Genomic DNA, 91,600 nt, shown 5'->3' with positions numbered 1-91,600 from the left:
ATTTTTATCCGGTTCTTACCGAGGTTAATCCCTTAACTTAATGACATTGGGATACCTGTACGTTTAACAATGTATGGGTATTTCTTTTTAGGTATAGTTCCAAAATATGCTAAGCAATCTCCACAAAGTTTAAAAAATACTGAATGAATTGAGGCTTTTATATCAGAAGCTGGAAGTGAAAAAATTAAAGTTCTAAAAAATTTATTGAAATGAAAATAGTAAGAATTCTTATCCTCTTAGTGCTTTTTTCTCCGTTTTATTCATCGGCACAAAAAGTCATCAAGCCTGTATTGGGCAATAATTTCAATAATGTTACGGCCCGACCAAAATTGGTGGTTGGTATAGTTGTAGACCAAATGCGCTGGGGTTATTTATATCGCTATGCGAATAGGTACGGTTTAGGCGGGTTCAATAGATTATTGAACGAAGGGTTTACTTGCGAAAACACGCATATACCTTACGTACCAACGGTAACAGCAGCAGGTCATACGGGAATTTACACTGGTTCGGTTCCTGCAATCCACGGAATTGCATCTAATAATTTCATCATTCAGGCAACTGGTAAATCAATGTATTGTACTGGAGACAGCACCGTGAAAACAGTAGGGGGTAGTTCCAAAGCTGGCGAAATGTCACCTGCAAATTTACTATCGACCACCATTACTGATGAACTCAAACTGGCTACAAACTTTCAGTCGAAAGTTATTGGAACTGCCTTAAAAGATCGTGGTGGCATTTTACCAGCAGGTCATACCGCAAATGCAGCTTATTGGTTTGATGATGCGAGTGGGAACTGGATTAGCAGTACTTACTATATGAATGCTTTACCAACTTGGGTAAATGATTTTAACAGTCAAAAGCTTCCCGAAAAATATATTAAGCAAGATTGGAATACCTTATACCCAATTGAAACTTACAGCCAAAGCACTGCTGATGATAATTTATATGAAGGGAAACTCAGCGGAGAGAAAGCTCCTGTTTTTCCACATTATCTGTCCAAAATGTTTAAAGGAAATTTTGGTATAATAAGAACAAGCCCTTACGGAAATCAGTTAACGCTTGATTTTGCCAAAGAAGTGTTAAAAAATGAGCAGATGGGCAAAGGTTCAAGTACAGATTTTTTAACCCTTAGTTTTTCCTCTACAGACTATGTTGGCCATAAATATGGCGTTAATGCTATAGAAACCGAAGATGTTTATTTAAGGTTAGATAAAAACTTAGCGGACTTATTCGACACCTTAGATGTCACTGTTGGTAAAGGACAATACACCGTTTTTCTTTCTGCAGATCATGGCGCTGCGCACAACCCAACATTTTTAAAAGATCGTAAAATCCCATCTGGATTATGGCCAACTTCATCTATATTGAAAGATCTAAATTTAGCATTAGAAAATGAGTTTAAACAAGCAAGAATTGTGTTAAGCTTTGGCAGTTATCAGGTAAGTTTTAACAATAAATTAATTGAAAACCAATAGTGTCCTAAACGTTTAGGAATAGGATAAAAAACACGTGTTGTTAATGAATATGTGGGTATACTTATGGTATTTCAGAAAAGAACCCCTTGAACAACTTGTTTATCTTTCAGCTCATCGGGTTCTTCAAAAGGCCTATCGAGCCAGTTCTGTAGATTTATCTTTACAAATATGTTAAGCCTGATAAAGGCAATAAGGTTTGAAAGTTGCCAGCCATACTTTGCCATAGCCTTAAGCGCTTTAAGGATGAGGATGGTGATCAGGGCTGTCCATATCTGTATCATGACGGCATTTTCTGTAGTTCCTATAAAGGATTTGATATGCAGGTTCTGTTTTATTTCTCTAAAAAAGATTTCAATCTGCCATCTACTTTTATAAAGTTCACTAATGGTGTTTGCTGTCCAAGACATCTGATTGGTAATGATTTCTATGGTCTGTTCATTTTTATCATCCCAAACAGCTACCCGTCTCAATCTTTTGGGATAGTTTTTCTTTGATGCCATTGGTAATATTTACATACGCAGGCAGGTTGCCATCATAATCGAGCGAAGTGTGCAGTTTGACCGCTCCTTTGGCTGTTTTGTACTTTGCCCAATCAAACAAGGACAGGCACAGGCTGATTGTGGTAGCATCTAAAAGAAAGATCTTGGACTTGATCCTAAACTTTACCTGCTTAAACCCTGCCTGCTGTCCCAGACTTTTCAACAATATGAAATAATACGATTTGAAGATGTTGAAATCCCTGTGCTTGTTCTGATAGCTCACGCTGGATCTAGAGGGTGCTTTCCGGATGCCCAGATGATTGAGATTGCCTGTAGCCGAACGCAGACCGTTACTGATGTCGCGTACAGACTGGCTTTTGGCGAACTGGCAGAACAACATGGATACCAGATGAGTCCAACTAGTATACCCCTTGCTGTGCTTATCTGAACCGCTGGCTATTACTAGCTTGTTGAACTTTGAGCGGTCAAGTTTTGAGATGATCTGGGAGAATAGTGTTACATTTACCATTGAGAAAGGGTTTGTTTTTGTGCACCTCAAAGGTAACGATGAGTTAAAACTTTCCTTTCTCTTTTTTTAATCGTTTAGGACGCAATTGGTGTTAAAACTAATTTTATTAAATAAATTATCTAGGTTAATTTATCGAAATATATTAACAGAGTTCTGAACATATTCATAAAATACAATTCTTTGAATAAATGACCTTATAGCCCCCGTTTTTTGATTAGCTAAACCTCAAAAATATAATTAATAACCTTAATCTTTGAATTCACTAAAAATGTCTGTCAAATACAATTTACAATAAATACATTCCAGAAATAAATTAAAGTTTGTCATAATTCTATTCTCATTATTTGTGATACAATTTATACGATTTTGCTTATTTAGGTTGTGTAAATTGATTATAATTAGGTACTTCTTATTTCCAAATGATTATTAACTCAAAAAAAAGCATCGTCTGTCTTAAAATTTTTATATGCATTGTTAATTCTAACATTATTTATCAATATAACTTACGCTCAAAGAATTAGAGCTTCAATTGAACTAGAAAATGATTGGTTTTTTAAAAACGAAGACACAAAAGATGGTGTATCAATTAAAATAGATGAAAAAAGTTGAAAAAAAATCACTGATCCGCATGAATGGGCAAATAGTCAGCCATTCAACAAGAAAATTGATGTTCAATTGGCAAAGTTACTGAAGGATGGAGAAAACATTGAAGCTGAAAGAACAGGTAGAATTGGTGGTTTGCCATATCAAGGGTTAGCCTGGTACAGAAAACACTTGAAATTTGAATCCAACGAAAAGTTCAAAAGTACTAGTTTAGAGTTTGATGGGCTATGAGCCATGCTGAAATTTATCTTAATAATCAATTTGTTGGAGAATGGACTTATGGGTACTCCTCTTTCAGTTTTGATATTACTAAATTCATCAATTGGGGTGGCAACAATGTATTAGCGGTTCGTCTAGAAAATTTCTCAGAATCTGCCTGTTGGTGTCCAGGAGCAGTATTATATAGAAAAGTTTGTCTTGTTTCAACAAATCCTATTCACATTAAACATTGCGGTACATTTATCAGCACTACTATTGTGAATTCTAAAAAAAAATGTTAATAAATCGAATAAAGCCATATTTTGGCAGCAAAATATTCGGAAAAAATTAAGGAGTTGGATGCGCTATTAGAAAACATCCAAAATGTTCCAAATACCCGTGTAAATTAATTTAAGGTCTTAATTATGAAATCCTATAATATCAAATCATTGCCGTTTATCTTATTAATGGCAATGTGTACTCAGTTTTCTGTTGCGCAAAAAAAAGCAGTGGCTTCTAAAAAGCAACCAAATATCATTTTTATTTTAACCGATGACTTAGGTTACGGGGATGTTGGTGTGTTTTTTCAAAATTTAAGAAAAGAAAAAGACGAGAGAGAAGAGCCTTACCATTTAACTCCGATGTTGGATAAAATGGCAAAAGAGGGTGCTATGTTTACCAATCAATATGCAGCAGCACCAGTTTGTGCGCCTTCCAGAGCTTCACTTCTATCGGGTTTAAGCCAAGGACATGCAAATGTGCGGGATAACCAATTTGATAGAGCTTTAGCTGATAATTATACTTTAGGCAACGTAATGCAGTTATCTGGATATAAAACTGCAACAATTGGCAAATGGGGTTTACAAGGAAATAAGAAGTATGATGTTCTAGATGAAAAATGGCCAGCACATCCTTTGAAAAGAGGATTCGATTATTATATGGGCTACATCAGCCACGGAGATGGACATGAGCATTATCCTAAGGAAGGACCAAGCAAACAACACAACGGAGGGCCAAAGAAAGTTTACGAAGGCTATAAGGAAATTAGTGAGCAGTTGGATAAATGCTATACTGGCGATTTGTTTACTGCAGTTGCGAAAAAGTGGATTGTAGAAAATAGCGGAAAAACGGACAAACCGTTCTTTATGTATTTAGCCTATGATACACCACACGCAGTATTGGAGCTCCCAACTCAAGCTTATCCTGCAGGTGGAGGGTTAACGGGGGGCTTGCAATGGCTAGATAAACCAGGGCACATGATAAATACTGCTAGTGGGAAAATTGATTCGTGGATTCACCCAGACTATATTAATAAGACTTATGACAATGATAACAATCCGAAAACTCCTGAGGTTGAATGGCCAAATGTTTATAAGCGTTATGCAACGGCAGTTAGGCGAATTGACGATCAAGTGGGAGATTTATTAAAAGTGCTTGCAGATTTAAAAATTGATGACAATACATTAGTTGTATTTACTTCTGATAATGGACCTTCTATAGAATCGTATCTAAAAGAACCTTACCGGGCCGATTTTTTCAACAGTTTTGGTCCATTTGATGGTGTTAAAAGAGATGTGTTAGAAGGAGGTATGCGTATGCCTACAATTGCAAGATGGCCAAGTAAAATTCCGGCAGAACAAGTAATTGCTAAGCCAAGTATGATGTACGATTGGTTGCCAACATTTACTGCAATGGCAGGCTTACCTGCTCCGGCAAATTCAGATGGCGTTTCTTTATTACCTATCTTAACAAAGCAGGGCAAGCAAGATACAAGTTTGGTTTATAGTGAGTATTTTGAAGGAGGTAGAAGCCCTAATTATGAAGAATTTGCTAAAAACAACCGAGTAAAATCTCGTAAGCAAATGCAGATGCTAAGGGTTGGCGATTTGGTAGGCTTGCGTTATGATATAAAAAGTGCATCAGATGATTTTGAAATTTATGATGTGACAAAAGATCCGCATCAAACTAAAAACTTAGCGACGTCTCCAGAAATGCAATCTTTACAGAATTATATGAAGGAGCGTGTTTTACAGATACGTAGGTCAGATAGTACTGCGCAAAGACCATATGATACAGCAGCAATACCTTCAGTAAATATTGTTAAACCGCAAAAAGGTGTCAATTGGGAAAGTTTTGAAAATCACTACAAATGGTTACCTAATGTAAGTCACTTAAATGCTGTTGATAAAGGAAGTTTAAAAGCGATTGATGTAGAAAGCGTTAAGAGTAAGAAAGATTTGATTTATGTATTTGAAGGCTATATTTATGTGCCATCAGATGGAAAGTATAATTTTCATGTTAGCACATCAACGAAAGCATTTGTACGTATTCATAATGCTTCAGTTATTGATGCGGATTATGGGTATCAGGCTAATACAACAAAAGCAAACAGCTTAATTTTAAAGAGTGGGTATCACCCGATAAAGATTTACTATAGTTATAAAGTAAACAGTGAAAATAAATTAGACATTAAGTGGGGAAATGCGTCTTCTAATAAACATCAAACATTATCAAACGACTTATTTATCGATAAAAATTAAATAAAAACTTTCCGGAGAAATTTTTAAATGTTTTTATTTATTAGCCCTCTGACAATGAAAGTAAGTGTAAACAATAGATATTTTAATTTAAATTCAATTATTTAAAAAAACTACCGATGAAGAAACTTATTGTAGTATTGATGCTTTGTTCTGCACTGACGGCAGTGTATGCACAAAATAAGAGGCCCAATATTGTGGTGATATTTGCCGATGATTTAGGCTACAAAGACTGCGGTTATACCGGAAGTTCTTTTATAGAAACCCCAAACATAGATGCTTTGGCTAAAGCAGGGATGGTTTTTGACAATGCGTATGCTGGAGCTGGGAACTGCGCCCCAAGCAGAGCCTGCTTAATTAGCGGACTATATACTCCCCGCCACGGTGTTTATGCGGTAGGTAGCTCCACCCGTGGGCCAATTGAGAAGATGGAGGTTGTAACGGTGCAAAATACCAGTAACCTTGCTTCCTCCTTCGTAACTGTTGCGGAGGCACTAAAAGCCGAGGGCTATAACACCGCTATATTCGGAAAGTGGCATTTGGGCACTAAACCCGAAACTAGCCCATTGGTGCAGGGCTTTGATGTTTATATAGATGCTAGAAAATCTAATCCGAATAAAAAATGGGGCATTCCAGAAGATCCAAAAGGGATGTTTACCTTAACAAATGAGGCTATCAAATACATGACAGCGCATAAAGATGACAACAAGCCATTTTTTGCCTATTTGGCGCATCACGCTATCCATGGCAACCACGAAGCTAAGCCTGCAACACTTAAAAAGTATGAAGCAAAAGGACTGGACAAAAAAACAGCGTTATACGCAGGCTGTACCACAGATTTTGATGAAACCGTAGGTATGGTGGTCGAGTTTTTAAAGGAATCGGGTTTAGATAAAAATACTTTAGTACTCTTTACCAGTGATAACGGCGCAACAGACGAATCTCCGCAAGAGCCTTTAAGAGGAAACAAAGGTTCATATTATGAAGGTGGCATCCGCGAGCCTTTTGTGGCTTATTGGCCAAACAAAATTAAAGCAGGTACAATCAACCACACACCTATCATCAATTTAGACTATTATCCAACTTTTGTGGCTTTAGCGGGCGGCACACCCAGGCAATTAGACGGAGAAAACTTGATGCCATTATTTACCGATAAAAGCAAAACCACTAGCCGTAAAGCTATATTCTGGCATTTCCCTGGATATTTGAATAAACCAGTAATCCGTGGGCGAGATAAAATTTTCCGTTCGACACCAGTATCAGTAATCCGTAAAGGCGATTGGAAATTGATGCTGTATTACGAAGAATGGATCAATAATGGGGGAATCAAAAATATAGCTAATAATAATGCGATAGAGTTGTACAATTTAAAAGGTGATATTGGAGAAAGAAACAATTTGGCCAGTAAAAACCCTAAAATGAGGGATGAGCTTTTAAAAGATTTGCTGACTTGGTTAAAGGATACTAAGGCGCCTCTTCCTACAAAGATTACTGCAACAAATAAACCTATGCAGGGTAGCGTAAGCGACGATGATGAATAAGGTAAAATTTATGACCTCCTCTTCATTGCCAGTAGAATGTGGTTTTCCTCCAATATTTGGACACATTAATTAAAATCTCTTTTGAGTTTCAATATGCCAGTTTAAGGTGCCACATTCTAATATATTTAGACGATTATAATTACAAAAATGAACAAATATGAGCATTGCTTTTCCTAAAAACAGGTTCAGACGTAACGTGATGATTGATTCACCACCTAAGATTGACGATAAGCAAAAGAAAGAACTGGGTATAGACTAAGACACAAAACATCTAGTGCGCCATTTATTCAAAATTCAATTTTCTTAGCTTACTTTCAAACTTAATTTTTAACATAAATATGATGTTTCGTTAAATATTTGAAGCAAATGCATCTTAAATCCACATAAATACAATTCCGTCAAAGTCTAAACTAGAAGAATTTAGGCTTTTTAAAATTTCCAGAATGAAGGAGGTGGTTAAGTCTACCAAACCTCATAATCATGCAGTTTATTTTGAACTTATTTTTTTGAGCAAAGGCTCTGGAATTCATAGTATTGATGATGTTTTTTATCTGATAAAAGCTCCAGACATATTTTTTTGCGTCCAAATTAAACCCATTGTTGGGATTTTTCTAGCATTCCTAAGGGTTACGTTTTATTGTTTAAAGAAGAAATATTTGAGAGCAAACCTATCAGAGATCTCCCTTATAAAATGCCTGCCCATTTACCTCTCAAACAAGATGACTTTATTGAAACTATATTAAATAGACTTACCACCATAAAAGGGGATATAAGTATAGTTGCATGCTACATAAACGTCTTAATTCACCATATTTTAGAAGATGTAAGCATTTTTGATGTTAAAATTGAAAGTGTTTTGTTTGAATACCGGAAAAGGTTGATGAAATTTTAAAACGAACAAATTGGTGAATGATTATGCCGAAAAATTAAAATGTTACCACTCAAAAGCTTAACCAAATAAGCAAAAAGACAGTGGGATTAACAGCACAGGATCTTATCAGACAAAGGGTTTTTATAGAAGCTAAAGTTTTGCTTACCCATAGTACAAAAACTATAAATGAGATTGCTGCCGAGCTGAATTTTTCTGATACCTCTCACTTCAATAAGTTTTTTACAACTTCCGCTAAAATTGCCCCGGGCAATACAGGAAATTATTGAGCACATAAAACAGACAATAGAAACAATTAATTGTATAATATTTATAAAACCCAAAAATAATACATTTGAAACTTACGAAGCTATAACCCTAAATGTTTAAAATGGAAACGATTTTTTTATTTTTGCTGAGCTTTTTCTCTTTGCAAATCTTTGCCCAAAACGTCTCTATCGAAGGTGTTGCTTTTGATAAATTAGCTGGTGGGTCCTTAGAATTTTCTAGCGTATCATTATACAGTGCAACTAACGCAACACTTTTAAGCGGACAAATTGCAGATCAACGAAAAATTTAGTTTTTAAAAATTAAGTGTATTAAAGTTAATAATTCGAATTAAGGGTTGAAAGACGAAACTTAAGAATGCGACAGGATATTGGCCGGAATTTGCTTCCGCAAGTTTCTACTTCGTCATCATGGTAAAAGTAATAGTTGCAAAGGAATTAGGTTTCCCTTTCTCAGACTTGGCAATATTCCCTACAATTTTATCAGCCTTTCTATTCACACTGATCGTTCTAAAACTATAAGCGCCTTTTTCATAATTAAAGGTTTCTCCATCATCATCATACAATTGGTAAGTTCCCGGTTTGGTACCGTAATATCTGATTTCCAAATTCACTTTTTCTTCTGCTTTTGGTGCATGCAATAATGGTGGCATCATGGGCACAATTCCCCCGTCTTTCACAAAAACCGGAATGATATCCAAGCCTGGTGTTACATTAATTACTTCGCCGTCTCCAGCAAGTTTTCCGGTATAAAAATCAAACCATTTGCCTTTAGGTAACACTACCTTACGAGAAGTTTGACCGGTAAACATTGGCGCTACCAACAAATTTTCTCCGGCCATATATTGGTCTTTGATTTCTTTAGAAGCGGCTTCTGCGTAAGGGTTTTCTTGCAGGTTTACATTTTTTTGTTCCTGACTAACTACTTCCTGATTAAAGCCTGGCTCTAAATTCATAGCCCTAAACGGTGGAATTCCTTCAAAATGATATTTAGCAAATTCTGAATACCAATAAGGCATCATTTTCATCCGCAACAATGCAAATTCTTTAACTTGTTTTTCCACTTCGGGGTAAGTCCAAGGTTTGGTACCGGTTGACCATGCATTAATCATAGCCATTGGAGAAAAAACGTTGGATTGGAAGCGCCGTAACCATTCTTCGGCAGTTTTAGAAGCCCTCACCTCTGGTGTCCATAATACGCCAGCAAAACCGCTATTAATTAAGGCCGTAATAAAATCTTCATGGTTATAATAATCGTTATAAAGCACATAAGGTAAGGCAGAAGCTCCTCCGTTTGATGCCCGAACCAAACCGTAGGTTCTTTGGTTGCGTTCTTTAAATAAATCGGCAGTATAACGCATGGCTAACAAACCGTAGGTCTGTCTCATTTGCTCGGCACTATGCCCTGATGGAAACTTGGTTACATCTGGCCACAAATAATAATCGTAACCATCCACTTCGTCTATTTTATAACCGCTTACGCCCATGTCTACTTGGTCTGTTTTTAGCTGATTGAAAAATGGCTTACGGGCTTCGGACATAGTAAAATCTGGAATTACACCCAACCAAACCGTATGCGAAGCAGTATAAGGCAAAATCTCTTTATAAAAAGGTGCATCTGGCGAAACATAAGGGTTAATCCATAAATTAAGTCTAACTCCTTTTTGTTTCATATTTTCAACAAAAGCTGGAGGATTTGGGAAACGGTTTTTATCCCAAGAAAAAGTACCCGGATAAGCTTTACTTTGCCAACCCGGTTCTAAACCAATAAAATCTAAGGGATAGCCTTTTTGCTTAAAATTCTCCACTTCGGTTTCTACATCTTGTTCTGTAGAGCGGGTCATGACGCGTTGGGTAAAACCCAAACCCCATCGTGGAGGCAATACACCACCGCCGTTCATTAAGTTATATCTTTTAACCGCATCTAAAGCAGTTGGACCTCCGAACACGTAAATTTCTGCACCTTCTGCAGGAACTAACATTTCTACCGCATCAGAATATGGACGAGACGACCATTTTTTATCGGTATTTCTGTCTTTCGGCGTGGGGAAGTTCGGACTGTCTTTTCTAACGCCCGTACCAGCCCAAACCTTAATATACTCTGCCGAATTGATAAATACACCATAACCATTTGAGGAAACGTAAAACGGCACTGGAGCGTGTGTACGTCCGTTATCTTTACCGCCGTAATGGTCAACATGCAGTTCTAAAATTTTCCCTCTTTGGTAAACCGTCTGAAAATTAAGCCCAAATCCGAACAGTTGCTCTTGCCGTTGCAATGGAAACCTTAAGTAAGTTTTCCCGTTTTCTACCCTAAATTCAATCTCTGATTTTTGTAATGGAAATGCTGCCGAGCCTAATTTTTCAAGTGCTTGTTGATTAGGTTTAGCCCCCGCCGCAGTTAATAAATTATAATCGCCAGGTTTTCCAACTACGGTTTTCCATACTCCAGGTTCTACTTCCTTCCACTCGGTGGTTTGTGCAATTGCGCAGAGCTGAAGCCCTAATAAAGGAGCGATAAAGAATAGCAAGCGTAATTTTTTCATAATTTTAAAGTGTTATTAAGTTAAAAGCTAAAAGTTTTATTGTTCTGCGCTGTAATTTGAAAGGTGTCTTTTTTTGAAGATGGCAGAAGCGCTAATTCAAATTATTGAAAATGATTTGGTAAAACTCTTTTTATTAAACTTTTAGCTGGTGTTAAATCTGACTGGTTTTGTGCATAACAACTCCCCACGAGCAAAATTAATATTGTTAGTCCTGTTTTAATTGGTTTCGTCATTATGATTGGGGTAAGAATGGGGCTTTTGCTTATATTTTATTTTTTAATTTCTTTAAGCTCAGTTACTAGGCTGAGCTTTATATTGGGATATTTAAATTTCAGAGTCATAAGTCGGAGTAGCTTTTATTTGTTTGTTTGCAGAGGGAGTTTGATGATTCTAATATCATCATGATAAGCAATGCGGGTAATATTTTTGGGCGTTATATATAAACCCCATTTAATATATCCATGCTGCCCTGAATTGCCACTGGCATAATAGCTGTGATAATTTGTTTTATCATCTACCAGAACGTAGTCGAGTTGCTCCGGTAGTTTCATATAGGTTTTCATATATCCTGTATTGTCATCTTTCCATAACACATCTATTCGGAAGTGGATCCATTTATTTACGTAAGATCGTACATCCTCTATAACAGTAACATTGGGTTTTTTATTGGCAACAGAAAACCGTAATAACATCGAATTTCTTTTCGTTCTTATTTGAAGTGGCACTTCCCCATTGGTAAGCTTTAGTTGGAAAATATTGGTTTCAGGGGCAGGGTCTACGTTGTTCCATGGGCTCCAGTCCTTTAATAGGACGCTAAATTCATAACGGCGTTCATTTCCCGGGAGAAAGCGGGCGCCAGGAGCTTCGCTGGCATCACTCTCACTTCTAAAACTATTACTGGACCAGTAGCCTTGGTCGCCATCTACAACTTTATGTGCCACTGCATATTCCCCACTGGCGGCCTCTGTCACCATGTAAGCGGCATCCGGTGCTGTTGCATGTGTAGAGTTTACGCCAGTAATACCCGAATTAGTAGTGCCATTCTCGTAGGTTACATTAAGTAATGTGTCATTCTCAATAACTGTTATTGGTGGATTTATTCCCTTATCCGGATCTAACTTAGTTTTCTTTTGTTTACTGCAGGCAGCTATTAAAAATAAAACTCCAATAATTAAATACTTTTGTGTTTTCATTTTCTTATAAATTTAATCCTCTTAATTTAAATTAATATTCATTGTTGTCCGGTAAACCCGGTATTTAGTTTTATTTGTTAGTCCAATTGATTTAGGGGGCCGTTTGTATAATTTTATTCCATTTAATTTTTTCAAAATATCCCATATTCACGCTTGTAATTATAAAAAATATAGAAGTTAGAAAGATTAATTCGAGTATCACTTTGACACAAAATTTAAAACCGGAAAGACAAATTTAGAAGTCTTAAATGAGCCCTCTAAATTTGTCTAAAATGCTTTCATTTTTGGTTAGTCACAATTAAATAGAGCTGTTGCTGATGGAATTCCTACAAAATATAGGACTAATTTTATCAAGCCGCTTTTTTATTTAACTGGTCATTCAATTAGCTGGTTCGGTACCACTGATCCAAATCTAGTTAGTCTTATTTTAATTTTTCAACTAAGTCAACCTGAATAGTTTTTCCGTCGAAACAATTAAACTCAATAACAGTGGTTGCTCCTTTTGAAATAACTTTTGCATCAGATGGCGTTGAACCGGACGCTAAACTCCAGCTTCCTTTTAACGTAAGTCGTACGGGTTGAACCGTACTTTTTGCATGCCATAATTCTTTTGTAATAACGTCGTTATATTGTTTGAATTCTGTTGTTCTCCCCAACTCAGGGTTAGCAACAGACAGTTTTATTTGATCTCCTTTTTCTCGGCCAACCATGGCAAAGCAAGGTTTTGTGGCACTAAGAATCAGTCCATCCGCTAAAGAAGTGTTTTCTTTCCTAATAGCGTATCCTGTAATATTTTTTGGTTGGTAGCTTACAATATGAGCGACACTATCCTGTTGCTCAATTTTAAAGAGCTTACTAAAATCACTTTTAAGCGTTTTTGCTCCTTGTGTTCGACCGTTTACTTTGATTACATATTGGTACGAACTATTTTTTGGGTTGGCACCATGAATAATCCGAGCGGTCTCAAAATCACCCGATGCAGTTTTTTTACCAGATTGTTGTGGCTCTGTCTGTGTTGTTCTTTCAATTAAGATTTCGTCTGATGTTTTAACGTAATAGGCGTGTCCCATAACATCAACATAGCTTGCGACTTTGCCACCATCATTTTTGATTTTGGTATTTAAGCTGCTTATCTTTTTATCGTTAAAATAAGAAACACTGTTTTCTTTATTGATGGACAGTTGAGCTAAAGTAGTTTGAACCAATTGCTTGTCATTTACCGCGGTAATATTGCTACCTATGGCAACCAAATAATCATCAAAAAAGAAAACACTCTTGTCTGCTTTTAAACTACTATAAGGATCCATGTAGTTCATTCCGCTTACACCAAAACTGCCGTTTAGGTTAGTTCCTCCTAAAAAGCTTTCGGGGATAAAACTACGGGTTTTACGAGTCTTTACTTTTTCACTAGGTAAGTCAAAAGTGGTGGCTCCTGGCAATCTTGTCCAGTTCCAACCATCAATACCATAACCACTTGCCACGGTTGATATTGGATTTCCGCTTGCTAAAATACTCAACACTCCAGCACTAGCGTAACGGCCGTAGATATTTTCCCCTGAACCAGATTCATAATCCCAAATGTACTTGCTAATACCTTTCCAGGATACGAGCCATTCGTGTTGACGGTAGATGGTTAATCCTCCGTTAGGAAAATACCAATAGCCATTTGGTGCCTTTTCGCTAGCAATATTTTGATGAGCGGTATTAATGGCTAATTCAAGAGCACCTAAGGAACCATGATATGTAATACCACCATCAACATCGTCTAAAAAAGATTTAAACTTATGTTCTTTCGGATCCCAAAGTCTCATAAATGCCGACTTTAATTCCTGTTGTAAAGGATTATCTTTATTAGCTACATATAAGAAATAAGGCATATTATTAAGTAAGCCTCCCAAACTTGTTGGGAACCTTCCGTTTGAAGCTCTGGGTGCATCATATTTATTAGAATAAATACGTGTGGTTAAAATTGCTTTTGAAAGATTTTCTATCGCCTTTTCTCCAACCTCATAGCTCGAGCCTTTTAAAAGATAAGTCATTAGCGATGCCGTGTGCAAAGCCCCGGGAGCATAAGCAGACAGATAAGCACCTTTATGGTGATAACCTAAATAGTCGGACTTGATAAAATCGGCCCAACCATTTGAAATTTGTAAAGCCTTATTGAAAAGTTTTTGTAAAAAAAGCATTTCCGTTTTCCTAGATGGACTGTCTTTTGGTAAGCTTAGCACATAACAAAGTCTGGTATTGAACATCGCTCTAACGCCGTCGCTGTTGTAACCTGTTTCTTCCCAAAGTAAAGGGAAATCTGAGGCTGTGCCAGCAGAATTGGATATCCAGTCTAACATCTCAATTTCAGTAGCAAACATACCTTTTGCTGATAGTTCGGTTTTCATTAAATAAACCGAAAGACCATAAGGCAAAACATTGTTCCCCATAGATCCACCAAAACCTATAACGCCGGTTTTTTTGTAGGAATCTAACTTGCCGTAACCCAAATCTAACCCTTTTTTCCATCCTTTTTTATGGAGGTATTGAAATACTGAGGTAATTTTCTTCAGCGTATTGGGATTCTTATAGTCTGGGTTCGGATTTGAAAGATCGCCTGGCAACTGATATCCTAAGGAGAGCGGGAACAAGATATTTCGCAATACACCCCTCACTTCTCCTTGACCGTTTTTACCGGTTAGTACGTAGGCATCAGTCGAGTAGAAGTTGAAACTATCATAGGTTTTATGAGCTTTATCTACATAGCCCAATATTGCCTTATACCTTTCTTTAATTAAAGGATTCGAATAGTCAACTTGAGCAGAGCCCAAAATCCACGACATGTACTTATTAGAGATGTCATCAATATCATCAGCTTTGGCTAATGAGAAGTTTAGCGTTGCAATTAGGAGCAGAATTATCGTTTTTTTCATTTATTGGTCAGTGTTGTTTGTAAATCCTCATAAATCTATTAGCACTCAAATAGCTTTAAACTTTAGGTGTAAAACGCTAAAAATTTTCAGACTAAGCTTTTGAATAGGCTTAAGAATATAATTGTACAATATTGGTTAATAATTAGTTTATCGAAAATAGGCTTTCGAGAGTTTACAGGGTTTTGATATTCGGTAAAATGCTTTCAGTTTTGAGTAATTTGAATTAAAAATCAGTTCAAAAACAGTAAAATCTTTTTAATACAATTTGAAGAGGGTTCCGCTCATAAAGTTAGCTAAGGGTTTCGAAAATAGGTATAAGAAAAAGCTCAAGTTTATAATTAATAAGCTTAAGTTGTTAAGACATAAAAACTATTTTATCTTTTGCGAGTAGTTAGATAAGTTGTACTCAACTGGCACCGTACTACCCACCAACTCGGTAAATCCCGAATTTAAATAAAACTTATAGCTAGGTTTTCCTTTAAACAAATTGGTATAATCAAGTTGAATAGCTTCTGGCTTTTTAATCCCCACGCTCACCCATTCGCCACCAATAACCTGGTTAAGTTCAGCAGAATCACCCCGTACATCTACCCTAACCTGTAATGGAATTAACTTTTTGCTTTAAGCGTTATTAAGCGACGCTAGCGAAACATAAAAGGCAGAAAGCAGTGAGATCTTTATTATTTCCATGGGATATTTAATGAATTAAACTCAATATATATTTAAAAGCAATCGGCTTAATATTAAACCGATTGCTTCTATTTTTTATTATTTAACGATAAACTTTTTAACATCGTTTAATCCAGCACCTTGTATATTTAAGATGTAAACCCCTTTAGTAAGCACTGCAGGTATTGTAATTGTATTTGCTCCTTTAACAATCTGTACGTTGCTACTAGCTGCTTTTTGGCCATTAGCATTAACCACTGTTATACTTACGTTGTTTAAATTTAACGCACTGTTTATGTTAACATTTACAGATGATGAATTTGCATAAACGCTAAGGTCGTTACTGCTAAATGAGATAGAAACTGCTTTTGGACCATATATTTTAAAATCACCATTATTGTCTACTTGTTTCAATTGGTAATAATTGGTTCCTGCAACAGCGCCTTTATCTGTAAAGCTGTATGTGTTTTTTGCGCTTGAATTGTTGTTACCTTTTACTTCGCCAATGGTTGTAAAAGTTTGCCCGTCTGTTGAGTGTTGAACTTCAAAACCTTTATTATTTTGTTCTGATGCTGTTGACCAGTTTAGTTCTACTGCACCGTTTACAGATTTGGCTGTGAAATCAGTAAGTGTTACGGGTAAAACTGCATCATCACTAAAAATGATATAGTCAACCTCTACATCACCTGTGTAGGCTAATCTAGAAAGTATATTAAACCTAATTTCAATTTGCTTTTGGCCTCGCCACTCTGTTGCGTCAGGAGTAGTCCCTTTTGTCAGATCAAGAGTTATGGTAGTAAAGGTAGTAGTAGGATAAGGAGGTGTAACGCCTTCAACAGCATTAGCGGAATTATTATGATTCACGAATTCGTCAGCAGTACCGGGGGGTGTGAATTTTTTGAAGACAGCCCTAATTTCATTTGCTTGCCCATCGGGAAGATTTCTAAATCGTAGATGTAGATACCTGTTTTTATGTGCAACACCATCACCCGCCTGAATATAAAATTTTGTAGCGTCCAATTTAATATTTGGTTGTTTCTGTTGTCCATCGTTCTTAGCTATCAAAAACCCTGGGTTTGTAGCGAAATCAGGTGTTACTCCTGAACCTGCTACCCATCCATCAGTGGCATTGTCTAGATTAAATACACTTTTTGCCGTTTGCGCATTTACGGCAACTGAAACGCCTAGTAATAGGATTACAAGGTTGATTTTTTTCACAACATTACGTCTGAAATCGATGAGTAAAAGTCTTTTTTTCATAATTTTTGATTTTAAATAATTGGATAAATTTATATAGCTAATATAGCAGTGATCAACTAAAGCGGGTTTTGATTTTAGTTAATTCTGTTTCGTTTTTGTTGAATCCTAATCTTTGTACCGGAAATTCTCGTTTATGGAATTGTCTAAGGTTGCTGTGTTACGGGTAAAACTTTATCATCACTAAAAATGATATAGTCAACCTCAACATCACCTGTGTAGGCTGCTCTAGTAAGTATATTAAACCTAATGTCAATTTTCTTTTGGCCTTTCCATTCTGTTGCGGCAGGAGTAGCCCCTTCTGCCATATCAAGAGTTATGGTAGTAAAGGTAGTAGTAGGATAAGGAGGCGTAACGCCACCAACAGCATTAGCGGAATTATTATGATTCACGAATTTGTCAGCATTGGCGTCTGAGGATTTTTTGAAGACAACCCTAATTTCATTTGCTTGTCCACCGGGAAGGTTTCTAAATCGTAGATGTAGATACCTGTTTTTATGTGTAACACCATCACCAGCCTGAATATAAAATTTTGCAGCGTCCAATTTAACACTTGGTTGTTTGTGTTTTCCATCGTTCTTAGCTATCAAAAAACCTGGGTTTGTAGCGAAATCAACTTTCATTCCTGCTCCCCTTAACCATCCATCAGTGGCATTGTCTAGATTAAATACACTTTTTGCCGTTTGCGCATTTACGGCAACTGAAACGCCTAGTAATAGGATTACAAGGTTGATTTTTTTCATAACATTACGTCTGAAATCGATGAGTAAAAGTCTTTTTTTCATAATTTTTGATTTTAAATAATTGGATAAATTTTTATAGGTTTAATGTAGCAATGATAAACTAAAGCGGGTTTTGATTTTAGTTAATTCTGTTTCGCTTTTGTTGAATCCTAATCTTTGTACCGAAACCCTCGTTTATGGAATTGTCTAAGGTTGCTGCCTAGTGTGGGTGAGGTACAGCACCTGAAAATTCCCTACCGGAATTGGGCTTGAAATTTTATACTTTACTTTTCCTGCTTAATAGGTAATGGTGTGTATACCGCTATTCATTAAAAGTTCTCTTTTTGCTAGCCACCAAACTTTTAACTTTTCCTAAACCTGGCGACTCCAAATTAATGGCATCAAAGCTTTCTTTAGTAAGATCACTTTTTGCAACTGCGCTGGATAAAAATGGCAGCAGTAAAAAAATCAAACTATAAATTATTTAGGTTTCATGGTTTTATTAATTAGTGTTATTTAAACGTGTGTGGCTAGACTGAGAAGAATCGAAGTCTGTGCGAACCCTTCGACTCCACTCAGGGTGACATTTCGGCTCTTCTCGGGTTTAACCGTTTTACGCGTTAATTGATTGTTTTTAAATCAATATTTTTTAAGTTAGCGTATCTTAGTAAAGCTTCTAAGTAATAATAGTCTGCGTAGTTTAAAGGTGTGTTAACTTCAGAGTTATACAACAAAGCTCCTACGCTGTGCTTTAATAAAAAATAATTATTTGTGTTTGGTGCCGCCAAATATTCTGGTGACGATAAGGATTTCAACATAAACTCGGCATAATCGAAATACTTTTGACCATCCTTTACTTCCTTGCTTAAGTCTAACAAAGCAGAAGCTATTACTGCCCCAGCAGAAGCATCTTTCGCAGCCCTTTCCCCGTTGTTATGTACATTGTAATCCCAGTACGGTATTTTGTCAACATCTGTGTTTGGATGGTTCATAATAAAAGACGCAATCTGTACGGCAAAATCTAAAAATATTTTATTTTTAGTCTCTTTGTACGACATTACGTAGCCATATAAACCCCATGCTTGTCCTCTAGCCCACGCTGATTCATCGGTTAAACCTTGATAAGTTCCTTTAGAAATTGCTCTTCCAGAAAGCGTATCATAATCTATTACGTGATATGAGCTGATATCTTCTCTGAAATGATTCTTCATTGTGGTAATGGCATGCTGTTCGGCCACCTTAGCAAACTCCGGCTTCTTAAATTTATCAGCCGACCAAAATAAAAACTCCAAGTTCATCATATTGTCAATAATCACTGGATATTGCCATTTTCCAAAATCCCAAGATCTTATTGCACCAACTGTTGGATTAAATCTGTTAGCCAAGTTTTGCGCACCGTTTTTTAAAGGTGGTAGATAAATTTTATCATTCGTTAATCTGTAGCCGTTGCCATAAGAACAATAAAGCATAAAACCAAGGTCATGATTATCTGTAACATATTGTACAGAATCTAAAGCTAAAGTGAACTTTCTGGCATCGGCTTTAAGTTTGTTATCTCCGGACATTTCATAGCCGTACCATAAGCTTCCAGGAAAAAAACCGGTTGTCCAATCGTTGTTATTCGTTAATCTCACCTTTCCTGTCGGGTAAACAGATCTTGGGTTTAACCCAGGCGTATAAGTATCTCCAGCTTTTTTTAACTGTTGGACAATAGTCACTTTAGCGTTTTTCAACCAATTTAAGTTTTGTTGAGCTTTTAGATGGGTACTTATACCAAGTATAATAAGTACACAACCAATAAGTAGACTCGTGATTTTCTTCATATCAATTTTTGTTTATAATTTTTTGGTGTAAGGTAGTATAGTATAGATTATAGCCATTTAAGTATTATCTAAATTCGTTTAGGTTTTGTTGAAAATGAATTTTACCTTTTAAATCGGATAAATAATCAATTGATTAACAAGGCCTTTAAAGGGTCGTATAAAATAGAACATGGAGGTGGTTTTAAAGAGTGATCAACTGGAAATGCGCTAAAAAATCTCAAGGAGGTTCCATCTTCATTGTTAGACTACCTCATAGAGCTAGGACTGCATGTGAAAATCTACAAAAGCAAAATCCCCGATTCTTGCGAACCGTGGATTGAGATAATCATTTTAAAAATTTAAAAATGGATTTTACCACGCAAAGTTTTGGTTAAACTGCGGCATTAAATCCATATTTCGCTGTGGGATTCGTAACAAATCATGTTTACGCTTAGTAGTATAACCTGGCGTTGCTACAATATAATTCTGAGAACCCGGACTTACCCACCACAATCTAAGTTTTGAGCAGTAGTTTTTACAGTTTCACAGTAAATTCCCCAAGGTAGCAAACGGAAATAAGCTAGAAGTTAAAGTAACCGTTGATAGAAAATCTCATAAATTAAAATACCGTTTACATTAAAAAACACCAGTATTCTCAGTTTACAACAAAACGGTATAAGCCCAAATAGCATAATATTTAATTACCGATGATAAAAAACAAGTTAAAAATTCATTAAACATAGCGAAGCCTGTTTTAATGGATAAAAGTATTTTAATACTATTGGCGAATTAAGCGTAGGAAATATGCTTGGAGAAAAAGCTCACAACAACGTTTTAAAACGTAATCAGTACCGTAGGAGAACGGGGTTACCACTTTAGGTTAAATAATACAATTGCGCAAACATGCTATTCTATAACAGTGCTAAAGCTGTTATAGGATAGCATTCAACCAAATCGAAAGGAATTTAAACAATTCCAAAAGCTGAAACCAGCTACCTTAGCTAATTTCACGTTCCAATTATAAAGGGATTTAAACCAACGTTAAATAAACGTAGTGAAAAAATGAAGATCAATCACGGCTTAAAATTTCATCGCTTATCCGCTTTCACACTGTTACTCATGCTTAGCGGTTGCACAGAAAAGAGCCAGCCAATAGAAAAGGAACCTAATACTATTTTCATCACGACTGATGATCACACTACTCAAGCTTTGAGTGCTTGTGATAAACGGCACATTGAAACACCAAATTTAGACATGAATGAGAGATGTGCGATTTAGCAAAAGATCCGCATGAAATGCATAATCTTTACCAAGACCCTGCTTATAAGCAAACGCTTGTCGATTTAAAGGTCAATTGGCTAAACTCCAAAAACAATATAAAGACACTAATCCAACAATAAATAATTAATAGATTTTTATGAAACCGTTTGCTAGAAACATCTTTTTAGCTGCTATACTTTTTATGGTAGCCTGTAAGTCTGAGGATAAGCCCGAAAGACCAAACATTTTATTACTAATGTCTGATAACCAGTCATGGAACCACGTTGGTGTGTATGGGGATGACGTTGTAAAAACACCCAATATTGATAAAATAGCAACCGAAGGCGTCCGCTTTACCAATGCTTATTGTAATTCTCCGTCATGTACGCCAGCCAGAGCGGCTATGCTTACTGGGCAGGATATTTGGAGAATTGAAGAAGGAGCAAATTTATGGGGAGTTTTACCTACGCAGTTTCCAATTTTCACTGATATTTTAGAAAAAGCAGGTTATAGAGTTGGTTTCGACGGTAAAGGATGGGGCCCTGGAAGTTATGAGGCAAACGGAAGAACACGCAACCCAGGAGGTGATAAATACGCAAACTTTGCAGACTTTATCAAAAACCGTAAAAAAGGAGAACCTTGGAGTTATTGGTTCAACAGCTTACACCCTCACCGCCCCTATGTAGTAGGTTCTGGAGAAAAAGCAGGAATTGATTTAGATAAAATCACTGTTCCAAAATACCTACCCGATACTAAAGATGTACGTATAGATATTGCAGATTACTACGCGGCTATCCAAAATTTTGACGATGAGGTTGGCACAATTATGCAACAGCTAAAAGAAACTGGCGAATTAGACAATACCATTGTAATTGTTGTTGCAGATAATGGCTGGCAGATGCCACGTGGTTTAGCAAATCTTTACGATTTCGGTACCCGTGTTCCATTGATTATATCATGGCCTAAAAACTTTAAAACAAATGCAGTTACTAATGAGCTAATGACTTTAGCAGATTTTGCACCTACATTTTTAAGCATCGCGAATGCTGAAATACCAAAGCAGATGACAGGTGTTAACATTTTACCAATTGTACAAAAAGATGCGCCAAAGCATGAAGAAAGAGACTTTGTAGTATTGGCCAGAGAACGCCATGCATTTGTGCGCCAACAAGGTTTAGGTTACCCAGGCAGAGCAATTAGAACTAAAGATTTCCTTTACATCAAAAATTACGAAGCATCAAGATGGCCAGCTGGAGACCCGCCGTTATATGGAGATGTTGACCCATACATGCTAAACTACCCTGGTCCGGCTAAGTTTTATATCTTAAAACATAAAAATGAGCCAGCAGTAAAACCAATGTATGATTTAGCTTTTGCAAAACGCCCTGCCGAAGAACTTTTTGATGTTGCAAACGATCCAGATCAATTGCACAACATCGCTAACGACCCTAAGTTTGCTAAGGTAAAAAAAGACCTTTCTGATAAAATGGTTGCTTATTTAAAAAAGACAAACGACCCTAGAGAAACAGGCGGTAAAATTATTTGGGATAGCACAGACTATTTCAGCGAGATAGACAAAACACCAAAACCAAGCAAAGAAGCTATTAAGGAGTTTGGTTTAGATACCATGTATAATTATCTTAAATAAAATTTAATAAAAAAAACTGCTATTAACTGCGGTATTATCAACGCTAGCTATTAGTATTTTCGCTCTTAAAAATGGATAATGACGCCCATATTATTAAGGATAATCTTAAAAAGATAACATACGCCTCAATATTTAATCCTAAAACCAACTTTGATCAGTTAAGAGTGAGGGAAACTAATATTGCACTGAGTTACATCTTAGAAGAAGAAGAAGAAGAAGAAGAAGAAGAAGAAGAAGAAAACAGTGCTACGCTTACTATTTGCGAACCCGATATGCGGAAAAATTCCAAACGAAATATGGATTCACTCACAGAGGTTGAGGTGCTACAAAAAGAACAAACACACAATACCCGTTTAACCTTAAATGGTTGTATTTGAAGTGAAATACGATAAAAACCAGTGATTCTTGCATATGCAGATGACAAAACCTGTATAAACATTTCGACCATAAGAGGCGAAAACTATAAATTTTATTTGAAGAAAACATGAAAAAGGCATTCCTAATCTTTTTATTAACTAATATTTCCGTCCAAGTTTTTTCTCAAACGGATTTAAAATTGTGGTACAATACTCCCGCGAAATTATGGGAAGAGGCGCTCCCCATAGGAAATGGAAGAATGGGCGCAATGATTTTTGGTGCGACAGACACGGAGCGTATTCAGTTTAATGAAAACACGCTGTATAGTGGAAAAGCAAATATGTTTAACAGCCACACTAAAATCTATCCAAAACTGAAGCAAGTTAGGCAGATGATGTTAAACGGCAATTTGCTCGAAGCCGAACAGATTATTCAAAAAGAGTGGAACGGACGACTTACAGAAGCGTATCAGCCTTTTGGCGATGTTTACATTGACTTTTTAACTAAAGGGAAGATTTCCGATTATAAACACAGTTTAGATTTAGCAACCTCAGTCGTTTCCACAACATATAAAATCGATGGGGTTCAGATTTCCAGAGAGGTCCTCGCTTCTTACCCAGACCAATCTATCGTAATCCGGATTGAAGCATCAAAACCAATCATCGATTTAGATTTAAGATTAGAATCATTGCATCCAATTACTAAAATCACCGGAAAAAACTCTTTAAGCATTAATGGTAAGGCTCCAGCTCATGTTCAAAGACGCACAGTAGAACGTCTGCAAGAAATGGGGACTCAGGCGTGGCATCCAGAATATTTTAGCAAAGACGGAAAAGTGATTCGTACTGCGCAAATTATCTATGGAGACGATTTAGATAATATTGGAACCCCGTTTGAAGCAAGCATATTTCCGCTGTCTCATGATGGAGAGCTTGAAATAAAAAACGGTAAAATTTCGTTGCGATCCGCCTCACAGGTGACTTTTATTCTTGTTGCTAAAACGGGTTACAATGGGTATAAAAATAATGTCCACGTAAAAGATAACAACCTAAGCATTGAGATTAACAACCAAATAGCGAAAATTGAACCTAAAAAATATGAAGATATTCGGAATAATCACATTTCTGACTATAAGGCGTTGTTTAACCGGGTAAAATTTACTTTGCCCTCGTCAGTGCAAAAAAAAGAGCTTGCCACAAATGAACGAATAAGGGATTTTAACAATTCAGAGGACCAATCACTAGCGGCACTGCTCTTCAACTACGGAAGATACTTGATGATTTCGGGATCAAGAGAGGGCGGACAACCCTTAAATTTACAAGGCTTATGGAATGATAAAATTATTCCACCTTGGAATTCTGCGTATACCATGAACATCAATCTGGAAATGAATTATTGGCCAGCAGAAGTTACAAACCTCCCCGAGTGCCATAAACCACTTTTCAATTTTTTAGAGGAACTTGCCGATGCGGGTCGTGAAACAGCAAAATCTGTTTACGGCCTTGATGGCTGGGTTACCCACCATAACACTTCTTTGTGGCGAGAAACAAACTTGTCGGATGGATATGTGTATTGGCGATTTTGGAACCTAGCAGGCGCATGGCTTTGTGACCATATTATGGAACATTACGCGTTCAACAACGATTTGGCTTTCTTAGATAAATATTATCCAATCATGAAAGAAGCATCAGTATTTTATTCTTCTTGGATGGTTAAAAACAAAGACGGAAAACTAGTTACACCCATAGGAACTTCCCCAGAAAACTCCTATTTATTTAAAGACTCTATTAATATCGCTATTTCAGAAGCTCCCACAATGGACGTTGCGTTAATACGTTCCTTATTTAACAATGTTATAATCGCTGCCAGATTATTAGACAAAGATGCTCAGTTTACCAATCATTTAAAACAACAATTAACGCTTTTGCCAGTTTATCAAATAGGAAAAACTGGGAAATTACTTGAATGGGATAAAGAGTATGTAGAAGCAGAACCAACCCATCGTCACGTCTCTCATTTATTTGGTTTATATCCTGGGAAAGATATCAGTTTAAAAGAAAATCCGGATATTTTTAGAGCAGCCCGCGAAAGTTTAATTGCCAGAGGAAATAAAACTACAGGCTGGAGTATGGCTTGGAAGATATCACTTTGGGCTAGATTACTCGACGGTGACAATGCTCTTGCCACGCTTAAAAATTTAATCACATTAGTAGAATCAGAGGTACATAAAGAGAACTCTGGCGGGCTATATAGAAGTATGCTAAATGCCCTGCCTTTTCAGATTGACGCTAATTTTGGGGTAACAGCCGGAATTGCAGAAATGTTATTGCAGAGCCATGAAGATAGCATACATCTGCTACCAGCATTACCAACTGATTGGAAAGAAGGTGAAATGAGAGGTCTAAAAGCAAGAGGAGGGTATATAATAGATTTGCAATGGAAAGATGGTTATTTGATTAATGCCCAAGCAACAAGTCCTACCGATAAGATGCAAAAATTCAGATATAGAGGAAAACTTATAGAGGTTGCCTTGAAACAAAACCAAGCAGTTAGCTTGAAGTTTTGATAATTAAAGGTACAGCCGTAATTGCACAGCGTTATAAGTATATTGTTTACGATAAAGGCGACATACGGGAACAACTTTTCGATTTGCAACAAGATTCTGGAGAAACCAATAACTTAGCAGTTAAACCAACTTTAAAAAGCAACTAGTGGACATGCGGAAACACCTTAAAAAATGGGGAGTAGAACACGGAGATTCTTTTAATGCTTGGAATTAGTTAAATTCGATATATGCTTACAAAAGCAAGCTTCAATCAGCTAAATTTATAGATGACATATCGGATTCTATAAAATCACAGTGTTTCAACCGTATCAGTACGGGATAATCTCCGTATTATGTATCAGATATTACTTGTTTAAGCGAAGTTAAACAACTTGTAAAAATAAAAATCGAATGCTAATTCTAAAAAAGAGACTAAAAAAAGTGATTGTTTTACAACTAGTTATGTTGTTAGCAATCACTGCTTTTGCAGACAACGGCATAGAAAAAAAACTAGCCGAAAAATATTTCCGTACCATATCTGTAGACCGAGGCTTATCACAAAGTACGGTATATTCCATTATTCAAGATTCTTTGGGGTTTATGTGGGTTGCCACTCAAGATGGACTTAACAGATACGATGGCGAAGCATTTAAAGTTTATCGACCAAATAGAAACGACCCACAAAGCTTGCAATCTAGCTTTATCAGAAGCCTTTTAATTGATAATGTTGGAGTACTTTGGGTTGGTGGTGATAAAGGAATTAGCAGCTATGACTCTAAAACAGAAAAGTTTAAAAATTACCACCTACCTATACTTACCGGAGAATGGTACGTAACAACCATTATTAAGGATAAAACCGGCAAAATGTGGTTAGGTACAAGTACTGGAGAAATTTACTCTTACAATTCCCAAACAGACACATTTCAAGTACATAATTACAATAATAGCCAAGCTAAAATCAGCAACATCTGGCAATTATTTCCCCATAACAACTTTATCTATATCGCCACTGATATTGGGGTTTACAGGATGCCCTTAGGTTCTAAAACTATCCAGTTTGTGAATTTTAAAGATAGAAAAACCAAAATAAACCAGATTTTATTCAATGGTGATGATATGTGGGCGGCATCAGAAGGTGAAGGACTCTACGTTTTTAACCTCAAAAATGGAAATCTGCAAAAACACAAGCGTTCCGTTGGTAATAAATCAAGCATTGCAGATAATGATGTTAGAAGTTTGGCCAAAGACCAAAACGGGAATATCTGGGTAGGTACATTTAGAGGGCTCTCTGTGTTCAACTTAACTACCAAAACTTTTGAAAACCACTACCATCAATCTACCATACCTTACACCATTAGCCAAAACTCTGTGCGCTACATCTATCGAGATAGGCAAAACGGAATGTGGCTGGGTACTTATTACGGTGGTTTAAACTACTATCATCAAAACGATATTAAGTTTCGTTTATTAAACCAAAACACGGGGCCTTTATCGCTCAACGATGAAGTAATAAACGTTATTAAAGAAGATCCTCAATTAAATATTTGGATTGGCACCAACGATAAGGGTATTAACTTTTGGGACAGAAAACAAAACGTAATCAGTTACATTACAGCCAAAGACGGAGACCCAAACTCTTTAAGCTCTAATAACGTCAAAGCAATAGCGTTTGATGCCACAGGAAATGTATTGATTGGTACCCATAACATGGGGCTTAATTATCTAAACAGAAAAACCAATCAAATTACCCGTTATAAAAGCAGTCCAGAGAACTCCTCTTCCATATCGGGCGACATGGTTTATGCACTATTAACAGATTCAAAAAGCAGAATTTGGGTAGGTACGCGATCCGGTTTAAACCGCTTCAATCCCTCAGAAAAATCTTTTATCCGTTTTTATTTAGACAAAACGGGCCAAAGATTAACTTCTGATGAGATAACTTACTTAAAAGAAGATAGCAAAGGAAGAATCTGGATAGGAACTACCAAAGGCGTTAATATTTTTTATCCGGATAGGTTAGAACTAGAAATCTATAAGGGGGAAATGTTGAGCCATGATGTGGTTTCGTGTATTGCCGAAGATAAAAAAGGAAGAATTTGGGTGGGTACCCGAGATGGCTTAAACCTATTTAACGAAACCAAACGAAATTTTGCTAAGCTAAACGGTCCAAACAAATTTGTACAAAGGGTAATCTACGGCATTCAGCCGGATAACGAAGGAGATTTATGGATTTCCACCAACGCTGGATTAATCAAATTTGATCCCGATTCAAAAAAAGTTCAACTTTTTGATAATAAAGATGGTCTACAAAACAGTCAGTTTAATCTTAATGCCTTCTGTAAAACATCAGACGGCATGATCCTTTTTGGTGGGATCAACGGGATTACTTATTTTTATCCAAAATCTATTGAGCAACAACCTTTTAGTTTAAAGGTTACTTTCACGGGGCTAGAGGTTTTGAATAAACCTGTTGTAGTTGGCGATAGCTATGATATTCTACAACAACAGATAGACCACCAAGAAACGATAAAACTTAGCGTAGACTATAAACAGTTCACCGTTTTTTTTAACACATTCAACTATATCTCTCCCAATAAAATCAAGTATCACTACAAGCTAGCTGGTTTTGATAACGATTGGCAACCTAGTAAAAACAAAAATAGTGCAACATTTTCCAACCTCAGGTTTGGTAGTTATACCCTACACGTAAAAGCTGTGGGTCCGCTAGGAGAAACAAGCCCCGAGAGGATACTGAACATAGAAATACTGCCACCCTGGTGGCGTAGCAACTGGTTCTACTTTATTTTAGCTTGCTTCGTCATAGGTGGAATTTATGTGGCCTTCAAAATTATTGCCGAAAGAATACGTACCAAGCAAGAGTTAAAAATAGCCCACCTTGAAAGAGAAAAGGTAGACTATATCAACAAAGTGAAAATGGAGTTTTTCACCAATATATCTCATGAATTTCGTACGCCACTTACGCTAATTATTGCACCGTTAGAAGAACTGATACAAAAAGCACCTTTAGAAAAATCGTTAAAACGATATCACGAGCTTATTTTGGTAAATGCAAAACGGCTTTATCATTTGGTTGATCAGTTGTTCGAATTTAGAAAAGCCGAATTAGGCACAAAAAAACTGCAGGTTAAAAACGGTGATATCGTTAGCTTTTTACGCGATATTCATTCGTCATTTTCTGCACTTGCAGAAAGAAATTTAATCAATTTTAAATTTGAGACTACCATAAACGAGCTGTGGTTTAGCTTTGATGCTGATGCCCTAGAGAAAATAGCCTTCAACCTTTTATCAAATGCCTTTAAATACACTAAAAAAGAAGGCAATATAAGTATGCAGTTATCCCTTAACGGTGATAAAATCATTATTAAAGTTAGTGACGATGGTGTGGGTATTTCGCCAAATGATCAAATGCAGATTTTCGAAAGATTTTACCAAGTTAACAACAACGAGATGAACCTTGGATCGGGTGTTGGCTTAGCTTTTACCAAAAGATTGGTAGAACTACACCACGGCGAAATTAAAGTAGATAGCCAATTAGGGAACGGCTCTAACTTTACAGTAAGCTTACCAATAAGCGATTCTTATTACGCTTCGGATGAACATTTACAACAGGAATTTATTGAACATACAATCGCTATCGATGATGATTCGCAAACGGATGATTCACAGATAGTCGAAACAGAAACAGTTGACGATGAAACTAACTTTACTGGTACAAATACTGAAAAGCTACTGATTGTAGACGACAACCACGAGATTGTAGCCTATTTAAAAAACTATTTCAGTAAAATATACAATACCAGCGTAGCGCACAACGGTTTAGAAGCATTAGAGCTGGTAGAAAAAGAAAATTTCGACCTCATCATTAGTGATGTGATGATGCCTGAAATGGACGGCATCCAGTTCTGTAAAAAAATAAAACAAAATATCAGTACCTGCCACATTCCGGTTATTCTGTTAACTGCCAAAAACGAAACAACCCATCATATTAAAGGATTAGAAGTTGGTGCAGATGATTACGTGACCAAGCCTTTTTCTATTTCAATATTAGAAGCTAAGCTTCAAAACATTGTGCGCTCTCGCAGAAGGCTAAAAGAATTTTACTCAAGCTCAACGGAAATTGTCCCAGAAAACATCGCTTTCAATAGTTTGGATGAAGATTTTTTACGTAATGCCATTGCTATTATGGAGAAAAATGTAACTGATGCAGAATTCTCTGTAGATAAATTCAGTAAAGAAATTGGGATGAGCCGCTCTAACCTTTACTTAAAACTTAAAGCCATCACTGGCGAATCTGTAACAGACTTTATCAAAAGAATAAGATTTAAAAAAGCCATTGAATTGCTACAAACAAAAAAATACAAAGTTGCACAGGTTGCTTACATGTCTGGCTTTAACTCTCCCTCCTACTTCTCGACTTCTTTTAAGCAATATTACAATTGCATGCCAACAGAATATATTGCTAGAAAAGAGCTAGAATAGGTCTTTTCTAGCAATATTGAAACAACAAAAAATATAATTAAATTCCTTTAAAATACTTCTCCGCTACTTTCGGTTGATAATTATTGATTGCGATGTTTAATCGCTTGTCCATAAGCCTTAACCAAATATATCATTGATAAAGCCATACACTATAGGAATATACGTTGGCGGCGCCGCTTTAAAGTGTGGATTAGTAGATATTGACGAGGAAATTATTTGCTCTTTTTTAATACCATCAAATGAGTTAATTCAGATGCGGCATCTTCATCTAATACAAATTCAACATTTTCGGATAATTGTAAAAATGTTGCTGGAACTTCTGAAGATAATTCTCCCTCTACTGCTTTTTTAATGATACTGGCTTTTTTCTTGTTCCAAGCCATCAAGATAATTTGTTTAGCCTTAAAAATAGTACCAACTCCCATCGTTATTGCCTTCGTAGGAACATCCTTTTTATCTCCAAAATCACGTAATGCATCTCGGCGGGTAATGTCTGAAAGCATGACTAAACGTGTGCTGGAGTTAGGTGCAGATCCTGGTTCATTAAATCCAATATGACCAGTTCTTCCTATTCCCAATATTTGGAGGTCTAAACCTCCGTAAGAAGTTATTTTGCGTTCGTATGCTAAGCAAAATTCGGCTACTTCATTTTCATTTAGCGTACCATTAGGGATGTGAATATTTTCGCGATCGATGTCAATATGATCAAACAGATTCGTGTTCATAAAAGAAACATAACTCTGTTTCGCATCCGGCTGCATCGGGTAATATTCATCAAGATTAAATGTCACCACGTCTTTAAAACTTAATCCCTCCTCTTTGTGTAGTCGTATAAGTTCGAGGTACACGTAAATTGGAGTTGCTCCGGTAGCTAGTCCTAAGACTGTTTTTTTACCTATGCTTTGTTTTTTTTGGATAAGAGTAGCTATGCGCTTAGCGACACTTTTACTTGCGGTTTCTTGGTTGGAATATACGTTTACTACTGATTTTTCAGAACGTGTTTCCTCTAAAAGGTTTAATCTTAGCATTTTTATTTGTTTGAATTATAGATTTCCTTTAAAGCTATTGTCTTGTTTGCTACCAAAGGTTTTGCATATCCGGCTAAATACCAAATGTAGCCAAGAGTGATATAAAGAAACATTAAGGCATAGCGAAGCCCTATAAAATCACCGAAAAATCCAATGATAAAGGGTACTAAAGCACCACCGAATATTCCAGAACACAATATTCCAGAAAATGAACCATGGTGTTCTTCGTATGAGTTTAATGCTAATGAGAAAACGATAGAAAACATGACTGATATACAAAAACCACTTATTGGGAATGCATATAGTGAAGTTTCTTTTCCTCCGAAAAGCGCAAATGATATTGTTATCACAGTGAGTAACACTGCAGTTTTAAGGATGATTTTAGAATCCCATATTTTCAGTAAACCTAGCCCTAAAAAGCAACCCAAAGACATTAGTCCCCAAAACCACGCAACAGTTTTAGCACCTTCTACTGCCGGATTTACAGCGTGATAAGTCTTTAAAAATTCTGACATCCAATTAGCCAAAGCTTGTTCTGTACCAACGTATGCTACAATTCCGAAAAAGAATAGGATAATTTGTTTGTCTTTCAATAAATTGAGATAAACTTCTTTAGTTCCAGTTTTTTCGTCGTCTTTAAGATGAACAGTTGGAATTTTTATCAGTAATAGAATGCCGATGATCAATAAAAAAATAAAGCTAAAAATCCAGTACAAAATGGTCCAATTTAGTCCATTTACAACCATATTGGAGAAGAAAGTAAAAAGGATATTATTTTCATTGCCTCCAGAAAAGGCGCCAATTAAATAGGAGAAAGCAAAAGGACTTAAAAAAGACGCTAAGCCGAAAACTAATTGTGCCAATACAGAAAAGAAAGCGAAGTTTTCTTCACCACCAGCTGTACGCATTAAAGGATTAATAATTACTTGTAGCATAGCCATCCCAATTCCAATTGTAAATAGTGAAGCTAAGGCTACTAGATACTCAGGATATATTGCAAATGCTATAGAACCTAACAGATTTAAGCTGAATGCGATAAGCATAGCCTTTTTTTCGCCCAGTTTCTCTATAATTATACCAGCGGGAATAGACATTACTCCGTACGCCAAAAAAAACGAAAAAGGTAGAAATGCAGCTAAAGTTAAGCTGAGGCTGTAGGTTTCAATAATGATAGGCATCAATGGACCTAATATATTTGTAACGAAAGAGATTACAAACCAGATAAGTAGAATTATCCCCACTAATAAATTATTACGTTTCATGTTTTTGGAGTTGGGTTAAATGGGTTAATTTTTGAAATACAAGTCCAGCACAGCCTAAAAGTCCGGCATTGTTTTCTAAAGCGGCAGCTACAATTTCTGTATTGCTAACCGTATCTTTCATTACTCTTTTATAGACTCTTTTTTTGATTTCTTCGATATAAAAACTTCCAGAGGCTGAAATTCCGCCACCAATAATTACTTTTTGAGGGCTAAAGATGTTAATTAGGCTAGTTACGCCACTCGCTAAATAATCGAAGTGGTCTTGCATTGCTTGTACTGCTTCTTGTTGATTAGCGAGGTATTTTTTGATGATTATTTCACCGTTTAAATCGTGAGGATTTTGATGGGTAAGTTGGGCGTAGTTTTCAACCAAACTCGTTACGGAGGCATAAGCCTCTAAACATCCAATACTACCACAGTTACATTTTATACCATCGTGGTTGATGATGATGTGGCCTATTTCTGTACCTCTGTTTTTAAACCCTCCGTATAGTTGATTGTTGATAACCAAACTACCACCTATCCCTGTTCCCACAGTTAAAAATACCACATCACTACAACCAAGGCCTGCCCCATATTTAGTTTCACCCCATGCCATCATATTTGCATCATTATCTACTACCACATTTAATCCTGTAGAAGAATTGATACTTTTTCGGAGATTGAAATTTATAAAGCCCGGTAGGTTATCAGCGGCACCTAATATGATTCCGTTTTCTACAATTCCCGGAAAACCAACGCCTACCCCAATAATTTCTCCTTTGGCATGATTAACACATTTTCTAATGGCAGCATTGATCAGTGCAATTACTTCCCCCTCTGTAAATACATCATTAGTAGGCATTAAAAAAGAGTAAGTTATTTTACCGTTTGCATCTACTAAGCCACATTTTAATGCAGTACCTCCAACGTCTATTCCTATAGCGTATGATTGTGTCAATTTTGTATGTTTACGGTTGATAAAAAGCAGCCAAACTAACTGCAGTAAATAATTATTAACCGAAAGTATAGGAAAAGCAGATTAAAGGATTTTAATTATGTCTTTTATTGTTTCGATTTTGATTTAAAAGACTTATTCTAACTCTTTTCTATAAATATATTCTGTTGGCATGCAATTGTAATATTGCTTAAAAGAAGTTGAAAAGTAGGAGGGAGAGTTAAATCCAGGCATGTAAGCGACTTGTGTTACCGTATAACGCATGCTTCGTAGTATTTATAAAGCCTTTTAAAACGTAACGACCTAATACTGATATTTTTTCTCCAATAGCGTTTGAAATTAAAGTGTATTTATTTATGATTACCATAACAGATTCAGAATAGGTGAACTGACCATCTTTATCAACCTGTTTTAGCCTTACATACATAGGTTCGCTCTTTTTAGTGTACAGTTCATCTTTTTTGCATGATATGCCTACACAGGCTAAAATTAGAATAGTTGATAAGTAAATAGCCAATTGCATTTTTCCAGAACGATTTACATAGGTAAAGCCCAATAAAAATGGAATAGTAAATAGGCTAATCAAATCTGTAAGGGGTATAGTGGTTTCATAGCTTTGTAAAGCTCTACTATCTCCGTTTTTTGATTTGACGGTTTTTACTGATGTAAATGTCTTGCCGTCTTTAGACACCTCAATATCGAAATAATTGTTGTTAGTTTCATCGGCAGTTTGCCAGTGAACATGCAACATATTACCAGTAAGTTTTGCTGTTAAGCTGTTGTATAAAATGGGTAATGCACCTGGAAGCACTTGGCCGTTAAAGACAAAATCGTGTATACCTACATTTTGCGAACCACCTGCCGTAGCACCAAAGGCATATAATCTAAAGGTGATAGGCACTGTGATGTTAGAAAGGACAGATGCATCGAATGATATTTGTGTTGGGGTTGTGCCAGAAGCAGTAATCAGTTGCATAGCGCCAATGTCACTTGTAAATTCATCTACGCTCGACCTTAAAGCAAAAGTATTTGGATGGGTGGTGCCATCTCTGTTAACGTTGAACAACATATTGGTAAAATTGATTTTATTACCAGAGGTAGGCTCCAGCTTAAATTCAAAATACTCGTTTGAATTTAAAGATGATGGGTTTGCTGCCGTACCTGCTGTCCATCCTGTAAGCAAATACCTGCCATCTGGACCCTGTGTACTCTCGCTGGAGCCAGCTCCACGTAATTTACCTCTAGAAAAATCACTGTAAGGCGTTCCTAGAACACTGTTGGTCGTATTTGACGAACCAGTTAAATCATAACCTATATTTTGGGATGGCGTAAAATTCAAGTAAGGATGTAGGTAAACATCTTTTTGACCATTTGTTGTGCTGAAAAAATCACGGTTATAGATATTCGACGCTTTTGTATATGGACCGTTCAAATAAGCCGGGTTGGCATCACTAATGCCATTTCCCCAAATTAAACCCGTAGTGATGTAGGGGTTGCGAAGATTGATTATACGAATATCATCGTGATAAGCAATGCGGGTTATTCCAGGCGGTGCAGTGTATACTCCCCATTTCATATATCCAACACTTGAATTTGGTTTGCCCGTAAAAGTTCTGTAATTTTCAACAGCATCTACTAGCTGATAATCGTTCATCCCTGGAAGTTTTGCGTAAGTTTTAAAAGAACCAGTGTTTGTGGTAGACCAAACCACATCAACTCTAAAGTGCATCCATTGATTTACATATGGTATAATATTAACGTAGTCAAAAATCGAGTTTTCTACTCCATCAACTCCACCATACCGAATCCTTATTCTATCTCTAACAATTCTAAACATATAAGGCACTGTAATACCACCAGACATTTTTAGCTGGAAAAGATTTGTTTCATTGGCATTCGCAGTGTATGATACCCAGTCTTTTAGCAAAATACTAAACTCGTAACGATGGACATCTCCTGGGTAAAATCTAGCTTGAAAATTCTGCAATGCGGAAGATTCGCTACGGTAGCTATCGTTTGAAAAATAGTCGTTATCACCTCCAATAATTTTATGGGCAATAGCATAGTTGCCAGTTGCACCAGGTTGTACCATGTAAACAGCATCGGCTGGTGGATTATCTATTCCAGTACCTTCTACACCATGCACACCAGAAGTCACAGTTCCATTTTCATAATCAACATTCATTAATACTTGTCCAGAAAGTTGGGCAAAAGTGGCATTGCTGTACGCGTATAAAATGGTGTAAACAAGAACCGTAAAAACATATATAGTAAATGTTTTCATAAGAAATAGATGAGCCTTTAGTTAAAATTGAACTTAGTTTAAACGAATTATTCTAATATTGTCATGGTAAGCAATCCTTGTTAAAACATTATCGCTGGTAATCACATTTCCATTGTTATCGTGTCCCACTTCTCGATAAACCCCCCACTTAATATATCCGTGTTGGCCAGGGAGTGCGGCGGGTGTGCCTGTATAAGTGGCGTAATTGGTCTTGTTTAACACCAGATTAAATGTAGAGGCCCCTTCTGGCTTAATATAAATCTTTAGATATCCATTATTCTTAGTTGCCCATTCTACATCTATCCTGAAATGTATCCATTTGTTAATATAAGGTGTAAAATCATCTAGCAAAATGTCTTGGTAGCTTGTGTTTCGGGTAATAATTGCATTCCTTTTAGTTAAAATACGTACAGGAGGTACAGCACCACCAGTAACTTTTAGTTGAAAGATATTGTCGCCATAGGGTTGTTTGGTAGAGTTAAATTCTTGCCAGTCTTTGAGCAATACGCTGAATTCGTAACGCCTTTCATCACCAGGCATAAAACGAGCGTTAGCAACCATATCTGCGTCACTTTCACTCCTGTATGCTTCGTTTGAATAATAACTAGGTATGCCTAGAGTTACTTTGTGGGCAATGGCGTAATCACCACCAGGCGAGCCAACTATGTAAGCGGCATCTAAGGCAGTTGCGCTGGTAGGATTTAAATTGGTAATACCAGAAGTAACATGGTTATTTTCGTAGGTTACATTTAGAAGTGTATCGCTATCGCTAGGGGAAACGAGTGAAGGGCGATTAGTAATTCGCTTATCACAACTATTAAGTAGAGATAAACTTGTAATCAATATGAAAGCAAGTAAAAATGTTTTAATTATTTTTTCCATACATTTAATGGTTTATATTTTAATAATTTAAATATAGCTCATGCTGTTGCAATGTGCTCCTTATAACAATTGCTCCACAATTGTTTTTTTAATTCCATCAATGAAAGGACTAGCTTCCCGATTGTTTCGTGGTTTCTAAAAGGTTCAGGCTGATATATTATTTAAAAGGAATTTAATAGCTACTACTTTGCCAAATTTGCTATCACATTCTTGACTTTACCATCAATGGTTAGCGTAAGATTAATAGTGCCTTTCGCGTAATCATTCCCTTTATTTTCTTTAACACTAATCTGAGGAGCTTTCTCACCGTTGTAAGGATACAAAATGCTCACAAAACTTTGCGTTTTATCATCGCTTTTCTGTTTCTCAAAAGCCAAAGCAGGGCGTGGCTGTTCTTTACGGTAGAAGTAAGATACTTTGCTTTGCTCCTCCAACAGATTAACTTTATCTGTATTCAGAGACTGTATCAATAAATTATTTCCATCAACGTAAGTAGTATAAATCAGGTTTTTAGCCACCTCATAAACTGGTTTGGCATCCTCTTTTAGATGGAAACGTACATCCAGTTTCCCGGTAGCCTTGCCCATCGCATTATCAATAATTAAAAAGTATTTTTGGTCTATAAACAACACGCTGCGTTGGTGGTCCAAATCTGCATAACTTGGGTTGGTATAGGTTAAAATGTCCATGTTTTTGTCGGTAATCCATTTATCTTGTTTCGCCTTGGTGATTACCATATTCTGGTCGTTCAAAGTTAATGTACTATGGAATTTAGTTTGGCGAAACTCCTCACGCATTTTGTTTACTTCCTCATCGCCACTATACACAAACACTCCAGCATCAGGTGTGAAATTGCGACCGTTTACCCAAAGCTCAAACGTACCGTTGTCTGGTTGTGCGTGAAACTTTCCCGGAGGACTCGCTTTCATCACCATCATCGTAGATTTTATATCCCATCCATTTCTTAAGGTATAAAAACCTGCTGTAGTTAAGCCTTTTGATAAGTAATTCGGTGCTTTCCCCTGTGTGCCATCGGTAGCGAAATATTGTAACACTTCGTTATGAGGAAAAGCTGTAGCCCACTTTTTGTACTGTTTCAACATAGAAGTTTTGTCTGCAGGCCAGGCATCGCCAAACATCGGATAATTATAATCGGGGAACGAAAAGTTTACCGTGGCCATCGCCATTTTTTCTACGGTTTCCTTATAGCTTGGTGGAAATTCGCTCTCTAATCCCGCATTTTTAGCAGACCTCAATCCTTCCAAAAAGATGTTAATCATTGTATTGTGGTAATTTGGAGATAGTTCAAACTGCATCCCGTCAGGATAAACCTGTTTTTTTATTTCTACAACTAAAATCTCTGCACCGCTTTTTCGCCAGCTTTCAGAACTTTTTATTTCAGGAAAGAAACATCCAGCAGCTAAGGCCCGTTGAGCCTCAAACAATCTATGATTGCCAATTTTAGCATAATTTTTAATCAAATAATCTGTCTGTTCGCCGTAACTGTGCAAAAACTCTAATAAAAAGGATGGTGTAAACGCTTCAGATGGACCCATCAAATTGAATACGCCACTTAGCATACTAATACGCTCCGATACCTCAAGTGGACGCCAAACATATTTGTCATTATCTGCTGATAGGCCTTTTGGATTTTTTTTCACCCAATCGCGGTACTGGTTCACCCATTCTTTTGCATATTTTTCCTCGCCCGATGCTCTGTAGGCATTACCCATAGATGTAAACCAACCTAGGCGATGTAGCTGCCACCGCACTTCATTGTCTTTCACCGGCCAGTTTTGCCAGTTAATATCCTCTCCGTAATCGAAAAAGCCGTAACCCTTATGTGGTTTAAACTTGTGCAGTAGCGCATTATCTGCTTTTTCCTGCTCATCATTGCTCAATTTCTTGCCATTAAAGGGTTTCACATCGCCCATTTTAAATTTGCCGATCTTTACGTTGGTTCGGGTGCGGTAATAGTTAAGTAAAGCCTTGCCTGCCTGTTCATATTTTTTCGCGTTAACGAGTTTTTTAACACTTTCTAAGCCGTTATAATCTAGGTTGATGATGTCGAAACTCTCGGCCGTAATCGGCTTTTCCTGAGCAGATATCGTAATCGTTATCAGGAGAAAGTAACAAAGCGCAATTATTTTGTTCATATGTGATTAGTTTAAATTTATTTTTTGTGTTTTTAATTGACATTATTAGCCAATTTTTTTGCATTGTGAACAGATACCTTATTAGTTCCTTATTACGATAAGACTTTCACTATCAATTGAAGATCCATCTTCAATATTTTTATTTCCCCATTAATTTCCAACGATACATCCCTCAGCTGTAGATCAATGACAGCTGTTGCGTTTGCTATCCAGCTATCTGCATTTTCTTTTGGACAAGCGTTGTGTTTTTGTTAAAGAGTAGCAGCAATAGCGTAGCAGCGTTCAGGTCGATTTTCTTATTCAGGTTCATCAAGAGTATTTAGTAATTTCTTTATTTGCACTGTGAAATTATAGCTAAATGTTTAATCAGACTTTAGGTATTGTCTTTAATAATTTAGGAATTGATTAACACATTGAAAATTTAGGAGAGCCGAGCTTGAAAAAAAATTTTGAGAAAAACGAGTGATTTTAAATTAAAATTTACTTACAAGATATTTTATTCATCATAGAGTAAGTTTAATGTTTTTTGATTTTTCATCAAATTTGAAAGGAATTTAAACAGAATTGAAAGGGACGGAAGAGATATACCGTTAAATTCGTCTTCACAATCTGTTAAAAAGAATATGTGATAACCAGTTGTAATAGGAAGTATTCCTTCTGTTCACTTCCTTATAATTATGAAACCAATTAAATAATTATGAAACCAATTAAATTTTATGATATGAGACCAAGTAAACCAAACCTCAGTTTAGAGAAAGAAAGAACTATCAGTAAGATTCATAGACGAAACTTTTTAAAGATAGGCGCAGTTGGCACCTTATCTGTGGTGGCTTTAGGCTGCAAAAAGAATGGATTAATTCAAAATACAGTTCATGAAACTAACCCTGGTAACGTAATTAATTTTGCGGCAAACTATGACATAGGTTTACTGAATTACATATATGCGTTAGAGCAACTGGAGGCCGCCTTCTATATAAAGCTAACCGAAATTTTATCTAATGATTTTACCGATTTGCAAAAGGTGTATTTTAATGAATTGAAATTACATGAGCAAACACATGCCGAATATTATTTAAATGTAATTGGAATTCAGTCAGCAATAGGGAAGCTAGAATTTGATTTTTCAAGCATTGATTTTTCATCTAAGAATGCTGTTTTATTAGCTGCCCAAACATTTGAAGATTTAGGTGTAGCTGCTTATAATGGTGCTTTAGAAAGAGTAAAAGAGTTGTCCAATGTGTTAATATTGTCTCAAATAGCTACTGTTGAGGCGAGGCATGCTTGTTGGCTTCGTAATCAGGTTTCTGACCGAAGTGGAATTGACTTAGACCAACTCGTTGAGTTGGGAGCTGATGCAACCCATGCTACAGATGTATCGTTGGCACCTAAGGTTGTATTGCAACAAGTTTCTAAATACATTAAAACAAAATTAGAAATATTAAATAGTTAAGAAGCTCAATTATGAAGATTTTAAATATTATAGAGGAATTAGTAAAGTTGGAAGTTTCTGATCAGTCTATAAAAGATAGAAGAGAGACTTTGAAAGGTCTGATGGGTTTTGGTAAAAAGGTTTCCTTGGCAAGTATTCCAGCTGTTATAGGCAATCTTTTTGGATCTGCTCAAGCGCAAACATCCACAACTAATACGGTTGCTGATTCATTAAATATGTTAATTGTATTGGAATATCTTCAGTACAATTTCTACAATAATGCTCTGGTAAATTATCCTAACCTTATTCCTGCTGCAGATAAACCGTTGTTTACTAAGTTAAGAGACCAAGAGAAAGCACATGTTGATTTTTTAAACTTAACTATTACTGCTGCGGGGGGAATACCTAGAGCAATTTTAGATAATTCAGCGTTTGATTATGGACGTACTGTTACAAGTGTAACTTTTACAACAGTGAATACGAACTATCAGAATTTTTTGACGGCAGCAGTGGTGCTAGAAGATTTAACCGTAAGGATTTACAAAGGGCAGCTTAGTGTTTTATTTGAGAATAAGCAGGCATTATCTGCAGCATTGAAACTACATACTGCACAGGCAAGGCACTCGGCACAGGTTAGAGAATTGCTACGCAATACACAAGCAACAGACCTTAAAAACTTAAGGCCATGGGTAGGGGTAAGAAGATCAGATTCTGGCGTGTTGGCGTTACTTTCATCAGGTAATGATATAGTGACAAATGATACGTATTTGAGTGGTGTAACTGTATATGATGTGGATAGTACGGTAAAGAATAGAGAGGATAAATCAGTGCAATCAGGTATGGAAACAGCGGGCTTTGCTCATTTTACAGATGGAAAAACACTTCCATTGACAGGTAATGATCTATTTGAAGCCAGAGCTATGGCTTCAGCATCGTTTGACGAGTATTTCTTGGATGTTAGTGCCAAATTGCAAATCAATTATTATTTAAAGACAGGGTTTAAAATTTAAGGGATGAAGAATATTAAAAAAACATACATGAAAAAATTGATACTGTTACTTTTTACCTTGCCTTACTTCGCGGCTAATGCCCAAAATTTAGTTACGGTAAAAGGTGTGGTTACAGACCATACGGAACAGACGTTACCTGGCGCAATTGTAGGAGAAAAGGGTTCGAAAAACATTGTGTTAACTGACGCTACAGGAGCTTACCAAATTAAGGTTAAGCCTAATGCTACTTTGGTTTTTACATCTCTAGGGTCAAAAACTACTGAATTAAGTGTTAATAACAGAACCACTATAAATGTTAAGCTTTTGGAAGATTTAAGAAAGTTAAATGAAGTAGTTGTAACTGGTTATGGAGCAGAAACCAAACGTGGTGACTTAACTGGTGCTATATCTTCCATAAGTGGTCAGGAATTGGAAAAGGTGCCAGTGCCTAACGTTGCCCAAGCTTTACAAGGCCGCATTGCAGGCATGCAAGTTAGTATGCCTAGTGGTGATCCTGAAGCTGAGCCTACTATTACAATAAGAGGAGGGACGTCAATTACACAAAGTAATGAACCATTGTATGTGGTTGATGGGGTGCCACAAACAGATGGGCTAGATTTTTTGGACCCTTCAGATATAGAAACAATAGATGTTTTGAAAGACGCTTCTGCTACAGCAGTTTACGGTGCTCGTGGAGCTAATGGAGTGATTTTGGTAACCACAAAGAGTATTAAAGCAGGGAAAACAAGTGTGAATTATAATGGATATGTTGGAGCAAGGATTATCTCGCGATATTTACCTGTTTTAAGCCCCTATGAATATACGCTTTATGCTTATGAAAACAGCTCTGGAAGTGCTACTGATTTAGCAAGGTTTACAAACGCATTTGGCCAATTTAGTGAATTGAAATCTTTGTATGAAAATAAACCAGGCGTAAATTGGCAAGAAGAAGTACTAGGTGGAGGAGTAATTAGCCAGTATCATAAGATTGGGGTGAGTGGAGGTACTAATGAAATGCGTTATAATCTTTTTTACTCCAGAAACGATAATGGCGGATTATTAACAAATAGTGGAGCAACTAAAGATATCGCTAAATTGACGGTGACTAATAATGTAAGTAAGAAAGCAATTATTACCGGAATTGTTAATTACTCGAAGCAAAATATTTTAGGAACGGGAGGTACCAATGCGGGATATGATGAAGGTGCACCTCGCTTAAGTTACCTGCAAACATTGTTGCAGTACAGACCAATTAATAAAAAGGGCAGTGAAGATTTAGATCTTTTCGATGATGAAATAGATGAATTCGACAACCAGAGCAACCCTGCCTTTCAGAGTCCTGTATTAGGGTTACAATCTCGCAATAGTACAAAAACCCGCAATGATCTTAACGTAAACGTATCGGTAAGATATAATATTGTCAAAAATTTGACTTATAATGGTTTGGTAGGTTATAGGGTCAACACAAATAAAAGCCAATTCTTTTCCAGTTCAAAGAATTTGCAATCAATTAGGCGTGGAGGTCCTTTTGGTAGTACCAGCGAATCAAATGGAAACCGCTTTTCTTATAATAATGTACTCACTTATGCCAAAGTCATTAAGAAGCACAAATTTGACATGTCTTTAGGTCAAGAGTATATTTATAATTACAACGAAAGTTTTTCTGCAAGTGCATCAAATTTTCCGACTATTAACAATGGCTATTTTGATTTAAGCGCAGGTACTATAGCTGGGTTCCCGTCATCTGACGCGTACGACGACAAGCTATTTTCTCTTTTTACGAGAGCAAACTATAGCTACAAAGGGCGTTATCTTTTTAGTGGTTCATTAAGACGGGATGGATCTTCTAAATTCGGTCCGGAAAACGTTTTTGGATATTTCCCAGCAGGTGCATTTGCTTGGAAAATCAACCAAGAGTCTTTTATGAAAAATTTAAGATCCATTTCTGATCTTCGCTTGCGTGTTAGCTATGGTAGTTCTGGAAATGATAGGATAGCAAATTACGCAGCGCTAGGAACGTTCGTGAGCGGTTCTTACCCACTTAACGATCAACTGGTCAGCGCTGTTTATCAAGCTAACTTAGCTAACCCTTTCTTAAAGTGGGAGACTGTAGTGCAAAGTAATATTGGTGTCGATTTAGGACTGTTTAATCAAAGATTTACGCTGACCGCTGAAATTTATGATAATCGTTCTAAGGATTTGTTGTATAACACAAGAATACCAGCCAGCTCTGGTTTTGCGAATCAAATTCAAAACATTGGAGAAACCTCCAGTAAAGGTCTAGAGTTTACAATGAATTCGGTAAATGTTCAGAAACAGGATTTTACTTGGAATACCAACTTTAACATTGCGTTTAATAGAACTAAAGTGTTAAAATTGAACGGCGATCAGACCTCTTTAAATATTAGCAGTTGGAGTTCCGCTATCACTGATTATATTTTACAAGTTGGGAAACCAGTTGGCATGATGTACGGTTACTTAACTGATGGTTTGTATCAGGTTAGTGATTTTGATTATAATCCAACTACTAGTCTCTACACACTTAAGCCTGGTGTGGTTAGCAACGGAAGTGCTGTAAGACCAGGATTTGGAAAATATATAGATATTAGTGGCCCAAATGGAGTGCCTGACGGATTAATTAATGAATTGGACCGCACCATTATCGGTAATGCCAACCCTAAATTTACAGGTGGTATCAACAATACTCTTACTTATAAAGGCATTGATCTTTCGGTATTTTTAGATTTTGTCTACGGAAACGATATTTACAATGCCAATATCGCAAACAACTGGAGTCGTGCTAACCCTTATACAAGTAGTTTAAGATTTCAAAAGGATCGTTGGACCGAGATTGATGCACAAGGGAATTTAGTATCGAGTCCGGTTGCATTGGCAGCGTTAAATCAAGGTAAAAACAAAATTCCGGTTAATTTAGGAACTATCAACAAAGTAAATGATTTAGTTATTGAAGATGGATCTTTCTTACGTTTGAACAATGTAAGTTTAGGTTATAGTTTGCCAAAACAGTGGCTTAGTAGAGTGAAAATTTCAAAAGCTAGGATATACTTTACGGCTTACAATTTATTCGTATTTACTAAATACTCTGGTTACGACCCAGAGGTGAGTAGTTCAAAAGGTTTAACCAAAGGTGTAGACTTTAGTTCCTATCCAAGAGGTAAATCATTTGTAGCAGGGTTAAACTTATCACTTTAAAAAATTATAGAAATGAGATTAAAAAATAATTATTTGAAAATAGCCATCTCACTGCTGTTATTGGCAATGATTTCGGTTTCTTGTAAAAAGTTGGTAGAGGTAAAACCTTATTCCAGATTTACCACAGCTAATTTTTTTAAGACTGTACCTGAAGCCTTCTCTGCTACCATGGGCATTTATGAAACCATGAACACTACAGCAACTTATGGGCATTATATTCCATTGGTATATGATTTAAACAATGATGTGGCATTCATGGCTCCTGGCAACTCAATTGACGATTGGAGGGATATTGCAGAATATCGACACAACTCTGCACATCCTTATTTGTACAGTACCTGGACATTCCTATACGAAGGTATTGATAGGGCAAATCTTGTGATTGCTGCTATTCCACAAATGGAACAATTTATATCAGGAACTGAAACTGAAAAAGCAGAGTTAAACAGATTGTTAGGGGAAGCAAAATTTTTACGTGGGTTCTATTATTCAGAGTTGGTAAAATTATGGGGAGACGTTCCATTTAAGACCAAAAATTCGCTTTCAGGAGATGATTTATCTTCGCCGCTTGTTGATCGCTACGTTATTTATGAGCAAATTATTAAGGATATGGAGGAAGCTATCGCTGTTTTACCCGCTTCCTTACCTACAAACGAAAGAATTAACAAATTTGGTGCAAAAGCAATGTTAGCTCGTGTTGCATTAGCCGCAGGTGGGTATTCATTAAGAGCTGATGGAACCGTTCAAAAACCAGATGATTACCTTAAGTACTATAGATTGGCTCAAACTCATATAAACGATGTTATTGGCTCTAATCTTTACCAATTGAACAACAGTTACAGTAAGGTATTCAAAAATCAGGCGGGGCAAATATTAGAACCAAAAGAGAATTTGTTCGAGGCATCATTCTACTCACCTACTGCTGCTGGAGGTCGACATGTCTCATATTTTGGAAGTTTCAATACCCCAAATACTACACTTGGTGTGTTCGCTAATTCACTTTCTCGACATTTTGTAACCTTCACGTTTTATAATTCTTTTGCAGATGGTGATTTAAGGAAGGATTTTTCTGTAGCAACCTATAAACTTGGGGCTAACGGATTGAGAATTCCACTTTTAGTAGGCTCGTCGGACGAGCATGGTTGGACACCTCAAAAATGGAGTAGAGAGTATCAAAATGGCAGCATTTTAGAGAAAGATAAAACCTTTATCAATTATGTGATTATGCGCTATTCAGATGTGTTGCTAATGAGGGCAGAGATTGAGAATGAATTAAATAACGGCCCAAACCAATTAGCTTATGATGCGATTAATCAGGTTAGAAGAAGGGCATTTGGTACAGATATTTCCGGCAGCGGGATTAGTATTGCCATTACATCTGGAGGAAGTGGATATGGCGATAATAAAACAGGAAATTCCGGAAAAACTAACACAGGTATGACAGTAAGCGGAACAGGTTTTGATGCTCAGGCAGTACCAATTGTCACAGGTGGTGTGGTAACTGGCGTAAGGTTATTAAATGCTGGCATTGGCTATACCTCTGTACCTGAAGTAACCATCATTGGTGATGGCACAGGCGCTACCGCAAAAGCTACGCTATTACCAAAAAAGACAATTACAGACGCTGATTTGCCAAATGACTTAATTTATAGCAACTTTAAAACCCGCGTACAAAATGAAAGAGCTTGGGAACTTTGTTTTGAAGGTTTGCGCAAGGCGGATCTCATCAGATGGAATTTATTTTCAGATAAAATACAAGAAACCCAAGATGCATTAAAAGCGAGAAGAGCAAGTTATCCTTACAACGCAGGTACAGCATTTAGTCAGGCAACTATACCGACAAAATATTGGCTAATGCCTTATCCAGTAAATGAAAGAGATGCGAATACTAGAATAACGCGTCAAAATCCTGGATGGTAGACTAGTAGACTTGGATGATAGGTGTGATGTGCACTCTTAATTCAGCCAATTAAGATTAATTATTTAAGAGATAAGTTCGATATTTTATCGAACTTATCTCTTTTAGATCGAGTTTAATTCTCCCTGCTTTTATCTTATTGAGAAGACTCATTTATGCGATTTTCAGATCATTGATATTGCTGTATTTGTTGTAATAGAATTGTTCTAATTTTCATCATATCTAGAAGTTTTATTTAGCAAATTATCCAAACGGTTAACTTTTATGAACTGCGCTTGTTTGTTCAAAACTGTTTAATTGTAGTGAAGAGGTTAAAAAGAGCGGGTGGGAATAAACAAACGTTCTTCATAAGAACTTATCGATATGACCAAGGACCCTGATAAACTGCATAATTTGACTAAGCTTCCTACCTATTCTAAAATCAAAAAGGAATTACGGGATAAAATAAATTACTTATCTAAAAAAACAATAATCCGCGAGAAACTGGGGAAGATACCAAAGTTTGGATAGTGAACATTATTTTAGCGAGGTTGATAAAACACCAAAGCCAAATAATGCAATGCGCTTTAATTTGGATAGTGCTCACGATTACCTCAAATAATAATGACGAATATTTTAAGACGATAAGACTGGCTTAATTGGGTATCTCACAAGAATGAGGTGCCCAATTTTGCTTTTCATTATTTTCTGGATATGTAAAACGTAATCTTCTTTATATCAAAATGATCAGCGATTGAGATACCTGTTAGGAAAATGCAAAGAGCCAAGTGCCGATCTGAGTCCTCTTTCAAGGCTATGCATTACGCTATCTCATTAAATTAAGTTGGATTTCAACAAAATTAAAATCCTTTTAACCATAATTGAAAGAAGTTTTAAGGATATTGAAAGACATTCGTAATGTCAATTGAAAATCTTTTGGCAATTTGAACACCAAAATAAAAAACATCATGTTGAAAAAGTTAAAATTAACCCTTGTTGTGCTTGCGTTAACCGCTACAGCTTCATTTGCGCAAACAAAAAACGTAAACGAGCGCATAGACTCGGTAATTAACAATGTAATGAAGCTTGACGCAGAAACAAAAGTTAAGTTTTTAGCCTTTCTGAAAGAAAATGCAAACGGTAACAAAGCGATCAAAAAAGACGAGACTTTAAATGATGAGCAGAAAGCTGAGCAAATAAAGGCCTATAAAAGAGAAATGGATGCTAAGCTGATAACAATTATTACACGGGAGCAGAAAAACAGGTGGCGAGAGTTTACCGGGTCAGAAAGCAGGAAAAGAAATAAAAAATAATTGCTTTCATTTTCTTAAAGGAACAGCTGGTTGCGCAGAAAAGCTGTAATCTTTTTCACTACTAACCGACTTATCTTTTTTAAAGTAAAGGGCTATTTTTAACAGTAAGCCCTTTTTTCATATTTATGGTTATTAGATCAACAAAATATGAGTTCTAGAGATACTGCAGAAAAGTTTGTCGATTATTAGCTTGGCAATCCCTGCTTTTCCAAGAAAAATTATTTGGCTTCGTAAAAATCGAATACCTGAAAATCTTGATTTTTCTTTAACTGCTGACCTTTTTTTACACCATAAAATTGATGCTCATACATTGGGTTGTTAGACGGAACAATAGCTGTTTCGGTATATTTGTCGCGTTTAAAGAAAATGGTTTCGCCAGCGCCTAAGGTGATAGCGGTTTCGGTTGGCGAAGTGGTTTTGCTGGTGTATTTTCCAGTGGCTTCAATTACTTTACAATTGGCCAACTGGCTGTTTTTCAGTATAAATGGATTACCACTGGTGCTTTTTACCGCAATCCATTGTACTTGTCCATTTTGGATAACTGAACTCACTTCGTAGGCACCTTCGGCCAATAAATTATGGAACGAAGCATTTTTCCAACTGGTAGGAAGCGCTGGAAAAACACGGATTTTACCCCCCCAGCTTTGCAAAAGTATTTCGTTTACTGATGCGGCTCCGCTTAAGGGCGTTTCAATAACTTCGTTTTTTCCACCACTCTCGGTGTAAAATGTATTAGCGTAAAATTGGCCTATAGCTGGTGCACCGTTTAATAAATTTAAAAGCTGTTTAAGAGCATCATCGCCACGACCCAAGGCAGCATTTAATGACGATGCGCCAGTAAACGAATAACCAGCCAAAGCTTTCCCGTTTTCAATGCTGAGCCAATGGTTTACCGATTTATCGATAAGCAAACTGTCTTTCGGATTATCGGGTTGCATTACAAAAAGTGGATAAAGCCCCACCAAGTGCGAATAATGGCGGTGCGATGCGGCTACACTTTGGTTGGTACTTATCATCAATCCATTTTGGTCGGTTGGGTAATCCATCAACTGGCTCAATATTTTTTTCCATTCGACAACTCCCGATGACTTGATGTTTGCAGGTTCACAAACATTAATAAGCGTGTTTAACAACCATCTCAAATTTGCAAAGTTGTAGTTGTTGTTAGGGAAATTGGTTGAGCCATTATACTCTGGCGAGCGCATTGGCTTAAGGCCAATTTTGTTGTTTTCGGCCGTCATCATCGTTTTATACTCTTCGTAAACGGCAATGGCTTTGGGTAACCAGCGTTGTTGCAAGCCTTTTTGGTCGTTGGCATAGGCCAATTGTCGCCAATAATTGTGCATTGTCCAACACAAATCGCCTAAACGTACTCCGCCGTATTTTTTGATTAGGGTTTTGAAATTTTCGTCGACAATGTCCATCATATTTTCGCCCAACTCTAAATGATTGCTGGTGTAAACGGGGTAGTAGGTGAGCTGGATATTGAGGTTCCACCACATACCCGGCCATTGCGAGGTTTTATAGTATGGACCAAATAAATCAACTGCTGGTCCGCCAGGTCTAGAGGCGGTAGCCATTTTATATAATTGTATCCAATAGAAATCTTCTATTTGTGCGTTTGGCAACGCAATGTAAGATTTTGGGTAAAAGGTGTGCCACCAATTTTGATGCGCTTTAAGCACAACTGGTAAGGTGCGCTTTTCTGTTTGCGCAATGATTTTAATGGCCAACGGTACCGATGCACCTGCTTGAGGTACTTCGTTAGCGGTAGAAATGTACATTAATCCGCTAGTTGGCGTAGTTTTTACCTCTTTATATACCGTGGCATAATCGCCACCAGCGGTTAGGGTTTGCTTGCAGACGTTATAGCCATTTTTGCGGCTACGTTCAGGCGCATCGTTACCCACGTAGGTTTTACTTTGTTTATCGTCTAAACGGGTTAAAGCCCTTGGCGACCACGCCCTGCCTGGAGCAAACTTCCATTGGTATTTTCCAGTGAATTTGGAATCTTGCGTTACCTCAATTAACTGCACATCGGCATCTCGTGGCGTGAGCGCTCTGAAGCTAATGACACCGGCTTCTGTAAGTAGCTGGCCACGTATTTCGGCATTCCAAATATCTTGCGTAATCGTTCCGGAAATTATTTTGGCACCAAGTTTTAGCAAGAGTTTGCCAACGGGCAGTCGGCAATAATCGTATATTACGTTAGCGTCAGGCGTATTTAATGAAGTTTTACTGTTGGGGTCTTTACGGTGATCGGTTACGTCGCTGCGGCCAATACTAAAAACCACGGCGCTATCTTTTTGGGAGATGTACACCATCATTCCCAATTGTCCGTTGCCAGTAAATGCGCCCTCGTTCCATTGCAAGGGCAAATCTTCCCAAACGAGATTGTGCTTGCTGATCTCTTTTCCCCAATTTAGTGTGTTTTTAATAACTGGTTTTTGGGCGTATGCTCCGATGCTGACAAATAGGGTAGCTAGTAAAAATGATGTATGTTTTTTCATGCCTTTTTAGGAATAATTTTTTATACTAAGTTAAGGGATGGCTAAAAAAAAATAGTTAAGAAATGTGTTTTTCTATTGCAGTTTTGTTGAAAAAGGTTCGTAATGTTTATCTCTTTACCAGAATCAAGTTGAATGATTCGTTGTCTGGAGCAACTCCATGTAATTTTTGTCTGGGGTCAAATTTTCCTTTCCTTCAATCAACTCTAAATCTAATTTTTTTTGTATAAATGCTAGTTATTTCAAATATCCTGTAGAGGTGTTCCAGAATCAATTTTGCCTTTTTTAGTAAAAATATTCCTACTGGAATGAAGCCATCAACATCGTAGCCATTTTGGCGGTTTTACGTCTTTTGAAATTGAATGCGTTGTTGTTTGCCCCGTAGAGCTTACGCATTCATCATTCATTCTTGCCTATTACCCATCGGCGAAATCATTGAAAATATAGCGTTCATCATAATTCACATCAAAAGCCTCCAACGTTTTTACATATTCTTTCCTGAATTTTCTTTTTGATGATGTTCTTGCTGTTTAGCAAAATACTTTACTACGTTGTCAATTTGTGATTTTGCGTTGCTAAATGCGCCATAATCTTCTTTTATTAGGAAAAAACGGGAGTAAAATTAATAAACAAGAAATTGTTGACGAGTTGCCAGATGTAGTAATCCTTTTTTTCTAGGTTCATATTACGAAGCGTTTATTTTTCTGTTAGAAAACCCACATTACGAGTGCCAAAAAATGAACGAAATGATACCCATCATCAACCGAGTAAATAACGTAATGCAACAGTTTATTTAAAGTGATTTGGGCATTTAACACGCTCATATGCCACAAGGCATTAGCCACGGGCCGGTATCCGCTTCAATCGTTAATGCACCTTGCAAAATAGAAAACAAAGCTATCTCTAACCGACCGAAAAATACGATAGCAAATTGTCCCCCTCTGGAGCTATCGTGTGGACACAATTAATATTTTTAGATTTGGTTGTAGATGCAAAAGAGAGAATTTACTAATCTGGAAGATATTCGATTATTATCTAGAGGGAATAAGATATTAAGTGATTTATTCAGCACAAGCGTACACTCTATCCGCCAATTGACCGACAGCGATTCTTCAGCGAAAGGTTTCTATCGGTTTCTCCAGAATGATCGGGTAAGTGAAGAAGCTATTATTGAGAACATATTGATTAATTGCCAGTCTGCGTGTAGGGGTAAATACGTTGTATGCCTTCATGACACTACAGAAATCGATCTTTCTAGCCATCAAAAGAGAATAAAAAGGATAGTCATATCGGCACCACCAATGCCTCGAGCGAGAAAGGGCTTGGATTTTCCCTTCATCCGAGTCTTGTCGTTGATGCCCTTAGCTGTGTTCCTTACGGTTATTCAGATGTAAAAGTCTGGAATCGTCCGTTGAAACTGAGTTCAAAGTTTGAGAAGAAATATAACTCCTTACCTATTTCTGAAAAAGAATCCTACAAATGGATTGAAGTTTCCAGAAACACAAAATCAGCGCTTGAGTCAGTAGCAGAAGGAATCATTATCGTACAGGACAGAAGAACAGAAAGAAAAAGTAAAAGCTCAAATGCAAGCATCAGAAGAAACGTTCCAGTCCTTGTTGCAACAGGTATTTGCCTAACGTCATCGATCCGCTGGCGGACGAGGAGGAATCTGCAAGCGACAGAGGTTGAACCCTTGTTTAACTACTGACCTAAAAGTTTTTTTACATTGCAATCTTTAAGTTTTATTATAGTTAAGTATTATTAAGGGTTGTTAAGTATTGTTAATTGTTATTATGTGGATTTGTTAATTGTTCGTATTATATTTCAGATGTTATATATCTAATTATCAATTGATAACAATTAAAAATTGTTAATTGTTGAATTTGCATTTGTTAATTGTTTGTCGCATTTTTGGAGAAATCTGTAAATAAAACTTTACACTTATGTCAGCTCCTATCTTTAAACATCAAGACTTAAAACTTGTACAGCCATCGTTTGATTCTAAACTCACAGACTTAATTATCGAACTGGATTATCTTCGTAAAAAAACCTTACAGGGTTCTACACATCCGCAGGTGTTTTTTCAACTAAAACACATTTTCCATTTATTAGAAAGTATAGAATCTGCCCGTATAGAAGGCAATAATACCACCATTGCAGAGTATATCGAAACCAAAGTAGATACCCAAACTAAAACCAATTCGGGCATTCAAGAAATCCAAAATATAGAAAACGCTATGCTTTTTATAGAAGAGCATATTCAGGATACGGTAATCAATAGCAAATTCATCAGCGAACTGCACCAAATGGTAGTAGATGGTTTATCGGAAAAAGAAGAAGGCGATAAAACTCCGGGTAATTACCGTAAAAACAATTTAATCATTGCTAAGTCGTCCCATCTTCCACCAGATTGGATAATGGTAGATAACTATATGCGAGAACTCTTTGATTTCATTAATTACGATCATGGCTCAAAATACGATTTACTAAAAGCAGCGCTGGCGCATCATCGTTTTGTTTGGATACACCCATTTGGTAATGGCAACGGCAGAACGGTGCGCGTTTTTACTTATGCCATGCTGGTAAAAGCAGGCTTTAACGTAAATGTTGGTCGCATTATAAACCCAACCGCAGTTTTTTGTAGCAGCAGAAAAGATTATTACGATAATTTAGCCCACGCAGATACCGGAACAGAAGAAGGAATGCTGATTTGGGTAGAGTATGTTTTAAAAGGTTTAAAAGAAGAAATTGAAAAAATCGATAAGCTTTTAGATTATCAGTATCTCCGTAAAGAAATATTAAATCCCGCAATTACTTATGCTTTAGCACAAAAATACATCAACAGCACCGAATCACAGATTTTAAAAAAGGTAGTAGAAAAACAGGTAATACAAGCTGCCGATGTAAAAGAGTTTTTTGTGGATAAAGCCAATACAGAAATCTCCCGACAGATTAAGAAACTGATAGAGAAAAAGATGTTAAGTCCAGAGAACAAGGGCTCCCGTAAATACGTACTCCGTTTTGATAACAATTACCTGTTGCGGGCAATCATCAAGCAACTCGGCGATAAAGGCTTTTTACCTATAAAAGATGAAGTAATTTAGCAGAAAGCTAAGCGAGTTTTTAAAACCTAAATCTAAGTCCGACTATTTTCTTGAATATACACACTCCAGTTTTAAGTAGGAGCTTTCATTACCGATAAATTCGCCCTTGGCCTTTGCGGTACAGATGAAAGATTAAAAGCACTTCCGTTGTAGCAAAGGGCGCAGTCCAAGTTTTTTGGCTTTTTAACAAAAAAAATAAGCTGTAGTACCAATTCCGAATGTTGTCCAAGAGATGTTTTCCATAAGTTTCAAACTTTAAATGTTTTAGCGATTTGTTGAAACAAAGGTGGCCAGGATTCGAGAGCCGTCGGGATACAGGTTTTTTCTTGCATCCCAGTACCCTATGAAAATCAGATAGTTAAAGATTGTTTAGGCAGTACGAACCAAAGTATTTCGAGAATTATTCATCAATTACGCTACAAATTTAGCTCGCATAGCCGACACAGGTTCGCTTCGCAAGGGTCGTATTTAAAAAATGGGTATCCACCTAAGGGCGGAGCCTCCGCGTTTTTGAAATCTCCACCCTCCTTTTGTCTGCTATGCGAGCTGTCGATGCACCATAATTCATTCAATAACATTTAGAATTTAATTATTATGGAAGCTAGCATCAATCAATCAGCATTTCAAGTAGCAGAGATCAGTATCAGTTACAGTTCAAAAATCAAAAATTCTGAAAGACCTAAATTAAATTCCTCCAGAGAGGTGTTTAAAGTTTTTTCAGAAACCTGGAATACAGATACGATTGAATTGTATGAACAATTTAAAGTCTTACTATTGAATAGAGCAAACAGAGTGATAGGATTGTTTGAAGTTTCTTCTGGAGGAGTTTCAGGAACCATCGCAGACCCTAAATTGATTTTCGGAACGGCATTAAAAGCTTGTGCAAGTGCAATTATATTAGCGCATAATCATCCATCCGGAAACTTGAAACCTAGTCAAGCAGATATAAGTTTAACCAAGAAAATTAAAGAAGGAGGGAAGTTGTTGGATATTGATGTTTTGGATCATCTGATTATTACGCCAGAAGGTTACTATTCCTTTGGAGACGAAGGAATGCTGTTTTAGAAAAGCATTTAAAAAACAAACCCCGACTGATTTGTGAGCCAGTCGGGGTTCCCTAATCCTTGCTTTTTAAATTATCCGTTTTTCTTAGCAGTAACTTCGTTGCGGATGTCCTGCGCCAATACTTTTGCTTGTTGCATCGCATTTCTTAAACGTGTACCTGCTGCTTTGTTTCCTTTGTCAAAAAAAGCAGTTGCCTCTGCTTCTGCACCTTCAATTAAGGTTTTCAATTCTTTAAATTTATCCATGTTGTTTTTTAATTGTTTGAACTAAGGTATTAATTTTTGATGTTTTTTAAACAAATAAAAAATTCATCATTTGTTATATTATATTGCTCTCCCCGAGGCCATGTTTTTCATAGGTAGATGTAGGGTTGAACTCAGGTTCAACGCTTGTTTTTGTCGTTGTAATTTAAATTTCTAATGACTATTCAAAACAACATACTATATTTATAAACAATGTTCTGTTTGATTTAAAGCATGTTGATGTGCTCTCTTATTCTCGCCAATAAATCCTCAAAATTTGGCTGACCTTTATAGTATAAACCTGATGTTTCTTGGTAGCGTTTTTTAAAATCATTTGTTAATACTTCTGAATGAAGTAAGAAAGCTTCATTTTCTGAAATAGGGATTTCAAGATCAATTTTCGGAAATCTTTCTGTTTTATGGGCATGGTATTCACCTGTACCTATGAAATTTAAAACTTTCTGATTACCTAAAAGACAATAAACATCATAATATTGCCTCATAAAATTGGGACGATTTTTTTCACCGCTTTGTTCCTGACGAAATTTAGTAGCAATGGTCTGAAGTTTTTCTACAAATGTATAACCCGGATGATAGCAAGTAATATCAATAGCTCTATTGTCAATTATCGCTATTGAGTTCGTCTCTTTTGCCTTGTCGTAAGCCCACGAGCTAATGGTCAATTTTGTATTAGGAGTGACTGTGTCAAATCCTGCTTCTAATAAAATCCCTTGTTTTACTCCTTCAATATGATCGGTTAAACTCTTAAAATGAAGCCTTATTCCTCCACTTCGATAGTATTTTGTGTCATCAAAAGCATGGTCTCTTTCAATAGAAATTATACCGTCAAAAGAAATCGTTTCTGCAAGCCAATCGTAAAACTTACGTCTCGCTTCAATGTTATTTGGCTTATTGTTTTTTGGATTTTCATTGATACCAAAATTTACTGGAGGTTTGATATGAATATCAATGTCTTCTGAAAATCGGTCAATAATACCGTATCCTTTAGAAAGCGAAGTTCCACCCTTTAATTCAAAATCAAAACCTTGAGATTTTAATCCATATAAAACATGCATTATCCAATAGTCTTTCTCTACCAAATTAGCATTAATTCCAGTTTCATCTTCAATGATGCTGAGTAGTGCAGAAAAATCTTTATGATGATGAAGGTAATTAGTGGACATGGTGCTGCGTTTCTGATTGGTTCACTAAAGGCAACAATAACTTTTTTGTTCTTACAGTGCCGTATTCTTTAACAGATGCTTTTAATTTTTTCACGTCCATTGATCTGATTTTGGTTGGAAGTTTTTTCCATACTTCTTCTTGGTCTTCAGCAAGTTTATTTAAATTATTCACTAAATCAACTAACAGAAATTCTTGAGTCATCTTCTTAGGAAAATGAGGCTTTATGCAGAAAAGGAATTTTCTATTACCTAATTTGAATTCACCATGGCGTTTATGATTATACACCGTTCTGGTATTGTAGAGCTGCGTGGTTCCTAAACCTAAACTATTATAGGCATTCGGAGAGGTCAATAAAAAGCGGTCGTCTTTAAGAAAGCTCCGTACCAATGCATCTTCTTCGGGTGGGGTTGTACCGAATACTGATTCTTTGGGATAATAGTACAATCCCTGAGATAATTTCTGAAATGTTCCATCCTCAACAAGGGCATCAAGATGCCTATCCACTGATTTAGACCATTGGGTTAAATCAGTACGGCGATATACTTCACCTCGTTTAAGATGTCTTTTAAGTTCGTTCAGCTTTGTCATTACTCTGGTGCTTTATCCGTAAAGGTAGCGCAATTCAATATTAAATGCAAGTAATTTTATTTAAAATTCATGCAAAAATAGGATTTAACTGTTAATTTACAGGCGTTTGTTTAAATAGAAAATATATTTATTTGTAAAGGTCTCTTGTTTTTTTTCTTCAAATCAAAGTACTCATGCGGGTAATCAAACTGCTTGTGTTTTTTAAATCCGCATATAAATCAAGTTTTTAAAAAACGAACTTCAGCACATCTTAAATTGTGTTGAGTGAGAGGCTTATTAACACGACTATAATGCGTTTTCACAACTGTGTTGTGGTGTGTGAATTATCCATTATTAAATTATATCACAACAGCTCGAATGTTGTATTTTAAATTACTTCAAATTATTTATTGTTTAATTTTAAAACTCACCTATTTTGACAAGATTTTTTAAAACCATGAATCAATACGAAGAGCTACTTAAACATGTTAAAGAAAACGGCATAGAAAAAGCGGATCGTACGGGAACCGGAACGATAAGTATATTTGGCTAACAAATGCGTTTTAATCTTAAAGAGGGATTTCCTTTAGTTACCACTAAAAAGATGCATTTGAAATCAATCATTCATGAGCTTTCGTGGTTTTTGAAGGGTTCCTTTAATATTTCTTATTTGAAGGGAAATGGAGTTTCGATTTGGGATGAGTGGGGCAGATGGAAATAGCGAATTAGGTCCCGTTTATGGCACCCAATGGCGGAATTGGCCAGCGCCAGATGAGAAAGATATCGATCAAATAGAAAACATTATTAGGACTATAAAGAACAGTCCTGATGCAAGGCGAATTATTATTAGTGTTTGGAACGTGGCAGAAGTTGATCAAATGGCATTACTGTTTCTGTTTACGGATAGGCTTATCTCCCTAAAAAGACAAGACCTCACGAAGCTTGTCCATAATGGGACCGAATGGCTCAGCTGTAATTTGTACTAAATCTATATCTTCAGAATATCTTGCTGCGGGGGAAAGATATAACTTATGTAAGGCGGTTCCGCCTCTAAATGCCAATCGTTCTTTTAAATAGTCATTGCTATAAATGGCCATCAAAGCTCGTTCAATAACTAAATCCTGTTCTACCTGAAAATCTTCCTGCCAAGGAGCTTTTTTGCGCCATGCTGTTATATATGCCTGTGGAATCATAAATCTGTTTCTATATCTATATTTTGCACAACCTTCCAGTCGTTGCCGGTAATCATCTCTCGTCTTTCTTTTTGTGGTCTCAATAATACCGGAAAATAGTTCACTGTTTTTAAGTGTTCTTTTATGGGGTCGCTTAAATCTCGCCTGTTTAAAATTATTTCCAGAAGAAATCCTAACCGTTGAACCGCAGTGATAGGAACGTACCGTTTAGCGGCATCAAGCATTTTTTCAGGGTTTATACTTTCACAAAGTTCTTCGAGAACTGTCGCTACTCTATTTAAACCACCAGCCTGATCAAAATAATTTACCAGATCTAGTGCAGTTAATTCCGCTGATGAAGCGTTTATGTAGCCTGTGTCAACTTTTTTTTGAACTATGTCGCCTTTAGCCTAGTCCTTTTTTATGTAAAAGTTGATTTTTAGGTTATCGCTACTGATATTTCTTAAACTTGGTTTCATGGTAATGACGCAGAAAGATTGGGGTTGCTGGTGAGCAGCGCCATAATAGCTTGCTGCATTGAGCAAGCCTACGTAATAATCTTTCTCTAAAAATTTCATCAATTCCGAAATAAATAAAGAGGGGGGAAGGATACCTTTACTTCGGTATTCTGGAGTGACGATCACATAAAACTCGTTTCTTACTAAGGCAATCGCTTTCTTCTTTTTTAATCTTTGTAACGCTTTCTTAATGGCCTCGTCCGATTGCTCAAACTGGTTTCTTACCTCTGCTAAGGTAAAGGAATACTTTCCCTCCGAACGTAGTTCGTTGATGAATTGATCCAAATAGCCATAAGTAATACCTATTTAAGTTTTTGCTTGCGAGAAGGGATGTAATTCATCCCCCTTTTGCTGATGTAAACTTAGTAATAATTCTATTTAGAATTTATCTTTTAACGATAATATTAACGCAAGCTCATATTAATCAGTGACAAGAATAGTGATGTGGGCGTTTTAACAGGCTTTTACACTGTATCTTTTTTTGTCATCCTGAGCGGAGTCGAAGGACAAAAAAAAGATTCTGTGATAAGTTGCAAGCTTCTTGTAATTATTTCATTGCTTATATCAAGTTCTCTTTTGCCTAAAAGTCAACCGAGAAATGTCAGTAATAAGGTAATTGTCAGAAGTGATTCAGCTGAGCTTAAAGCAAAGGATTTTACTTTAATTTGGTCTGATGAGTTTGATAAAGATGGGTCTCCTGATACTACAAGCTGGAGTTTTGAGAAAGGATTTGTTCGGAATACAGAAGCACAGTGGTATCAGCAAGAAAACGCTACATGTTTAGATGGAAATTTGGTAATTAGTGCAAAAAAGGAACGAAAAGCAAATCCGGAGTATGTGTTGGACAGTAAAAACTGGCGGTACAACAGAAAATACATTGAATATACTTCCGCAAGTTTAAAGCAAAAAAAGACTTTCGCCTTTAAATACGGACGAGTATTGGTAAGGGCGAAAATTATTGCTTCCCAAGGTTTATGGCCTGCTATCTGGACTTTGGGTGTATCAGGAATATGGCCTTATAATGGGGAGTGCGATATAATGGAATATTATAAAGGAGGCTTACATGCCAATTTTGCTCACGGAAGTTTAAATCCAGAAAAACCCATCTGGAATGGTGCATTCAAAAAAATGGAGTCTTTTGATAACACAAATTGGGATCAAGATTTTCATATCTGGCGTTTAGATTGGTGCCAAGAAAGCATGGAGATTTATGTGGATGATCTTTTATTGAATAGCGTTAAATTATCAGAAATGCATAACTTAACCAACGGCAGTAATCCGTTTCAGCAACCTCATTATTTGCTTTTAAATTTAGCTTTAGGTGGCGATAACGGTGGGGATTTATCCAAAACGCATTTCCCGTCAAAGTACCTTGTTGATTATGTGAGGGTTTACCAGGTTAAAACCGACCAATAAAAACCCTGACCAGATTTACCCCCCAATCTGACAAGAAATACACCATTAAAAGTACTTATAAGTTCTGATATTTATCATGCTGTTTCTAGCGTATAAACCATTGTGAATTACTTTTATTAAAGGAATAAAAATGAAGACATCAAAAATGAATATTTTAGTAACCCTAGCTTTTAGCTTTGTTTTTTTTGCTTGTAGCAAAAAAGACAACAACACTCAGCCAAACTTAGCTGTACCTCCGCCGGCAGTTACGCCACCAACGGGTTCGGCAGGTGAAACAGGGTTTACAATTTCTCAGGGCTTAAGCCAGGCCAGCCCGAAAGTAGATCTGGACACTACTTATATATACACAAATTCTACTCAAAGTGTAGCTTATTACAAGCCTTTACCAGCTGGTTACAATGATAACATTAAATCGTTTATTTTGCCAAAGGGCTACATGGTAACTTTTGCTGAAAACCAAAACGGTACGGGTGAATCCATATGTTATGTTGCGGCAGTAAGTGCTGTAAAAGAGAATTTACCGAGCAGGCTTTCAGGTAAAGTTTCATTTGTTAGATTTTCGCCAATTAAATATACTACCAAAAAAGGTTTAGGACAACAAGATGCAACCGTTATTGGTACTTTAAATGGTTCATGGTATTACAACTGGGGATTGAGCGCCACCTCCACAAATACAAAAACTTATGTGCCCATGACTTGGGGGAAAGGCGGAGCAAGTGCAACGAACGTTGCAACGTTTATTGATAGAAAAGATATTGATCATGTTTTAACATTTAACGAGCCCGATAATTCTACCCAATCCAACATTGCTAATATAGATACCGCTGTGGCAAGATATAAGTTGCTATTACAAACCGGCTTAAGAATGTGCTCACCTGCTGTAGAACAAAATAGTTCAAGCGGAAACGGCAAATGGCTTCCTGATTTTATGACTGCGGCTAAAGCACAAAATGTCCGGGTTGATATTATTGCACTGCATTGGTATGATTGGGGAAACCAAACAGAACAAAAGGCAACGCCTCAGCTTACCGCAGAAGCTGCTTTCGGAAGATTTAAAAATTATGTAGAGAAGCTTCATGGAGTTTATCCAGATCATAATTTATGGTTTACCGAGTTTAACTGTAACCCGGCAAGAAGTGAAGATGTGCATAAGATATTTATGAAGCTTGCTGCTAATTATCTTAACCAACTTCCCTATGTTGAGCGGTATGCTTATTTTTTTCCAGCAGGGCTTGCGCCAACTACAGGAGCACCAAATTATACGCTCACAGCATTAGGTCAAGCGTGGAATGATATAGCTGCGCCACCAGCATATACTTATAATATTATACCTAAGTAAGATATACGTTAAGAGTTTATTTTTTACCAGTTTTTTATTAGAGAGGCTGAGTTCGAGGATAGTAAACGAACTCAGTTTTTTCTTTTATAGTTAAAATTTGAAGCTGTGACTTTATCAGTTATTGTTGCAGTCTTCCTTAAATGGCTTATAAATTAAGACCCAGTTTTTAGTAAAAAAAATATAAATAAATGAAGCGTATAAAAGCAGTTTTACTTATTGTGTGTCTAATCTTTACATTAACGCTTCAGGCAAAGGAGTACCATGTAGCTAAAACAGGGTATGGCTTTAATAATGGAAGTAGAAGCTCCCATTAAAACTATTCCAAAAGCAGCTAATTGCTCAGCCCGGAGATGTTATAACTGTACATACAGGGGTGTATCGGTAGTGGGTAAATCATAGGGCAAAAAAACGATGCCGTTTCAATCCTTAACGCACTCTGCTATCTTTAAAACTGTTGAACTTTACTTTTAAACTGCCATACTAAGTTTAAACTGGAAAATCTAATTTTTTCGAAGCTTGGCTAAACGCTCGTCCAGCTCAAATAAGTTTGCTTTCTCCAAGCAAGTCTTCAACATTTCCTGTAGCTCGTTACTGCTTTCCGCACCAGCAATTGTCGCGAACTCCGAAGCCTGATTACCAGACTCGGATAATCCCTTTTGGATAATTTGGCTAAGCAACAAAATCGATTTCCTCGAGATGCGTACATCAACTTTCACTGTCTCTTTCATTCCCGGGCTGCACAATAAAGTTTCGTACAGCTGATTCATTTCTACACTTTTCATAAACATGTTTTTTGATAGATACAAAGCTCCGAAAGAACGTTCATTTTGTCCTATCTAAAATATGGACAGGATGATCTAGCTTAAGGAACAATAACCCTAAAAGCGGAAAACTTTCAAAAGTATCCTGTCTAAAAAATGGACTGGTTCGTTTCAAAAGCATTACGCACCTAATTTTGTATCACAGAAGAATTTACCGAAAACAAGAAAAACATGAATTGTGAAAAAGCAAACGAAATGGATTTGGTCAACTATTTAAAGCAGTTAGGGCATGAACCAAAAAAAGTAAGAAGCAAAGATCACTGGTATCGTTCTCCGCTAAGAGAAGAATCAACAGCCTCATTCAAAGTCAATCAAAAACTAAACGTGTGGTACGATCACGGAACTGGCGAAGGCGGTAGCTTGGTAGATTTCGGGATCAAATATTTTGAATGTTCCGTAAGCGATTTTTTAGAGAAGCTGACCCTATCAGATTTCTCCATTACAAAGCATTTGCACAATACCCACGAAAGCGATTTGCCTACTGAAAACAAACTGCAGATAATAGCTGTCAATCCATTGATTTCCAAAAACCTAATCCGCTACTTAGAACGTAGAGGAATTGGCTTAGCGGTAGCCCAAAAATTCTGTCAAGAAGTTGAATACTCATTCGGAGACAAGAGCTATCATGCCATTGGTTTCAGGAACGATGATGGTGGCTATGAAATACGAGACCCATTTTACAAATACAGTAGCGTACCAAAAGCTGTCAGCACTTTTATAAATGGCTCAAAAAACGTAGCCGTTTTTGAAGGTTTTATGGATTATCTCAGCTACCTGAGTATTCCAAAACTCAAAACAGAAAACGCTGATTTTTTGGTTCTCAACGGCGCAAGTCTATTCGAGAGCGCAAAACCGTTTCTAGAAGTCCACGATAAAATAAATCTGTTTTTAGACAGAGACGCTACCGGAAAAAAGCTTACAGCCCATGCTTTGACACGCTCTAAAAAATACGAGGATAAAAGCAATCTTTTTGAGCCTTATAAAGACCTAAACGAATGGCTGATGTTGACAAAAGCTTCCAAGAATATTAAGACCAAGCTTAAACTATAGGGAAATTGATAGATCAGGGGAGTTTGCCCCGTTCCTGCAAACGGCAAGATGTCCGTTTGTGTCACAAACGCTTTTTTTAGGCGCCCTAACTCCGAAGTCGTGGGCGCTGGAAGCGATTAAAAAACCTAGAAAGGAAGAAGATGGAAAACGAGAAAAAACAAATAAGAAATCACTGGCTACACCTAAGGCTGTATGAGAGTGAGAGAACACAAATTAATAAAGCTTTTTTAAAAACAACACAAAGAAAATTCAGTGATTACGCTCGTAAGATTCTGTTAGGGAAACCTATGATTGCAACCTACAGAAACGCATCTATTGACGACTTAATGAACGAACTCATCAAGCTAAGAAAAGACCTCAATGGACTGGCAAACAATTTCAACCAAACCGTTCACAAGCTTCACACGTTAGACCATGGTTCTTCTTTAAAAGATCTACTTGTGCACTATGAAAATGAACGCAAAATACTGTTCGGAAAAGTTGGCGAAATGAGGGAAATAATGGACAAAATTGGAGCAGAATGGTTGCGGTAATCAAGTCTGGACGGTCTATATCACGGATCCTCAATTACAATGAAAATAAAGTAAAGCTGGGGGTTGCGAAATGTATTTTGGCTTCAAATTACCCGATGGATAAGGAAAATTTAAGTATTACACATAAGCTAAATCGACTCATAAATCAAGCTAAGTTAAACGAGAATGTGAAGACGAACAGCATCCATATTTCTTTGAATTTCGCTAAAGATGAGACTTTAGATGAAGACAAGTTGATTGCAATTGCGGAGGATTATATGAAAGCGATTGGCTTTGGAGAACAGCCGTTTTTGGTATATAAACATAACGATGCATCTCATCCACATATCCATATCGTGACCACTAAAATTCAAGCAGACGGATCACGGATCGACACCCAAAACATCGGAAAAAACAAAAGTGAACCAGCTCGAATTGCGATTGAAAAGAAATATAATTTGGTGGAAGCATCTAAACAAAACAAAAAAGAAAACACCATAAAACCAGCTGATATAATTGGAAATGGCGGGACGAAATTGGAGACTAAAAATGCCATAGCGAAAGTATTGAATGCAGTACTAACGAACTACAATTACACATCAATTCCAGAGCTGAATGCGGTACTGAAAAACTATCATGTTACTGCAGATAGAGGAAAAGAAACCTCAAGAGTTTACCAAAAAGATGGTCTCTATTATCGATTGTTAGATGCTGACGGGAACAAAGTATCTACACCAATTAAAGCCAGCTTGTTTTACCAAAATCCCGGATTAAAGTTCTTAGAGAAACGTTTTTTGGAGAATGAGAAATCAAGAAGACCGTACAGAAACTTATTAAAAAACAAGATTGATCATGCATTAAACTCAGGTATAAACTCAATAGACGAGTTAAAGGAAAAATTAGAACAGCAGAAAATTCAGCTCGTGTGCCGGACAAATCCTGAAGGTATAATTTACGGTTTAACTTATATCGACCATGAAAATAAGTATGTGTTTAACGGCAGCAAATTAGGCAAAGCCTATAGTGCAAAATCTATACAAGAAAGATTTCAAATTGAAACAAAGCAAAGCTTTAAGGAAACTAAAAAAGCCTTATTAGAAAGAAACGACTACTCAAAATCTGATAATTTTCAACCTTCAAATAATTTTCAAAATACATTTCTACAAGTATTGTTACAGGCTGAAAATGGTTATGAACCATTGCCATATCAATTAAAGAAATCAGGCAAAAAGAAAAGAAGAAAAAACACCACGCATTTATAAAATTCAAATTCAACCACTATGCAAACAGGAGAAAACGAACAAGCTTTACGGAAAATAGCAGACATGAGTCGCTTCATTGCAATCACTTTATTGATGCTTCATTTCTACTTTTACTGTTATGGCGCTTTTGTGAGCTGGGGACTAACAGTTCCATTCACAGATAAATTAATCTGGCATATCAGCAATACTGGGTTGTTCGCTAAATTTAATTATTCAAAGTGGTGGGCGTTGCTGCTTTTGCTGATCTCATTGATGGGAGTGAAAGGAAAGAAGGATGATAAATTATCATTTAAGCCTGCCATTGCCTATCTAATTACGGGATTCATTTTATACTTTTTCAGTAATCTTTTATGGAATAAAAATTCTGATTCACTTCTAATCTCCATTCTGTATATGGCCATGACTGTTATAGGATTTTTGTTAATTATAAGTGGAGCAACACTGCTTACCCGGGTAATAAAATCTAAATTAAAAGACGATATTTTCAATGCCGATCAAGAGACTTTTCCGCAAGAAGAGCGTCACTTAGAGAATGAATACTCAATCAACTTGCCTGCAAAATATCTTTTAAAAGGAAAGTATCGCAAAAGCTGGGTAAATATCATCAACCCTTTTAGAGGGAACTTGGTAATGGGAACTCCCGGTTCAGGAAAAAGCTATTTTGTAATTCGACATGTGATTACACAACACATTAAAAAAGGTTTTTGCATGTTTGTTTACGACTTTAAGCTATCTGATTTATCAATTATCGTTTACAATACATGGCTTAAATACAAACATCGCTATGCCGTTGAACCGCATTTTTATGTGATCAATTTTGATGACCTCAACCGTACCCATCGATGCAATCCTTTAGACCCAACTCTTATGACTGACGTAACTGATGCTGCCGAATCCGCAAGAACAATATTGATTGGACTGAATAGGGAGTGGATAAAAAAACAGGGGGATTTTTTCATTGAATCTGCCATCAATTTCGTTACCGCGATTATCTGGTTTTTGAAGAAATACGAAGACGAAAAGTACTGCACACTTCCTCATGTGATAGAATTGATGCAGGTGGAATATGAGAAACTCTTTGTATTGTTGCAATCTGAAAAAGAGATAGAGGTGCTTATAAATCCATTCATCAATGCCTATAAAAATGAAGCAATGGAGCAATTAGAAGGGCAAATAGCATCCGCAAAAGTTGCAATGGCGAGATTGTCTTCTCCGCAGTTATACTACGTTCTTTCTGGTAATGATTTCAGTTTGGATATCAACGATCCTGGAAAGCCGAAGCTAGTTTGTATGGGGAACAATCCTCAGAAAATTCAGATTTATGGAGCTGTTCTGTCTCTGTACGTTAACCGTTTGGTAAAGCTAGTGAACCAAAAGAACAAGATTAAGAGCAGTTTGATTTTTGATGAATTCCCAACGATCTATTTAAATGGTATTGATAGCTTGATTGCAACAGCTAGAAGTAATAAGGTAAGCACAACATTGGGTATTCAGGATTTAAGCCAGTTAAGAAAAGACTACGGAAGAGAACAAGCCGATGTAATTATGGGCATAGTTGGCAATGTAATTTCTGGTCAGGTTACTGGCGATACCGCCAAGCAATTATCAGATAGAGTAGGCAAAATTATGCAAGACCGAGAGAGTATTTCAATTAACAGTGGCGACACTTCTATAAGTCGCTCAAAACAATTGGAAGCTGCCGTTCCCGCGTCCAAAATATCAGCTTTAAGTTCTGGACAATTTGTGGGAATGGTGGCAGATGATCCACAGAATAAGATTGAACTGAAAGCTTTTCACAATGAGATTTTGAATGATCATAGAGCTTTGAAAAGGGAGACTGAAGGGTATGAGGAAATACCTCAAATAAGGAAGATAGATGCGGCCGTTGTGGAAGGAAATTATTTAAGAATTAAGGACGAGATAAGTAATATTGTATAGTTAGTAGCTGGAATTACAACTAATCAAAACCCAAAATTGATTTAATTCAGGCTAACTGAGTTAGCCCGAATTATAATATGGCTATTAAAATTTAATATTCCATTTCTATTCTTTCTTTAAGTGTTTTCATATCGGCACTTACCTTGATGTCTAATATTTTTGCGTAATGTTGCGTGGTTTTGATGTTTGTATGACCTAGCATCTTGGACACAGTTTCAATAGGAACACCATTTAAAAGCGTTACTGTGGTAGCAAACGTATGTCTCGCAATATGGAATGTTACATTTTTATGTACACCACATAAGTCAGTAACTTCTTTCAAATATGCATTCATTTTTTGGTTGCTTAGGACCGGTAGAACAGCCGCATTTTCCTCGCATTGAGGATGATTTTCATATTTATTTAGGAGCCTAATTGCCATAGGAAGAATAGGTATTTTTGACGGCACATTTGTCTTTTGCCTTTTAATGGAAATCCATTTTTCTCCATCTATCCCTATTACGATATCTTGTTTTCTTAGTTGTTTAACATCCACATAGGCTAATCCCGTAAAACAACAAAATAAAAACACATCTCTTACGTATGCCAATCGATTAAATTCGAACTCTTTATCTGCCAGCCTTTGGAGTTCTTCCTTAGTCAAAAATATTCTTTCCACTTTTTTAAACTTACTCTTATAGGAGAGAAAAGGATCGTGATTAATCCACTGATTAGCCACGCATATATGTATAATTTTGCCGAAGTTGCGGATATACTTTACTGCTGAATTATTTGCACAATTACGAACTGATCTTAAATAAAATTCATAATCCATAATGAAAGAATGATCTATACGATTCAGTTCTATATCTTTTATTTTGAATTTCCATTTTAGGAAAGCTACAGTGTGTTTCAGAGATGTTACATATCGAAGGTGGGTTCCTTTGGTGTATTCCTTGCCGATTAAGGCTCTCATTTTTTCATTATGGTCGTTAAAAACCTCGACCAAAGTAAATGGACGACTAGTAGGCTTTCCAATATATTGATTCCTTATGTTTTCCGCAGTAATTTCTTGATTGTTTTCTTGCAAAAATTGAAGCGCACTATAAATTTTATTCTGTATTTCGTCCAGACTAGCGTTTAATGATTTGATTTTTATGTCATCTTTTTTCCCCTGCATTCTTCCGAAATTGGAATTCCAATGTTTTGGATCGCAATATTGACCGGTACTGGTCTCTGAACGTTTTCCATTTGACTTAATCCTAGTGTAAATCGGAGCAGGACCTGATTGGTAGTTTTTTGGCTTTTTTATAAAAAAAAGTAAGCTGAAGTTCGTTTTCATAATGATTCACTAAGTAGTTTACAAATTTAGCGTAACAGCGACGTTTAGTCAAGATGTTCAATCATTAAACTAGTTGATATTCAGCATGTTGATAGTGTTTTGGTGAGTCATTTGAAAATCGTCTTTAACTCACCAGCTCACTCACCAAAACATCATAAAATATGTATATTTTGATAGTTTTTGGTAAATAAAAAAACCTGCAATCATTTGATTTGCAGGTTTTTAGTTGATTTTGATGTTTTAGAAGTGGACCCGGAGGGATTCGAACCCTCGTCCAAACATGGGACCAGTTGCGCTTTCTACATGCTTATTTTATGGTTGGTTTTCGAGAGCAACTTGACCATAAACAATCTGGTTACTCCTTAGTTTCTTGAGTTTTAGAGAAAAGTCCGAAACTTACTTTTCCTTATTCCAGCATTTCTGTGCTTCCTGATCGATTGCCGCCAGACTTGGCCTTCGGGAAACATCTCGCTCGTACTTCTAAAGTACGACTAAGCAAATCTTAACATGTTAAGATTAAGCAGCAAGAGCGTAGTTATTTTCGCCTTTTGTGTTTTGAGAATCAATATTAGAGCGCTGAATCCTCATTGCGCTGCATGCTTACACACTTATCATCCATCCTGTCTATTCCGGTCGAGCCCATTTTATAGAAGTTCAAAGTTAAGAGTTTAAAGTTAAGAGTCTATACTTTTTACGCTAAACTTTCCACTTTAAACTTTCTACTTTCCACTTTCTACTTTAAACTTGCACCCCTTCCCGGATACGCCTCCAAAGCTTTCTCCAAACAAATCATAGCCTTTTTAATATCGTCCTGATTAATCACATAAGCCAATCGAACCTGATTTAAACCTTTGTCATCGCCAACGTAAAAACCGGTTGCTGGTGCAATCATTACCGTTTGTCCTTCGTAACTGAATTCTTCCAAAATCCAGCGGCAAAAGTTTTCTGCGTTATCCACCGGTAGGCTGGCAACCACGTAAAAGGCGCCACCAGGAACAGGGCAAAAAACACCTTCCATTTTGTTTAAAGCTTCCACCAAAATATCTCTTCTAGCAGTGTACTCTTTATTTATTTCCTCAAAATATTCATCCGGCGTGTCTAAAGCGGCTTCGCCGGCAATCTGTTCCAACATTCCCGCACTCAATCTGGCCTGTGCAAACTTTAATCCAGTAGCTCTAACTTCTTTGTTTTTGGTAATCAAACATCCCAATCTTGCACCACAGGCACTGTATCTTTTAGAAACTGTGTCTACGATAATTACATTTTGTTCCAATCCTGAAAGATGCATTGGTGAAATAAATTTACGACCGTCATAACAGAATTCGCGATAAGCTTCATCGGCTATGATAAACAAATCATGTTTTAGCGCAAGCTCCTTTAAATCCTCCATTTCCTCTTGGCTGTATAAATAGCCGGTTGGGTTGTTAGGATTGCAGATCATGATTGCTTTGGTGCGTCCATTAATATATTTTTCGAATTCTTTTACTGAAGGAAGGGCAAAACCCGTTTCAATACTCGATGAAATAGGCGAAACCACCACGTCTGTTTGGCAAGCAAATGCATTGTAGTTGGCATAAAATGGCTCTGGAATTAATACTTCATCGTCAATATCAAAGCAAGAACGCAAAGCAATTAATATTGCTTCCGAACCGCCAAGGGTAACAATGATATCCTCTGGCGTGATGTTGTAATTTAACTTATTGTAATAGGCCGCTAGTTTTTCTCTGTAACTCTCTGTTCCTTCCGACGCGGTATATTCCCAAACATCAATGTCGGCGTTTTTTATCGCGTCAAGCATTGCTTTTGGCGTTTCAATATCCGGCTGACCGATGTTTAAATGATATACTTTTATTCCCTGCTTTTTTGCTTTATCGGCAAACGGAGTCAACTTCCTTATTGGGGAAGCTGGCATTTGTTCTCCTTTTGATGAGACTTTTGGCATAGCCAGCAAAGCTAGTCATCTAAAAAAGAAAAGTGAAACGATTTGGCGAAAAAAAGAAAACTAAATTTATAATTCTGCCATTTCTTGTAATCACTTATGTTTTATTTGGGTAAAATGCCTTTTTGAATTTAGGGGTGATTTTGGTGAAATATTAATTGTAAACAAACTCTCCAAACTCGCTGGTAATAGTCACCTGTTTTTTATTTGCATTTTCAACTCGTCCAATAATCTGCGCATCAATCCCAAAAGAGTTTGAAATATCAATAATGCTCTGTGCAACATCAGCCGAGACGTAAATTTCCATTCGGTGTCCCATATTAAAAACCTTATACATTTCTTTCCAGTCAGTGCCCGATTGTTCCTGAATTAATTTGAAAAGTGGAGGGATTGGGAATAGATTATCTTTGATAATGTGCAGGTTTTCTACGAAATGCAAAACCTTGGTTTGCGCACCACCACTGCAATGCACCATTCCATGAATTTGGGAACGATGTTGATCTAATATTTTTTTGATCACCGGAGCGTAAGTTCTCGTTGGCGATAAAACCAGTTTACCAGCGGTTATAGTTAAATCGTCAGTAACTTCAACCAAATCCGTTAACGCTTTTTTACCCGAAAAAACCAAGTCGAAAGGAACAGCAGGGTCAAAACTTTCAGGGAATTTTGTAGCAATGGCTTTTTCAAAAACATCATGACGGGCAGAGGTTAAGCCGTTAGAGCCCATTCCACCATTGTATTCCGTTTCGTAAGTTGCTTGTCCGCTTGATGATAAACCCACAATCACATCGCCATCCGCAATGGTATGGTTAGAAATCACGTCTTCACGTTTCATTCGGCAAGTAACCGTAGAATCCACAATAATGGTACGTACAATATCGCCAACATCGGCAGTTTCGCCACCGGTAGAATAAATATTAATACCCATTTCGCGTAAATCAGCTAAAATTTCCTCTGTTCCGTTAATAATTTCGGCAATTACCTCTCCTGGAATCAGGTTTTTATTTCTGCCAATAGTGGATGACAATAAAATATGGTCAGTTGCGCCAACGCATAACAAATCATCCAAATTCATAATTATTGCATCTTGAGCAATGCCTTTCCAAACAGAAATATCACCAGTTTCTTTCCAATAAATATAAGCCAAAGAAGATTTTGTGCCAGCACCATCTGCATGCATAATGTTGCAATAGGCGTCGTCATTCCCCAAAATATCAGGAATAATTTTGCAGAAAGCCTGAGGGAAAATGCCTTTATCAATATTTTTGATGGCATTGTGTACATCTTCTTTTCCGGCAGAAACGCCACGTTGGTTATATCTATTATCACTCATGTTGCCGCAAAGATATTAAATTAGTGCAAAAGGTTTAGGCTTAAGGTGGAAGGTTTAAGGATCGGCTGGTATAATTAAGTGCATAAGTTTTATTTGGGCATTTTAACACGCTTTTCACTTTATCTTTTTTTTATCTTACTCTTCGACTCCGCTACCATTGACTTTTTTTATGAAAAGCTGAAAATCAGTTTCTTATGTTTTATAGAAAAACGTCATTTCATATTGATTTATATGAAATATATTAGACCTCAGAACGACAAAAAAAAGGATGACGTTTCAATCGTTAACGCACCTGCATTGCTGAAAATGAATTGTCGAGATGAAATCCAATTTTCCATCAAGCAAGTCCAAGCACTAACCTGAATTAACCGTTAATTCGCCCTTGGTCTTTGCGGTAGAGATGAACAAATTAAAAGCACTACCATTCATAGCAAAGGGCGCAGGCGAGAGTTTTTTTGGTTACTTTTTTTGCGAAAAAAAATTGCGTAGCACTCTTGAATGAACAGTAAAATAAAAAAGAATGAAAAAAGTCACTGCCAATGCCCGGCAATAGGGCAGGCAAGTCCTGTGGGGAAAGGCAAAAACTCCTGCAAATCCATTTACAGAAAGTAAAAATTAAAACAAAGTCGGCTCATCAGTAGCCATTCTCGGAACCTTCAAATCCAACCCCAAAGCCTTATTCAACTTCTCAATAAAATGCGCAGAAAGGAGAGGAGAAGCCTTTTCAACATTCTGATGAACAAAGAAATAAAGTTCCTGCAAACCTTCTTTTTTCCATTTCGCAATGCGGTTTACCCAGTCATCTAAACGGGCATAATCACTTTCGTGGTTTGCGCCAACGTAACGGATAAAAGCCTGTGAGGTCGTTAGCTTCATGTGCAACATATCCCGCCTGCCGGCAGTATCAACCAAAATATTCGCAATATGATGTTTGTTGAAAAGCTCAAAAATATCGTCAGCAACTTTTTTATCAGTAAACCACTCTTCGTTTCTGAGCTCAATACCCAACGGAATTGCTTTTGGAAATTCTTCTACCAACGTTTTCAAGCGGTCAAAATCTTTTGGTTTAAAATTATCATGCAATTGCAGAAAAACCATCCCTAGTTTTTCTTCAAAATTGCTAATGGCATCACAAAACTGCGTAAGTGGCTCTTTAACGTTGTTCAGCCGGCGAAAGTGACTAACTGTATTAGATATTTTAGGGAAAAATCGGAAATTTTCCGGCGTTTTCTCTTTCCAGGTAATTACCTGCTGCCTATTGGGAATACTGTAAAACGTTGCGTTGAGTTCTATGGAGTTAAACTGTGTTGCGTAATAAACAAGTTCGTCTTTTGTTCCTCGCGGATAAAAACCTTTTAAATCGGTCTTGTTCCATTTTGCGCAACCAACATAAGCCTTAAAGTCATTCTCTTTATTGGTTTTTAATACTTTTGCGGTTTCCTTTGCATCCGCCGGAAGGCTAAAGTCTATTTCTCCAGGATTTTCTACTTGTCCAAATTGCATGGCTTAAAATTAGTTATGATCGGCTCTAATAAAAATTTTAACACGCATTTTCTTGCATTGTTTTGATAATAATTTGCAGATATTCAAAATTTAAGCCGAATTGTGATAATTTAGTTCGATGAACTGGAAAAGAATCAACCTTTTTATAGGACCCGTACTGTTTGCATTGGTGATGTTTTTGCCGATAGAAGGCCTATCTACAGAAGGGAAATCGGTAATGGCGTGTACATTATGGGTCGCTTTTTGGTGGATTACCGAGGCGGTAGAATTGCCGGTAGCTTCTATTTTACCGATTGTTATTTTTCCTTTATCCGGCGGATTAAAGCTGGCAGAAATTACCACTTCATATGGCCATCCACTGATATATCTTTTTATGGGAGGTTTTATTATAGGACTTGCCATACAAAAATGGAATTTACACCAGCGTATTGCATTTAACATTATAGAGGTAGTTGGAACCAGTGAAAAGCGAGTGATTTTGGGGTTTATGATTGCTACTGCATTTTTATCGATGTGGATTTCTAACACTGCAACGGCCGTAATGATGTTGCCTATCGGTTTATCTGTGGTGGATCATTTTGGAGATAGAAAGCCCTTTAGTAAAAATCTCATGTTGGGTATTGCTTATGCGGCATCCATTGGTGGGGTGGCGACTTTAATTGGTACGCCTCCAAATATTATTTTAGCAGGAATTGTTAAGGAATCTTTAGGTGCAGAAATCTCTTTTTTTAAGTGGATGATGTTTGCAACCCCACTCAGCATTGTCTTACTGTTGATTACTTGGTTTTATTTAACAAGGTATAAAATTGAGAAGGAAGCAGATGCGGAATGTTTTGAGATGGACAAACTCCCTAAAATTTCTGTGCAGGAAAAGCGGGTTTCTATGGTTTTTGTGTTTGTCGCTTTTTTATGGCTTACACGCTCTTTTATCTGGGAACCAATTATTCCCGGTTTGGATGATACTATTATTGCCATTGTTGGTGCAGTATTGATGTTTTTGATTCCGGCTGGAGAGGGAAAGGGCAACTTGATGGATTGGGAGAGTGCTAGAAAATTACCTTGGGACGTATTGTTGATTTTTGGTGCAGGATTGGCGATAGCGAAAGGTTTTGCACAAACAGATTTAACTACTTGGCTAGCCAGCTATTTTATATACCTAAAGTTTTTACCGGCTTTTGCTATTGTTGTTTTAGTGATTGCTGTAATAAACTTTTTAACAGAAATTACCTCTAACACAGCAACAGCAAGTTTGATTTTGCCTGTTTTGGTTACTTTAAGTGTTTCTTTAGGAGTAGAAACTTTGCCACTTTTGGCAGGCGCTGCAATTGCTGCTTCCTGTGCTTTTATGTTGCCGGTTGCTACTCCGCCAAATGCAATTGTTTTTAGTTCGGGAAAAATTACCATCAAAGAAATGGTTCAAACTGGTTTTGCCTTGAATGTGATTTCTATTATACTGACTTTTGTTTTTGTAAACTGGGTTTGGGGATTGGTTTTTTAGAATAGCTTCGAAAAAATAATTTATTGTAGAGGTGGCTTTTCTCAAAAAGTCAAGTAGTTAAATGACATTCTAAAGAACAAGCCTGTTCAAAAAATGCGCCCTTTTTTCGTTAATTTTGCAGGCTTTAAAACAAAAACGTGTTTGATGTTTTAATTACAGAAGGAGAATACAAAAACATGAGTGATAAGCCAATTGATTTGGGTGAACAAAGTGAGGTTGAAGTTTACGGTGCCCGAGTTCATAATTTAAAAAATATAGATATTTCTTTTCCTCGCAATAAGCTGGTAGTAATTACTGGCTTAAGCGGTTCGGGGAAATCTTCCTTAGCTTTTGATACCATTTACGCCGAAGGTCAGCGTAGGTATATGGAGACTTTTTCTGCATATTCCCGCCAGTTTATGGGTGGCATGGAACGCCCCGATGTGGATAAAGTTTCGGGTTTGAGCCCGGTTATTGCTATCGAACAAAAAACCACTTCCAAAAACCCACGCTCAACAGTAGGTACAATTACAGAAATTTACGATTTTTTGAGGTTGCTTTATGCCCGTATTGGCGATGCTTACTCTTACAACACTGGTGAAAAAATGGTGAAAATGTCTGAAGATCAGATAATGAACCAAATTTTAATGCAATTTGAAGGAAAGCCTATCAATATTTTGGCGCCAGTTGTAAAGGGAAGAAAAGGGCATTATCGCGAACTTTTTGAACAAATCCGTAAGCAAGGATATCTGAAAGTGCGTGTAGATGGAGAAATTATAGATGTTGTGCCTAAAATGCAATTAGATAGGTATAAAATTCATGATATCGAAACCGTTGTTGATCGTTTAATTGTATCACAAAACGATAAAAAGCGGTTATATGATTCTATCCAGTCTGCATTAAAAATTGCTAAAGGAATTATTAAAATATCTGATAAGGAAAATAACAGCTACCATTTTTCTAAGTATTTGATGTGCCCAACAACGGGCGTATCTTACGATGAGCCTCAACCAAATTCTTTCTCGTTCAACTCGCCTTACGGTGCTTGCCCAGAGTGTGATGGTTTAGGTTATATTTTTGATGTAGATGAAGAATCTGTTATCCCGAACAGAAAACTGAGCATTTTAAACGGTGGCTTAGCTCCTTTGGGCGATTATCGCGAAACTTGGATATTCCAAGTGATCAAAGCCTTAGGTAAAAAGTATGGATTCTCATTATCGCAACCTATTGAGAAACTGGATCCAAAAGCTATTGATATTTTGCTTCACGGAACAGAGGAATTAATTACCGTTCCGGTAGAGTACAATAAATGGAACGTTCAAAATTACCAGATAGATTTTGATGGCATTATTAAAATGCTTGAAGAACAGAACGAGAAAAAAGCAGGCACAAGCAGTATGGATTTAGAGGCTTTTAGAGTCTTGAAAAAATGTCCTTTATGCGAAGGTGCAAGGCTTAAAAAAGAATCGCTCCATTTTAAAGTTGATGAGAAGAATATCTTTGAATTGGCTTCGATGGATATCAGCAACCTGCAAATATGGTTTGATGGTTTAGAGGGTAGATTAAGCGAACGCCAAAATGTAATTGCAAAAGAGATTTTGAAAGAAATTCGCTCACGAATTGGCTTTTTATTGGATGTTGGTTTAGTTTATTTAACGCTGGACAGAACTGCCAGAACTTTATCAGGAGGGGAAGCACAACGTATTCGTTTGGCTACGCAAATTGGTTCGCAACTGATGAACGTGATGTATATTTTGGATGAACCTTCCATAGGTTTGCACCAAAGAGATAATGATCGTTTGATAAAAGCATTGAAAAACCTCCGTGATTTAAGCAATACCGTTTTGGTGGTTGAGCATGATAAGGATATGATTTTAGAAGCCGATTACGTGATAGATATGGGACCCGCAGCAGGGGTTAAAGGCGGACAAGTAGTTGCACAAGGAACAGCGGCGGAGGTTTTAGCTTCTAACACTTTAACAGCGTCATACCTTAACGGAGAGCGAGAAATTGCAATTCCTGCAAAAACAAGAGAAGGAAACGGTCATGTTTTATCATTGAAAAAAGCATCTGGAAATAACTTAAAAAATGTAAGTGTTGATTTTCCCTTAGGGAAGTTTATTTGCGTTACCGGTGTTTCTGGAAGTGGAAAGTCGACTTTAATTGGCGAGACGCTTTATCCTGTTTTAAACAAGCACTTTTTTAGAGCTAAAAAAACACCAATGCCTTTTAAAGAAATTAAAGGTTTAGAGCATATTGATAAAGTAATTGAAATTGATCAAACGCCGATCGGACGTACTCCTCGTTCAAACCCGTCAACTTATACTGGCGTTTTTTCTGATATCAGGAATTTATTTGTTGCATTGCCAGAAGCGCAGATTAGAGGCTATAAACCTGGCCGTTTTTCGTTCAACGTAAAAGGTGGGCGTTGCGAAACTTGCCAAGGTGGTGGAATGAAGGTGATTGAGATGAACTTTTTGCCAGATGTACAGGTTCCGTGTGAAGCTTGTGGTGGTAAACGTTATAATCGCGAAACTTTAGAAGTTCGTTTTAGAGGGAAATCAATTTCTGATGTGCTGGATATGAGCATTGAAGACGCTTGTGATTTCTTCGAGAATATTCCTTCAATCTATCGTAAAATCAAAACATTAAAAGATGTTGGGTTAGGTTACATTACTTTAGGTCAGTCATCTACAACATTATCTGGCGGAGAAGCACAAAGGGTGAAACTGGCAACAGAGCTTTCTAAAAAAGATACCGGAAACACTTTTTACATTTTAGATGAACCAACTACCGGTTTGCATTTTGAGGATATCAATGTGCTTTTAGGCGTGTTGAATATGTTGGTTGATAAAGGAAACACGGTTTTGGTAATTGAGCATAATTTAGATGTGATTAAAGTTGCGGATTATGTTGTGGATTTAGGCCCAGAAGGTGGCTCTGGCGGCGGAAACATTGTTTATGCAGGTACACCGAAAGGGTTGACTAAGGTTAAGGAGAGTTTTACGGGCGTTTTCTTAAAAAAGGAAATGGAGAGTATGAAGAAAGCGAAAGTTTAGTTATCGTGTAAATTGATTTTATTTCTGATAAAAATCTTTAAATTTAAAGGTCTATTATTTTGAAATGAAATACGATCCGAGAATTCATCATCGTAGATCAATCCGTTTAAAAGGATATGATTACTCAAAAGCAGGAGCTTATTTTATTACAATTTGTTGTGAAAAAATGGCTTGCCGATTTGGCGAAGTAAATGAGGACGGGATGATGTTGAATGAATTAGGAGAGATTGCTTATGCAGAATGGATTAAGCTTGCAGAAAGATTTGATTGTTTTGAATTAGATGTATTTCAGATTATGCCGAATCATATGCATGGGATTATTGTTTTGAAAGATGTTGATGTCAACGTCGGGGCAACCCTCGCGGTTGCCCAAACACCCGCAGCTCATATTGATTTAGTAAAGCTTGATGATTCAGCAAAGCCTAATGATTTAGCAGAACTTGATGTTCAAGCAGAGCGGTTTAGGGCGGGGGCGAGCCCCGCCCCGACAGCAAGCGTTCCAGATATAGTCGGCGCATATAAATCACTCGTTTCAAACACTTGTTTAAAGATTTTTAAATCTAAAAATAAAACAATGGGAAAATTGTGGCAACGCAATTATTATGAGCACATCATCAGAGACGAAAGGGCTTATCAAAACATTTCTCACTACATTATAAACAATCCTGCAAAGTGGTTTGACGATAAATTTTACAAAAAGCGATAGCTTTAAAAAATAACCGATAATGCTAAAAAAAGATCGCTACCAAGCTTTTGTAGATTATTTTTCAAAACATCAGCCTGAGGCAGAAACAGAATTAAATTATTCTAATCCGTTTGAATTACTGATTGCTGTAATACTTTCTGCACAGTGTACAGATAAGCGCATCAATCAAATTACTCCCAAATTATTTGAGCGGTATCCCACGCCAGAATCTTTATCATCCTCAACCTCTGATGAAGTTTTTAACTATATCCGTTCAGTAAGTTATCCTAATAATAAGGCAAAACATTTAGTGGGGATGGCGAAAATTCTGCTCAGTGAATTTAAAGGGATAGTGCCAGAAGAAATAAATGATTTGCAAAAAATGCCAGGCGTTGGACGTAAAACGGCGAATGTAATTGCGTCTGTAATTTATAATGCGCCAACAATGGCGGTGGATACGCATGTTTTTAGGGTTTCTAATCGTTTGGGTTTAACTACAGCAGCAAAAACGCCTTTAGCGGTAGAAAAACAACTGGTGAAATACCTTCCTGAAGATAAAATTCATATTGCCCATCACTGGTTGATTTTACATGGTAGATATATCTGTGTTGCCCGCAGTCCGAAATGTGATATTTGCCCCATCAGTCATTTCTGTAAATACTATGCCCAGCACAATACGCCCACCGCGTTTAAAAAGAAAGAAGAAGCAGAAATTAAGAAGGCAAAACAGAAATCTCTGAAATTAAAGAAAGATAAATTAGCTAGAGAATTAAAAAAACGAGCAATTAAGTAAGCATTTTATTCACATTAATTTGAAATGCCAAGGTACTTAGTTAAGTTTATATTTATAAATTTGGATTTACCAAAAAAATTAGCATTTTTGCATTGTTAAAGAAAATAATTAAGACAAATACTAAAAAAACATACATGGCCGCAAGCAACGATAAAGCAAGTAGTGACAAATTAAAAGCATTACAATTAACCTTAGATAAGTTAGAGAAATCTTATGGTAAAGGAGCTGTGATGAAACTTGGCGATGCGCCAATAGAAGCTATGGAGGCTATTTCTACGGGTTCTTTAGGTTTGGATATAGCTTTGGGTATTGGCGGAGTGCCAAAAGGTAGAGTAATTGAAATCTATGGTCCAGAATCTTCAGGTAAAACTACTTTAGCTACGCATATTATTGCTGAGGCACAGAAAAAAGGTGGGATTGCTGCATTTATTGATGCTGAACATGCTTTTGACCAGTTCTATGCTAAAAAATTAGGTGTTGATATAGAGAACTTGCTGATTTCGCAACCAGATAACGGAGAGCAAGCTTTAGAAATTGCTGATAATTTGATCCGTTCTGGAGCAATTGATGTAATTGTGATTGACTCTGTTGCGGCATTGGTTCCAAAAAGTGAGATTGAAGGCGAAATGGGAGATTCTAAAATGGGCTTACACGCTCGTTTAATGTCTCAAGCTTTACGTAAGTTAACCGGAACCATCAGTAAAACTAATTGTTGCTGTATTTTTATCAATCAATTGCGTGACAAAATTGGGGTAATGTTCGGTAGTCCAGAAACTACAACCGGTGGTAATGCATTGAAATTTTATGCTTCGGTTCGTTTAGATATTCGTCGTATTGCGCAGATTAAGGATAGCGATGAAGTAGCGGGTAACCGTGTGAAGGTAAAAATCGTGAAAAACAAAGTTGCACCGCCTTTTAGAATTGCAGAGTTTGACGTTATGTTTGGACAGGGAATTTCTAAAGTTGGGGAAATTGTTGATTTAGGTGTTGAATATGGCATTGTAAAAAAAGCAGGTTCATGGTTTAGCTACGGCGATACCAAATTAGGACAAGGAAGAGATTCTGTTAAACAACTTTTAATGGATAACCCAGAACTTTCTGATGAACTGGAAGCTAAAATTAAGGATGCTGTTTCTGGGGTAACTTTAATGGTGGAGCCAGAATAGATTTTAAATTAAAAAATATTAAGAAGCAACATTGTGGAAAAAACGATGTTGCTTTTTTTATTGATAATGAAATTATCACTCAAGTGCTTTTACGTGTTCAGATTCAAAAAAAAATAAAGCATACCCTATTTAACAAGTGGAATTTCTATTTTAGCCTTATGGAAGAACAAAACGACAACCAATTAAACATAGAGCTTTCCGAAGAGATGGCAGAAGGTACATACTCAAACCTTGCGATCATTACGCATTCAAATAGTGAGTTTGTACTGGATTTTATCAGAGTAATGCCAGGAGTGCCGAAAGCAAAGGTTAAAAGTAGAATTGTATTAACGCCAGACCATGCAAAGCGCTTAATGAGTGCTTTAGAAGATAATATAGCGAAGTTTGAAATGTCTAACGGAACAATTAAAGTTGGTGGTGACAATAACGGTGGGATGCCATTTAATTTTGGTGGACCAACTGCACAAGCGTAGATTTCAATAAATTAAAATTAGCGCATGAATGTAAATACATTGAGCAAAGAATACTTTAAGATTAGCGGTGCAGATGATAAGGCTATTGTTGGCGACATTACTTATGCAAACGCGTATCCTGATTATCTGGTGATTTTTGTTCATGGTTTTAAGGGATTTAAAGATTGGGGAACGCATGAATTAATGGCGGAAGCTTTTGCTAAGGCGGGAGTCTACTTCATGAAATTCAACTTTTCACACAGTGGTGTAAAGCCCGAAGATTTATCTGATGTTAATGATCTTCAATCTTTTTCCAATAATACACCCACCAAAGAACTTTATGATTTAGACAAGGTAATTACCTACGCAAAAAATAGATTTCCTAATCTAAAGTTTGTTTTGTTAGGCCATAGTAGAGGAGGAGCCTTGTCCATTTTGCAAGCAACGAAAGATAAAAGAATTATTAAGTTAATCACTTTGGCTGCTATACCTAGTTTTAGGAGCTTGTGGAATAAAGAAGATGAAGCCGATTGGAAAGAAACGGGAGTACGCTACATCTTAAACGGTAGAACAAAACAACAGATGCCACTTTCTGTAGGTTTGTTAAATGATGTTTTAGCACATGAAATAGATTATAATTTACAATCGGCAGCTAGTTCGTTAAATAAACCATGGTTAATTGCCCAAGGAACCGAAGATTCTGCTGTAAAAGTAGAGGTTGCTGAAGAATTTCACCGCTTACAAAAAGCGTCTGCACTCTTGATATTAACCGGCGGAAACCATGTACTAGGAGCCTCCCATCCTTATGCCAAAAAAGAACTTCCTACAGATTTACAGTATTTTGTAGATGCTTCAATAGCATTTATTGTTCAATAATTCCGTTAATTTTCTAACGTTAAATTAAAGTATTTTATGATTAATTTCATTTTACTCAATACATTGAGTAATTTTACTCAATGTATTGAGTAATTTGTAAATCATGTTCCAACGAGCTTATTTAGAGAAACTTATAACACGTATGAACGAGCCAAGACAGTTTATTCAAGTGTTAATGGGACCAAGACAAGTCGGTAAAACAACTTTAATTGAACAATTAACAACGCAAATCGGTTATCCTTATATTTTTGAATCAGCAGATGCTGTTCCGGCATCAGATCAAACTTGGATTTCGGCATTATGGGAGAAAGCTAGGTTGTTAAATAGCAATGCAGAAAGCCAGGATTTTTTATTGGTCATTGATGAGATTCAAAAGATTGATAACTGGAGCGAAATTGTAAAAAAATTATGGGATGAAGACACCAAGAACAAGCTTAGATTAAAGGTTATCCTTTTGGGTTCGTCACGCTTGTTATTACAGCAAGGCTTAACTGAATCTTTAGCAGGGAGGTTTGAAAGCACTTACGTAGCGCACTGGAGTTTTTCGGAAATGGAAGAAGCTTTTGGTTTTACGGCAGAGCAATACGTTTGGTTTGGGGCTTATCCGGGTTCTGTCTCGTTAATCAACGATGAGGAACGATGGAAAAATTACGTAAATAATGCGTTGATAGAAACCAGCATATCAAAAGATATTTTAATGCTCACTCGGATTGACAAGCCTGCTTTAATGAAACGCTTATTTGAATTGGGCTGTTTGTATTCTGGTCAGATTTTATCATATACCAAAGTAATGGGACAGTTGCAAGATGCAGGGAATACTACTACGCTTTCCAATTATTTGGATTTGCTAGATACAGCCGGTTTACTAGCTGGGATTGAAAAATACGCTGCTGATGTAATTAGAAAACGTTCGTCCAGTCCAAAATTTCAAGTACATAATAATGCATTAATCAGCGCCCAGCGGATTGAATATTTTGATGAGATTTTAAAGAATAAAGAAGAATGGGGGCGTATGGTTGAGTCTTCTATCGGTAGCCATTTAGTCAACTCGGGTTTAACCCATAATTTTAAAGTTTATTATTGGCGACATAGAAATGAGGAGTTGGATTTTGTACTAGAAAAACGAGGGAAAGTGATAGGCTTGGAAGTAAAAACTAACAACACCAAAATTACAAACGGGATGAATGCCTTCAATAAAATGTACCATCCTGATAAGGTTTTAATGATTGGAAACGGCGGTTTACCTTGGCAGGAATTTCTGAAATTAAATCCGAACGACTTGTTCTGATTTAGTTATTCCTGCTGATGCACTAAAGCCCCCATTCATGTTTTGCTTATCTTTTATATTCTTTTGGAAAGAACGTTATTAAAACTTATCACCTACTACTTACAACCTCAAACTTTTCAAACTTCCTTCTCCACCCAAACACCGTCGGCTTTAATAATATTTATTAACTCATCCAAAGCATTGTCAGAGCTTACATTCTTCTTAACAACCTCTTTGCTTCGGTATAAAGTAATTTTTCCGGGTCCTGTTCCAACATAGCCATAATCGGCATCCGCCATTTCTCCTGGTCCGTTTACAATACAACCCATAATCCCAATTTTTACACCTTTCAAATGATCAGTTTTACTCCGAATCATTTGCGTAGTTTCTTGTAAATCAAATTGTGTACGTCCGCAACTTGGGCAACTGATGTATTCTGTTTTTGAAATACGTGAACGTGTTGCCTGTAAAATCCCGAAAGAAGTAGAAACTCTAAATTTTGTAGAAACTTGAGGGGCATCTAGCCAAACGCCATCTCCTAAACCATCTAAAAGCAGAGCACCTAAATCTGTAGCGCCGTGTAACTGAGTTTTTAATTCTTTTTCACCTATAGATTCAGAATCTTTAAAAGTATAGTTTCGTTTTATAATCACAGGCGTGTCAATTCCAGCATTCATCAGCTTGAAAAAGAAAGCTCTTTGGTCGGCCATTCCATGCTCTTCACTCGTCTCTAAAACAAAAACCAACGTTTTATCAAAAGGCAAAGCAGCAAAATCATCACTATCTAAATCTTTATTACAAACACTCACCAAGTTTAACGAATTGTCTTTTTCTGTAGCTGTTAAATATTCCTTCAACGAAAACAGCGGATGACAATTCATCTTGCTTTTCAGCAAAAGCCAAGTTTTATAGTTATAAAGCTGTTTTAAATTCCCAGGAAAATTGAACGACGGTAATTCATTGCCCAAATAAGCAAAATCTATGGACTGGTCGCCCATATTGTATTTATCCAAAATTGGCGAATAATTGTAGCCGGCAGGCGCTAAAATTTGTGCATCTTTTAGATTTTGGTCAGATAAATCCAAAACCACCCGCGGTACTTGATGTCCGCCGATAAAAGTGTTTAATTCTGCCGATGCTCTTTTGTTATACTCAAAAGGCGAATAACTCGCTGGTATTTCAAAATCCGGCTTTTCTACCGCTTCTGGAGCAACAGATTTTCTTTGTTCGTATCGTTGCGCCAAAGCCTGCGCTACTGGAATTTCGTATTCAGGCTCTTCAGTTAAGGAAACCCTAATAGTATCGCCTAAGCCGTCTTCCAATAAAGTCCCAATCCCCACTGCCGATTTAATTCTGCCATCTTCACCATCACCAGCTTCAGTAACACCTAAGTGTAAAGGGTAATTCATCCCTTCGGCAACCATGGTTTGCACCAACAAGCGGTAAGCCTGCACCATTACCTGCGTATTGCTTGATTTCATCGAAATCACCAGTTCATGGTAATCCAGCTCACGGCAAACTCTAATAAACTCCATCGCAGATTCCACCATTCCTTTCGGCGTATCGCCGTACCAGCTCATAATTCGGTCAGAAAGTGAGCCGTGATTAGTGCCAATCCGCATGGCTGTTCCGTGGGCTTTACATATTTCTACCAGTGGTGCAAATTTCTTTTTTATCCTTGCCAACTCTTTTTCATAAGCTTCAGGCGTGTAATCTATTTCTTCAAATTTCTTTTTATCGGCATAATTTCCAGGGTTTACCCTTACTTTTTCTATGAGCTTTGCTGCGAGTTCGGCTGCGTTAGGTGTAAAGTGAATATCCGCTACAATAGGCGTATGGTAGCCTTTTTCTGCCAAACCTTTTTTTATTTCTGCTAAGTTTTGTGCTTCTTTGAGTGATGGCGCAGTAATCCGCACATATTCGCAACCGGCATCAATCATTCTTATGCTTTGCGCAACAGAAGCTTCAGTATCCATGGTGAAAGCTGTCGTCATTGATTGGATACGGATAGGCTGTGTGCCTCCCATTTTTACGCCACCAATGTTAACCTCTCTAGTAATAAACCTGCTATATTGTGTAAGCGAATTGCAGTAAATTCCTTTTAACTCGCTTTTTAACTCTACATCCATTCTAAAAATATGTTTTGGTAAAAATAGGGCTTTTTCCGTTAAAATACTTCTGTAAGATGTCAGGATTTAGGCTGAAGAGGGAAGGTTATGAATAAGAAATTCCTAATGGAGCGTTTTTGATTATTAAATTAAGCTTTTGGGTGTTACCTCGGTGAAGAACCGCGGTCGGGCTATCCGCTATAGTTTTTTGGCTTCACTCGTGTCTCCGCTCAAACGCCAAAAAAGCTGTCGCTACTATCCCTAACACAGACTTTCTAAATCGAAAAATCTGAGTAAAAGATAAAGGCCAGTTCCGGACTAAAAGCAATACCTTGCAATCTCGAACGAATACAGAATCATGAAAAACCTCAACCGTAAAACAATTCTCATCTCCGCCGTCGTTATTTTAATTGGTGTAATGATTTTTAATAGCCTGTCACAACCGGGTGTTAAAGATCTGAAAACAAAATTTAAGGAAATAAATTTTGAAAGAAACGAACAAAATGACGGGCCAATTTTACGAGCTTATGTAGTGACAGTCGATACAGCCAATTTTGCGGATATGAAAACATACGGCGATTTTATGCCTCATACCAAATACGGTAATACGAAGGTTTATTTTTTCGATCAAGACAAACCTTTTCCTAAAACGCTCAGCTTAATGGACCCTTTTTTTGATGAGCAATTTAAAAGACTTTGCTTGGCAGTTTACGAGAAGAATGGGATGGGAGAGGTCACGATTAATTCTTTCTAGAATAGAACTTTGCTTAAGAACGTCGTACATGTTGAACGATTTGAAACAGCTCACAAATAGGTGAGAAACTCAATGAGCCGACTTTACCGGGTTATCTGTTTTCTTACATTGGTAATTTAGAAGTAAAAGCTGAACATAGGTTAAAGTTAAATTATCGTTTTTTTTGATGTTTATGATGGCAACTGATAGTTACTTAAGGTTAAGTATTAGATATAACATTAAAATATGTTTGTTTTTGATGTTAGGCGTTAAATAAGCAATCTTCTTTAAGGTGTAAATTGAGTCTAACATTAAAATTAATAAAAATTGAGGCTAGCTACTTTTTTTGTATTAATCCGGATAGAACAAAGCCTTGGAATGACCTGCCAGATCTCCCTCTAGATGATTCACTATACAAAGATTTAGAAATTCATGAAGCATTAAGAAATACTAAAGCGGCTTTGGCTAGGCTACAAGGTAGAAGTATCGCTATTCCTAATCAGGGGTTGTTGATTAATTCGTTGAGTTTACAGGAAGCAAAAGCATCTAGTCAGATTGAAAATATTTTCACTACAGATGATGAACTTTACAAAGCTTATAGCCAAGAGAAGACAAGGCAATTACCAGGTGCTGAAAAGGAAATCCTGAATTATAAAGAAGCCTTATGGCTTGGATGTGAGTATCTACAAATCAATCAATTTGACAAGCATTATTTTGTACGGATGTATCAAGAGGTAAGTCAGCATAGTGATGGAATAAGGGGGCCAATAGCACAGATTTATATTAAAGAAGGTGGTTCTGGTCCAAATGCTGGTAAAGCTTTTTATACACCACCAAGAGGAAAAGGTATAGTGGAAGCCAAGTTACTGAACCTATGTGATTTTTTAAACGACGACGAAAAGTATGCGCTAGATCCTATACTTAAAATGGCGATGGCACATTTTCAATTTGAAGCAATCCATCCGTTTAGAGACGGGAATGGTAGGACAGGAAGGATTTTTAATATTCATTATCTAACAAAAAAAGGCTTGTTAGATTATCCTATATTATTTCTAAGTAGCTATATTTTACAGTATAAAAATGAGTATTATTCAGGGTTATCTGGCATTTCCCAAAGAGGTAGTTGGAAAAACTGGCTACTATTTATGCTAAAAGCGGTAGAGGTAACAGCTAATTTAACGTACGACAAGGTTAACGAAATTGTGACAGCAAAGGACGCTATTTTGGGAGCGCTAATACAAGAGACTAGTATTGCAAGGCCAGAGTCGTTAATTGGAGCGCTATTTACCCAACCTTTTACAAGGGTAAAGCATTTGACTCAAAAAGGTTTATATGCGGAAAATACAGCTCGAAAATACCTTGATCAATTAGCAGATATGAAAATTGTTGAGAAAAGAATGATTCAAGGAAATAGCTATTACCTTAATTTGGAGTTGTATAGAATTTTGTCTGAATAATTATTTAAATAACTTTCTCCCTTTTCACAAACCCGACAAACACCGAAAACAAAATACTCAAAACCCCAATAACCAAAAACGGATAAACAATCCAATCCTGATGTTTGGTATAAAAAGTGAGTTCAGAGTTTAGGTTGATATCCTGTTTAATTACCGCTTCTTGCCACCATTCTGTTTCTTGCACTACATCACCACGCTGATTGATAAAGGCGGAAATTCCCGTATTTGCAGAGCGAGCCACCCAACGTCGGTTTTCAATCGCTCTTAACCTGGCGTAATCTAAATGCTGGTCTTTGCCAGAAGTGTTTCCCCACCAGCCGTCGTTTGTGATGATGGCAATAAACTGCGCTTCTTTACTCACTGATTTAGCCACCCAATCGCCCCAAATAGATTCGTAGCAAATAGCAGGGACTACACCAACTCCGCTAGCGCTGTATAAATTGCTCGGTTCAGCTTGTGAGCCGTAACCGCCTGTTGTGCCTCCGAATTTTTCAAAAAGCGGATTTAAGACGTTCAGTAAAAAAGGAAAAGGCATTTTCTCTACGCCAGGCACCAATTTTGATTTATGGTAAAACTGTAGTTTCGGCGAATTTTCTAAAGCCACAGCAGTATTAAAGCTATCCCAATAAATGTTGTTCTGCTTATCCAACCTTGCAGACTCTGTTTTTTTGTTCTGATAAACAGCGTAAGTTTCTGCACCAGTAATTACGGTTGCATTTCTAAACCTGTCTAAAAAGTGATTTATTGTAGTGAAATTCTGACTATTAATAAATTCATCTTCTTGCGTATATCCAATCAAAGCAGTTTCTGGCCAAATGAAAAATTCAGTATTTACCTGACCTTTTTCCTTACTTAGTTTTATTAATTTGTCTAATTGCTCCTTGGCAGTGTAGGTGTGATTTTTTCCGTAAGGATCTATATTTGGCTGAACGACTACCACATCGGACGGATTAATTTCTTCCTCATAATCGTTGTAGATTAACAAAGAAACAGTCATCGGAATCACAATCCATGCAATTGAACCTATTAAAGCTAAGCTTGATTTCTTCCCGATAGCTTTGTCTCCACTCGTATTTTGACTTTTTAATTTTGACTTTTTAACTTGTAAAACGAACCTAAAAATCAAAATATTACTAACTAAAATCCACAGTGTTCCGCCGTAAACTCCGGTATATTCATACCATTGTATCAATTGTGCCGAAGTGGAAAAACCATTACCTAATGTCATCCACGGGAATTTTAAATCCCATGTTTGGTGCAAATATTCGTAACTAATCCATAAACCTATCAAACAAATATCGGCGATAAGCGGTTTAGTTCTACCAGCGATTTTTCGGTAAAACCAAAAACTCAAAGTCATTAATAATGCGCCCAATCCAAAAGGAATCAGCGATAATATACCTGCAATAAACGTCGGCATTACTGCATTTAAAGAATTGAAAACCCAATAAATAGAAGCAGTATTCCACAACAGAAACGTTAAACCAGCTGTTAGAAATATCGGTTTTTTAGCGCCTTCCCTTTCTGATAATTCCTGCAAAGCGATCATCAGCGGCACAAAAGCAAATAGCAAAATAACGGAAGTGTAGGGGATAGGTGGCCAAGCCAACCAAAGTAAAAAGCTAGAAAGTAAAGCCAGCCAGATATGTCTTTTCATTATTTATAATATTTTTCGTCTTTTTTTGGCGCTGGTTTGTCGCTTCCAGCAACTATAATCACAAATTCGCCTTTTAAAATGTTTTCTTCAAAATGCGTTTTAATCTCTGTTAGAGTTCCCCGCACATTTTCTTCAAACATTTTGGTCAGTTCGCGAGAGATTGCTGCTTGCCGTTCCTTACCAAAATATTCGATAAATTCTTCCAAAGTTTTTAATAACCGATGCGGAGATTCGTAAAAAATCATGGTGCGCTGTTCGTAAATCAAATCTTTTAAACGCGTTTGCCGACCTTTCTTTACAGGTAAAAATCCCTCAAAAGTAAACCTATCGTTTGGTAAGCCAGAGTTGACCAAAGCTGGGACAAAAGCTGTTGCTCCGGGTAAACATTCTACCGGTAAATTGTGTTTTAAAACCTCACGAACCAATAAAAATCCCGGATCTGAGATGGCTGGTGTACCCGCATCAGAAATTAAGGCGATATTTTTACCTTCTTTTAAAAATTTGACAATCTCTGCAACAGCCTTATGCTCATTATGTTGATGGTGGGCAAAAACTTTCTGATCAATCTCAAAATGTTTAAGCATGGGTGCAGATGTACGGGTGTCCTCGGCCAAAATCAAATCCACCTCTTTTAAAATGCGTAAAGCCCTTAACGTAATGTCTTCTAAATTGCCAATTGGTGTAGGCACCAAGTAAAGTTTGCCGTTCAAAGTTTGTGAATTATAGATTATTGTTGGTTTTATTGTCTCTTGAGTCTTTCCTCATTTCGCACCAAGCATTTAAAGCCATTTTTCCGATGTTTAAAATTAATAATACTATTACCGGGGCTAGAAATATCCCGGAAATCCCTAAAGAATTTCCGATGGCGGCAGATAACACTCCGACGATATACTTGTGGGACTTATCAGAACTTTGCTCTATTTTTTTTCTATCTTCTTCGTACTTGTCGTCTCCACATAGAAACTTTTCGAATTCTTCTAGTAATTTTTCACGATAAACTTTAGAACGCCCTTCTCCTCCAAAATTTGACGTATTTGAAAGAGTTGCATTTAGCCAGCGATCAACGCCGTCTGAATAATTGTTAGCGTTGTTATCAAGAAAGGTTTGGATGATATCTTTTTGATAAGGATCTAAAGTAGATAATAATTCTTCGTTTTCCGCTTTAACAATATTTAATAGTTCTTCCATACAATCAAATCATTTTAGAAATATATTCTGTAGAAACTGCGTGTGTGGTTTGATTTAGTGATAATGGGTCAACCCCCCCAATTAATACTCTACCTCCTCCATTCGGACAATAGGCACCTATAATCATTCCTACGAGTGTCATATCTGAAAGTTTAAAAATAGGGCTTCCTGACTGTCCTGGTCTAGTTTGTATATTCAAGATTAAGTGTTTTGATTTTATCCCCGATGATTCTATTAATACTTTAGCGCCTACAGTGGTGTTCTGGAAAGTTAATATGTTTCTTCCGTCAGTGCAATGAGGAAATCCAATAACGCCTATATTCTCCATAACTTGGACGCTGTCACTTCCTTGCAACCTAATATTAGACGTTACATTGGTGTCACTTTTAAGAATACATATATCTCTTACTGGATCAACCTTATAAATACTAACAGGAATTACCCGCCCAGCATTATCCGACGTGTCTTGGTAACCTAACAAATTGTTGTTATCAGAAACAAATACTACAAGATTTTTATCGTCATTATTTACGACATGAGAAGCAGTAGCAAGGAGTCCAGCATTATTTAATAAAAAACAGCTGCCTAACAGATTTACTCCATTAGGAGTAATTCTACCTACTGTGTAAATTAAGTTGTGTAGTCGATTTGTTTCCATTATTAAAGATTGTTAGTGATAGAATTGTAGTTAATCAATTACGCAATACTATATTTGTAAAAAATTAGAAAGATGCTGCAAGTTAGTTATATCCGCGAAAATAAAGAGGAAATTTTAGAGCGATTAGCCGTAAAGAATTTCAATCAGCCAGAATTAGTTGACCAGATTATCCATTTGGATGATCAAAGAAAAGAGACGCAATTGAATGCTGAACATTTATTAGCTCATTCAAATGCTGTCTCAAAGCAAGTCGGTGAATTGATGAGAAACGGTAAGAAAGAAGATGCGGAAACTCTAAAGGCAGATACCGCAAAGTACAAAACAGAAATCAAAGGTCTTCAGGAAGAATTAGCAATTATTGAGCATGAGTTGCACCAGAAATTGATTGTATTGCCGAATTTACCACACAGTAGCGTTCCGAAAGGAAAAACTCCAGAAGAAAATGAAGTTATTTTAAGCAACGGAGCATTACCAAATTTACCAAAAAACGCTTTGCCGCATTGGGAATTGGCGTCGAAATATAACCTAATTGATTTTGAATTAGGCGTAAAAATTACGGGGGCGGGTTTCCCAGTGTATAAAGGAAAAGGTGCTAAAATGCAGAGGGCTTTAATCAATTTCTTTTTAGCCGAAGCAGAAAAAGCTGGCTATGATGAAATGATGGTTCCGCTATTGGTGAATGAAGCATCGGGTTTTGGAACAGGGCAATTGCCAGATAAAGAAGGACAGATGTACCGGGTTAGCTTGGATAATTTGTATTTGATTCCAACAGCGGAAGTTCCGGTAACCAATCTTTACCGTGATGTAATTTTAAAAGAGGAAGAATTGCCCGTTAGAAATTGTGGTTATACACCATGTTTCCGTAGAGAAGCAGGTTCTTACGGTGCACACGTACGTGGTTTAAACCGCTTGCACCAATTTGATAAAGTAGAAATTGTACAGATTGTTCATCCAGATAAATCTTATGAAGTATTAGAACAAATGAGCTTACACGTTCAAAGTTTATTACAAAAATTAGGTTTACAATACCGTGTTTTACGATTATGTGGTGGCGACATGGGTTTTACTTCTGCTTTAACGTATGATATGGAAGTTTACAGCGCAGCACAAGAACGTTGGTTAGAGGTTTCTTCTGTTTCTAACTTTGAAACTTTCCAGAGTAACCGCTTAAAATTACGTTATAAAGGAAAAGAAGGTAAAACTATTTTGCCACATACCTTGAACGGAAGCGCCTTGGCTTTGCCTCGTATATTGGCTTCTATTTTAGAGAATTACCAAACGGAAGATGGTATAAAAGTGCCGGAATGTTTGGTGCCCTTTACTGGTTTTGATTTTATAGGTTAGTTTTTAGTTAGTTAGTTAGTTAGTTAGTTAGTTAGTTAGTTAGTTAGTTAGTTGGTTAGTTAGTCCGAGCAGAGTCTCCTTTTTCAGGGACTCTGCGTTTTATTCTATCGTAAAGTTTCCTAGCGACAAACCCAGGTCTAGGACAAACGAAACGCTTTAACCAATTTAAAGTAAATCCTAACTTTGATCTTGAGCAGTTCGTTTGATTATTTCTATACAAGCTCTACCGTTATGGTATGGGCATTTCCAAAAGCCAGCTTTGTCTTCGTTTAACATTAGTGAATAATCACCATTTACCCCCCAAAACCATTCGCCATTTTCATAATCTTTGATGTGGTTTTTAATGAAAGTCCAACTTTGCAAACTCTTTGATAAGTAATCAAGATTGCCATTAATTTGCCAGGCATTATAAAAACCAACCGTGGCTTCTGCTTGTGGCCACCAATGAAATTCTTCAACCAAATGCGAGTTTTTCTTGTCAAGTTCGTAATGTAATGCGCCGTTTTTAGCTAAGCCTTCGATGGTAGCGTCTGTCAATTTTAGTGCTATGTTTTTAAACATT

Annotated in this window: 65 protein-coding genes, 1 other RNA gene and 6 pseudogenes (1 of these 72 only partly in view); 39 read left to right on the top strand and 33 right to left on the bottom strand. The window is 36.8% G+C overall.

Annotated features, from left to right (window positions below):
• Nucleotides 1-209: 209 nt before the first annotated feature.
• Nucleotides 210-1,472: pseudogene (locus B176_RS19790) on the top strand (alkaline phosphatase family protein); the annotation flags it as partial.
• Nucleotides 1,473-1,546: 74 nt separating this feature from the next.
• Here B176_RS19790 and B176_RS19785 read toward each other — a convergent pair.
• Nucleotides 1,547-2,483, bottom strand: a pseudogene (locus B176_RS19785) (DUF4372 domain-containing protein).
• A gap of 675 nt (nt 2,484-3,158) precedes the next feature.
• Here B176_RS19785 and B176_RS21055 point away from each other — a divergent pair.
• From B176_RS21055 to B176_RS0115975, 6 genes and pseudogenes are all read left to right on the top strand, one after another.
• Complete coding sequence (locus tag B176_RS21055; RefSeq protein ID WP_017259843.1) at nt 3,159-3,317, top strand: hypothetical protein; 159 nt, start codon at nt 3,159-3,161, stop codon at nt 3,315-3,317.
• A complete protein-coding gene (locus tag B176_RS21625; RefSeq protein WP_017259842.1) occupies nt 3,314-3,586 on the top strand; it encodes a sugar-binding domain-containing protein in 273 nt (90 codons plus the stop codon). Before B176_RS21055 ends, B176_RS21625 begins: the two co-directional genes overlap by 4 nt.
• 123 nt (nt 3,587-3,709) lie before the next feature.
• Nucleotides 3,710-5,824 carry a sulfatase-like hydrolase/transferase gene (locus tag B176_RS0115995; RefSeq protein ID WP_017259841.1) on the top strand — a complete coding sequence of 705 codons (2,115 nt, stop codon included), beginning with the start codon at nt 3,710-3,712 and terminating at the stop codon, nt 5,822-5,824.
• Nucleotides 5,825-5,940: 116 nt separating this feature from the next.
• Nucleotides 5,941-7,362: a sulfatase gene (locus B176_RS0115990; RefSeq protein WP_017259840.1), complete on the top strand. Its 1,422-nt coding sequence runs from the start codon at nt 5,941-5,943 to the stop codon at nt 7,360-7,362.
• A 942-nt stretch (nt 7,363-8,304) separates the two neighbouring features.
• Nucleotides 8,305-8,520 (top strand): annotated as a pseudogene (locus B176_RS21620) (helix-turn-helix domain-containing protein); the annotation flags it as partial.
• Nucleotides 8,521-8,621: 101 nt separating this feature from the next.
• On the top strand, nt 8,622-8,810 hold the full coding sequence (locus tag B176_RS0115975) for a hypothetical protein (protein WP_154648005.1): 189 nt from the start codon (nt 8,622-8,624) through the stop codon (nt 8,808-8,810).
• A gap of 105 nt (nt 8,811-8,915) precedes the next feature.
• Here B176_RS0115975 and B176_RS0115970 read toward each other — a convergent pair whose 3' ends face one another.
• From B176_RS0115970 to B176_RS0115935, 7 genes are all read right to left on the bottom strand, one after another.
• On the bottom strand, nt 8,916-11,063 hold the full coding sequence (locus tag B176_RS0115970; RefSeq protein ID WP_017259836.1) for a glycoside hydrolase family 31 protein: 2,148 nt from the start codon (nt 11,061-11,063) through the stop codon (nt 8,916-8,918).
• A 356-nt stretch (nt 11,064-11,419) separates the two neighbouring features.
• The gene (locus tag B176_RS19780) at nt 11,420-12,256 is read right to left on the bottom strand and encodes a heparin lyase I family protein (RefSeq protein WP_017259835.1); all 837 of its coding nucleotides are present in this window, start codon (nt 12,254-12,256) and stop codon (nt 11,420-11,422) included.
• Between the two features lie 422 nt (nt 12,257-12,678).
• Nucleotides 12,679-15,174 (bottom strand): polysaccharide lyase family 8 super-sandwich domain-containing protein, encoded by a 2,496-nt coding sequence (locus B176_RS0115960; RefSeq protein ID WP_017259834.1) that lies wholly within the window; start codon nt 15,172-15,174, stop codon nt 12,679-12,681.
• Between the two features lie 369 nt (nt 15,175-15,543).
• A complete protein-coding gene (locus tag B176_RS21135; RefSeq protein ID WP_193372311.1) occupies nt 15,544-15,705 on the bottom strand; it encodes a hypothetical protein in 162 nt (53 codons plus the stop codon).
• A 237-nt stretch (nt 15,706-15,942) separates the two neighbouring features.
• Nucleotides 15,943-17,103: a T9SS type A sorting domain-containing protein gene (locus B176_RS0115950; protein WP_017259832.1), complete on the bottom strand. Its 1,161-nt coding sequence runs from the start codon at nt 17,101-17,103 to the stop codon at nt 15,943-15,945.
• Between the two features lie 143 nt (nt 17,104-17,246).
• Nucleotides 17,247-17,885: a hypothetical protein gene (locus B176_RS0115945; RefSeq protein WP_017259831.1), complete on the bottom strand. Its 639-nt coding sequence runs from the start codon at nt 17,883-17,885 to the stop codon at nt 17,247-17,249.
• 557 nt (nt 17,886-18,442) lie between these two features.
• Nucleotides 18,443-19,645 (bottom strand): glycoside hydrolase family 88 protein, encoded by a 1,203-nt coding sequence (locus B176_RS0115935; RefSeq protein WP_017259829.1) that lies wholly within the window; start codon nt 19,643-19,645, stop codon nt 18,443-18,445.
• Between the two features lie 1,396 nt (nt 19,646-21,041).
• On the opposite strand from B176_RS0115935, the gene B176_RS0115925 reads away from it, so the two are divergent.
• The 5 genes from B176_RS0115925 (at nt 21,042) to B176_RS0115905 (ending at nt 29,934) form a co-directional block, all read left to right on the top strand.
• Nucleotides 21,042-22,532, top strand: a complete 1,491-nt coding sequence (locus B176_RS0115925) for a sulfatase family protein (RefSeq protein WP_017259827.1) — start codon at nt 21,042-21,044, stop codon at nt 22,530-22,532.
• Between the two features lie 71 nt (nt 22,533-22,603).
• Nucleotides 22,604-22,909, top strand: a complete 306-nt coding sequence (locus tag B176_RS0115920) for a hypothetical protein (protein ID WP_017259826.1) — start codon at nt 22,604-22,606, stop codon at nt 22,907-22,909.
• A gap of 107 nt (nt 22,910-23,016) precedes the next feature.
• A complete protein-coding gene (locus B176_RS0115915) occupies nt 23,017-25,455 on the top strand; it encodes a glycoside hydrolase family 95 protein (RefSeq protein WP_017259825.1) in 2,439 nt (812 codons plus the stop codon).
• On the top strand, nt 25,452-25,601 hold the full coding sequence (locus B176_RS20825) for a hypothetical protein (RefSeq protein WP_017259824.1): 150 nt from the start codon (nt 25,452-25,454) through the stop codon (nt 25,599-25,601). Before B176_RS0115915 ends, B176_RS20825 begins: the two co-directional genes overlap by 4 nt.
• Nucleotides 25,602-25,845: 244 nt before the next feature.
• Complete coding sequence (locus B176_RS0115905) at nt 25,846-29,934, top strand: hybrid sensor histidine kinase/response regulator transcription factor (RefSeq protein WP_017259823.1); 4,089 nt, start codon at nt 25,846-25,848, stop codon at nt 29,932-29,934.
• A 242-nt stretch (nt 29,935-30,176) separates the two neighbouring features.
• On the opposite strand, the pseudogene nagB reads toward B176_RS0115905, so the two are convergent.
• From nagB to hepC, 7 genes and pseudogenes are all read right to left on the bottom strand, one after another.
• A pseudogene (gene nagB / locus B176_RS0115900) lies at nt 30,177-30,962 on the bottom strand (glucosamine-6-phosphate deaminase); the annotation flags it as partial.
• 2 nt (nt 30,963-30,964) lie between these two features.
• On the bottom strand, nt 30,965-32,224 hold the full coding sequence (locus tag B176_RS0115895; RefSeq protein ID WP_026063389.1) for an MFS transporter: 1,260 nt from the start codon (nt 32,222-32,224) through the stop codon (nt 30,965-30,967).
• Complete coding sequence (locus B176_RS19775) at nt 32,214-33,164, bottom strand: ROK family protein (RefSeq protein ID WP_017259820.1); 951 nt, start codon at nt 33,162-33,164, stop codon at nt 32,214-32,216. The genes B176_RS0115895 and B176_RS19775 overlap by 11 nt, the downstream gene beginning before the upstream one ends.
• 132 nt (nt 33,165-33,296) lie before the next feature.
• Nucleotides 33,297-33,395, bottom strand: a complete 99-nt coding sequence (locus B176_RS21615; protein WP_161603035.1) for an AraC family transcriptional regulator — start codon at nt 33,393-33,395, stop codon at nt 33,297-33,299.
• Entirely contained in the window at nt 33,382-35,445 is a 2,064-nt protein-coding gene (locus tag B176_RS20420; RefSeq protein ID WP_017259819.1) for a heparin lyase I family protein, read from the bottom strand. Before B176_RS20420 ends, B176_RS21615 begins: the two co-directional genes overlap by 14 nt.
• Nucleotides 35,446-35,478: 33 nt before the next feature.
• The gene (locus B176_RS19765; protein ID WP_017259818.1) at nt 35,479-36,327 is read right to left on the bottom strand and encodes a heparin lyase I family protein; all 849 of its coding nucleotides are present in this window, start codon (nt 36,325-36,327) and stop codon (nt 35,479-35,481) included.
• A gap of 182 nt (nt 36,328-36,509) precedes the next feature.
• Nucleotides 36,510-38,483, bottom strand: a complete 1,974-nt coding sequence (gene hepC / locus B176_RS0115875) for a heparin-sulfate lyase HepC (protein ID WP_017259817.1) — start codon at nt 38,481-38,483, stop codon at nt 36,510-36,512.
• A gap of 697 nt (nt 38,484-39,180) precedes the next feature.
• Between hepC and B176_RS0115870 the strand changes: the two genes are divergently transcribed.
• From B176_RS0115870 to B176_RS0115850, 5 genes are all read left to right on the top strand, one after another.
• Nucleotides 39,181-39,933 (top strand): ferritin-like domain-containing protein, encoded by a 753-nt coding sequence (locus tag B176_RS0115870; protein ID WP_017259816.1) that lies wholly within the window; start codon nt 39,181-39,183, stop codon nt 39,931-39,933.
• A gap of 11 nt (nt 39,934-39,944) precedes the next feature.
• Nucleotides 39,945-40,922, top strand: coding sequence for a ferritin-like domain-containing protein (locus B176_RS19760; RefSeq protein WP_017259815.1), 978 nt, complete (start codon nt 39,945-39,947; stop codon nt 40,920-40,922).
• A gap of 27 nt (nt 40,923-40,949) precedes the next feature.
• Complete coding sequence (locus B176_RS0115860; RefSeq protein ID WP_040540692.1) at nt 40,950-44,114, top strand: SusC/RagA family TonB-linked outer membrane protein; 3,165 nt, start codon at nt 40,950-40,952, stop codon at nt 44,112-44,114.
• 12 nt (nt 44,115-44,126) lie between these two features.
• A complete protein-coding gene (locus B176_RS0115855) occupies nt 44,127-46,034 on the top strand; it encodes a RagB/SusD family nutrient uptake outer membrane protein (RefSeq protein ID WP_017259813.1) in 1,908 nt (635 codons plus the stop codon).
• A gap of 945 nt (nt 46,035-46,979) precedes the next feature.
• Entirely contained in the window at nt 46,980-47,324 is a 345-nt protein-coding gene (locus B176_RS0115850; RefSeq protein WP_017259812.1) for a hypothetical protein, read from the top strand.
• A gap of 218 nt (nt 47,325-47,542) precedes the next feature.
• Here the strand turns inward: B176_RS0115850 and B176_RS20415 are convergent, their stop codons facing one another.
• On the bottom strand, nt 47,543-49,834 hold the full coding sequence (locus tag B176_RS20415; RefSeq protein WP_017259811.1) for a glycosyl hydrolase family 95 catalytic domain-containing protein: 2,292 nt from the start codon (nt 49,832-49,834) through the stop codon (nt 47,543-47,545).
• 986 nt (nt 49,835-50,820) lie between these two features.
• On the opposite strand from B176_RS20415, the gene B176_RS21610 reads away from it, so the two are divergent.
• The 4 genes from B176_RS21610 (at nt 50,821) to B176_RS0115825 (ending at nt 54,000) form a co-directional block, all read left to right on the top strand.
• Nucleotides 50,821-51,225: a transposase DNA-binding-containing protein gene (locus B176_RS21610; protein ID WP_017259809.1), complete on the top strand. Its 405-nt coding sequence runs from the start codon at nt 50,821-50,823 to the stop codon at nt 51,223-51,225.
• A gap of 17 nt (nt 51,226-51,242) precedes the next feature.
• On the top strand, nt 51,243-51,539 hold the full coding sequence (locus tag B176_RS21050) for a hypothetical protein (protein WP_154648004.1): 297 nt from the start codon (nt 51,243-51,245) through the stop codon (nt 51,537-51,539).
• Nucleotides 51,540-51,774: 235 nt separating this feature from the next.
• A complete protein-coding gene (locus B176_RS0115830; RefSeq protein WP_017259808.1) occupies nt 51,775-52,935 on the top strand; it encodes a Fic family protein in 1,161 nt (386 codons plus the stop codon).
• 594 nt (nt 52,936-53,529) lie between these two features.
• A complete protein-coding gene (locus B176_RS0115825; protein ID WP_017259807.1) occupies nt 53,530-54,000 on the top strand; it encodes a JAB domain-containing protein in 471 nt (156 codons plus the stop codon).
• A 71-nt stretch (nt 54,001-54,071) separates the two neighbouring features.
• Here B176_RS0115825 and B176_RS0115820 read toward each other — a convergent pair whose 3' ends face one another.
• The 3 genes from B176_RS0115820 to B176_RS0115810 all read right to left on the bottom strand — a co-directional run bounded on the left by B176_RS0115820 (nt 54,072) and on the right by B176_RS0115810 (nt 56,015).
• A complete protein-coding gene (locus tag B176_RS0115820) occupies nt 54,072-54,245 on the bottom strand; it encodes a hypothetical protein (RefSeq protein WP_017259806.1) in 174 nt (57 codons plus the stop codon).
• Nucleotides 54,246-54,469: 224 nt separating this feature from the next.
• Nucleotides 54,470-55,426, bottom strand: a complete 957-nt coding sequence (locus tag B176_RS0115815) for a nucleotidyl transferase AbiEii/AbiGii toxin family protein (protein WP_017259805.1) — start codon at nt 55,424-55,426, stop codon at nt 54,470-54,472.
• Nucleotides 55,416-56,015, bottom strand: coding sequence for a DUF6088 family protein (locus B176_RS0115810; protein WP_017259804.1), 600 nt, complete (start codon nt 56,013-56,015; stop codon nt 55,416-55,418). Before B176_RS0115810 ends, B176_RS0115815 begins: the two co-directional genes overlap by 11 nt.
• 436 nt (nt 56,016-56,451) lie before the next feature.
• On the opposite strand from B176_RS0115810, the pseudogene thyA reads away from it, so the two are divergent.
• Nucleotides 56,452-56,881 (top strand): annotated as a pseudogene (thyA, locus tag B176_RS19750) (thymidylate synthase); the annotation flags it as partial.
• A gap of 30 nt (nt 56,882-56,911) precedes the next feature.
• On the opposite strand, the gene B176_RS21605 reads toward thyA, so the two are convergent.
• On the bottom strand, nt 56,912-57,091 hold the full coding sequence (locus B176_RS21605; protein WP_394330190.1) for a nucleotidyl transferase AbiEii/AbiGii toxin family protein: 180 nt from the start codon (nt 57,089-57,091) through the stop codon (nt 56,912-56,914).
• Between the two features lie 92 nt (nt 57,092-57,183).
• Nucleotides 57,184-57,810: pseudogene (locus B176_RS20755) on the bottom strand (type IV toxin-antitoxin system AbiEi family antitoxin domain-containing protein).
• A gap of 450 nt (nt 57,811-58,260) precedes the next feature.
• Between B176_RS20755 and B176_RS0115795 the strand changes: the two are divergent.
• Both B176_RS0115795 and B176_RS0115790 read left to right on the top strand, forming a co-directional pair.
• Nucleotides 58,261-59,100 carry a glycoside hydrolase family 16 protein gene (locus B176_RS0115795; RefSeq protein WP_237739843.1) on the top strand — a complete coding sequence of 280 codons (840 nt, stop codon included), beginning with the start codon at nt 58,261-58,263 and terminating at the stop codon, nt 59,098-59,100.
• A gap of 130 nt (nt 59,101-59,230) precedes the next feature.
• The gene (locus tag B176_RS0115790) at nt 59,231-60,439 is read left to right on the top strand and encodes a glycosyl hydrolase (RefSeq protein WP_083852728.1); all 1,209 of its coding nucleotides are present in this window, start codon (nt 59,231-59,233) and stop codon (nt 60,437-60,439) included.
• Between the two features lie 500 nt (nt 60,440-60,939).
• On the opposite strand, the gene B176_RS0115785 is transcribed toward B176_RS0115790, so the two are convergent.
• Nucleotides 60,940-61,221 (bottom strand): hypothetical protein, encoded by a 282-nt coding sequence (locus B176_RS0115785; RefSeq protein ID WP_026063387.1) that lies wholly within the window; start codon nt 61,219-61,221, stop codon nt 60,940-60,942.
• A gap of 210 nt (nt 61,222-61,431) precedes the next feature.
• On the opposite strand from B176_RS0115785, the gene B176_RS0115780 reads away from it, so the two are divergent.
• The 4 genes from B176_RS0115780 (at nt 61,432) to mobC (ending at nt 66,022) form a co-directional block, all read left to right on the top strand.
• A complete protein-coding gene (locus B176_RS0115780) occupies nt 61,432-62,310 on the top strand; it encodes a toprim domain-containing protein (protein WP_017259797.1) in 879 nt (292 codons plus the stop codon).
• A gap of 140 nt (nt 62,311-62,450) precedes the next feature.
• Nucleotides 62,451-62,843: a plasmid mobilization protein gene (locus tag B176_RS0115775; protein WP_017259796.1), complete on the top strand. Its 393-nt coding sequence runs from the start codon at nt 62,451-62,453 to the stop codon at nt 62,841-62,843.
• A complete protein-coding gene (locus B176_RS0115770; RefSeq protein WP_026063386.1) occupies nt 62,831-64,084 on the top strand; it encodes a relaxase/mobilization nuclease domain-containing protein in 1,254 nt (417 codons plus the stop codon). Before B176_RS0115775 ends, B176_RS0115770 begins: the two co-directional genes overlap by 13 nt.
• 18 nt (nt 64,085-64,102) lie before the next feature.
• Complete coding sequence (gene mobC, locus B176_RS19740; protein ID WP_017259794.1) at nt 64,103-66,022, top strand: conjugal transfer protein MobC; 1,920 nt, start codon at nt 64,103-64,105, stop codon at nt 66,020-66,022.
• A 91-nt stretch (nt 66,023-66,113) separates the two neighbouring features.
• On the opposite strand, the gene B176_RS0115760 is transcribed toward mobC, so the two are convergent.
• From B176_RS0115760 to B176_RS0115735, 5 genes are all read right to left on the bottom strand, one after another.
• A complete protein-coding gene (locus B176_RS0115760) occupies nt 66,114-67,343 on the bottom strand; it encodes a site-specific integrase (RefSeq protein ID WP_017259793.1) in 1,230 nt (409 codons plus the stop codon).
• 244 nt (nt 67,344-67,587) lie between these two features.
• Nucleotides 67,588-67,984: a transfer-messenger RNA gene (gene ssrA / locus B176_RS20750) on the bottom strand.
• Between the two features lie 92 nt (nt 67,985-68,076).
• Entirely contained in the window at nt 68,077-69,285 is a 1,209-nt protein-coding gene (locus B176_RS0115755; RefSeq protein ID WP_017259792.1) for a pyridoxal phosphate-dependent aminotransferase, read from the bottom strand.
• Nucleotides 69,286-69,436: 151 nt separating this feature from the next.
• Nucleotides 69,437-70,615, bottom strand: coding sequence for an AIR synthase related protein (locus B176_RS0115750; protein WP_017259791.1), 1,179 nt, complete (start codon nt 70,613-70,615; stop codon nt 69,437-69,439).
• 615 nt (nt 70,616-71,230) lie between these two features.
• Entirely contained in the window at nt 71,231-72,118 is an 888-nt protein-coding gene (locus tag B176_RS0115735; protein ID WP_017259788.1) for a DUF72 domain-containing protein, read from the bottom strand.
• 118 nt (nt 72,119-72,236) lie between these two features.
• Here B176_RS0115735 and B176_RS0115730 point away from each other — a divergent pair, with 118 nt between their 5' ends.
• From B176_RS0115730 to B176_RS0115690, 8 genes are all read left to right on the top strand, one after another.
• Complete coding sequence (locus B176_RS0115730; protein WP_017259787.1) at nt 72,237-73,616, top strand: SLC13 family permease; 1,380 nt, start codon at nt 72,237-72,239, stop codon at nt 73,614-73,616.
• A gap of 176 nt (nt 73,617-73,792) precedes the next feature.
• Complete coding sequence (uvrA, locus tag B176_RS0115725; protein WP_026063385.1) at nt 73,793-76,654, top strand: excinuclease ABC subunit UvrA; 2,862 nt, start codon at nt 73,793-73,795, stop codon at nt 76,652-76,654.
• A gap of 64 nt (nt 76,655-76,718) precedes the next feature.
• Entirely contained in the window at nt 76,719-77,360 is a 642-nt protein-coding gene (locus tag B176_RS0115720; RefSeq protein ID WP_017259785.1) for a transposase, read from the top strand.
• 19 nt (nt 77,361-77,379) lie between these two features.
• Nucleotides 77,380-78,132 (top strand): endonuclease III, encoded by a 753-nt coding sequence (gene nth, locus B176_RS0115715; protein ID WP_017259784.1) that lies wholly within the window; start codon nt 77,380-77,382, stop codon nt 78,130-78,132.
• A gap of 134 nt (nt 78,133-78,266) precedes the next feature.
• Nucleotides 78,267-79,298: a recombinase RecA gene (recA, locus tag B176_RS0115705; protein WP_017259783.1), complete on the top strand. Its 1,032-nt coding sequence runs from the start codon at nt 78,267-78,269 to the stop codon at nt 79,296-79,298.
• A gap of 158 nt (nt 79,299-79,456) precedes the next feature.
• The gene (locus B176_RS0115700) at nt 79,457-79,771 is read left to right on the top strand and encodes a DUF3467 domain-containing protein (RefSeq protein ID WP_017259782.1); all 315 of its coding nucleotides are present in this window, start codon (nt 79,457-79,459) and stop codon (nt 79,769-79,771) included.
• Nucleotides 79,772-79,795: 24 nt separating this feature from the next.
• A complete protein-coding gene (locus tag B176_RS0115695; RefSeq protein ID WP_017259781.1) occupies nt 79,796-80,626 on the top strand; it encodes an alpha/beta hydrolase family protein in 831 nt (276 codons plus the stop codon).
• Between the two features lie 142 nt (nt 80,627-80,768).
• Nucleotides 80,769-81,914: an ATP-binding protein gene (locus B176_RS0115690; RefSeq protein WP_237739842.1), complete on the top strand. Its 1,146-nt coding sequence runs from the start codon at nt 80,769-80,771 to the stop codon at nt 81,912-81,914.
• 116 nt (nt 81,915-82,030) lie between these two features.
• Here B176_RS0115690 and ispG read toward each other — a convergent pair whose 3' ends face one another.
• Nucleotides 82,031-84,022, bottom strand: a complete 1,992-nt coding sequence (gene ispG / locus B176_RS0115685; protein ID WP_017259779.1) for a (E)-4-hydroxy-3-methylbut-2-enyl-diphosphate synthase — start codon at nt 84,020-84,022, stop codon at nt 82,031-82,033.
• 397 nt (nt 84,023-84,419) lie between these two features.
• Between ispG and B176_RS0115680 the strand changes: the two genes are divergently transcribed.
• Both B176_RS0115680 and B176_RS0115675 read left to right on the top strand, forming a co-directional pair.
• Nucleotides 84,420-84,755, top strand: coding sequence for a hypothetical protein (locus B176_RS0115680; RefSeq protein ID WP_154648016.1), 336 nt, complete (start codon nt 84,420-84,422; stop codon nt 84,753-84,755).
• 278 nt (nt 84,756-85,033) lie between these two features.
• The gene (locus B176_RS0115675) at nt 85,034-86,191 is read left to right on the top strand and encodes a Fic family protein (RefSeq protein ID WP_017259777.1); all 1,158 of its coding nucleotides are present in this window, start codon (nt 85,034-85,036) and stop codon (nt 86,189-86,191) included.
• 4 nt (nt 86,192-86,195) lie between these two features.
• Here the strand turns inward: B176_RS0115675 and lnt are convergent, their stop codons facing one another.
• The 4 genes from lnt to B176_RS0115655 are packed head-to-tail and all read right to left on the bottom strand — an operon-like array spanning nt 86,196 to nt 89,694.
• Nucleotides 86,196-87,848: an apolipoprotein N-acyltransferase gene (gene lnt, locus B176_RS0115670; RefSeq protein WP_017259776.1), complete on the bottom strand. Its 1,653-nt coding sequence runs from the start codon at nt 87,846-87,848 to the stop codon at nt 86,196-86,198.
• Nucleotides 87,848-88,558, bottom strand: a complete 711-nt coding sequence (gene rsmI, locus B176_RS0115665; RefSeq protein ID WP_026063381.1) for a 16S rRNA (cytidine(1402)-2'-O)-methyltransferase — start codon at nt 88,556-88,558, stop codon at nt 87,848-87,850. The genes lnt and rsmI overlap by 1 nt, the downstream gene beginning before the upstream one ends.
• A gap of 10 nt (nt 88,559-88,568) precedes the next feature.
• Nucleotides 88,569-89,036, bottom strand: coding sequence for a hypothetical protein (locus tag B176_RS0115660; RefSeq protein ID WP_017259774.1), 468 nt, complete (start codon nt 89,034-89,036; stop codon nt 88,569-88,571).
• Between the two features lie 4 nt (nt 89,037-89,040).
• Nucleotides 89,041-89,694, bottom strand: coding sequence for a S1 family peptidase (locus B176_RS0115655; protein ID WP_017259773.1), 654 nt, complete (start codon nt 89,692-89,694; stop codon nt 89,041-89,043).
• Nucleotides 89,695-89,766: 72 nt separating this feature from the next.
• On the opposite strand from B176_RS0115655, the gene serS reads away from it, so the two are divergent.
• Nucleotides 89,767-91,038 carry a serine--tRNA ligase gene (serS, locus tag B176_RS0115650; RefSeq protein WP_017259772.1) on the top strand — a complete coding sequence of 424 codons (1,272 nt, stop codon included), beginning with the start codon at nt 89,767-89,769 and terminating at the stop codon, nt 91,036-91,038.
• Between the two features lie 177 nt (nt 91,039-91,215).
• Here the strand turns inward: serS and B176_RS0115645 are convergent, their stop codons facing one another.
• On the bottom strand, nt 91,216-91,600 hold the end of the coding sequence (locus B176_RS0115645) for an AGE family epimerase/isomerase (protein WP_017259771.1). 821 nt of this gene lie beyond the right edge of the window; the window shows 385 of its 1,206 coding nt (coding positions 822-1,206); the start codon falls outside the window, past its right edge; its stop codon occupies nt 91,216-91,218.

The organism is Pedobacter arcticus A12 (genome assembly GCF_000302595.1).
In the GTDB taxonomy this organism is placed as follows: domain Bacteria; phylum Bacteroidota; class Bacteroidia; order Sphingobacteriales; family Sphingobacteriaceae; genus Pseudopedobacter; species Pseudopedobacter arcticus.
Note: the sequence above shows the minus strand (reverse complement) of the source record. Positions and strands in the feature narration are given on the sequence as shown.

Excerpts from the sequence above, each read along its gene's own strand:
- B176_RS0115735 (WP_017259788.1), bottom strand. The coding sequence starts at position 72,118 with ATGCAATTTGGACAAGTAGAAAATCCTGGAGAAATAGACTTTAGCCTT.
- B176_RS19780 (WP_017259835.1), bottom strand. The coding sequence starts at position 12,256 with ATGAAAACACAAAAGTATTTAATTATTGGAGTTTTATTTTTAATAGCT.
- B176_RS0115970 (WP_017259836.1), bottom strand. The coding sequence starts at position 11,063 with ATGAAAAAATTACGCTTGCTATTCTTTATCGCTCCTTTATTAGGGCTT.
- B176_RS0115730 (WP_017259787.1), top strand. The coding sequence starts at position 72,237 with ATGAACTGGAAAAGAATCAACCTTTTTATAGGACCCGTACTGTTTGCA.
- B176_RS0115690 (WP_237739842.1), top strand. The coding sequence starts at position 80,769 with ATGAACGAGCCAAGACAGTTTATTCAAGTGTTAATGGGACCAAGACAA.
- B176_RS0115680 (WP_154648016.1), top strand. The coding sequence starts at position 84,420 with ATGATTTTTAATAGCCTGTCACAACCGGGTGTTAAAGATCTGAAAACA.
- nth (WP_017259784.1), top strand. The coding sequence starts at position 77,380 with ATGCTAAAAAAAGATCGCTACCAAGCTTTTGTAGATTATTTTTCAAAA.
- B176_RS0115655 (WP_017259773.1), bottom strand. The coding sequence starts at position 89,694 with ATGGAAACAAATCGACTACACAACTTAATTTACACAGTAGGTAGAATT.
- B176_RS0115870 (WP_017259816.1), top strand. The coding sequence starts at position 39,181 with ATGAAACCAATTAAATTTTATGATATGAGACCAAGTAAACCAAACCTC.
- mobC (WP_017259794.1), top strand. The coding sequence starts at position 64,103 with ATGCAAACAGGAGAAAACGAACAAGCTTTACGGAAAATAGCAGACATG.
- B176_RS21605 (WP_394330190.1), bottom strand. The coding sequence starts at position 57,091 with ATGGCCATTTATAGCAATGACTATTTAAAAGAACGATTGGCATTTAGA.
- uvrA (WP_026063385.1), top strand. The coding sequence starts at position 73,793 with ATGAGTGATAAGCCAATTGATTTGGGTGAACAAAGTGAGGTTGAAGTT.
- recA (WP_017259783.1), top strand. The coding sequence starts at position 78,267 with ATGGCCGCAAGCAACGATAAAGCAAGTAGTGACAAATTAAAAGCATTA.
- serS (WP_017259772.1), top strand. The coding sequence starts at position 89,767 with ATGCTGCAAGTTAGTTATATCCGCGAAAATAAAGAGGAAATTTTAGAG.
- B176_RS0115855 (WP_017259813.1), top strand. The coding sequence starts at position 44,127 with ATGAGATTAAAAAATAATTATTTGAAAATAGCCATCTCACTGCTGTTA.
- lnt (WP_017259776.1), bottom strand. The coding sequence starts at position 87,848 with ATGAAAAGACATATCTGGCTGGCTTTACTTTCTAGCTTTTTACTTTGG.
- B176_RS19765 (WP_017259818.1), bottom strand. The coding sequence starts at position 36,327 with ATGGAAAAAATAATTAAAACATTTTTACTTGCTTTCATATTGATTACA.
- B176_RS21610 (WP_017259809.1), top strand. The coding sequence starts at position 50,821 with ATGCAAAAGAGAGAATTTACTAATCTGGAAGATATTCGATTATTATCT.
- B176_RS0115785 (WP_026063387.1), bottom strand. The coding sequence starts at position 61,221 with ATGAAAAGTGTAGAAATGAATCAGCTGTACGAAACTTTATTGTGCAGC.
- B176_RS0115720 (WP_017259785.1), top strand. The coding sequence starts at position 76,719 with ATGAAATACGATCCGAGAATTCATCATCGTAGATCAATCCGTTTAAAA.
- B176_RS19760 (WP_017259815.1), top strand. The coding sequence starts at position 39,945 with ATGAAGATTTTAAATATTATAGAGGAATTAGTAAAGTTGGAAGTTTCT.
- ispG (WP_017259779.1), bottom strand. The coding sequence starts at position 84,022 with ATGGATGTAGAGTTAAAAAGCGAGTTAAAAGGAATTTACTGCAATTCG.
- B176_RS20415 (WP_017259811.1), bottom strand. The coding sequence starts at position 49,834 with ATGAAAAAACATACATCATTTTTACTAGCTACCCTATTTGTCAGCATC.
- B176_RS0115750 (WP_017259791.1), bottom strand. The coding sequence starts at position 70,615 with ATGAGTGATAATAGATATAACCAACGTGGCGTTTCTGCCGGAAAAGAA.
- B176_RS0115935 (WP_017259829.1), bottom strand. The coding sequence starts at position 19,645 with ATGAAGAAAATCACGAGTCTACTTATTGGTTGTGTACTTATTATACTT.
- B176_RS0115915 (WP_017259825.1), top strand. The coding sequence starts at position 23,017 with ATGAAAAAGGCATTCCTAATCTTTTTATTAACTAATATTTCCGTCCAA.
- B176_RS0115775 (WP_017259796.1), top strand. The coding sequence starts at position 62,451 with ATGGAAAACGAGAAAAAACAAATAAGAAATCACTGGCTACACCTAAGG.
- B176_RS0115920 (WP_017259826.1), top strand. The coding sequence starts at position 22,604 with ATGGATAATGACGCCCATATTATTAAGGATAATCTTAAAAAGATAACA.
- B176_RS0115815 (WP_017259805.1), bottom strand. The coding sequence starts at position 55,426 with ATGTCCACTAATTACCTTCATCATCATAAAGATTTTTCTGCACTACTC.
- B176_RS0115695 (WP_017259781.1), top strand. The coding sequence starts at position 79,796 with ATGAATGTAAATACATTGAGCAAAGAATACTTTAAGATTAGCGGTGCA.
- B176_RS0115995 (WP_017259841.1), top strand. The coding sequence starts at position 3,710 with ATGAAATCCTATAATATCAAATCATTGCCGTTTATCTTATTAATGGCA.
- B176_RS0115770 (WP_026063386.1), top strand. The coding sequence starts at position 62,831 with ATGGTTGCGGTAATCAAGTCTGGACGGTCTATATCACGGATCCTCAAT.
- hepC (WP_017259817.1), bottom strand. The coding sequence starts at position 38,483 with ATGAACAAAATAATTGCGCTTTGTTACTTTCTCCTGATAACGATTACG.
- B176_RS0115960 (WP_017259834.1), bottom strand. The coding sequence starts at position 15,174 with ATGAAAAAAACGATAATTCTGCTCCTAATTGCAACGCTAAACTTCTCA.
- B176_RS0115820 (WP_017259806.1), bottom strand. The coding sequence starts at position 54,245 with ATGGATAAATTTAAAGAATTGAAAACCTTAATTGAAGGTGCAGAAGCA.
- B176_RS0115895 (WP_026063389.1), bottom strand. The coding sequence starts at position 32,224 with ATGAAACGTAATAATTTATTAGTGGGGATAATTCTACTTATCTGGTTT.
- B176_RS0115950 (WP_017259832.1), bottom strand. The coding sequence starts at position 17,103 with ATGAAAAAAAGACTTTTACTCATCGATTTCAGACGTAATGTTGTGAAA.
- B176_RS0115990 (WP_017259840.1), top strand. The coding sequence starts at position 5,941 with ATGAAGAAACTTATTGTAGTATTGATGCTTTGTTCTGCACTGACGGCA.
- B176_RS0115905 (WP_017259823.1), top strand. The coding sequence starts at position 25,846 with ATGCTAATTCTAAAAAAGAGACTAAAAAAAGTGATTGTTTTACAACTA.
- B176_RS0115790 (WP_083852728.1), top strand. The coding sequence starts at position 59,231 with ATGAAGACATCAAAAATGAATATTTTAGTAACCCTAGCTTTTAGCTTT.
- B176_RS0115925 (WP_017259827.1), top strand. The coding sequence starts at position 21,042 with ATGAAACCGTTTGCTAGAAACATCTTTTTAGCTGCTATACTTTTTATG.
- B176_RS0115660 (WP_017259774.1), bottom strand. The coding sequence starts at position 89,036 with ATGGAAGAACTATTAAATATTGTTAAAGCGGAAAACGAAGAATTATTA.
- B176_RS20420 (WP_017259819.1), bottom strand. The coding sequence starts at position 35,445 with ATGAAAACATTTACTATATATGTTTTTACGGTTCTTGTTTACACCATT.
- B176_RS0115760 (WP_017259793.1), bottom strand. The coding sequence starts at position 67,343 with ATGAAAACGAACTTCAGCTTACTTTTTTTTATAAAAAAGCCAAAAAAC.
- B176_RS0115945 (WP_017259831.1), bottom strand. The coding sequence starts at position 17,885 with ATGAAAAAAAGACTTTTACTCATCGATTTCAGACGTAATGTTATGAAA.
- B176_RS21615 (WP_161603035.1), bottom strand. The coding sequence starts at position 33,395 with ATGCCTGGATTTAACTCTCCCTCCTACTTTTCAACTTCTTTTAAGCAA.
- B176_RS0115755 (WP_017259792.1), bottom strand. The coding sequence starts at position 69,285 with ATGCCAAAAGTCTCATCAAAAGGAGAACAAATGCCAGCTTCCCCAATA.
- B176_RS0115830 (WP_017259808.1), top strand. The coding sequence starts at position 51,775 with ATGTCAGCTCCTATCTTTAAACATCAAGACTTAAAACTTGTACAGCCA.
- B176_RS0115825 (WP_017259807.1), top strand. The coding sequence starts at position 53,530 with ATGGAAGCTAGCATCAATCAATCAGCATTTCAAGTAGCAGAGATCAGT.
- B176_RS0115780 (WP_017259797.1), top strand. The coding sequence starts at position 61,432 with ATGAATTGTGAAAAAGCAAACGAAATGGATTTGGTCAACTATTTAAAG.
- B176_RS0115810 (WP_017259804.1), bottom strand. The coding sequence starts at position 56,015 with ATGACAAAGCTGAACGAACTTAAAAGACATCTTAAACGAGGTGAAGTA.
- B176_RS0115975 (WP_154648005.1), top strand. The coding sequence starts at position 8,622 with ATGGAAACGATTTTTTTATTTTTGCTGAGCTTTTTCTCTTTGCAAATC.
- B176_RS0115700 (WP_017259782.1), top strand. The coding sequence starts at position 79,457 with ATGGAAGAACAAAACGACAACCAATTAAACATAGAGCTTTCCGAAGAG.
- B176_RS0115860 (WP_040540692.1), top strand. The coding sequence starts at position 40,950 with ATGAAAAAATTGATACTGTTACTTTTTACCTTGCCTTACTTCGCGGCT.
- B176_RS21625 (WP_017259842.1), top strand. The coding sequence starts at position 3,314 with ATGAGCCATGCTGAAATTTATCTTAATAATCAATTTGTTGGAGAATGG.
- B176_RS0115850 (WP_017259812.1), top strand. The coding sequence starts at position 46,980 with ATGTTGAAAAAGTTAAAATTAACCCTTGTTGTGCTTGCGTTAACCGCT.